Below are 115,343 nucleotides of genomic sequence, written 5' to 3' on the forward strand. Positions count from 1 at the left end.
AGGTGTCCGATATTCGCGGTAGGGATCAGGGGACACCTGAATACAGCTCCTCCAATCTTTGTGCTGCGCGCTGTAATTTCTGTTGCCACTCCAAGCGATCCCTTGCTCTTTCTTCTGGTGTCATAGACTGTTCTAGCTCTTTTATAAGCTTATGGAAATCAGCTAAACCGTTCATCACTTAATACCTTATCGATTGCTACGCAAATCAAATTCATGGTGATCGGGAAGGGTAAGCTCTCTCCCCCCCCGTGCAAATTCTGCACCCCCTACCCGCCTGGATCATTTGCACAAATAATCACCACTTAATGCAAGAGTCAACCATTCGGACCCCATTGTTCAGCCATCATTTGTGAAGCTTGGAAAGGTTTAGGGTGAAACAGCCGAGAAAATCTGTCGTCCCCCGTGCAAATTTTGCCCCCCCTCCCACAAACTTTTGTTTAAAAATGCGGCGTCAACTACAAAATCATATGAGCAGCGATATTTGTGACAATTTGAGGATTTCAAAATTACAACCGAGTTTCACCGAGTTTTTCAACCAAACGATAGTCCAAAGACGACTAATACCGCATCTCGGCTGAACTTGCACGACTCACTCTAACCATTTTTATTCTACCTCTCAGCTAAATTGGTTTTTCTTGGTCCACCCTCTCCACGATTAGTCAATCCCAGTTCGAGCGCTAGTTCTACTAGCGGTGCAAGTTGGGTGTCCGCGACAAAGCTTTCAGAGCATTGATGTAATTTTGCATGCGCTTTTATCGCCTCGATGGTTTCCGCACGTAGATAGCAGGTAAATTTAGACTTCGCCACTTTGCGTCCTTTCTCGAATGGGGTGTACCCCTTGTCTGTTGAGATACATTTTTCACAAAGACATTTTTTGGTATCACCTAGTGGGCCAACATCAAATTCAGCATGCATACAATTCATACATTGCATATATGGATGATTCACCGATGAAACAGTCTTTCTTTGCAATTTACGGTAGAGAGGGGTACTACAGTGCCTACACAAATCTTTGGTCTTTATAGATTTAATTTTGGCCTTTAACAACTTGTGTATTTTTATTTTGAAATGCTTAAGGATATCTTTCAATTTTTTACCAGATTCACACTGAAGAAAAAACTCCTCCATCTGCTCATCAGTTAAATCAGCAAGCTCTTCTATTTCATATTTATTCATAAATAACCTATAAATTGATAATTTTTGGTAACCCAACTAATCATTAATAAAATTGTCAATAGCCGTAGAAATAAGTAATTAGTTTTATAATGATAAAAACCTTTATAAACGTATACGGCTATAAATAAACGGCTAAAGATATTAATTAACACTAAAATTTTTTTAAATATATTAAAAATCGGAATAGATAGATTTTTATGCAAATGCGATTCTACTAGTTCCGTAATTTTTTCTCGTCGCGCCACCGCTATCTTTACCTCGCCCTTTTGCAAAATAAGAAACCCTCAAAACTACCAATTGCACCGCATTGAAATCATCACGTTTGATCCGATAATAACAATTACGGGGAATCCAGGCCGTACCATCCATGAACTCCCAGACCTCTTTAACCATTTCCAGCAGGTAGTGTGGATGCTGTACCTTGCTGCCATCCAAAAGAATCGCAAAATGATAGTGGGGATTATCCGACTGTTCTTGCTCCCTAACCCATAGGTAGCCAATTCGTTTTACCTTGTAACCTGTCTCGATGCGACCAAACAATTGCCGGATAAAAACCGAAATGCGTTTGTTATTCAATGGGTTTCCTTGTTGGTGTAAATCAAAGCGTAGCAAAAACACTTTATGATGATGAGAGAGCATGGCCAAGACCTGCCCAATCATTTGCTTAACCATCTTCGTATAAAAGCCACATTTTTTTGAATAGATACGCCATGTTGCCCCATGACAAGTGCAAATTTTGGAGTAACTGATATAGGACATAATAAATACATAGATTTGAGGGATATATTATTAATATACCCAGTTTAAAATTAGTATCTGTGGATAACTTAAACCCGCATTTCATAAGCTTATCGCGCAGTTTGATTTAAAGAATATGGGGTAAAAAATCGCAAATCGTGTTCAATGACATCCAAGACACTATTTAAGCCATTGATCCAACTGATAATTCAGCGCTGATTCGCGATATTTTTTCCCTACTTTTCTGCACTATCAAAAACCACCAAAATGCGCAGTAACGATACAAGTTGTCGGCTATTTGTCGTTGCGCACCAAGATGTAAAAACAATTACATAAGTGCACTTTTTCGCTGATCAATTAATCGACTTACAAGCTCACGCAACTCATCACCACTACATCCGGCAATCATCGCACCGAGAATTGCATCGGTTTCATGCGCGAGCCAACCCACAGCTCTTGCACCTAGCGCGATTGGAGGAACAAAAAGATTTTGCTTAATTCGCAAATGGAGGGTGGAGCGCGAAAAGCCAGTTTTAGCCAAGACTTCTGGTTTGCGCTCGATACGATAGAGGGGAGGATTTAATTGTTTCATAAGATTTCATTACCTTTAAATACGTGCAATAGCACAGGAGCAGAAATCTTATTGCGGAAATGATTTACTCTTGGAAAATGTCAAAAACTACTTTGACATGTCAAACTATTTTTCATCAACCCTATTGACTTAACGATCAAAATTAAAACTTCGTTGTATTTTTCCAAGTACGTGCCCCAATCGGGATAATCCAAAACCATTGTCTACACCACCCTGCATTGCGAATCGCTGTATTAGCAGAGTTTTTATAGCACTGATATTGGGAGTACCACCACGCTTTAAATTCCTTTGTTTGCTCGATAGCAAGTCCATAGTGACAAACAAATACAAAGCCAATTGATGGGTGGATGGAATTTCGTCAATAGCGCTGGAGTCACGAAACTCGATAATTGCCTTGTTCAAATCTGAACTGACTGGCCCCCAATCTACATGCTGAACCACGGTCACACTGGCTAAGCTTTGTTCAAACTCATTGCGAATACTCTCGACGCTGAATTTTCCGCCAGCAGCCGGTGAATTACTTTTCTCAAGGTATATAGCGAGCATGCACCCAAGCACTTTCTGTAAGCTCTCAGATCTCATGTTGAGCGATATTTGCAAATGCCGCTGATTACCTGGCTCGATGGTGCGCTGAAGATATTTAATGTTGTTGCGCAATAATTTTAGATTTGCTTCATCTTCGGCGGAAAGTGAACCGCTCTTCAAACCCAAATCTTTTACCGTTCTTTTTGCCGAGAACAGTTCATAGAACAGGTCGAACTCGCTCAAGCCTTCTACTTTGCCATCTACGATACGCTTTAGTTCATCCTTATTTTGGGGAAAAGGAAAATCCGCCAACATTTTTAATTGTTGGTCATACATAAAATTCAGCTCGATGTTGAGAAAAACGAAACTCGAAAATAAATACCCTACAGCCTGTATCTATTTTCGAGGGTGTACGCAGGTAGAATTTAATTACCATTTTTTAGCTGATCTAAGTAATCAGCCCAAGACTGCATCATTTGCTTACGCTCAGGCAGATACTTGGTGCGGTTGTAAGCGCGCCCATTAGCATCTTTTACAGCGTGAGCTAGCTGCTGTTCGATAAAATCCACTCGGAAACCAAGAGTTTCATCCAGCAAGGTGCGAGCCGTCGCCCTAAAGCCGTGAGGAGTGACTTGCTCGCTGCTGTAACCCATAGTGCGAATCGCTGATAACACACCATTTTCTGACAGCGGCTTTCCTCCGCGCCTCCCACTGGGAAACACATACTGCCCAGTTCCTGTGACCAGTCGCAGTTCGCGCAAAATGTCCAAAGCTTGTCTTGGAAGCGGCACTACATGTGGCTGCCGCATTTTCATCTTCTCAGCCGGTATTTCCCATACTTCTTGATCCCAGTCGATCTCGCTCCATTCCATGTGACGCATTTCGCCGGGGCGCTGAAATAACATAGGCGTTAATACCAAAGCAGCCTTCACCTCTGGGGAACCTTGATAGCTGTCAGCTCCTTTCAAAAAAGTCGCCAACTCAGATGGGTTAATAATTGCTGCTCTGTTTTTAGGCTTAGCGATAATCAGTGCGCCAGTAAGATCTTGCGAAATATCGCGCTCCGCTCGCCCTGTGGAAACGGCAAAACGCAGGACTTGGCTAGCTACTCGCTTAGCCCGATTGGCAGTTTCGTGCGCGCCAGCCTTTTCGATTAGACGCAAAGCCGAAAGCAGCTGGACAGGTTTGATTTCGGATATAGGTAGGTTACCAATGACAGGATTGAGCTTGTCTCGCAGAATCCATTCAATTTTATCAATAGTGACTTTGGCAGCCCCCTCCTGAGTTCGTTTATCAATAAACTCGTCTCCAACTCCCGAGAAGGTATTGGCCTGTGAAAACTGCTTTGCCAGCTTTATCTGCTTTTTTACCAAACCAGGGTCTTTGTCCTCTGCCAGCTGAAGCTTAGCATCGCGCATCTTTTCTCTCGCTTGCGCGATACTCACAACAGGATAGACCCCAAGCGCGAGCTTCTTTTCTTTGCCAGCAAACCGATACTTCAATCGCCAGTACTTCGCACCAGTCGCAGTTACCTCCAAGTACAAGCCTCCCCCATCAGATAGCTTGTATGTTTTATCGAGAGGCTTTGCCTTTTTTACCGCAGTGTCGGTCAGTTTATTTACTACAGCCATGATGCCCCCATACCTCTTTTTAATGCCCCCTTTTGTGCCCCCAATTGGGGGTAGCTTCTATTGGTTTTTATAGGATGATATAGGAACTCCAGAAAGCAAAAAGCCCCGATTTACGGGGCTTTAGGGATGTTTTGGGAAGTCATCAAACTTTCTTTTGGTGCCCTGGGCCGGACTCGAACCGGCACAGCATTCGCCACTACGACCTCAACATAGCGTGTCTACCAATTCCACCACCGGGGCATTAAACTCTAGATTACTCTTTCTTTTCTTCTGGTTGCGCGGCTACATCGTCAGCAGCTGGAGCAACTTGCGATTCTACAGCAGGAACATCCGATACAGTAGCGGCTGGCACTTCACTCGCAGGAACGTCAGAAGCTGAGGGAACTTCTTGTTGCTGCGCAGCTGGGATAACCAAACCTTGTGTTGCTACTTTAGAATGATTTTTTGCAATAATCGCCAAACCAAAACTAGTGCAAAAAAATACGGTGGCGATTATCCAGGTTGCACGAGTAAAAAAGTTACCGCTACCTTCACTACCGAATACAGTTTGCGAAGCGCCAGCACCGAAAGATGCACCAGCTGCTGCGCCTTTACCTTGTTGCAATAAAATCAAACCGATAATGACTAATGCAGCAAGCGAATGAACAATAAGTACTAATTTTTCCATTACGAACTTCTCTATTAAGCGCTTAGTGCTTGGCTGGTGAAATTAATCTGCAGCCTTACAGATTGCTAAAAACTCGTCAGCGTCTAAAGATGCACCGCCGAGTAAGGCACCGTCTATATCAGGCAATGCAAATAACTGCTGTGCATTGTGCGCCTTAACGCTACCACCGTATAAAATTCTCACTTCGCTAGCCAATTCTTCTAGCTGTGCACGCATGAAACGATGCACCTCTTCTGCCTGTTCTGGCGTGGCTGTCTTACCTGTACCCACTGCCCATACAGGCTCATAAGCAAGCACTGCATGTTTAAATACTGCTTTGCCTGTATATGCAAAAACGGCACTGAGCTGTCGACTAATCGTTTCTAAATGGCGCCCCTGCTCACGGTCCTGCAAGGATTCACCTACACAAAGTATCGGAATCAAACCAGCTCTCTGCACAGCGGCAAATTGGTGAGCAACTTGCTCATCCGTCTCGCTCCGCATTCGGCGGCGCTCATTGTGACCAATTATTACAAATTTGCAATCCAAATCTGCAAGCATTGATCCAGAAACTTCACCTGTGTAAGCACCGCTATCATGCTCACTAACAGTTTGTGCGCCCAATAATATTGTCGAACCAGACAACACGCTATTGGCGTGCATCAAATATGGAAAGGGCGGACAAATAACAACTTCAGCACTGTGCTCACCTTGCCAACCAGCCACTACCTTGGCCAACAACTCTGCATTTTCACGCAGATTTCCATTCATTTTCCAGTTGCCAACCACCAGTTGGCGACGCTTGGCGTTACTTGCTTTGTTCAACAGCAATACCTCCCCCAAAGCGGGCGCCAATGTTAGCTAAGATGATTTCAACATACAACCGAATCTTCGCTTACACCCTGATTTTTATCTGTTTTTTTGTGCGCTCACCGATATTTCTGCACAAGTCACGCACTACCTGAATACAAAACATGCACCTCGACCAGTTTTCAAACGCGGATCTTAATTGTATTTTTAACTGATAGACATGCCTTGTGGCATTAGGCAAGCGCGGCTTCTACAGTTGCCGCCAACTCCTGGGCGAGCTCTTTAACTTGATTCTTATCTTCCCCCTCAACCATAACCCTTACAACAGGTTCAGTGCCTGATGGCCGCAAAAGCACCCGCCCTGTTCCCGCAAGCTTGTCCTCTGTTAGTTTTACTGCCTTTTGCACAACATCGTTACTGCTTAAATCTACACGCTTGGCCATGTGCACATTGATCATGACCTGAGGCAACTTATTCATCGCTTTCTTAATGCGATGCAATGAGTCCCCCATAGTAGTAACAGCCAATAAAACTTGAAGTGCAGAGATAATGCCGTCACCTGTAGTAGTTACATTGCTGCAAACAATATGGCCTGAGTTTTCACCACCCAAACGCCAACCGTTACTGCGCATCATTTCGATCACATAGCGATCACCCACTTTGGCGCGCGCAAAAGGAACATTCAGTTTTTTAAGACCCAATTCAAAACCAAAGTTACTCATTAAGGTGCCGACAACACCATCACAACCGCCTGCATATTCCTGTTGATAAGCGGCGATAATGTAAAGCAATTCATCGCCATCAACTAATTCACCCTTGTGATCCACAAATACGACACGATCGCCGTCGCCATCAAATGCGATGCCAATATCCGCACCTAATTCCACTACTTTTTCTTGCAGCGCTTCCGGTTTGGTTGAACCGCAACTGCGATTAATATTGGTGCCATTGGGCTCAACAAACAGCGAAGTAACATGTGCGCCCAACTCGGTAAATACATCGGGGGCGATGTTATAGGTCGCACCATTAGCGCAATCCAAAACGATATGCATGCCCTTGAGGTTAAACCCCCAAGGCATTGTCCCTTTACAGAATTCGATATAACGTCCCGACGCATCGGCAATCCGGCGCGCCTTGCCCAGTTTTTCGCCGGTAAACATAGGTTTTTCCAGCTGCGCTTCGATTAGTGTTTCCAACTCATCAGGAAGTTTGCTGCCGTTACCACCGAAAAATTTAATGCCGTTGTCGACATAACTATTATGCGACGCGCTGATGACTATACCTGCCTGTGCCTTGAAGGTACGGGTGAGATAAGCGACACCAGGCGTAGGCATTGGGCCCAACAAACCAACATCAACACCCGCATTAATCAACCCGGCCTGCAAGGCAGACTCAAACATATAGCCCGAAATACGCGTATCTTTGCCGATCAGAATCATATTTTGGCCATCAAAACGATCCTTGAGCACGCAGCCTGCAGCCCAACCTAACTTGAGCATAAAATCCGGGGTGATTGGCGCTTCACCGACCAAACCACGAATACCATCAGTACCAAAATACTTGCGCGACATAATGTCTTACTCCGCTAACAATAATTACGCTGGGCTATTCAGCCACAGCGGCGAGAACTTTTAATACATCGACCGTGGCAGCAACATCATGCACACGAATAATGGCAGCACCGCGCTGCGCTGCAAGCAACGCTAGCGCCAAACTACCCGGCAAACGCTCATCGACCGCGCGATCAAGCAACTGCGCCACCATCGACTTGCGCGACAGACCGACCAATAAGGGGCACCCTAACTCACCCAACTCCGGCAAGCGCCGCAAAAGCGCGAGATTATGCGCGAGTGTCTTACCAAAGCCAAATCCGGGATCAAGAAGAATTCGCTCCAAAGGAATAGCATGCGCATGGCAATCAGCGATGCGCGCGCGCAAAAAAATACTCACTTCTGCGATGACATCATCGTAGTGAGGGTTTTGTTGCATGTTATCTGGCTGCCCCTGCATATGCATAAGGCAAACAGGCAAACCCGTGGCAGCAGCAGCGGCCAGCGCGCCCTCTCGTTGCAATGCTCGCACATCATTAATAAGACTCGCGCCCGCTTTAGCCGACTCAGTGATCACAATCGCAGTGCTTGTATCAACTGAAACCAAAGCACCAAGCCTATCAACCAGCGCGGATACCACGGGAACCACGCGATCCAACTCTTCTTGCTCGGACACAGCGACCGCACCAGGGCGGGTCGACTCGCCCCCCACATCAATGATCTTCGCTCCTTCATCCAACATCTGCTCAGCACGGCGAACAACAAGGTCTAACGAGAGCGTATTACCCGAGTAATAACTGCCGCCATCTGAAAAGGAATCGGGCGTGGCATTCAGAATTCCCATCACCACCGGGCGAGAAATATCCAGTAGATGCTGGCCGCAATTAAGTGAGGATGGAGGAAATTGCATATATACCCTGAGCGTTTCGAATGCTTTTTTAAAACCTTGCGAGGAATAAAACAACAACCCCGAGCAAGCTCGGGGTTGTTGTTGATATTTAACGCAAATACTTAATGAGTATTTGCTGGTCCGCCAATAGGACCCGCTGGGTTTTCACCCGGAACATCTTTATCGCGCAGATGACTATTGAAGTCATCATCATTCCACTCACGCGGCGGGCGCACTTTGCGGCGAGCCATTAAGTCAGCTACTTGATCAGAGTCGATAGTTTCATATTCCATCAACGCATCTTTCATAGCCTCAAGGATATCGCGGTTATCTTCCAGGATTTTTGTTGCACGCGCATAACATTCATTAATAATACGGCGAACTTCTTCGTCGATTTGCTTGGATGTCTCACCAGAATATTGCTGCGTTGCCATGCCAGGATAAGCGCCCTCTTCTTCACCATAGTGAAGTGGGCCCAACTTAGCCGACAAACCCCATTTAGTCACCATATTGCGCGCCAAGCTTGTTGCGCGCTCAATATCGTTAGAAGCGCCAGTGGTAACGCCATCCAAGCCCAGTGTCATCTCTTCCGCGATTCGACCACCAAAAAGACTGCACAAGCTGGATTCTAGGGCGCGTTTGCTGTAGCTGTACTTATCCTCTTCAGGTAAATAGTGCGTTACACCCAAAGCCCGGCCACGGGGAATAATCGAGACTTTATGCACGGGATCATGCTCTGGCACCATACAGCCTATAATGGCGTGACCAGCTTCATGGTAAGCAGTATTTTCTTTCTCTTTTTCGCTCATCACCATAGATTTGCGCTCGGCGCCCATCATGATTTTATCGCGCGCTTTTTCAAAATCTTCCATGGTGACTAAACGCTTATTGCCGCGCGCAGCCATCAACGCCGCTTCGTTGACGAGGTTTGCCAATTCAGCACCAGAAAAACCTGGTGTTCCCCGAGCAATAACCGACGCACTAACACGCTCATCGATAGGCACTTTGCGCATGTGAACTTTAAGGATTTGCTCGCGACCACGAATGTCGGGCAAACCAACATAAACCTGACGGTCAAAACGACCCGGGCGCAGCAAGGCCTTGTCCAATACATCAGCGCGGTTAGTTGCTGCGATAATAATGACGCCATCATTGCCCTCAAAACCATCCATCTCAACCAGTAATTGGTTCAGGGTTTGCTCGCGCTCGTCGTGACCACCACCATGACCGCCCCCGCGATGACGACCGACAGCATCGATCTCATCGATAAAAATAATGCACGGTGCCTGCTTTTTAGCCTGTTCAAACATGTCGCGCACACGGCTTGCGCCAACACCGACAAACATTTCAACAAAATCAGAACCGGAAATAGAAAAGAAAGGCACCTTAGCTTCACCCGCAATTGCTTTTGCCAGCAAGGTTTTACCGGTACCCGGAGGGCCAACCATTAATACGCCACGAGGGATTTGTCCACCCAAACGCTGAAACTTAGTCGGGTCGCGCAGGTACTGCACCAACTCTTGCACTTCTTCTTTGGCTTCATCGACACCAGCCACATCGGCAAAGGTGGTTTTGATTTGGTCTTCACCAAGCAGGCGCGCTTTGCTTTTACCAAAGCTCATGGGACCACCCTTACCACCTGCACCGCCCTGCATCTGACGCATAAAGAACCAGAATACGGCAATAATGATCAAGATCGGGAAGCTGGCCACCAGTAGCTGATTAAGTAAGCTTGGCTGTTCAATTTCGCGCCCTTTAATCACCACATTGTGGTTATAAAGATCGTCAATTAACTTTGGGTCTTGAACCTGTGGGCGAATAGTCTTGAAGGTAGAGTTGTCTCTGTTAACACCCTCAATAACCAAACCATCGATAGTCACTTCCTGCACTCGATCATCGCGCACACTGGAAATAAAATCGGAATAATTGAGCGTGTTGCTAGCCGACTGCTTGTTAAAGCCCTCAAAAACACTGAAGAGGACAACGGCAATGACCAGCCAGAGCACGAGATTCTTGGTTATATCGTTCAAGGAAAATTCCTCACAGTTACATCAAATTGTTAATGGCCAGCAACTAAAATGCCCGATCTATACACAGGGAAAGGCAGATACTTACACATTCGTCAGCTTATATCGTCGATTTTTTCACAGCTTAACGCCCCATAACACCCAATCGAACCTTATAGGCGACCATTTATCATCTCGGTATACGAACGCTCAGGATACCTTAGACTAGCGGCCAGACAAAACTATCTATGCCGTTCATTTGGGGGCTCAGTGCACATATTGCAAGTGCAGACAGGTAAAACCGCCCCGAATAGACAATAAAATCAAGCGATACGGGGCCCAGTTTGTGGCAAATCCAAACCTCGACACACAGAATGGAGTAGAATGCCGGCCATTATTTCTTCCATTCGTTAAGGTAAGTTTATGCCGATTAACCCAGAGCGTAAAAAACAATTTCGTACCATAGGCCACAAGCTTAATCCCATCGTCACTATTGCAGGCAATGGTTTGAGCGATGGCGTTCTTGCTGAACTCAATCGCGCACTGGACGACCATGAGCTGATCAAGGTGAAACTGGCTATTGCCGAGCGCGAAGAGCGCAAAGAAGTTGTCGCAGAGCTTGTTGCACTGCCCAATGTTGAACTGATTCAGGAAATTGGCAAAATAGTTTTACTCTATCGTCACAATAAAAGAGCCAACCCAAAACTGTCTAATATCCAGCGTTAATCGATACATCTCATTTAAGCGCCCATAAAAAAACCGCCGTGTTCAATGGCGGTTTTTTATGGGAGATGCTCACTACATCGACTAGATATGTTCAACCTTGTCGATTTCGTAATCCACATCGCCGCCAGGTGCTCTAACCACAACCACATCCCCCTCTTCTTTACCCACCAACGCACGCGCGATAGGTGAGTTCACCGAGATCTTATTGGCTTTCACATCAGCCTCATCGTCACCCACAATTTGATAGGTAACAGATTGATCGGTATCCAAGTTGATGATGGTAACAGTAGTGCCGAAAATCACTTTGCCAGTATGAGGAATCTTGGTCACATCAATGATTTGCGCATTGCTGAGTTTGCCCTCGATTTCCTGAATGCGACCTTCACAGAAACTCTGCTGCTCGCGCGCAGCAGAGTATTCGGCGTTTTCTTTCAAATCGCCATGGGCACGCGCCTCGGCAATCGCGTTGACGATGCGCGGGCGCTGTACTTTTTTCAGGTCTTCCAATTCCAGCGCTAATTTTTCAGCGCCTTGATTTGTCATGGGGAACTTAGTACTCATGGACAATCCTTATTTATTCAGTCGCAGATGTAAATCCTGCAAGCGGCGAACTTCAATATGTTGACCCTGTTTCAGCGCCATACAAACTGCCTGACTGGCAGCCAGTGTGGTGTTGTAATAAACACGGTGATTTTCGGCACTGCGGCGAATCGATGATGAATCACGCGTAGCCTGACGCCCCTCTACAGTATTAAGGATCAAATCGATCTCATCGTTCTTGATCATATCCACAATATGCGGGCGACCTTCTTGAACCTTGTTGACAACTTGCACACTCAAGCCAGCAGATTCCAATACTGCAGCAGTGCCGCGTGTTGCTACCAATTTAAAGCCGAGTTCGGCAAGATCTTTACCAACACCCACAATGCCATCTTTATCCATATCGCGCACACTCAGGAACGCGGTACCGGTTTCAGGAATGCGGTTGCTAGCACCCAGCTGTGATTTGCCATAGGCCTCACCAAAGGTATCGCCCACACCCATCACTTCACCGGTCGATTTCATTTCTGGCCCGAGGATAGGATCAACTGCCGGGAATTTATTGAACGGGAATACCGCCTCTTTCACACTGAAATAGGTTGGGATAATTTCTTTGGTGAAGCCCTGCTGCGCCAATGACATGCCCGCCTGACAGCGCGCAGCCACTTTTGCCAAAGAAACACCAATACACTTGGAAACAAACGGAACAGTGCGCGATGCACGCGGGTTCACTTCAATAACGTAAATCTTGCCATCTTGATAGGCGAGCTGGGTATTCATCAAACCGATCACACCCAATTCGATTGCCATTTGTTTAACTTGCTCGCGCATGGCATCTTGCACATCTGCTGGCAGCGAGTAAGGCGGCAGTGAACAAGCTGAGTCACCTGAGTGCACACCACACTGTTCAATATGCTGCATGATGCCACCGATCACTACTTGCTGACCGTCAGACACAGAATCAATATCAACTTCAATCGCGTTATTGAGGAAGTGATCGAGCAATACCGGCGCATCTTCCGATACTTGTACTGCGGTGCGCATGTAGGTGCGCAACTCTTCTTCTTTATAAACGATTTCCATCGCACGGCCACCCAATACATAGGACGGGCGAACCACTAATGGATAGCCAACTTTGTCAGCGGCGAGCAATGCCTCTTCAAGTGAGCGCACAATCGCGTTAGGCGGCTGCAACAGACCCAATTTGTGGATCATTTGTTGGAAACGCTCACGGTCTTCGGCTTTGTCGATTGCATCCGGGCTGGTACCAATAATTGGTACACCTTCGGCTTCCAGCGCGCGCGCCAACTTCAGCGGCGTCTGGCCACCGAACTGCACAATCACACCAACCGGTTTTTCTTTGTGGACAATTTCCAATACATCTTCAAGTGTTACTGGCTCAAAGAACAAACGATCAGAAGTGTCGTAGTCGGTTGAAACGGTTTCAGGGTTACAGTTAACCATAATGGTTTCGTAACCGTCTTCACGCATCGCCAGTGCCGCGTGTACACAGCAGTAATCGAATTCGATACCCTGACCGATACGGTTTGGACCACCACCAATAACCAAAATCTTTTTCTTATCGCTTGGATTCGCTTCGCACTCTTCTTCGTAAGTCGAATACATGTACGCAGTCGAGGTAGCAAATTCCGCGGCACAAGTATCCACACGCTTATAGACCGGACGAATACTTAAACCTTGACGATAGTGACGCACTTCTTTTTCGGTTGCACCGAGCAAGAGCGCTAAACGCTTATCGGAAAAACCTTTGCGCTTGAGCTGGAATAATTTGTCTGCATCCAAATCAGTTAATGATTTACCGCGCAGCGACAATTCCAAATCAATCAGTTCTTTAACTTGCACCAAGAACCAAGGATCAATTTTTGAGAGATTAAAGGCGTCGTTAACGCTCATGCCCATACGGAACGCATCGCCGACATACCAGATACGCTCAGCGCCAGCGGTAGTCAATTCGCGGCGAACTTTTGCAGCGCCCTCTTCGGTGGTGTAGTCCACTTTGGATTCAAAACCGGCAGAGCCAACTTCCAAACCGCGCAGCGCTTTTTGCAAGGATTCCTGGAAGGTGCGACCGATTGCCATCACCTCGCCTACAGACTTCATTTGTGTGGTTAAACGCGCATCGGCATCGCCGAATTTTTCAAAGGTGAAGCGCGGTACTTTTGTTACCACGTAATCGATTGATGGTTCAAACGAAGCAGGCGTTGCACCGCCGGTAATTTCGTTTTGCAATTCGTCGAGGGTATAACCCACTGCCAATTTCGCGGCGATTTTTGCAATCGGGAAACCGGTAGCTTTTGAAGCCAGTGCAGATGAACGCGATACACGCGGGTTCATCTCAATCACCACCATACGGCCATCAACCGGGTTCACCGCAAATTGCACGTTAGAACCGCCAGTTTCCACGCCGATTTCACGCAATACCGCAATCGATGCATTACGCATGATTTGGTATTCCTTGTCGGTCAGGGTTTGCGCTGGCGCAACAGTAATCGAGTCGCCGGTGTGAACGCCCATAGGATCAAAGTTTTCAATCGAACAAACGATGATGCAGTTGTCGTTTTTGTCGCGCACCACTTCCATCTCGTACTCTTTCCAGCCGAGCAGAGATTCATCGATCAATAATTCATTGGTGGGCGAAAGATCCAAACCGCGGGTACAGATTTCTTCAAACTCGTCCCAGTTGTAAGCGATACCACCACCAGAACCACCCATGGTAAACGACGGGCGGATAATACAAGGGAAGCCAAACTCTTTTGGTGCTTCTTTGGCTTCTTCCAAGCTATGAACGATTTTTGCGCGGGCGCAGGAGAGGCCGATACGCTTCATCGCCTGATCAAACAGGTTGCGATCTTCCGCCATGTTGATGGCTTCTTCTTTCGCGCCGATCAACTCCACATTGTATTTTTCCAGCACGCCGTTTTTGGCCAGTGCCAAGGCGCAGTTCAATGCGGTTTGCCCACCCATGGTTGGCAGGATTACATCGGGGCGCTCTTTTTCGATGATCTTGGCAACGGTTTGCCATTCAATCGGTTCGATATAGGTTGCATCCGCCATGGCCGGGTCGGTCATGATGGTAGCTGGGTTAGAGTTAACCAGAATGACGCGGTAACCCTCTTCACGCAGGGCCTTACAGGCTTGGGCGCCAGAGTAGTCAAACTCACAGGCCTGACCGATTACAATCGGGCCAGCGCCGAGAATCAAAATACTGTTTATGTCTGTACGTTTTGGCATGTCGGCTCCGATTAAGACTTGCGGGCTTGCATCAATTCAATAAAGTGGTCAAACAGGATGTCGGCCTCATGTGGACCAGGGCTCGCTTCGGGGTGCCCCTGGAAGCTGAACGCAGGTTTATCTGTGCGGTGAATACCCTGCAGAGAACCATCAAACAGCGACTTGTGGGTCGCTTTAAGATTGGAGGGCAAACTGCTTTCCTCAACCGCAAACCCGTGGTTCTGCGCGGTGATCATTACCCGCTTGGTGGCCAGATCCTGTACCGGATGGTTGCCGCCGTGATGGCCAAATTTCATCTTGATAGTCTTGGCACCCGAGGCGAGCGCCAAGAGTTGGTGACCAAGGCAAATACCAAATACCGGAATCTCGGTTTCCAAAATGGTTTTAATCGCTTCGATGGCATAGGTACAAGGCTCAGGATCGCCAGGGCCATTGGAGAGGAAAACACCGTCTGGATTCATTGCCAATACATCGGCTGCGGGCGTTTTTGCGGGCACGACGATTAGCTCGCAATCGCGATCAGCCAGCATGCGCAAAATATTGCGTTTAACACCGTAGTCGTAGGCCACGACTTTGAATTTTTTCGCACCGGTTAAGGTCTTGTGACCTTCACCTAGCGCCCAAGTACTTTCATTCCACTGATAGGATTCACTCACAGTGACTTCTTTGGCGAGGTCCAGACCTTTCAATCCGCCAAAGGCTTTAGCAGCAGCAAGCGCCTTGGCTTCATCTATGTTATCGCCGGCCATCAGGCAGCCATTTTGAGCGCCTTTATCGCGCAGGATTCGAGTCAAGCGGCGGGTATCTATATCGGCAATGCCAATCACATTGCGCGCTTTAAGGTAATCCGAAAGGCTTTCTTGATTGCGGAAACTGCTCGCCAACAGCGGAAGATCGCGAATCACCAACCCGGTTGCCCAGATTCGCTCGCATTCTTCGTCTTCGCTATTAGTACCGGTATTACCGATGTGAGGATAAGTGAGGGTAACAATTTGCTGAGCGTAGGATGGATCGGTAAGGATTTCCTGATAACCGGTGATTGCGGTATTAAATACCACCTCACCTACCGATAAACCTTCAGCACCAATTGCGGTACCACGGAAAACACTACCGTCGGCAAGAACCAAAATGGCCTTCTTCGGGGCAGGAAGGGATTCCTGAGTAGTCAAAACAACCTCCTGAGCTGGTTGGGTTTTGGCTTGGAGAACACCGGCAGTCACAAACCCTGCGGGATACCCTTAAAGCAAGCTAATAAATCGTTGTAGGTTCGTCATCCAAATCGCACAGACGTTCAGTTTTTTCAGGCTCAAAAAAACGGTCGCATTGACACTTAAAAAGTGGACAGCGCGATAAGTTATTGAGTACAAAGGCAAAATTGATCTGACTGTAAAACGTTTGGTTGTAAAAAAGCGAGATGAAACGCTGATCTCATCTCGCCTTTTTATGTTCTTGTGCGAACCGTTTTGTATTCTTGTGCAGAGCCGTTTCAGGCGGCCGCAATCTGACCGCGAATTCTACGGGACTGTCGCGTCCCTGTCTATTGGAATATACCTTAAAAACCGGCCGGATAGCTTGCTGTAGTGGTTACAACTACCGGGCTGCCAACACCGCTACCGTAAGTACTCAGGGATTTCATCGGGAAAATAAATTTACTGGCCACAGGCAAACTGTAAGCATTCACTTGCGCACTCGCAGCTGCGGAATAAGTAACACCCCACAAATCAAACACTGGACGCATATCACGACCGATAATATTGGATGCGGCAATCACCATAAAATCATTGCCATTCATGCTAGAAGGGTAGCTGGCATAGGTGCCAAAACCCAGAGCGCTGGCATTAGCTGCCCAACTACCGCTGCTGTTGCCGAAGTTGCGTTGCAGTAAATACATGAGCGTGTACAGCTCCCAGCCATCGTCAAACGCAGTGTTGTAATAATTAGCAAACTCAACTAGCTGACGATAAAACAATACCCGCTCGCTGTTGTTAACTGCATAGGCCGAATTCGACCAAATAGCGTTGTACACAGTCTGGGTTGGGTTGGCATCCCCTTGTGCGCTTTTCATAATACTGAACACACAAGCCGCTACCGATTGGTTTTTGTCGGTGCAATAAACCGGCTGATTAGTGCTTATAGTACTTCTATCTTCATACACCATAGCGTTTTTAGCCTGGTTGTATTTGATGTGTTTGTGTATTGGGAAAATGTTATTGGACACCTCGCCAGAAATGCCGTCGTAAATTTTCAATCGACTCACTTGCAAGTTGTGCCCTACCTCATGGGTTTCACCCCAACCCAATGGTCCAAAGGCCCAATTTTGATCGTAGGGGTTGCCTGCACAGCCTGCGCCACACAAAGCCCATTCGTCCGCCACTACATGCTGCATTTGATCGCGGCGATGCTGAGCGCCCGTGCAATCCCAGCCCTTATTCGCACAAAAACCGGCCACCTCAGCACTGAGTGAAAACGCCCCTGAGGATGAATTAAAGCCTGCCAACTCATAGGTATCCTTAATAAAATAAGTCCAAGTATCGGCCACCAAATTAGTCAGGCTATTCGAATAGGTGCTGAGCGAGGCATTAAATTTCGGCAGATTGGAGTGTAATGTCACCATCTCAGTTGCCATTACTACCCAATTGGTTGGAGTAGTGCTCAGCGCCTGCTGAAAGGCAGCCACTTCGGCGACGTCGTTCGGGTTGCGCAACACAGGATGGCTGATTACATTGCTCACCTGCACACTCACATCCGGTTGGCCGCTGGCAGCGCCCACAAATAAATAAAGCGGGCCGCCGTAGGGGTTGGTAATCGTAAGGCTGCTGTTAGCAGCCAGCGCAGGGCGCGGTGAGCCCAGCTGGGTCGGGCGATCCATCACATTAAACGGGCGCGAGGTGTCGCGCAGGATGTTAACGCCAAAAGTAACGCTGCCGGTGCCACTATCGGTGCGCGTCAAGGTCACCGTTTTTCCGGGCAATATATAAAGCCCTGTCGCATATTCCGTTGAACCGGTTTGTGGTGGTGCAACAGTGATGGTTTGGCTAAAAGTCGCAATATTGCTAGCAAAGAGACCGGAAAAGTTCCCCAGGTTTTGCGCCACCGTATTACTACTACGGGTCATATAGGAAGTGACATCAGAAAACAGCGAGCGTAGAAACTCGGTGGGATAAGTCTCCTTTTTGAAGGTAGACGAATAAGTCACCGCCTGGCGATACTTGTCCCCCAACAAGATCAATAGCTTTTCCAGTTCATAACCACTGGCAGAAAAAATTGCGATTCCTTTGCTATCCAAGGCTCTGATCCGCGCACGCAATTCAGCAGCCGTAGTGCCGAACTCACTCATATAGAGCGCGTCGTCCGTGCAACTCACTGTCCCCACGTTACTGGCACAACCACTCCAAGTAGTGGTGAACGTGCCCTGCTCTAAACGATTCAGCAGTGGCTGTATGTTCTCCAAACCGGCAGGGTAATCACTCAAACTTGCCGGAGAGAGCGATTTCAAACCATAGCGAGTGTAAAAGTTACCCGCCGAGTTAGGGCTAGAAATCCCCAACAAATCAAACACGCGTGTACTGATATCGCTCAAGCTCCAGGCCGAGTGGGTATAGAGTACGGGCACACCTTGGGTTAAGGCCGTATTCAACGCCTGGCTTAACGTGGCGCCACTGTAACCTGAGCCCGTATCTTGACCGATAATCAATAAATCTGCCCCCTGCAAACAATTACTCAAGTTTGCGTTATCGCACAGATTATTGGCTTGACTAGCAGGGTTGGCACTAATTCCGTTAATGGTCACACCAGCGTAATTTGTCGCTAACCAAGTGCGCGTAGCAGATTCAAACGAGTTGGGCTGCTGCGCCACCACCACTTTAAGCCCGCTAAAGTCCGAACGTTTAGTCAACCACTGAACGGTGTTCAGCATAAATTGATTCATACCGCTATTGCCGGGCACGCCAAAAGGGTGACCACCAAATACCGCATAGCGAGTCGCATTACTGGCACTCGCCGGATAGGCGCCCACCAAGGCTAAAGCCTGAGCGGCGGTGGAGGCCGTATCGCTGCCATACGCCCAATTGTTGGGTAGTGCCGACTGGTTTTGCAGTAAATCCAAACCCTGCAAATAAATTGAACTTGTACCCGGATTCCAGTCAATCCCTGCAGTATTTGCACTATTGGGGGAACCATCGCTATTCAAACCAAAGAGCGCCTGCTTGGTACTGGCATAAGCTGTTTGTGTTTCATTCAGTTTTTGCTGAATAGCTGTGAGCAACTCAGGCTTGGTAACACTGCTGGCATTACCCGTCTGCAAGGCCGCACTCAAATTACTATTGCCAACTGCACTGGAAGAAACACTACTAAGCGAGCTTGCACTACTAAACGAGCTATTACTTTTACTGGAAGCCAAGCTACTAAACGAGCTACTACTCTTACTGGAAGCCAAGCTACTGAGCGATGACTTACTCGATAGGCTAGAGCCAAGACTTGCCGACGAAACCGCAGGCTGACTGCTTGCCGCAACACTTGAACCATAATCACTCACGCCACCGCTGGTTGCCGTGCTGCTTACCAATGAGCTGGACGCCAAACTCTTACGCACATAACTGGAAGACTGCACGCCCTCATGGCTGGATGATGAACTCAGCAACGACGCGCTAGCCTCTGTGCTAGATAGCGAAGCGCTCGACAATGAACTGACAATCTGACTGGAAACTTGACTACTTGAGGTTGTACTGGATACAAGGCTGCCCCCCGCCTGATCAGTTCCATTTGATGCCCCACCGCCACAACCAACAAGAACCAAACAAGCGCACAAACCCCAAGCATTAATTTTCATTAACTACCTCTACTGTAAAAAAGTTTCACACCTGAAAAAACACACTCAGAGAATGAACGAAGAAACACTGTTTTCACTTAAAACTAACCGCATTCACCATGTGCTAAAGCACTTCGCATTTTAAAATCCTGCGTCTGGGATGCTGCGCACTGCAATGGAAACTCCACCCAATCGTGACGGTGGCGATTCCAGGCAGAGGCTATGGGTTGAGGGAAATTGGGGTCGGCGAAACATCCCACTGCAAAGCAGGTCATGCCAGGTTGAAACTCCGCTATCGCGCATACGGTTGTGCCACACTCTGGGCAGAAGTGCTTACACACCTGTCGCCCAGCATCGCTCACATAACTGTGAATTTTGAATCGACCTGACTTTGCCTGTAACTGTTCATTGCGAAAATACGCATTCACCGCAAATACCGATCCAGTGCGCCTTTGGCACCCCAGACAACTACAGGCAATGACAAATTTAGGCTCCCCCGAAACCCGAACGCTAAACTGTCCGCAGGCACACTGAGCGGTTCTACCCATAAATATGTCCCCGCGTACTTAAATCATTCATAGTGGCGCCCACTGAAACTGATCAAACTTTAAACACTATTATTGACGAATCCTGCTCTATACTCCAATGCATCTTAATTATGCTTTTAATGCATGCGAGGTATTGAGCTGTGGTAGACCCGCGCAAAATAAAACACTTTGTCACCCTGGCCCGGATCGGCAACTTCAATGAAGCAGCCGAAGTACTGCATATATCCCAGCCAGCACTTACGCGTAGTATTCAGAATCTGGAAGAAAGCCTTGATGTGATATTGATTGACCGCAGCCAACGCGCCATAAAGCTCACCGCCGCAGGCAACCACCTGTTGAGTTACAGTCAAAAAGCATTAATGGAATTAAGGAATATTCGAGCCGAAGCGGCACGCATTAAAGGGTTGGACGCTGGCTCACTGAAAATAGGCACAGGTCCCCTACCTGCCGATCACATAGGTGCAAATACTTGCGCACAATTTCTAAGCCTACACCCCAATATCAAAGTAACTCTGGTTGTTGATGAGCCAATGAAACTGATGGAACAACTTGTTCAGGGCAATCTTGATGTGATTATTGTGGATATGCGAGCGGTCACACATAGCCCAGATATATTATTTGAGCCATTACCCAAACTCCCTGGGGCGACGATTGCACGCACAGGCCACCCACTCGCAGGCAAACCAGCACTGGACACAGCACATATTCTGCAATTCCCACTCGCCACCATAAGCCCTATAGCAACTCAGGTGATTGGTACGGCGATGGGGCTTAATGCTCAGCAAGCCCAGGACGCCTTTAGCTTTAATTGCAACAATACCCAGCTAATGGCCACCTGTCTAAAACAAAGCAATGCGATAGGTTTTTTATTAAAAGCAAACATAGCCGCCGATGTAAAACGCGGGGAGCTGACAGTGCTCGATTATGAATTAGTGAATGGCAGGTTTTATAACGAGTACGGCATTTGCACTTATAAACCCAGGCTCAACTCTCTGGCGACAGATGCCTTTATTGACATTACCAAAGAGCTCGCCAAGCAAATAGTTGCGGAACAATATGATTGATTTACCCAAATACACTCTAAAAATATTGATAAGTGTATTATTTTTTAACAAAAACCTTAGCAAACAAACTGACAAGCAGTAATACCAAGGCTCCAATCACCACTCCAGCAACACCGTTCAACAACGATGATGTCAACCACCCCATCACTTCAGTCGCTGCGACCACAGACTCAATCGCGTGATGAATAACAGGAATGTTGTGCGTCACAATACCGCCACCCACCATAAACATAGCGGCAGTACCGACAACAGAGAGCAGTTTCATTAAACGTGGCGCCGCCGCCAATAATATGTTGCCGAAAAATTGGGCGACAGCGCCTGATTTTTCGCACAGATGCAGGCCTATATCATCCAACTTTACGATTAAGGCAACAAAACCATAGACACCTACCGTCATCAGCGCGGCAATAGTGACCACCACTGTGGCTTGCTGCGCAAAAGTCGCCGCCGCTACCGAGCCAAGTGCAATCACAATAATTTCAGCTGAGAGAATAAAATCTGTACGTATGGCGCCTTTGATTTTTTCTTTTTCAAACGCAACCATATCGACTTCAGGATTGGCTACCGCTGCAATTAATTCGCGGTGATGAGCGGTATCTTCAGCGTTGGAGTGAAGATATTTGTGTGCAAGTTTTTCAAACCCCTCAAAGCATAAATAGGCGCCACCGACCATCAACAGGGGAACAATTAACCAGGGAATAAATGCGCTAATCAGTAATGCGGCTGGAACCAGAATGACTTTATTCAGCATCGAACCTTTGGCAACTGCCCACACCACTGGCAATTCACGCTCGGCGCGCACACCGGCGACTTGCTGCGCGTTGAGAGCTAAATCATCGCCCAATACACCCGCCGTTTTTTTTGCGGCCACTTTCGTCATGACCGCCACGTCATCAAGCACAGTAGCGATATCATCAATCAACATTAATAAACTGGAGCCAGCCATTATCAAATCCCTGCATGTTTTTGAAAATAATTAACGCAAGCCCAAAACGTCCTGCATATCAAACAATCCAGTCTTTTGCTGCTGCAACCAGACTGCCGCACGCACGGCGCCATTGGCGAATGCCAAACGGCTGGAAGCTTTGTGGGTAATTTCCACGCGCTCACCATCGGCCATAAACATCACCGTGTGGTCACCCACTACATCGCCGCCCCGCACAGTGGCGAACCCAATGGTATCGCGCGGGCGCGCACCGATTTGCCCTTCGCGGCCATACACGGCTACTTTCTCTAAATCACGCTCCAGCGCATTCGCGAGTACTTCGCCCATACGCACTGCGGTGCCTGAAGGCGAATCAACTTTATGACGGTGATGGGCCTCATAGACTTCTACATCGTATTCATCGCCTAACACGCGCGCGGCGAGATCCAATAATTTAAAACACAAATTCACGCCGGTAGAAAAGTTCGCTGAGAGCAATAAAGGAATTTGTGTTTGATAGGCGAGCAGCTCGGCTTTTTCGCTTGCGCTAAAACCGGTAGTGCCAATCACTATAGGTTTATTGTGCGCGGCGCAAATTTTTAAGTGATCAAGTGTCGCCTGCGGTGAACTGAAATCAATTAACACATCGAACTGATCAATCACTGCGGCGATGTTATCGACCAGTGTGATACCAAGTTTGCCCACATTGCCCAACTCACCGGCATCGACACCAATCAATGAACTGCCTGCACGCACAGTTGCTGCGCCCAAGGTTGTGTGTGGATTTTTTTGCGTAGCTTCAATCAGCGCTTTGCCCATACGGCCAGCAGCACCGGCGATTGCTATTCTTGTCATGGTCTTCATCTCAAAAAAATACTGGAAGTTATTCGTCGTCTTCACTGTTAAATAAGTGGCCGAGTTTACCTTTTTTGGTTTCAAGGTATTTGGCATTGTGGGGATTGCGACCGGTTTGATGCGGGATGCGTTCCACCACATTAATACCCATATCCTGCAACGCTTTTACTTTGCGTGGATTATTAGTGAGCAGCTTTAGTGCTTTGATATTTAAATGCTCGAGCATGGGCCGAAGAATAGAATAATCGCGCATATCTGCACCAAAACCCAATTGTTCGTTAGCCTCAACTGTATCGGCACCCTGATCTTGCAGGTTGTAAGCCTTAATCTTATTCAGCAGCCCAATGCCACGCCCTTCCTGGCGCAAGTAAAATATAACGCCGCGCCCTACCACCGAAATTTTATGCATGGCCGCTTGCAATTGCGGGCCGCAGTCGCAGCGCATGCTGAATAGTGCATCACCGGTCAAACACTCGGAATGTACGCGAGCAAGCAAGGGCTCCTCATCACTCAAGTCCCCCATAGTAAGCACCACATGCTCTTTATCGGTTTCATCATCACTGAAACCGTGCATGGTGAACATGCCAAATGGCGTAGGTAATTTGGTAGATTCCACAAAACGAATAGTCACGACTACCTCACAAAAAACGCAATCAACTGCAGCACTAGCAGCGCATAAATCCCAGCGAGGACATCATCGATCATAATGCCGAAACCGCCGTGAACTTTTTTATCCAGCCAATTAATTGGCCAGGGTTTTACAATATCGAACAAGCGAAATAGTACGAAGCCAATCAGGATCCAGATCCAACCGGCGGGCGCCATAAACATGGTAATCCAGAAGCCGACAAATTCATCCCATACAATGCCGCCATGATCATGCACCCCCAAGGCTTTAGATGAGCGATCACACCAGAGCACACCCAATGCAAATGTGACCAATAGCCAACTTAAATACACCGGCCAGGATAAATGTTGCAGCAGTAAAAAAAAGGGAATAGCGGCGAGTGTGCCGAAGGTGCCCGGCGCTTTGGGGGCAAGGCCGCTGCCAAACCCAAATGCAAATAAATGATTGGGATTGGCCAACAATTGTTTAAAGCTGGGTGTGTTCATTATTAAAAATGTTGATATCCAGTTTGAGGAAGCGCAAAAGGTTGGCCTTCATACTCACAGATGACTTTATTGCCGGCAATCATCTCGCCGACCACTGTAGCCTGTAATTTTCCCTGTGCGATCAGCATGGCGATATCGGCCATTTTTTCTGGCGACACAGTGAAGCACAGTTCGTAATCATCACCACCGCTGAGCGCCCACTGATAAGTTTGTGCATCGTTATTTAACGATGTTAACGCAGGCGATAGGGGCAGATTTTCCACATCAATCACTGCCGCTAAATCACTCGCATCACAAATATGTTGCAGGTCAGCGACTAAACCATCGGAAATATCCAACGCACTGCTGGCGAACTCACGTATCAATGCCGATTCACGCAAACGCGGTATTGGGCGATAAAAACGTTCGTGTAAATACGCCTTGTGCTCATCGGTAAACGCTTGTGTGTTTTGGATTGCCGCTAATGCCGCTGCACCATCACCCAGATAATGAGTGACTAATACAAAATCGCCAATATTCGCACCATCGCGACGCAATGTTTGTTGCGGCAGGGTTGCACCCATCACCTGAATGGTGATCGATAAAGGCCCGGATGTAGTATCGCCACCCACCAATGCTATGCCGTATTCGCGTGCACACTTAAATAAACCGCGACTAAAACTCCGCAACCAATCTTCACTGGCTTCGGGCAAAGTTAACGCAAGTGTAAACCAGAGCGGCTCAGCACCCATAGCGGCGAGGTCACTCAAATTCGTTCTGAGCGCGCGCTCGGCAATTAATTCTGGTTCTGCATCGGCTGGGAAATGAACATCGGCAACCAGCGTATCGACCGAGACCGCTAATTGTTTGCCGGCAGGGATTTGCAACAGTGCGCAGTCATCGCCAATGCCTAGCAACACACCTTCCGCAGGCTGCTCAGCTTGCTCGCGCTGGAAAAATTGCTGGATGAGTTGGAATTCGCTGGGCACTGTGACGCCGTTTTAGAAGAGTGAAATAATGTGTGAAGTAAGGGCGATCAACAACCGCCCTGAGAATTAACGTGTTTTGCGCTCAGCACTGACTTCCAACGAACGCAATATCGCTGCGGATTTATCCAGCACACCGTTGATAAATTTGTGACTGTCTTCTGCACCAAATTTTTTCGCGAGTGATACCGCTTCGTTAATCACTACTTTGTAGGGCACATCGATACGGAATTTAAATTCGTAGTTGGCAAGGCGCAACAGCGCGCGTGTAATTGCATCCAACTCCACCAGTGAACGATCGACCAAAAACGGTTCGTATAGCGCATCAAGTTCACTTAAATGCTCAGGCACACCGTGGAGAATATCGTGGAAATATTCCACATCCACTTTGCTCATATCGTTATCGGTATGAAATTCCGCTTCGATTGAGTTGAGTGAGTTGCCGGTCATATGCCATTGATACAGCGCTTGCATTGCGTAGTGGCGAGCCATACGGCGAGTTGCAGCGGTGTGGCCTTTTTGCGCGGATGCTCCGGCGTGACCTGAAGGAGTAGTCATGAACAATTACCTGATAAAGAACTTGAATGCCTGCGTGCGCAGGCATGAAATAAAATACTAACCAAAAAATTCGCGCGTAAACGTTTAGCGAATTTAGATTTTGCCAAACAGGGAAACCATTTCCAGCGCAGTCGATGCAGCTTCTACACCTTTGTTGCCTGCTTTGGTGCCCGAACGCTCAATGGCTTGTTCGATTGAATCTACCGTCAATACACCAAAAGTGATAGGCACGCCGTATTGCAGTGACACTTGCGCCAAACCTTTGGTGCATTCACCGGCGACATAATCAAAGTGTGGTGTACCGCCGCGAATTACTGCACCTAATGCGATGATTGCATCGAACTCTTTTTTCGCCGCAATTTTTTGCGCAGTCAGTGGAAATTCAAACGCACCGGGCGCGTAATAGATTGTGACATTTTCATCTTTAATGCCGTGGCGACGCAAAGTATCCAATGCGCCGTCTTTCAAACTTTCCACTACAAAACTATTCCAGCGGCTAACGATCAAGGCGTATTTGCCTGCTGACGCGGAAAAATCACCTTCAATGACGTTGATATTGCTCATGCTATTTTCTCTATTCAATTAATTTTTCAATGTGCGATGGGCATCGCTGTGGCTCCACCCATCCTACAAAAACCATTTTTTTGGGAGGGGGGAGTTAATCGCCCTCAGGGCAGACCTTTTAGTCACCCTCCGGGCAAACATAGTCCACCACTTCCAAATCAAAACCCGAGAGCGCGGAATAGCGCATAGGGGCAGACATCACCCGCATTTTACGCACACCCAAATCGCGCAGGATTTGCGAACCGGTGCCTACTTGTTTGTAGAGCACCTCTGAACTGCGGCGCATTTGTTTGCCGGAGATCAGCCAATCAATACTGTCTTCTACTTCTTTGGTCGATTCATCGTGGCAGATCAGCAGTACGACACCCTTACCCTCTTCGCTCACTTTGCGCAGCGCATCCTGGTAGGTCCAGCCTTTGCCACCGGCAACGGAGGTGCGCTTAAGGCTCAGCACATCGCGGGCAATATCCATCACATGCACACGCACCAACGTTGGCTCTGCGTCGATTTCGCCTTTCACCATTACAAAGTGCAAATCGCCACGCGCCAAGTCGCGATAGGTGCGCAACTCAAATTCACCGTAGAGGGTCTCTACTTTGCGGGTATTGATGCAGGCAACGGTTTGTTCTTTGGTGGCGCGATAGTGAATCAGGTCGGCAATGGTACCGATTTTCAGCCCGTGTTGCTCACCAAATCGCTCAAGATCCGCACGGCGCGCCATAGTGCCATCCGGGTTCATCACCTCTACTATCACTGCCGCCGGCTCGAATCCGGCCAAGCGCGCAAGATCGCAACCCGCTTCGGTATGGCCAGCTCGGCTCATCACACCGCCCGGTTGCGCCATGAGGGGGAAGATATGACCGGGCTGAACTATATCGCTCGGTTTTGCATTCGCTTTTACCGCGGTGCGTACAGTGAGCGCACGGTCAGCCGCCGAAATACCGGTACTGATACCTTCAGCGGCTTCAATTGATAAGGTGAAATTAGTCGAATGCTGGGATTTGTTATCGCTCACCATCAGCGGCAATTCCAGCTGCTTGCAGCGCTCCGGCGAGAGCGTCAGGCAAATTAACCCGCGTGCATGGGTCGCCATAAAGTTGATATCTTCCGGGCGCACCTGTTCGGCGACCATAATGATATCGCCTTCGTTCTCACGGTCTTCGTCATCCATCAGGATGACCATTTTGCCGTGGCGCAGATCTTCGATCAGTTCTTCAATGGTGTTGAGTTGCATAGTCAATTCTCAAAAACAAATCATTCTGCATCAGTAAATAACTGGTGCCGCTGCAGATCCATACTATCGTGAAGCAATCTCAGCACTCTGATCACTGCCTCGTCTTCTAATGCTGACAGGCTAAAAATAATCATGTGCCGACCTTTATACCCGTTGCGAGCCACATGCAGGCTGGCGACGCGAACACCCAATTCGGGTCGCCATCTAAGGCACACCGCATCAGGCCCCTGATGTAATTCCTGAAAAGCGGACTCGATTGCTCGGGCGTAGACTCTGGCCTGCTGTGCACCAAACCTATCCAGTGTCCAAGCCAAAATATCCTGATAGTCCTTTAATGCTGAGAACGAAAACTCCAGCGTCCATTTGGTTGGTGTCATTAGCTTCCGATTACCTCATCCGCCAGCCCTTTCAAATGCCGGCTTAACGCTTCGCTTGAATCAAAAGACTGATAACGACCAGCTTCGAAATCATCAATTCCGACCTGTACCGCCTCGCGTAATCTCGCAAGACGCAACTCATATTCCTGCTCGCGACGCTCTACCATACGCAAACCTTCACGTAAGACTTCACTGGCATTCTGGTAGCGGCCTGAGTCTACAAGTTGTTCTATAAAATGGGTTTGATGGTCGGTGAGCACAACATTTCTAGTTGGCATGATCTGAACTCCTGAAGATGCGTGATTGGCATACTATGCCATTAATATCTCACAACATCTGCCAGCAATCACGCAAAACCATTCTTCGCCAAAAACTCCAGGGTGATGCCCTGCCCTTCGCCTTCGGCAGCTTTCTCACCGAGCATCAAGCGCTCAAGGTAACGGGCGAGCACATCCACTTCCAGATTAAGTTGGGTGCCGGTTTTGTAGCTATCCATAATCGTCCACTGCAGTGTGTGCGGGACAATATTGAGTTCAAATTCAGCGCCATCCACTTTGTTAACGGTAAGACTAGTACCATCTACCGTGATTGACCCTTTATGGGCGATATATTTTGCCAATGCTTTGGGCGCGCGAATGCGGAAACGCTCGGAGCGGGCATCGGGATGACGGCTGACCACTTCGCCCACACCATCCACATGGCCGCTGACAATATGGCCACCCAAGCGAGTTTGCGGGGTGAGAGCTTTTTCCAAGTTGACACGCTGGCCGACTTTCCAGCCGGGCAAGGTGGTGTTATCCAATGTTTCGCGCGACACATCCGCCCAGTAGCCATCGCCGGGCAAATCTACCACGGTCAGACAAACGCCGTTAGTGGCGATGGAATCGCCCAAATGCACATCACCCAAATTCAGATTGTGGGTTTTGATACGCAGGCGCAAATCGCCATTTTTAGGCTGTAATGCCACCACTTCGCCGATGGCTTCGATAATGCCGGTGAACATAGTTTTACCTCGGAGTCGGCGCGGCCAATAAATTTATACGATGATGCTAGTGGGCTTGCCCTGACTAGCAGGAATACGCAAATCAATCACTTTGGTTTTGGCGAGATGATCGTGGATACAGCGGCGGTCAGCGCGATAAATAAACAGTATGTCGGCGAGCCGCAAAAATATACCCACTACCGGCACCATGCCCATAATCCACTGCGACAAATAGCGCTGGACGATCAACAGTAAAAACGTGGGCTTTTGATTATCCAGCGTGACAATCGCGATGCCCATCATGCGCTTGCCAATAGTTTGGCCATATTGCTGCAACAGAAATCCGTGCAAGACAAAAAAGATGATAAAGGGCGAAATCGCCAGCAGCGATTTTTGCGAATCAGACAAAGCGTTCACCCGCTCCTGCAATTCTTTTTGGGCGAGCTGCATATCATTAGAGCTGGCCGGATCCAGCAGCCCCATGGATTGCATCAAGATAATCAGCGCGATCATCATAAACACCGCATCGAGCATAAACGCCCAAAAACGCTTGCTTAGCGCAGCGGTATTGTCGGCCTGTGGCACAGTTGGATTCGGCGAAGAATCGGGAGCTTGGTCGTTCAAAAGATTACCTATTTAGTATTCAGTGTCGGGCGCGGCAGTGATGCGCCAATCCCGTCCAACGGCGCGAATATCTTTAATTTTTAGCGAGAGCGCGGCCGACATAGTATCGAGCGGCAAATTAAACAGCGGCAGCGCATTGCTACCGAGCAGTTTTGGCGCCATGTACATGATGATTTCATCGAGCAGGCCACGGCGTAAAAAACTGCCGGAAAGTGTTGCGCCCGCTTCAACTAACACTTCATTGCAGTGCCGCTTGGCGAGTTCGCGCAAGAGCGCAGTTAAATCAATGCGGCCATCTTTGCCCGGCAGGGCAATCAGCTCGACAAAATCCGGCCAGCCCTGTAATTGCGCCGCATCAACCTTGCCATTATGCACCAGCAATATCGGGGTGGACTGTTTAAACATCAAGGCGGTACGCGGTGTGCGCAGTTGCGAATCCAGAATCACTCGCAAGGGCTGTTTCGCCGCGGCTTCGTCGGCATTGGGCAAACCCAGTTCATCCACGCGCACAGTGAGCGAGGCGTTGTCCTGCAAAATAGAATCGACACCGGAAATGATCGCGCAGGAACGGGCGCGCAAACGCTGCACATCGGCGCGCGCTTTGGGGCCAGTGATCCACTTGCTTTCACCGGATGCCATGGCCGTGCGGCCATCGATACTCATCGCCATTTTGCAGCGCACATAAGGCAGTTTGCGCTCCATGCGCCGAACAAAGCCGGGGTTGAGTGCACGCGCATCATCTTCCAACACCGGGCCATCCACCTGAATGCCAGCGGCGCGTACCATGGCGATACCATTGCCCGAGACCAGAGGATTTGGATCTTCCATGGCATAGACCAACCGCGCGATACCGGCATCGATTAGCGCTTGCGAACAAGGGCCGGTTTTACCGGTGTGACTGCAGGGTTCGAGGCTGACGTACGCAGTTGCGCCGCGCGCCTTGTCGCCCGCCGCGAGTAACGCATTGACCTCAGCATGGGCTTCACCGGCGCGAATATGCCAGCCTTCCGCAATTACCTGCCCGTCTTTTACCAACACACAACCGACCCGCGGATTGGGCATAGTGGTGTAGAGGCCGCGCTCCGCCAAACGGAACGCGTGCGCCATAAATTCAAAATCAATTGCGGATAGGGTCATCAAAAAATTAGTCGCTTTCGGGTTGCTGTTCGAGGCGATCGATTTCCTGACGGAATTCGTTCAAATCCTTAAAGCGGCGATACACAGAGGCGAAGCGCACATAGGCGACTTCATCGAGCTTTTGCAATTGCTCCATCACTTTTTCGCCGACCAACAAGGCTTTCACTTCGCGCTCGCCGGTCGCCTGTAAATAGTGTTTGATATGGTTAATGGCCGATTCAATCGCCTCGATGCTTACCGGGCGCTTTTCCAGCGCACGCAATAAACCGGCGCGCAGTTTGTTTTCATCGAAGGGCTCGCGGGTGCCGTTTTGCTTGATGATGCGCGGCATCACCAATTCAGCCACTTCAAAGGTGGTGAAACGCTCATGGCAGGATAAACACTCGCGGCGGCGGCGAACCTGATCGCCCTCTGCCACCAGGCGCGAATCGATAACTTTGGTATCTTCCGCACTACAAAACGGACAATGCATGATCATCGGCCCCAGCGATGGATAAAGTGGGCGCATACTAGCACAAAATCAGCCAATTCTGACTCGCACGCACCCGCTAGATTAATGGCAGACTTACCCCCACCTTTTAAGCTGGCGCACGCCACCCCTTAGTTACCGGCGCATGAGCCGTTTGCCATTCCACCCCCGCCTCACCCCAACAACCTGTAATACAAAAAAACCACTTTGGAATGACCAAGAGAGCTACCAATGATGCATATCTTTTAACATTTCACCTATCTTCTAGTTACCAAATAATCTAGAAAGAAGATAATTTTCGGTTGTACCTTGCGTAAAAAGCCCTTAGGATCCTAAATTATTACCAACAAAGACAATTTATATTGATATTTGGTAATACCAATATAAGCGATGTTATCAATCAAAACATCAATACCTATTCCAATAATCCTTAAAGGTAGCAACATGAAAAAGACTCAAGCCCTTATTGTACTCGGCCTAAGCAGCGTACTTTGTGCGTGCGGTGGCGGTTTAAATCAACCTGCACCGGTTAATCCAGGCACACCAAGCTCTGCGGCACCTAGCTCAGTGGCAGTCAGTTCTGCAGCACCCAGCTCCGTAGCGGTTAGCTCTGCAGCACCCAGCTCCGTAGCGGTTAGCTCTGCAGCACCCAGCTCCGTAGCAGTTAGCTCTGCAGCACCTAGCTCGGTGGCAGTTAGCTCTAGCTCCGCCGCCGCCCTGTCAAAAGTAGCCAAGATTTACGACGCTAACTCCGGTGACACAGGTGAATTGCGATTTGTAATCCCGGGCGATGACCAGCTCCAAGGCAAATTAACCCTGTCTTTCTTGAAAGATGCCGATCTCGTAGATTCAAATGGAGTTGAAAAAAACGCTTACATTACGTTGTTTAACTCCGCCAACTCCACTAGCAGTGGCCGGGCAATTCTTGACCTCCTCATTGGAAGCTCAGCTTTCAGTATTCGCGACCAAGCGGGCATTACCGTTAATACGCCGTTTAAACCCGGTGCCTGGCAAACTATTGCGATCACCTGGGATTATGCTGGCACCGCACAAGCGACGGTGACTATTGTTATCGATGGCGATACCGCCAATGCTCTTTCATATCCAGCGTCCAGCACTGCGGTTGGCGGGGTTTCAGCGGTTGCATTCAGACTTGCAGACAACTCGGCTGTCATTACCTCAAGCAAAGCTTTTTATGTAGACGATGTGAAGCTCTACTCTGATAAAGCCGGTACAACCATAGTGTATGAAGATAACTTCGAATCTTACGCTGTAGGCGCTGATCTCAGTGGTGCGACAATAGGCGCCACTGCTCTGACTTACGACAGCAGCACTTCAGACGTAAGAATCGCGGAACTTGCCAAATAATAGCTTTTTGATCCAAGTCGTTTAAAAAAGCTCCAGATATGTCACGTAAAATCTGGAGCTTTTAATCCACCCTTTTACCGTAGTTTTCATCATTAAATAATGGAAAATACGCGTAAACCGACTAGTGTACATAAGAGCCTGTATTGGGTTTGGTTGTGCTCTCTGCAAGAGAAACCAGGCTAAAACTAGCAACCATATTTAACTGCGTGCAGCACTCTTAGGGCATGTTGAAATTATCTTTTGCTTGGCAGATTGAGCAAAAAAACTAAAGGTTATCTATGAAAATAAAATGGCTGAATTCCACCTTGGCATCAACTCTAGGGGCGCTTGCGCTGCTCCCTGTAGTAGCAACTGCTGCCGACTCAAATATACCTGCCACCAAATTTGACCTAAGCCAATGGAAACTCACCTTGCCCATGGATGCCAATAATGATGGTAAGGTCGATGAAATCGATGTGAAAGAAATAAAAAAATACAGCCACAACGATTTTTTCTATTTGAATGAAAAGGGACATATGGTTTTTGTCGCACCCAATGTTGCCACCACAACTTCCGGTTCAACCAATACCCGCAGTGAATTGCGCCAAATGTTGCGCGGCACCAAAACAAAAATTGGTACGCACGACCCACGCAATAATTTTGCGATAAAGACTCACCCGCTATCGCGTAAATTCGCTATGGTCGGCGGCAAGCTAGAAGCCACGCTGTATGTTGATCATGTGGCGACAAGAGCGAAATATGGCAACAAACCCCCAGCCTATTCAGTGGTTGTCGGGCAAATTCATGCTGACAAAGGCTCTGATGAACTGAAGAAGAAAACCGGTTTTGGCTGGGGCAATGAACCCATCAAAATTTATTACAAAAAGTGGCCAAATCACACCAAGGGTTCGGTGTTTTGGAACTACGAGCGCAATCTTGCCAAAGACAACCCCAACCGCATTGATATCGCCTACCCCATCTGGGGCAACACTTGGGAAAACCCCGAGGATCCGGGTGATAAAGGCATAGCCTTAGGTGAAGAATTTAGCTATGTAATCAATGTGCACGAAGACATTATGTACCTCACCTTCAGCTCGCCCAATCACGAAACAGTCAAATATGAAATCAATCTTGCCAACAATGTTGATGCCTATGGCAAGGTAGACCCGAAAGACCACCCCTATGGCTACCTGGGCGATGCAATGTACTTTAAAGCCGGTGCATACAACCAATGTAGCTCAGCCGATCAAGCTGGCTCTTGGTATGCAGCATGCCCTGGTACCGGCGACTGGGAAAAAGACAAAGCGGCTGGTGACTATACCAGCGTGACTTTCACTCGCTTAACGGTAGGTAAATCAGCGAAACCCTAAGTGGACATTTGTTTTCCAGCCAAAAGCCCCCCTTGTTACCGGGGCTTTTGGCTGCTCCCTATAAAACTCTGTGCCAGCATGAGGTCAATCTATGTCGGGTCGATTGCTATCCCTTATCACTGCCATAGTGCTGTTCGCTCCCCTCGCTACCGCGGAAACATTAAAAATAAATAAGGTTGAAGGGGAAAAAGAAGAACTTATTTTTTCGCTACTTAAACTCGCCTTGGAAAAAGTAGATCCTAAGGTTCAGATTGAACAGCTAGACGAAGTCATACCGGAAGGCCGCTGGGCCTCGGGAGTGGAAGACGGCTCTTTGGATTTGCTATGGGCGGGCTCATCAAAAGATTTAGATGAGCGAATGCTGCCCGTCCGTATCCCCCTGTTAAAAGGCTTGCTAGGTCATAGAGTCTTTCTCATTCGGCGTGAAGACCAACCTAAATACGATGCCGTATCTAACCTCGACGATTTAAAATCCTTGCACGCCGGCATGGGCTCACTCTGGGGTTCCACCCGCGTTCTGGAAGCAGCCGGTTTGCCGGTGGTCAAAGCGGTAAAGTACCCCAGCTTGTTTTATATGTTAGACGGCGGCAGGTTTGATTATTTTCCACGTGCAGTTCATGAACCCTGGGCAGAGATCGCCAGCCACCCTACATTGAATTTAAAAGTCGAAGAAAAACTGTTGTTGATCTACCCCTATGCGATGTACCTCTATGTTCGTAAAGACAATCGCGCCTTGCATCACAAGCTCAACCAAGGTTTGGAATTGGCCATTGCGGATGGCAGTTTCGATCTATTATTTTTCAACAACACGCTGATTAAGGACGCCCTAAACCGCACCAATCTTGCCAATCGCCTTATTCTGCGCATTCCGAATCCGGAAATGCATCCAGATACACCCGTGCACAGACCAGAACTCTGGCTTAATGTGAACAAACTATAGCCCTCAAAAAAAAGCCCGGCACTAGGCCGGGCAACAACTGAGTCAATCAGACAGCTAAAAAATCATTCACCTTTGCGCGACAAGCCCATCAAGGCTACACCGTACATTTGCACAACCTGAGTGCCGCCTTGTATTCAACATCCAGCGCTTTAAACAAGGCTAAAGCATCGGCGACCGCCGTTGTTAAATCAGCGGTTCTGGCTTTTTCTGCCGCAGTGGCCGCAACTGCCGCATCATAAATATTGGTGGCAGTCGCAACTGCTGAGGTAGCGGGCGCAATTTGTTGTTGTGCCGTATTTACTGCCGATGCAGCCGCACTAATCTGCTCCAGCAAAGTGTTATACCTTGTCACCAGATTGTTGTAAGCCGTTAACCGGGACGCCTTGGCCGCATCTGTTGCGGCAGAATTATAAGCAGCAATTGCGGTATTCAACTGGGTTTGCAATGGCTCCACTTTGACAACCAAAGCGTTGTATTTCACAACTGCGGTTTCGTAACCTCGCGTTGCAGTAGTTAAGGTTCTGGTAACGGTCGTTAATTCAGTTTTTGCCGCGCGTTCTGCAGCCGTTTTTTCCGTTACGGCAACTTTATTAGCAGCTAACACTGCGGCAGCAGCTGAATGCACGGCGCGGGCAGACTCCACTTTACTTTTTAATACCAGCGCATCACCGGTATTAACACTGCTGGCGGAGCTTGACGATTTGCTGGAAGAAAGCGCTACGCTGGATTTGGATGAAGACACAGAAGCAGTTGAAGAAGCGGGCGCGCCGGCATAAAAATTCGCAATTTGCGGCGCAGTAATATTCAGCGCATAGCGGGCATCTGCACCGGTACTGGTGTTGTTGCGATCAACACCGCAGGGCAAATTATTTTTACAAATAATATCGGGGTTGGAAAATTTATATACCTTGCCGTTCCAGTAATCCACATTGAATTCATTCTGGTAAGCCATCACCGTGGTAAATGAATTCACCACACCATGACCCAAGGCGTAATGCATAGCACCGCCGGTGCCATCCTGTTTGCGCGAATGCTTTAAACCCATGTTGTGACCCAACTCGTGCGCTGTTACAAAATCGCCGCAGGAATTGATTGCCACGTGCGCAAACATATACGCCTTATGCCCCGCACTCATAGTGCCATTACTGCCGCCCACCCAGGCCACGCCACAGCTGCCATGAGAAGTCATATAAGGGCGATAAAACAGCACCATGTCAGCTTTAGCTTGATCGCGTGCGGCTGCAACACCGCTAAAGGCAGCGTGCTGATTGAAGGTGATATTGTTTAGTGCAGTTTCTGCGTTGTTGTCATCGGTGTAATCCACCTGCAGGGTTCTCGCAACACGGATTTCTAAATCCACGCCGCTATCGGCATAAATTTGATTGGTGACTTGAAATAATTGATTGATGCGCGTGGTAGGGTCACCGCCGTATAAGTTGGCAGCACCTTTGGTGTACACCACTAACACATCGATTGCAGTGGAAGCGGCCAGCGCAGGTAATGCGGTTGTTGCCAGTAATGCAGTGGTAATAATACGAATAAGTTTTTGAGCATAGGGTTTCATAAAATGTTCTCTGTAGACTTTACTGAAAACCCTCCGTGATTAACAAAAGATGGAAACCATTTTCCAAATTTTGATGCGCATCCATTAAAGCCACGCCGCATTGCTGTTATGTTTTCTTACACATTACCGCCTGCCTCCGCTAAAAAATTATTTTGTCTTTGATTCAAATATCTCACTGGTGCTCATGCCCGTGTGGAATTTCTAAATAATCATTGCTGCCCGGTTGCGACAACTCAAACTCCGACGGGTTTTTATAAATCCAGCCACTGCCATTGACCGATTCCAGTGTGTAGCTGCCGTTGGGGGTAGTCACTGTGGCAAATACCGAGTTGCCGCCGTAAGTCATCACTACGGGGAATTCATCGCCATGACCGTCCAAATGACCGCGCCAACTGTAATCGCCATTGGGATTGGTTTTGCTCGCTTCCACATTCACCTGTAGCCGCTCGCCGCCGGGCAGCATCACACTGGTTTGCTGCCCCGCTTCGGGATAAGCGGGATTTTGCATATCCACCGACACTGGCTCGTAGACCGACACACTTTGCGGCAGCGGTATGCTGGGGGTTGAATCTGCCATGCGCCAAGCATCGGGCACTGTCACTGCAGGTTTTGCGGCAACGGGAGTATTGCCATCCGCAACTGGCGGGCGGGCGGGTGATGCCAGAGCCTGCTGCGCACGCGCTAACTCGCGGTTGGCATTGGCCAGCACCGGGCTAGTGGCGGGATCGGTGCTCAGCGGCGGTTGCTCGTTCAATATTTGTTCTAACTGCTGGTTAGGCTGTAACAGGGCGTCTTCGCGGGTGATTTGATAGACCAAGGCGATAATCAATATGGCACTTAACGCCAGATAGATTCGCTTGAAATTGCCAGATGAGGGAAGCGCCATGAATGACACCAGAGTGTTGCTTAGGTTGATTAAAAATAAGCCAGAACGATCAAAATATCGAGTTTTTATTACTCCTCGTGAAAATAAAATCTAATTTGAAGCTATTTATAATTAAATAGTAATTAAAATCAAAAAAGCGATTATGAGAAAACACGTTTTTAGATGTAGCAATAAGCGCCAATAAGGGCGCAATAAAAAAGGCAGCCCTGCGGCTGCCTTTTGGTTATAAGTGAAACATGATCGGCGCCAGATGAATCAACCCCGCCATTGCCACCTATGGTATTGCGTGTGCTTTATTCAGCGTAAACAGGGAACTTCTTGCACAGATCAGCCACTTGCGCTTTTACGCTGGCGATCACGTCATCGGCATTGCCCGCTTCCAGCGCTGCAAAGATATCGCAGATCCAGTTGGTCAATTGCACACACTCAGCTTCTTTGAAACCGCGAGTAGTAACCGCTGGAGTACCTACGCGGATACCAGAAGTCACAAACGGCGAGCGTGGGTCGTTTGGTACAGCGTTTTTGTTTACAGTGATGTGCGCTTTGCCCAGCGCTTCGTCAGCATCTTTACCTGAGTAAGATTTGCCGATCAGGTCAACCAGCATCAGGTGGTTTTCAGTACCGCCAGAAACGATATTGATACCGCGCTCAATAAAGGTTTTCGCCATCGCCTTGGCATTTTTTACCACTTGTTGTTGGTAAGCCTTGTACTCAGGGCTCATGGCTTCTTTAAAGCTGATCGCTTTTGCGGCGATTACGTGCATCAAAGGACCGCCTTGACCGCCGGGGAATACGGCTGAGTTCAGCTTCTTTTCGATCTCTTCGTTGGCTTTGGCCAGAATCAGACCACCGCGTGGGCCGCGCAGGGTTTTGTGGGTGGTAGTGGTAGTTACGTCGGCAATTTGCACTGGGTTAGGGTAAAGGCCAGCAGCAACCAGACCAGCAACGTGTGCCATATCGACAAACAGGTAAGCGCCTACTTTATCGGCGATGTCGCGGAAACGCTGCCAATCCACTACTTGTGAATAAGCCGAGAAGCCAGCAACGATCACTTTTGGCTTGTGCTCTAGCGCCAAACGCTCAACTTCGTCGTAGTCGATCAAACCAGTCGCCGGGTTCAGACCGTATTGGATGGCGTTGTAATACTTGCCCGATGAACTCACTTTAGCGCCGTGAGTCAGGTGGCCGCCGTGTGCCAAGCTCATGCCCAAAATGGTATCGCCCGGTGCACAAAGTGCAGCGTAAACCGCTTGGTTAGCCTGTGAACCTGCGTGTGGCTGTACGTTGGCGTAATCCGCGCCGAACAGCTCTTTAGCGCGTTCAATTGCCAGCGCTTCAGTCACGTCTACATACTCACAACCACCGTAGTAGCGCTTGCCCGGATAACCTTCAGCGTACTTGTTGGTCAACTTGGTGCCTTGCGCTGCAATCACCATTGGGCTGGTGTAGTTTTCCGAGGCGATCAGCTCGATATGCTCTTCCTGACGCTTGCCTTCGTTCTGGATTGATGCCCAGATTTCAGGATCAAAAGAAGCAATAGTTTGGTTTTTATCAAACATAGATAAGTCCTAGGGTTGACCTGCAAGCCGCGCGAGGTGGCTGAGGGAGTGTGGATGGGTAGTAGGAAAAATTAGGCGGGCATTGTACACCAGCCGCCCAAATAGCTTCCACGCAAAAAACTCATGCAACACAGCAATCAGATTCATATACGCACCAAAACAAAGCAGGAACACACACATCGGCTAAAAAATTTGGCTGTTCACTCAAGCCCCAGGAGGATTGGGCTGACAGGTTGAGCGTCAAACTCTGCGCTGCACCACAGTTTTTCCGTTTTTTATGGTGCTTTGAACAAATAGGCCTCGCTTTTGCAGTAGCCCCAGTGATGCTTTCCCACACCCCGATTGAGATGTGCAATCTGATCGGCCATGGAATTTAAGGACAACGCATGAACTTGGCGTTTTATAAGTGGGCGGCCGCGTTTGGCATAGCCATAGTCGGCACGCTGGCACAGGCGCAAACAGCTACTCCACCCGCTGCGGCCTACCGCATAGGCGCAGGCGATGAGGTGCACATTAAGGTGTATGGCCAACCGGAATTAGCCGCCGAAGCTCAGGTTAATAGCGATGGCATGGTGCTGGTGCCACTGCTGGGCAATATCGCGATTGCTGGGCAAACCACCGCCATGGCCGCCACTCTGATTGCGCAGCGCTACCAACAGGACAATGTCCTGAAAAATGCGCAGGTGAATGTGCTGGTCAGCCAGTATCGCAGCCAGACGGTTGCCATTCTCGGCAAGGTCAACAGCCCCGGCAGGCTGGTTCTGGAAGGGCCGACCAGCCTGACTCAAGCACTGGCGTGGGCGGGCGGAATTGCGGCGGCGGGCAGTGAACGCATCCTCTTAATGCGCCTTGCCCAAGACGGCAGCCAAGAGCGCATCGAATACGACCTGCAGCAGTTACTCAGCCCGCAAAACCAATCCCTACCCACTATCTGGCTCAAAAACGGCGACACCCTCTATGTGCCTAATGCCGGGCGTTTTTACCTCAATGGTGAAGTGCATTCGCCGGGCATGTACCCACTGGATCGCCCGCTCAATGTACGCCAAGCGCTGAGTGCCGGGGGCGGCCCCACCGCTAGCGCAAGTAACTCCGGGGTGAAACTCTTCCGCCAAGGCGCGGATGGATCGGTACAGGAACTGCGCGCCAAACCCGACGATCAAGTTATGGATGGCGATGTTCTGGTGGTTAAGGAAAGCATCTTCTAAGAGGAGCTGTAAGATGAATTTGCACAGATTTATCGGGATTTTAGTCGCACGTAAACACGCGATTACAGCCAGTATTTTGCTCGCCTTGGCAGCCGGACTACTGGTGATTTTGCTGACCCCCAAATCCTATACCGCCTCTACCGATTTATTGGTTGATGGCCGCGGGCTTGATCCCATCAGTGGGCAATCGCAGCCGGCGCGTTTGACCAGCGGCTACATTGCCACCCAAGCCGACATTATTCGCAGCCGCACAGTCGCCGCCAAGGTGATTGAGCAACTGGCACTGCACCAGTCGCCCACAGTAATCAACGCAGCCAAATTGACTGGCGATACAGTACCCGACCAGAGCCGCATACTCACCTTTCTCGCCAAAGGGTTGAACGTGATTCCCAAGCGCGATAGCAGCGTCTTGAGCATTACTTTTACCGCGCAAGACCCGCAGCTCGCCGCACAAGTGGCAGACGCCTTTGCGCAGGCTTATGTGGTCACCAATCTGGAGCTGCGTGTAGAGCCAGCCAAACAGACCACCCTCTGGTACAACGAGCAACTGACCGGCTTGCGCGCCGAGCTCATCGCCAAACAAAACGCCCTGTCCAGCTATCAGGAACAGCACAACATACTCGCCTCATCCGACCGGCTGGATTTGGAATCGGCCAAATTGGCGGAGCTATCCTCCATGCTGATTGCGGTACAAAACGAGCGGCTCAACTCCCAAAGCCGCAGCGACCAGATTGCCAATACCAAACAGGGGCGGCTGGAAACTCGCGCGCTAGATAACCCCCAAATCCAGAAGCTCGCGACTGACTTGGCGCAAGCCCAGGCGCGGCTCGATGAACTGAGCACCCAAGTGGGCGAAAACCACCCCCAATATCTGCAAGCGCGCAGCGAAGCCGATACGCTCAAAAAGCAGATGAACCGCATGCTGGAACTTATTAGCGGCAGCTTGCAATCGTCCGTAGAGTTATCCCAATTAAGAGAAGAGCAGCTCACCGCCGAGCTGGCCATGCAAAAAGAACTGGTGCTGCAACTGAGCCGCAATCGCAATGAGCTCAGCCTGCTTAAACGCGAGGCCGATAACGCCCAAACGGCCTATGAAGCTGCCCTCGCACGCACGGCGCAAACACGGCTGGAAAGCCAAATCGCCGCTACCGATATAGCGGTGCTCAACAGCGCGCAAGTGCCCAATCGCCCAACCAGCCCTAAACCCCCACTCACACTTTTTCTCGCGCTCATAATGGGTTTGATGGCCGGTGTTGCTATCGCCCTTGGCAGCGAATGGCTCGACCCGCGCATCCGCTCGGTTAGCGACCTGGAACAGGGGTTGGGGCTGCGTGTACTAGCGGTGATTCCCGGCAACCGACGCCTTTCTCCCCTCACGGAGGCACAAGCATGAATGATTTTGCCCAAGCCATACCCGCGCCAAGCGTCTCAGCCAGCCTGCAAAAAATGGGGCCGATGCTGGTGGCCAGCGGGAAGTTGGCCACCAAGGACCTCGCTGAGATTCTGGCGGCGCAAAAAACCTATGGGCTGCGGTTTGGCGATGCGGCGCTAAAGCTGGGCCTGGTCAGCGCCGAGGATGTGCAAGCGATTTTGGCCGAACAATTTGCCTATACCACACCTCCGGGCAAACACAGCCTGCTGGACAAGCGTTTGGTCGCCCTCTTCCAGCCAGATGGCGCCCAAGCAGAGGCATTGCGCAGCCTGCGCAGTGAACTATTGCTGCGCTACTTCAACAACCAACAGCAGACCACCTTGGCACTAGTGGGTTGCGATGAAGCGGAAACCATTGCGCTGACCAGCGCCAACCTCGCCATCAGTTTCGCCCAGATGGGTATCAATACCCTGCTGGTGGACTGCAATCTGCGCCAGCCCCAGTTGCAGGCGCTGTTTCACCTGGACCCTATGGCGCCCGGGTTAAGCGATAGCCTCGCGGGGCGCTCAGCGCTGGTACCAAGCGCAATTGAAGGTATTCGCGCATTGCAGGTAATTGGTGCCGGTACACCGGTGCCCAACCCCCAGGAGCTACTGGCCAGCAAGCCCCACTTTCAAACCCAACTGAGCAGTTTGAGCCAAGGCTTTGACGTAGTGATCCTCAACACTTCGCCGCTGACCAACAACCGCGATGCCCAACTGGTCGCCGCGCAAGCGGGTGCTGCATTGCTGCTGGCGCAAGCTAATCAGACCAAAACGCGCACGCTGAGCGATATCAGTATTCGGCTGCAGGAATTGGGTGTACGCCTGCTTGGGGTGAGCCTGACGAGCTAGGTTTTTGATGGTTTAGCACTGTGAGGAATGGATGAACAGCTCATCAAGCAACCGCTATCTGGATCGACCCATCGCATCGGCTCCTTGGCAACCGGCCATCGCCCGCCCGTGGTTGAGCGATCAGCAATGGGTGAGCCTGATTATTGTGGCCAGCGTGAGTTATCAAGCCCTGCTCTGTTTTATCAACAGTGTGTTGATGCCGGTGTCGCGCCCCCTGCTGGGCATGGCGGAGGCGGTGATCATGCTGATGTGCCTGCCGCTTTTGGCGCGCCGCTTGTTGCCCGGTGTTTTGTGGCTGGGGGCGATGGCAGCGGCGATGCTCTGCCTGGTCTGGCTGATCAACCAACAGGTGACGATTAAATCCTTCCGCGACCTCGCCATCCCCCTGTGTTTTTTCTGGCTGGGCTGCAACATCGGCCAGTTAGCGCTGGCCGATCGCGCCCTCAAACTCGCCATTTGGGTCATTTTGGCGATGGGTTTGTTCGAATTATGGTTCCTCGATTACTACACCCAATGGTTCGATATTTTCAATTATTACGTCAACGTGGGGGCACTGAACCCCAGCGCTGATTTTTTTATGCGCGACGATCGCCTGCTGGGCAATGGCATGCGCCCCGAGGGCATTGGCCGCACCTTGCTGCCACAGCTGCTTGGCCCGCACCGGGTATCGTCGGTATTTTTGGAGCCCATTGCACTGGGCAATTTCGCCACCCTCTGCGCGGCTTGGGGGCTGTGCCGCCCGCAACAAGAGTGGCGCAGTGGGGTGTTTTTCGTGCTGGCCGCCATTGTCATGATGGTGCTGTGCGACTCCCGCTTTGCCCTGATGACCGTCAGCGCATTAATCCTGCTGCGCCTTTTAGTGCGCGGCGCCCTGCTCAACCTTTGTGTATTGGCGCCGTTTGCCGCCATCGCCGCCCTACTTTGTATCGGCCTGCTCATTCCCAGTGAAATGGGCGAAATGATGGTGAGCGATGACCTGCGCGGGCGCCTGTCTTACTCGGGGTGGTCGCTGCTGGAGTTCGATCTGCCCCAGCTGTTTGGCATAGGCCATAGCGATAGTTACTTTGACGAGGGCTACGCCCACTCCATCGCCTCATTTGGGCTGCCGCTGATTCTGCTGCTCTGGTGCAGTTTTTGGCTGCTGCCCTTTACCACGGAGCGCGGTCAACGCTTTCGCGCCATGGTGTCGATTTATATCGCACTGATCCTCTGCATTAGCGGAACCTCTTTTTTTGCGCTTAAAACAGCGGGGCTACTCTGGTTTTTGGTGGGCTGCAGTTTGCAAAACCCCGCTGCCATAAACCGCGCTGGAACCCGGCTGCCACTGAACAGGAGCAATCGTTATGGCGAGTAAACTAGCACCGCTTAAAGTGATTCATATTGTGCGCCAGTACCTGCCCTCGATTGGGGGAATGGAAGAGGTAGTGCGCAATATTGCGCGGCACCAATTAACCCATCCGCATCAGCACACCAAAATCATCACCCTCAACCGCCTGTTCAGAAACTCCAGCGAAACCCTCACCGCCAAAGAGCAAATCGATGGCATTGAGGTCATCCGCCTCGGTTACTTTGGCTCCAGCCGCTACCCCATTTGCCCCGGGGTGCTCAAATACGTGAAAGAGGCCGATGTGATCCATGTTCACGGGGTGGATTTCTTTTACGATTTTCTCGCCGCCACCAAATGGCTCCACCGGCGGCCATTGGTGCTCTCTACCCACGGCGGTTTTTTTCACACGGCCTTTGCCTCGCGCGCTAAACAGGCTTACTTCCAAAGTGTGACGCGGCTATCGGCCAACGCGTATAACCATGTTGTCGCCACCAGTTCCAACGACGGCGCCCTGTTCAGCAAAATCATGCCGGAAGATAAATTACAGGTGATTGAAAACGGGGTGGATGTAGAGAAATACGCCGATGCCGGTTCACCCCAATTACAGCCGTGCCTGATCTACTTTGGGCGCTGGTCGAGCAACAAAGGGCTGCTGCAGGCGCTGGCGTTTTTTGCCCAATTGCGCACCTTGCAACCCCAGTGGCGCTTGGTGATTGCCGGGCGCGAATACGATCACAGCGCTGCCGATCTGCAACAGCAAGTGGACAAGTTGCAGCTGTCATCGTCCGTCACCTTGGCGCCCAACCCGAGCGATGCGGAGTTGAAACAATTAATTGCACAGGCGAGTTATTTTATCTGCCTGTCGCGCCACGAGGGTTTTGGCATAGCGCCGATTGAGGGGATGAGCGCGGGGCTCACCCCCATCCTCAGCAATATTCCCCCTTTTCAGCGGCTCATCGATAGCTCTGGCTTAGGCATCAGTATGACGCTCGATGCCGCACCGCACAGCGCCATCACCCAGCTATTGCACCTGCACGAACAGGGTGAGCGGGCTTATCAAGCGCGCCGCAAAGACAGCCAAGCCTTTGCGCGGCGCTACGCCTGGCCAGCGGTTGCCGACCGCTATGTCGCGCTCTATGACACATTGCGGCGCGCATCATGAAACACCACCCGCTGCTCGCCGCGCTATTGAGCCTGCCGCTTAGCTTGGCCGCAGCCGGCAGTGTTGCCGGCTGCTTGGATTCAGCGCGGCTGACGGGGGTGAACCTGGCCGGTGCGGAATTTGGCAGCAGTCAGATCCCGGGGAAAGTGTTTCACGATTATGTCTACCCCAGCGAAGCAGAGCTGGAATACATAGCCGATCAAGGTGCCAATATGATCCGGCTGCCGTTTCTGTGGGAACGAACCCAACCCGAGGCCAATGGCGCACTCGATAGTGCGCAATTGGCGCACCTGCGTTTAACCATCAACCGCGCCGAAACTCACGGGCTCTGTGTGCTGCTGGATCTGCATAATTACGCTAAATATTTTGGCGATCCACTCACCGCAACAATCCCCGAAAATATTGTGCTGCAAGAGGCATTTATCCACTTTTGGCTCGCCTTGGCCAAGGAATTCCCCAATGCCGGCAGTGTTGCGTTTGGGTTGATGAATGAACCGGCTTTTATTCCCAAGGCAACCTGGGCAAGCATTGCCCAGCAGACAGTGCTCGCCCTGCGCAAGGCCAATGTCAGCAACGGAATTTGGGTAGCTGGGGGCGGCTGGAGCGGCCTGCACGATTGGTTCAGTGGCGGCGAGATGAGCAACGCGCACTACTTCAAACAATTACACGACCCGCTCAAACGCACAGTGATTGAAGTACATCAATACACCGACAGCAACTACTCGGGCACCCACAGCAATAGTGCCGGTTGCCGCAGTGCCGATGAATTCAACAGCCAATTTGAACGCATTCACACCTGGGCGGAGCAACACCAGCAGCAGCTTTTTTTAGGTGAATTCGGCGTGCCCGCAACACCGGAGTGCCTGCAAACACTGACGCGGTTTTTAGAATTAATGCGCGCAGAAAAATGGCGCGGTTGGAGTTATTGGGCGGCGGGAAGTTGGTGGGGTAATTACCCACTGGCGTTAAGCGGTGCACAACAAACGGAATCATTGCAATGGCCGATTTTAAAACGGTTTTTTTATCGCCCCGAAAATCAGGCCGGTAGCAAAGAAAAAAGCAGTAGTGCGTCCCCGCCGCTTCCACCTGAAGCGATTATGTAACAAGCCATCTACACCCACGCTACCGGGGAAATATCATGAATAGAGTCAATACCCATACGCGCGCCTGCCCATCCCTCACTATGGGTGGTTTTACTATTTTGCGCACCACTGCCGCAGACCTGATACCACTGCTGCAAGAAAAAATGCAGCATCAGCAAATCGCTTTTTTTTATGCCAATACAAATTTTGTGGTGCAGTGCCAAACCCTACAAGCGCAGATGTCCGCCGCCGACACGATGATTGTTAACGACGGCATAGGCATGGATATCGCCAGCCTATTAGTGCATCGCCAAGGTTTTATTGAAAACCTAAACGGCACCGACTTCACGCCCCGTTTCTTGCAAAGCCTCGGCGCGAATGGCCGGGTATTTTTACTGGGCGCCAAACCCGGCATAGCCCAGCGCGCCGCCACTGCATTGCGCCAGCACTACGCGATTAATGTAGTGGGTGTACGCAATGGTTACGATGAAGCCAACAATACTGCCGAAGTGATTGAGGAGATTAACCGCAGCCAAGCCAACGTCGTTTTGGTGGCCATGGGCAACCCCCACCAAGAGCGCTGGATACTAGAACAGCGCGGCCAATTAAACGCCCATCTGTTAATGGGTGTGGGGGCGTTGTTTGATTTTCTCGCTGGCGATAAATCCCGCGCACCGGCTCTGGTGCAGCGTTTGCGGATGGAGTGGTTTTATCGTTTATGCCTTGAACCTTCGCGGTTGTTGCGCCGCTACACCATCGACATTGTTCAATTTTTAATTCTCTGTTTGCGCACCGGCAAACGCACTGGTTCGCTATGAGTTTACAAAAAAGTTTGGGGTCAAGCGCGGCCTGGATGAGTTTGGCGGCCAGCAGCATGAGCATCGTCAGTTTTGTGGTTTTTATTATTATTTCGCGGATTTTATCGCCCGATGAAATCGGCTTGGTGGTGTTTGCGATTCTAGTTGTAGAAGCCGGGCGAATTATTATTAATGGCGGCTTGTCCATTAGCATTGTGCAGCGCCCCGAATGGGAAGAGGATTATGCTGCAACCAGTTTTTATATCTCCTGTTGCTATGGCGTCATAGTCACTTTAATCGTGTTATTTATTGGTGTGCCACTGACCGCCAAACTCTACGCACCAGCAGCCGCCTCAATTTTAGCAGTGCTCTCCATCATCTTTATGCTCGAAGCAATCAAAGTCGTGCACGACGGCAAACTGCGCCGCGATTTGCGCTTTAAGGCTATTGCTATTCGATCGATTTTATCGAGTGTTATATCCAGCATTATTGGAATTTATTTAGCACTGCACGGATACGGTGTGTGGGCACTAGTAGCGCAACAACTCAGCGGGCAACTGATAGTAACCGCCTTGACTATTATTGGCGCCAACTGGTGGCCGCGCTGGCAATTCTCATTGCAGCGAGCAGGTGAAGCCATACACATGGCAAGCCCGATGATGCTGGCGCAATTTATTAATACGCTGTGCAGCACACTGGTAGAGTTTATGGTCGGCATAATACTCGGGCCGATTGCCTTGGGTATTTATCGCATAGCGGGAAGAGCGCTATTTATTTTGCAAGAAATTATTATTCGCCCACTGGAACAAACCACCATTCCCGTATTGGCACGCATGGAAAATGCCCAGGCGCGAGCCAAGGCCACCCTGCGGATACTGCGCATTAATAGCTTTGTCATATTGCCTATTTTTTTTGGCACCGCCGCAATTGCAGAAGAATTTATCGCGCTGGTATTTGGCGAAAAATGGCACAGCAGTGGTGCACTCATGGCCTTACTTGCACTCGGTTCAACCCCCTTCGCATTGCGCATTCAAATTAATGCCACACTCACTGCAGAAGGAAAATCCAGATGGGTATTGCTCAACATGATAGCCACCTTATTAACAACATTGATTATTGGCTACCTACTAATACCTTATGGCACTCATTATGCAGCTATAGCTTATGTCGTTATCAATTACATTAGCGGTGCCATTAGCATGGTTATTTTCCAACATATTTTCCGCTGCGGTTTTATTCCTATGTTAAATGTACTTTGGCCCAGCCACCTCGCTGCAAGCATCATGCTCTGTATTTGCCTTGCCGTTAAACAATGGCTGCCGCAAACACTACCAGCTGCCACACAATTATTATTGCTCGGCGCGACCGGTGGTATAAGTTATTTTTTCCTGTGTGTGGTTATTTTTCGCAATGAAACACGCAACTTTCTGGGAGAGTGCCTGAAAATTATGCCACTTAAATTTTCGCCCCTGCTGCTGCGCATTCAATCCTGGGCGCGCCTCAATTAAGGTGCCACTTGTGCGGCGACACCCTTGAACCATCAACAACCGAGACCTGGATGAAAAATTTATCGCGTCACATCTACCGGAAAATACGCGCACAAATATTGCAACGTATTATTCCGCAAAGCGGCATGGCACTGCCAGAGCAAGACTCTCGCTCTACGGCAGGGTTGCGCATTGAGGTAATTGGATTTTTTCACAGCATCTCTGGCATTGGCGAGTCCGCACGCCTTTGCGCGCAGCAATTAGCAGAGGATGGCTACTCAGTAAACTGCACCAGCGTGGAAGCTTTTTTTCACAAACCCGCCGAACTGGATTGGCAGTGGCACAATTCAATTGCACAAAATGAAATTAACTGTCGCATTTACCATTTAAACCCACCCATGTTGCCGCCGGTCATTTTGCAAATGGGCATTAACCAGTTTAAACGTACATTTAATATAGGTTACTGGGCATGGGAGTTGGAAGCCATACCAGACGAGTGGATTAAAGCTACGCACTATATGAATGCGATTATGACCCCGTCACAATTTACCACCAACACCATTCAGCGTTACACCCAACTTCCGGTGCTCACGGTCACGCATCCAGTCGCACCGGAACAACCCGCAAGCGATATTCGCAAACGCTTGCACATTCCCGACAATGCCTTTGTGGTTGCTAATATTTTTAGCTTTGGCAGTGCTATGGAGCGCAAAAATCCGCTGGGGCTAATTGCTGCTTTTACTCAAGCATTTGCAGATAATCCCAATACGTATCTCATCCTCAAAGCAAATGCCGGAGAAAACAGCCAGGAGAAAAAAACCTTGCTCGCGGCAATTGCCGGGCACAGCAACATTTTATTGTTAGATCAACATTGGAGTAAAAGCGATATCCTCGGCTTGATTGCAACCGCAGATCTTTATGCATCGCTGCATCGTTCAGAGGGCTTTGGATTAACAATCGCAGAAGCCATGTTATTAAATACTCCCACCCTGGTGACGGGCTGGTCCGGTAATATGGATTTTTGCACTCAGGAAAATAGTTTTTTGGTGGGTTACGCGCCGATCAAAGTCAATTCCTCGCACCCGGAATTCAGTGAGTTCGACAATGCCACTTGGGCCGATGCCAACATTCAAGAAGCGGCCAATCTATTGCGCACAATTTATGAAAACCCAAGCGAACTAACCCACAAAAAACAGTGCTGCGGCTTGCACATGAAGCACACCATCAACAACCATAAGTACGAACATGCATTAAAACAATTGGCGCTTCGCAAACCATAAGATCACACATCACTCAATAGAATTTTTGGCACGCTAGCGCAGCCGATGCGTGCACTCCCGTTAACGAACCAGCTGCAAATAGGGCTCCTTGGTAAACGCAATATCCAGGGGCTGTAGATGCGCTAATTGTTTGGCCACCACATCAGCATTGAAATTGACGCACACGCGATCGGCCGCGCCAATACTCTCAAAATAAGATGACAACTTTTTATCCCACGCCAAACCTATCACCGGCACCCCCAGGGATGTCGCCACTATACAGGCGTGTAAACGATAGGCGACAATTTTCTCGCAGCGCAAAATAGTTTTAACCAAATCCTCTGGCACCATTGGCCGCTCTGCAAACATCACCTTAATTAATGAAACATTTATATGTTGTTTGATACTGGCTAACACTGCTTCATCTTCCGGGGAGCCATTGGTAAAATACAGCGGGGTAAAACCTAAAGCGGCTAATTTTTTTCCCAGTTCAATATAATCCGCAACTGACAACACCACTTTAGTGTGTTTACCGGGCGTATCATTTACCACCAGACCAGAAGCCATTACACCAATTCCCACCACGCCCTCAGCATCTGCTTCGCGCGCAAAACCTCCGTAGGTTTCACGGGTAAAATTCCCCGGATCGGGCACGACAGTTACATCACCTCCGAAGATACTGCACCAATGTTTACGCGATAATTCGTCTCTCACCGAGACATACTGTAGATAAGGATTGTTGTTAAAAATAGCGCTGAATAATTTACGCCCCTGCGGTGAAAAATAGGCGGGATTCGACACACCAACCGCATGAAGATACACGGGCTTTTGTAATTCCATCGCCAAACTGACAATGGCATGCAAGCGGATGGGGAAATACAATTCGGCGTCGGATATCAAATGCCCACCGCCAATCACCACTCTATCCGCCTTTTTAATCGCCGCTTTCCAGCGCGGTAGTGCATCGCGCTGTAACAAAGAATAAGTCAGCCGATGGCGCAAACTATTCGCCATTGCTTCGGGCAAATTGCGCAACACTTTGCTGGCAATATTTTTTAACGCAGACGGCGCCTTAATACCTGCGTCGCCGTAATTAATACGACCACCCAAATCCACAGTAGAAATGCTATTGCCATGGGTTAACGAATCAAGCAAATATTCCGTTGTTTCTGCAACAATACCATCGCCCACATTGTTGCTATACTTCACGTTAAAAATTGTAATATTCACTTAATACCTCAATAAAAATTCAGCTTTAAATTGATTGCCGTTAGAAATGTAACGAAAGCATCAAATTAATTTTTTCTCCTTCGTAGTCTCTGAATGCTAGAGTAGATTGCCGATCATATAATTCCGCCTCCAGCCTAACGCTGAAATTTTTAACTCCGGAATAGACCAGCACTAAAGGGCGCCAACGCTGCCATTTTTCATCGCGCTCAGCTTGAGTAATTTGGGAAATGTACTGTTGTTCGGAATATGCAAAGTGGCTCTCTATCCGCCAGCGCGGAGATACTTGCCAACGCAGCGCCACGCTGGTGTCGTTCAACTCAGTGGGAAATTCAATTTCCTCACCCGCAGCTGGCTCATTAACTTCATAACCCAACTGCAGGGAAACTTTAGCGGTTAACTGCCGCAACCATTGGGCATGCCATAAAACACCTGTATCGCTATTAATCTCTCCCTCGCGCTCAAAGCGAGCGATGCCCAATGAGAATTGATTGTCGGTATTTTTTATCCATTTAAGATCATATGAATATTGGCGATAATCAAAATCGATAAAATCCCCAGCGGAACTCACGCCGGTTTTATATCGCCGCTCGCCATTTGACACACGCAGCTGATGCTGAAAACTTGCCCCCTTCTGCGCAATAAACTCCGCAAAGACCTCCTGCTGATCGAAGTCGAGAATCTCCCGTTCTATCGCACTATGGGTCTGATTGATTTCAGTGCCACCAATCCACAGCGATAGTTTTTCCCGCGTGCCATAACCTGCACGGGCAATAAATTCATTTTTTCCGACAATATCTTTTCCCTTATATTCCAAGGGATCAACCGCATAGGCATCGCGTTTTATTGCAGCATCCAACAATATTTTACTGCCGATTTGCCCGTGCCAATTTGCATCACCCAGCACATAAGAGGCATCCAGCGCTTGATTGGCATCATAATAAAGTTGCTTAAATTTCAGGGCGACCTTCAGTTGCTGTTTACTAAGGTCAGCCGCCCCCATCACCCCTAACCCAAGCAAATGAATAGTCTCTTCATGCCCCTGTTCAGTACGTGAAAAATTACTGTCATTCAGCGCGGAATAATCAACATCAACAGCGGCACTGCCCGCCACAACTGACATTGAACAAAGCCAGCAATTGCCCACTAGCGCTGCACCGAACACCAGCCGGTGCAGCCTGAGCGAGTAAAAACCGACCGGGGTAGATTTTTTATTCATCCGCGCCAATCTAATAGGCATTAGAATTAACAAATCCTTTAAAAATCGTTTTCCATAAAATTTTAATATCCAATATCACCGACCAATTGCGGATGTACTCAAGATCATAGGCAATACGGCCCGACATTTTATCCAGCGTTTCTGTCTCGCCGCGAAAACCATTGACTTGAGCCAAACCCGTAATGCCCGGTTTCACTTTATGGCGCAACATATAACCTTTGATTTGCCCGCGATAAAATTCATTGTGTGCGACCGCATGGGGGCGCGGGCCAACCAGTGACATGCTGCCGGAAATCACATTAAATAATTGCGGCAATTCATCTAGCGAAGTGCGGCGCAAAAAATTTCCGTAAGGCGTAATGCGCGGATCAGATCGTGTAGCCTGCGCCACATTTGCACCGTCTTCGCATACAGTCATCGAGCGAAACTTCCACACTTTGATTTTTTCACCACCCATGCCGTAACGGGTTTGTTTGAAAAAAACCGGTCCGGGCGAAGTAAGTTTTACGCCCAGCGCAACAATCAACATGGGAAGCGCCAAGAGCATTAATATGCCCATGCCGAAGACTAAATCTTCCAGCCTTTTGGCCCAGCCGTTATCAACCAGTGGCGAATCATAAATACTGAGCGCCGGAATTCCCTGCAAGCAGGTGAGGCGCGAATGCAGCAAATCAAAGCTAAACACATCGGGAATTAAATAGGGGGATACAGTGGTATCAGCAAGGCGATCAATAACAGAATGCGTGCGCAATTCAGCGCGCATGGGCAAGGTGACAAACACTATATCAAGTTTGCCGTCATGAGCATCTTGATAGAGCATTTCCAAGCCGCCCTTCACTTCAATGTTATTGCCAATTAACCGCCTGCCCACATCATTTCCCGGCGCGCGGTCATCATAAAAGCCAATCACTTTGTAACCTAGCCACGGCATTTTTGCCATTGAGTTAATTAAGCGCAAACCCAATTCTGTCGCGCCTACAATTGCCACACGGCGCGGTTCGGTGGGATTCGCGCGCAGTTTTGCAAGAATAATGCGCCGGCCAATATGCATAGCAATCATCACTGCCGGCGTTGCTACCAACCAACTGCTCATCGCCAATAGCCCAATATTCACAAAGGGATAAATGCCCGCGATAGCGACAACAATGCACAGCAATGTGGCGACCCATGCGAGCAATAGCCGAATAGACAAATCTTTCATTGAGAGGCCGCGCCAGAGATAATAAACCTCATTACTTTCTGCAAAAAATCCAAAAATAATTACGGCACCCATGGCAAATGCGGCATAAGTATTACCCCACTCCACACCGAATAATTTCAAACAAGCCCACAACATAAAAACAATAAGTGCACTGTCGATAGCGCGGAACAGCGCAAGAATTTTGGAGTGATGAAAACGAACGACGGGCGGTTCATGGGAAGCGGCAACAGGGCTAGCCAACGCACCTTCAACAGACAGGTTACTCATTTCTACCTCCATGCAAGTTACAACTTAATACCAGCACTTTACTGCTGAATTGAAAACCTATGAACGACACAAATCAGCACACAGCGAGCGTTGATCAGTCGTTCATAGATGCAATTGCATTTTCCAGGCCAAAATTTAGTCGCCCCACGAGCAATGCTAATTTTTAAGAGGTAAATTCAATAAAAAATAATAGCGATCACCTTCAGTCGCTCACACTGACGCATCAAGCAGCGCCGCGTACCAGATCAACATTTTATCGCCACTTAATTCGCCCCAAGATAACGCAAGCCTTCACCAAAAGAGCTCATTGGTAAAAATGGGAGCAACAAAGATTTAAACGGTTATAGGCATTGGCGAGGTATAATTGCCTTTTAACTCAACACGCCGTTTTTTATGAGCCGATTAAAATACCTCGCTGGATATTCCGACGAGACACTGAATCAAGTCCAGAACATTATTAATGAAGGGCGACTAAAAGAAGTGCTGCTCAAGCGCTACCCCGATACCCATACAGTGCGCACCGATACTGCGCTCTACCAATACACCCAACACATTAAAAATGAATACATGGGAAAGACCCAACCACTAAGCCGGGTGAGTTACGACAGCAAAATAAAAGTCATCCAACATGCACTAGGGCAGCATCACTACATTAGCCGCGTGCAGGGCGCAAAATTAAAAACGGTTAATGAAATAAAAATCGCCAGTGTGTTTCGCACTGCACCTGAAGCCTTCTTAAAAATGATTGTGGTACACGAACTGGCCCACTTTAAAGAGAAAGAGCACAACAAAGCCTTTTATCAACTCTGTCGACACATGGAACCCAACTATCATCAATACGAGTTTGACTTGCGCTTGTATTTAACCCAGGTGGATTTATTTGGGGATATCTATTCATAGCAAACGGCCTGTGTTGGCAAGCACACTGGCACAAATTACCGGCACTGAGCCCGCATGGATTTTGGCTTTTTCTCTGCTAGCCTTAAGGGCATAAAGAAAGTTGCCAAAGGATGCAGCGCACCATGCTTGTTTACTCCGAACTCCCCCCCGCCGTCATTCTGATTGTCGACGACATGCCCGACACTATTCGGGTATTGCGTGAGGCGGTAAAAGACTTAGGGGATGTTTTTTACGCCACCAGTGGCGAGGCGGCACTGGATATGGTGCGCGCGCAGCGCCCGGATGTAATACTGCTAGACATAGAAATGCCGGGTATGAATGGCTATGAGGTCTGCCAGGCAATTAAGGCTGACCCACTGCTGTGTGATATAGCCATTATTTTTGTAACCGCGCACGATCAGGAAATTCACGAGTTGCAAGCACTGCAATATGGCGGTGTCGATTTCATTCACAAACCCCTCAATATGCCTGTGGCAAGAGCCAGGGTACAGGTGCAACTAGCACTACAGCGTAAAACTCGGCAGCTATCCCTAGCGCGACGCGACCTAGCCAATTTGATGCACACGCTGCCCGCGTTTGTCGCTTACTGGAACAACGAACTCACCAATGTGTATTGCAATGATGTTAACGGCGATTGGTTTGATATAACCGCTGCCGAGATGGCTGGCAAATCACTGCAAGATGTTCTAGGCCTGAACAGCGCTGCCGTACTAACCCCCTATCTCACACAGGTATTAAGCGGCGCAGATTCTTCGTTTGAAATGGCGTTCGAAGCCCCACAAAAAACCATCTTTGGCCAAGTATCTTTGGTGCGGCGTATTGAGGTAGATGACGAGGGTTGCGAGCACACCGGCTTTTTAATGCTGATCACTGATATAGGCGATCGCAAGCGCGCCGAGCTAAAACTGCAAGACGAAAAAGAGCGCATGCGCGTTGCCTTGAATACGATTGGCGACGCCGTCATTGCCACCGATCCGGAAGGTAAGGTGACCTTTGTCAACCCGATTGCCGAAGCCTTAACTGGCTACCAGGCCCAAGAAGCCTTGGGTAAACCCATAGAGTCGATTATGCCGCTGCGCGATGGCAGCACTGGTTATGAGCTGCAAAATCCTATCAGGCTCGCACTGCGCGAGCAGCGCACTGTTGGTGTGACCTTCGATTGCGCATTGCTAAACCGCAACAACCAATCCCTGGCTATAGAAGACTCGGCCGCGCCTATTCGCAACCACAAGGGAAAAATCACCGGCGCCATTATTGTATTTCACGATGTCAGTGAAGCCCGCGCCATGCTGGTCAAAATGACCCACCTGGCACAACATGACCCACTCACCAACCTGCCAAACCGTATTTTATTGCGCGACAGAACTGAACAGGCCATCAAAAAAGCCCAGCGTCATCACACCCAAGTCGCCATGTTATTGCTGGATATAGACCACTTCAAAACGATTAATGATTCTTACGGCCATTTGATAGGCGACCACCTACTGCAACAAATTGCCGACCGTTTAGCGGGCGTATTACGCAGTGGCGACACACTCTGCCGCCAGGGTGGCGATGAATTTATTATTTTATTAACCGATTTTGACGATAGCGCTCATATCGCCGATTTTGCCTCCCGCTTACAAACAATTTTTTCCCAGCATTGGCAGGTTGCAGATCAATCGTTTGAATTGTCGGTAAGTATGGGGATCAGTATTTATCCCGACGACAGTCAAGATATGGATTCACTCTATCGCCATGCTGACGCCGCTATGTATACCGCCAAACAGCAAGGCAGAAACCGCTACCAATTTTTCTCCAGCGAAATCGAAGAGCGCTTGCGCACCCAGTTGGCCCTTGAAGCCCATTTGCGCAGCGCCCTTGAGAACAACGTATTCGAAGTATTTTATCAACCAAAAGTCGATGCGCGAACCAACCAAATAATGGGCGCAGAAGCGCTGGTGAGATGGCGCAATAACAATGAACTTATTTTCCCCGACGCATTTATTCCCCTTGCCGAAGAAACCGGTTTAATTATTCCGCTGGGAAAACTCGTTTTGCAAAAAGCCTGTGCTCAAGCAAAACACTGGACCGATCAAGGATTGCAGTTACAAGTTGCCATTAACGTTTCCGCCGTACAATTTAATGCCGATTTTGTTTCCACCGTTGCAGAAGCTTTAATGTTAACGGGTGTTAATGCCCAGCAAATCGAATTGGAAATTACTGAAAGCCTGCTGGTTAACGATGGTAATGCCAGCAACATTATTCGAGAGTTAAAAGAACTCGGGGTGCGCATCGCGCTCGATGATTTTGGTACTGGTTATTCCAGCCTTTCTTATCTCAAACGTTTTCCGCTGGATGTACTCAAAATCGACCAAAGTTTTGTGCGCAACATGCTCGATGACGAGGTGGATATTTCAATCGTTAAAGCAATCGTGCAAATGGCAACTGGGCTCAAACTACGGTTGGTCGCCGAGGGCGTAGAAACCAAAGAGCACGTGCAGGTTTTGTTGAGTTTGGGATGCCACATAATGCAAGGCTATTACTACAGCCGCCCGGTGCCAGTGACAGAGATGACTGCGCTGTTACACGCAGGTCTGCATATCATCGAACACTAATCAAACACTTGAAATAACACACCAGGCAAGTTCATCCGGTTGCCTGAAGCAAAATTTGATAGAGATACAAATATGGATAAACCCCCTGTCTATTCTTTTAATCCTTATCTTTGGGGAGGCATTACTTTTACCTTAGGGCTTCTTTTTAGTCTTTTGATAGTTCAAAACATTCGCACCGAAAATAATGCCGCTATAGCGACACTCGCCACAAAAGAAGCTAACACACTAGCAAATGATATTGCGCAGCGTTTGGAACTGTATCAATACGGTTTGCGCAGCGCTCGCGCCCAGATACTCACCAAGGGTGAGGGCATGGTCACCAGCGACGATTTTCGTAACTATATGGAAAGTAGAGAGATCGATATTGAGTTCCCGGGCGCGCGCGGCATGGGGTTTATTCGCAGAGTACCCCTTGCGCAAGAGGCAGAATTTGTCGCCCATGCCAGGGCAACCGGCCAATCAGATTTTTCTATACGGCAACTAACCCCCCACAACAAGGAGCGTTATGTTATTGAGTACATAGAACCTGTAGCGCGGAACAAACAAGCGGTTGGGTTAGATATAGGCTCTGAAACGGCCCGCCGCGCTGCCGCCGATGCCGCCATGCGCGAGGGCGATGTCCGACTCACTGCGCCCATCACGCTTGTGCAAGCAACCGGTAAAAGCCAGCAATCATTTTTAATCTTAATGCCCATCTATCGCACCTGGGTTACACCCGCCACCGAAAAAGAGCGCATCAAAGCAGCATTTGGCTGGAGTTATGCCCCACTGATTATGGAGGAAATGCTGGCAAAACTGGCCATCAGCCGAGACCACTTTCACATCACACTAACCGATGTCACAGATGCAAATCATGTCATCCCGTTTTATGCGAGCGATGAAAATACAGCTGCCAATTCCAGCAAATTATTTCCACAACAAGTTGTTCTTACTATTTTTGGTCGCCAATGGCAGCTGGATCTACAGGTAACACCGCAATTTATTAAAGAACAGCATTTACCCAAACCCAATACGGTTTTGTTCTGGGGGCTAATTTTTAGCGCACTGATCGGCATGCTGATCGCTGCGCTGTGTATCTATATCATCAACCGCCAACACATGATCAACCAACAAGCCCGCTTGGCAGCCATTGTGCACAACTCATCCGATGCAATTATCGCCACCGATACCGATGACATCGTTTTGAGTTGGAATAAAGGCGCCGAAACTATTTTTGGCTATAGCGAAGAAGCCACACTTGGCGAGAAGCTGCTCGACCTACTCACCCCCACTTACCTACTCGATGAAGGCCGGCAATTGATTCAACGCCTGTTGGATGGCGAAAATATTGTTAACTTTGAAACACAGCGCAAACGGCGCGACGGCGCAATTATTGATGTGTCATTAAATTACAGCCCACTGCGCAATGAGAAAGGGCAAATTATTAGCTTTTCTAAAATAGTTCGCGACATTAGCGAACAAAAAGCCGCGCGCTCCAAAATTCTGGAACTGAATTACAACCTTGAACGACAAGTTAACCAGCGCACGCAAGAGCTTAATGAACTCAATCAAATGCTGAATAATGTGCTGGCTGCAGCCACTGAAGTGGCCATTATCGTGACGGATCTGGAAGGCACCATTACAGTATTTAACTCGGGCGCCGAGCGCATGCTGGGTTATAAGGCCGATGAAATGGTAGGGGAAAATACACCAGCTATTTTGCATAAATTAGATGAAGTTATCGCACGCAGTGAAGAGCTGAGCAAAGAGTATGGAGTGCCAATTCAGGGCTTTCGCGTATTTGTACACAAACCTGAACTGGAAGGTGCAGAAACGCGGCAGTGGACTTATATCCACAAAGACGGCCATGAACTGCAGGTCTCGCTAGCCGTAAGCGCCATGTATACCCCCGATGGTGAGCTGCAGGGCTATTTAGGTGTAGCACTGGATATCACTCAAACTGAAATCAACAAACGGGAATTAATTGGCGCAAAAGATCAACTCAGTATTGCCGCTGACATTGCAGAATTGGGCGTGTGGAGTTTTGACACAATAAATGACACGCTCGACTGGAATGACCGTATGTTTGCCATTTACGACCAGCCCCTATCACTGCGCAAAACCGGCTTGTTTTACCAGCACTGGGTTGAGCGCTTACATCCGGAAGATGCACAAGAAGCTGAGCAAATGTTGCAAGAAACCCTGGCGGGCACACGCTCCTTTAAAGGTGTATTCCGGCTCTTACTGCCATCAAAAGAAGTGCGTTTTATTCAAGCGGCCGCCGAGTGTGAAAAAGACAGCAACGGCAATGTCACCCGCATAATTGGCATTAATCGTGACATCACCATTCAACAAAGAATAGAAAACCATTTACGCGAAGCCAAACATAAAGCCGATGAAGCCAGCGCAGCAAAGTCCAGCTTTCTCGCCAATATGAGCCATGAAATACGCACACCCATGAATGCAGTATTGGGCATGCTGCAATTAGTGCAAAAAACCCAACTCAATTCGCGCCAGCAAGATTACATAGTCAAAGCTGAATCCTCTGCAAAATCACTGCTCGGTTTGCTCAACGATATTCTCGATTTTTCCAAGATGGAATCGGGCAAACTATCCTTTGACCCACACCCGTTTGAATTCGAAGAACTCATGTCCGACCTGAGTGTGTTACTGGCAGCGAACCATGGCGATAAAGATGTTGAAGTACTTTTTCAATTAGATCCCAACGTGCCGCGCCAATTGATCACCGACCGCCTCCGCCTGCAGCAAATTCTCACCAACCTCGCCAGTAACGCGCTGAAATTTACTACCCAGGGCCATGTGATAGTGTCAGTCGTCTGCCTGGGGCAAACACAGGAGCAGGCGCACTTGCGCTTTGCCGTCACCGATACCGGTATAGGTATTAGTGAAGAACAACAGTCGCGTATTTTTAATGGTTTTGAACAGGCAGAATCCTCCACTACACGGCGCTTTGGCGGCACCGGGCTCGGGCTGGTGATCAGTAAACGATTAGTGAATTTAATGGGCGGCGAATTACAGCTCAGCAGCGAGTTAGGCGCTGGCAGCCGCTTTTGGTTTGATATTGATCTAGCAATTGCCGACCCAACACCCTACGCACAATTAACACAAAAATCCTTAACGAATATTCGAGTATTAGTAGTAGATGACAACCCATTGGTTGCCGATATATTACAACAGACATTATCTGCACTCGGCTTCAACACCAGCCACACCAACAGCGGCTTGGCCGCTATAGAAGCGGTTAAAAATGCTCAGGCCGCAGGTGCCCCTTTTGATGTGGTATTGATGGACTGGCGCATGCCGGATATTGATGGCCTCAGTGCCGCACAATCCATTAGTAACAATCATCAATTAGAAAAGCCACCGGTGATTATTATGGTCACCGCTTACGAACGCGAAGTATTAGCCAATCAAAATGCCGCTTCGACGCCTTACAGTGAACTGCTCACTAAACCAGTGACGCCGCACCAACTGGCAAAATCGATTTGGCAAAATGTCACCGGAAAAATGCTCGCCTTACCCAGCAGCGACATCAGTGAAGAGCAAACAACGCCGCTGCAAGGGCTGCACCTTCTGGTAGTAGAAGACAACGCGTTAAATCGCCAAATCGCACAAGAGCTATTAGAAGCGGCAGGAGCCACTGTGGAGTTGGCCGATGGCGGCCTCGCAGGCGTAAGCAAAGTCCTTAGCGGTGAGCCGGGTTACGACTTAGTGATTATGGATATTCAAATGCCCGATATAGATGGCTTTGAAGCAACGCGCCGGATTCGCGCCCATGAACACTTTACTGACTTACCTATTTTAGCCATGACAGCTAACGCCTCTGCCGCCGACAAAAATGCCTGCCTTGCAGCGGGCATGAATGGCCATTTGGGTAAACCTATCGATATGGATGAACTGGTCAGTCAAATACTGCTTTTGTTAAAACGCGAGGTCGCAAAACCCCATATACCCTCTGCCAATAGTGACCCGCAAACGCCTATTGATAATGCACACATGATTCTCAAACGGTTTGGCAATAAGCGGGACTTATTTGCCCGCATGCTAAATAATTTTCGCCCGGAAATAATACGCTTGCTCGACAGCCTGACCCTGCACTGTGACAACCACGACCTAACCGGCGCCACCGCTGCACTGCACTCCCTCAAAGGAGTCGCCTCAACCATGGGCGCAAAATTATTAGCACAAACCGCCGCTACTCTAGAGGCACAATGCAAACAAGCTCAGGAACCACAATTAGCTGACATTGTTACCCAAACAACGCGTGAAAAACTGCTGCAAATATTTGAATTTAGCGAACCCCTATTGCAGCGTATCGCACAGGACAGCACTGAGGTGGAATCCACTCAAATAGCATCCAGCACATTAACTGACGCACAAATAAAGCAGCAGCTACTCGATATACTGCCGCTGCTAGAGGCAGACAATATGGGCGCTATAGATTGCATCGAAACGCTCTGCGAACAAGCGCCAAAGCAACCACAACTAGTAGAAATTTCAGAACTGATCAATGCCCTGGACTACGCACAAGCCATTCGCCTAATCCAACAATTTTTACAAGAGAGCCACGAGTGAACACCACCGACAAACCTCGTTCATTACCCAAGCTGCTGATTGTGGATGACCAACCAATTAACATTCGAGTCGCCCATGAATTGTTTCGCCACGACTGCGAGGTATACATGGCCACCAATGGCGAACAGGCTCTGGCAAAAGCCCGCGCACTATTGCCCGATTTGATTTTGCTCGATGTTGTCATGCCCGGCATGAGTGGCCATGAAGTCTGCCAACGGATTAAAGCCGACCCGTTACTCGCAGATATTGCGATCATTTTTGTGACTGCACATTACGATGAGGCCGATGAGGTACGCGGATTTGAATTGGGTGCAGTGGATTTTATTCACAAACCCATCAACCCCACCATTACCCGTGTGCGAGTGCACAACCAATTATTACTCAAACAACAACGGGATCAGCTGCGCTCCATCGCGTTAATGGATGGCCTGACCGGCATTGCCAATCGCCGTAAATTTGAAACGGCATTAAACCGCAACTGGTTGCAGTGCGCACGCGATCGCAAACCGCTATCCATGTTCATGATTGATGTGGATTATTTTAAAAAATACAACGACCACTATGGCCATCAGGAAGGCGATAATTGTTTAAAACAAATTGCCCAAACCATTGATACAACGCTGGTACGCCCCAGCGATTTAGGTGCGCGTTTTGGCGGCGAAGAATTCGCCTGCCTGTTACCCGGCACCGATCGCCAGGGCGCGCTTTATGTAGCTGCAAAAATTGAACAGGCCATCCGCGCATTAGCCATACCACACCAAGCATCTGATGTTGCCAATCAGGTGACAGTAAGTATAGGCTGCAGCACCCTCTCCCCCACTCCCCAGAGCGACGCTCAGCAACTTATCGCCCAAGCAGATGAACACCTCTACAACGCCAAAAATAATGGCCGCAATCAAATTAGTGCGGATTAAGTGTTGCTAGTTATCCGTACCAATTACCAGCTGCTTCATAAGCAACTCCAGATGATCCAAACAACCTCCCCAACCCCACTCGTGTTTACTGCGCACTTCTGCATCAGTGAAGTGTGAATGCGTCAAGGTAAGTTCCGTGCGGTTAGGTGATAACTCGCGAAATTTCAACTCCACCAAACTATCGCGAATCAGAGGCGAGTTCCAGGTAAAGGCGATGTGATGGTAGCGGTCAATTGCACGATAGTCGCCGTAGTGGCGAAAGCTGCCCGACTCCATATGCATAATCACTTCAAAACTACCACCAACCGTAAAACTATTACTCACACTACAAGGTGTTTCTGTTTGCTGTAGTGTGAAAAACCATTTCATCATCAATGATGGTTTTGACCATGCATCAAATAATTGCCGTTTAGTGCAGGGAAGTACACGTTTGATAATAATCGGATCCATTTTGCAGCGCCTTTTATTAAACCTTCAGAAAGCCAATATTATTTATATTTAAGAATTCATTTTAAGATGTGCTTCAAGCTCATCCAACCTGCCCTCCCAAAATTTGTCATGCATTGCAATATAATTGGCGACCTCGTGCCAAGCATCAATATTCAAATGACAGTAAACCTCACGTCCATTGCGCGTTTTATACAACAAATTCGCGACTTCCAATGCGGCTATATGTTTTGATGTGGCACTCAATTTCATCCCGCCAAGTTCAACCAGCTGACTCACCGATTTAGGGCCAACCGCAAGCTCCGCCAGCAATAAACGACGGCGCCGATCCGCAAGTGCGAAAAAAATGGCATCAAGTCGATCTTCAATTTCCATAGTTGGCAATTTCCATAATTGGAAAGTATCGCTAAAAAAACATCTGAAATTAATTAAAAAATATTTATAAATTAACAGGTTAGCTAATTTAAATAATTTTTCGCCCGGTATTTTACTTGCGTATTAACTGCTTAGAATACGATAACAGATGTCCATACCGGCACATCATATTAAGAGGGAAATAATTATGCCTAACATCTGTTTAACTTTCGGCACCAAAACACCAGCACCTAAAATTCTGGATGCACTGACCAGTTTAAAGGGACTCGCCGCTTGGTGGACCCATGAAACCGCAGGCGATCCAAGTTTGGGTGGAACGGTGGAATTTACCTTTGGTGGCAATGGTGGTTTTGATATGCGCGTGATTAAAAGCAATGCACAACAAGTCCACTGGGAGTGCACCAAAGGGCCAGACGATTGGTTAGGTACACATATCGAATTCGATATACACAATAAAGAAACGCACAACCAAGTTATGTTTCGCCATGCAGGATGGAGCAGTGAAAATCCATTTTTTCACCACTGCTCTACCAAATGGGTAACATTTTTATTAAGCCTGCGCGATTATATCGAGACAGGAACAGGCCAACCCTATCCTAACGATATCAAAATTGAAGCGGAGGGAATGTAACCAATGCCAGCGTGAACTCTGTGCGAGAAAAACTTCACAGGGTTCACGCGTATTCAACGCAGCTATACACAACGTTTATCTTGCTGCAGTTAAATGAACTGCGCATTAAACACCAGTAGCGCATCCGGTTTATCGGTAAACACCGCATCGACGCCGAGCGCCATCAGCGCGCGCCAATCATCTTCGTGATTGACTGTGTAGACCCAATTTTTTAAGCCGCGCTGTTGTGCATCCTGAATTAATTCCGGGGTAAGAAAACTTAAATGTGTGTTAAAGGAATAGGCCTTAAGTGGCTCGCAGCAGGCGGCGTAATCGAGTGGAATACCTTCAATTAATACCGCGCGTTTTACCTGCGGCAATAATTGCAGCGCCTGAAATAATTGCTGGTGATCAAAACTGGAAATAATGTATTGCTCGTAATTGCCTTGGTGCGAACTGACATACTCATCCAATACTCGCTGCAACACAGGCACTGAATTGGCGCCTTTGATTTCGATATTCAACATCGCTTTATCGCCCACCAATTCCAACACTTGTTGCAGAGTCGGGATAGGTTCACCATTTGCCAAGCGCTGTTCACGCAAAAAGGCCAGTGGCTGCTCGGTGATAATACCCTCGCCGGATACCACACGCCCCAAGCGGCGGTCGTGCGTGACCAGCAGCTCACCTTCAACTTGAAATATATCGATCTCAACCGCATAAACCCCCAGCTCCAACGCGCGGGCGATGGCTGCCAAACTGTTCTCCGGCAGAGACGATTGGTTAAATTGCGGGCCGCCGCGATGGGCAATACAGAGTAAAGGTTTCATAAAGCACTCGTTCAGACTTTCTATCGTTATAATGCGGCGCTATTATCGGCGCGACATACACCAGCGCTATATTTTGCGCTGTCGCAGTATGGCAGTCACCCCTTGAATCATCAACGCAGGTACCCGTGTGGATAGTTTTCCCCGTCTTGAAGAAATCATTTCCCATTCCGTTTTTTCAAAGTTTTTAATTGTGTTCAGTTGTGTGGTGGTGTTTTATTTTGCCGCCAAACTGCTCAATAAAATCATTCACGATGTAAGTGTACGCCGCGCTCTGGGCGATTTGCGTGTGCTCTACATAACCCGCCTGATGAATATCGGCATGGTGTTTTGCTGCATAGTAGTGATGTGCCTGATTTTGGGGCTGGGTTACAGTGAAATATCGGTATTCCTATCATCAATTTTTGCGGTTGTCGGCATCGCCTTGTTTGCCCAATGGTCGATTTTAAGTAACGTCACCGCCAGCATGATTATCTTTTTCGGCTTTCCCTATCAGGTTAACGACCGCATTAAAATCCTCGATAAAGATGACGACATGAGTGGCACCATTGTTGAAATCACTATGTTTCATGTGATTCTACGGCGTGAAGATGGCAACCTCATCACCTACCCCAACACACTGATTCTGCAAAAAGCTGTGCTGAAAATTGATCACCCCTTGGCTGAACCTATCGCCGAAAATGCCCAATCGCCTGAGCAATTGGCCATCAATCAGATGTGTATGAGCGACGCACCAGAAAAACGCTACCAACAACAATAGCCCACCCTATACCGCATAACAGTCAAATGATTGAATCATTGTTTGACTGTTATGCATCAGTGAACAGCGGATAATCATCCTAAAAAATATGCACCCCTGACACTTTTGATGCATTGTTTGTTAGCGCAATCAAATACCATTTACGACATCACCAACAAAGACTATATTCGCGCCACAAGCCTTATCTATAAAGACAATAATGATTCATAAAAGTGAGGTTGCGCTTTCACACGGCATCTCAAACTTGGCATCAAAAACCCAAACGAGCCCAAAATAACAACAACGGAGAATTTAAATAATCATGCAATTCCTGACCAAAACCTGTGCACTCCCCCTGCTTGCCCTTAGTTTGGCCGCCTGTGGCGGCGGTGGAGGCGGCGGCAGCAAATCCTCCCCATCCCCAGTGCCCAGTTCCACCGCAGCTAGTTCAGTAGCGCCAAGCTCTACTCCGGCTAGCTCTGTAGCCCCTAGCTCAAGCAGCATTGCAAGCAGTACACCTGCAAGCAGCAGCTCATCCAGCGCTATGGAAGGTAGTGAAACCACCCAAACTGCGACCAGTGTCAATGGCTACTCCATCGCAAAAATTGACAATTGCGGCGTGGGCATTAGCGCTGCCGCAAAAACCTTTGCTGTCTTTGCCGATTACGATGGCGGCGTGCAAAACCAAAACCTGTCTAGCCTGAGCTTCAGTGGTTGGAACCATGCCACTAATGGCAGTAGCACTGAGTGGACCATGCTAAAAAACTCTGGCACCACCTACAATTTCAACACTAATGCCAAAGTAAATGACTCTTGTAACGGTGTAGATAGCATCAATATGGTTTTGCTGAAAAAAATCGCCGACTGGGATCATCAGCACTCGAACGGTTTTGAGCGCAATATTCTTGCCCACGGTTACAAGTTCGGTGACATTGAAAACCTGGTGTTTGATATAAAAATCAACAGTGCAAAAACCAGTATTCCCAGTCTGGATACGTTAAAAACCACTTATGCAAGCTATGTAAGTGCTGCAACTGTTGATGCTCTGGAGGATGGCAAAGTCAACATCGGCATTACGCTGGCCGATGGCACCAACCTTAACGGAGCGATTATTTTCCAATTAGACCAAACAGCCCTCAGTGACCAATGGGTACGTGTAACCATTCCGATGAGCAAACTATCTTACTATCAGGAAGTGAATTACGTCCGCACCAATAAAACTCAGGCAGATTTAAGTAGCGTGGTAATCCGACGCATGCTAGTTGTAGCTGAGACAAAATCTGGCGCAGTATTACGCGGTAACATCACACCATGGAACACCAGCGTGCCAGAAACATTTAAGGAAGCTGACTTAAGCTTTAAGAAAATTGAATTGCAATTGAAGTGATTTTTTCACAATAAAAAAGGGGGCGATGATCGTACAGTTCATCGCCCCTTTTTTGTTTTACACCGTGACTATTTCAAATCAAACCGATCTGCATTCATCACTTTTACCCAGGCTTTTACAAAGTCTTTTACAAACTTCTCGCGGTTGTCGTCTTGTGCGTAGACTTCGGCGTAGGAGCGCAAAATCGAGTTGGAACCAAATACCAAATCCACTCGCGTTGCCGTCCATTTCACATTGCCGGTATTGCGCTCAACAATGTTGTAGCTGTTTTTACCGGTTGGCTTCCACTGGTAGCTCATGTCGGTCAGGTTGACGAAAAAGTCATTGCTGAGCACACCGACTTTATCGGTAAACACACCGTGTTTGCTGCCGCCGTGGTTGGTGCCCAATACACGCAGCCCACCAATTAACACCGTCATTTCCGGTGCGGTTAAACCCATCAGTTGCGCGCGGTCGAGCAACATTTCTTCCGGTTGTACGGTGTAATCTTTTTTCACCCAGTTGCGGAAGCCGTCGTGAATTGGCTCCAGCGGTGCAAACGATTCTGCATCGGTTTGTGCCTCAGTTGCATCGCCGCGACCCGGTGCAAACGGTACGGTGATATCAACACCCGCATCTTTTGCGGCTTTTTCTACCGCAGCGGTTCCGCCCAATACAATCAAATCCGCCATGCTGACTTTTTTGTCCAGACTGGATTGAATTGTCGCCAGCGCATTCAACACGTTTTGCAACCGCGCAGGCTCATTGCCTTCCCACTCTTTTTGCGGTGCTAAACGGATACGCGCACCGTTGGCACCGCCGCGGAAATCGGAACCGCGAAACGTTCTCGCGCTGTCCCATGCGGTAGCCACCAAATCCGCCACACTGACGCCGCTGGCGAGAATTTTTGTTTTCAACTCGGCAATTTCGGTATCGCTCAGCGTGTAATCCACTGCGGGCACAGGGTCTTGCCAAATCAAATCTTCTGCCGGTACATCGCTGCCCAGGTAACGCGCTTTTGGCCCTAAATCGCGGTGCGTTAATTTGAACCAGGCGCGCGCAAACACTTCCGAAAAGTAGGCTTGATCTTTAGCAAAACGCTCGGAAATTTTGCGATATTCCGGATCAACTTTCATCGCCATATCGGCATCGGTCATCAGTGGCATGCAGCGGATGGATGGGTCTTCTACATCGACAGGTTTGTCTTCCTCTTTAATATCCACCGGTTGCCACTGCCATGCGCCCGCCGGGCTTTTGGTCAGCTCCCACTCGTGGTTTAACAACATTTGAAAGTAACCGTTATCCCACTGGGTTGGATTGGTTGTCCAGGCGCCTTCAATTCCGCTGGTGACTGTATCGCGACCAATGCCACGGGTTTTGTGGTTATTCCAACCCAAGCCCTGCTCATCCACATCGGCTGCTTCCGGCTCTGGCCCCAGGTTCGCGGCGTTGCCATTCCCGTGCGCTTTACCCACTGTGTGACCACCGGCAGTGAGGGCGACTGTTTCTTCATCGTTCATCGCCATACGCGCAAAGGTGATGCGAATATCGTCGGCGGTTTTTTGTGGATCGGGGTTGCCGTCTACCCCCTCAGGGTTTACATAAATCAAACCCATCATCACGGCTGCTAACGGATTTTCTAAATCGCGCTCACCCGAATAGCGGCTACCTTCACCACCACTCTTCGCTAACCACTCTTTCTCTGAACCCCAGTAGGTATCTTTTTCAGGATGCCAAATATCCTCGCGGCCACCGGCAAAACCAAAGGTTTTTAACCCCATGGATTCATAAGCCATATTGCCCGCAAGGATCATTAAATCCGCCCAGGAAAGTTTGTTGCCGTATTTCTTTTTGATCGGCCACAACAAACGGCGGGCTTTATCCAAGTTGCCGTTGTCCGGCCAGCTATTCAGCGGCGCAAAACGTTGATTGCCCGTGCCTGCGCCGCCGCGACCGTCAGCAATACGGTAGCTACCGGCAGAGTGCCACGCCATTCGGATAAACAGGCCGCCATAGTGACCCCAGTCGGCTGGCCACCAGCTCTGGCTGTTGGTCATCAGCGCCTTGAGATCGTCTTTAACGGCTTGCAGATCGAGGGATTTAAACGCCTCGGCGTAGTTAAAATCATCGCCCAGCGGATTGGTCTTGCGGTCGTGCTGATGAAGAATGTCGAGATTCAATGCATTCGGCCACCAAGCCGTGTTGGACTTGCTCGATGCAGTATTACCGCCATGCATAACCGGGCATTTACCGGCAGATGAGTTGTGTTCCATGGTTGTCTCCTGTTGTGCTGATATAAGTTGAATGCTTATCGTGCGAACAAAACAACCTTAGCTCAAAAGTATGACATTAACTAAATTTACAATAAGTAACTACTCAATAGTAATTATCTATAAACAAAAAGGCCTAGAAGCAATCCTCTAGGCCTTTTACATTTTTCCGAGATTCTGTTGTTGGTTTACAACACCGACACTATCGCCTTTGCCACATAATCCATTTTTTCCATACTCAAACCCGCAACGCTGATGCGGCTGGTATCGGTCATGTAAATGCTGTATTCGCTTTTGAGTTTATGCACTTGCTCAACACTCAAACCCAAAAATGAAAACATGCCGCGCTCATTGGCGATAAAGTGAAAGTCGTGGGTCTTTTGCAAGCTATTCAGGCTTTGTACTAACTCCATACGCAAATCGGCGATGCGTTCGCGCATCAGCGTTAACTCGTCGCTCCAGACTTTGGTTAATTCATCGCTGTGCAAAATAATATCGATCAGCGCTGAACCGTGGGCGGGCGGCATGGAATAGAGACCACGGGTGACGCTGAGCAATTGGCTATTGCCTGCATTCGCTTGTTGTTCGTCGGCAAACACCATACTCAAGCTACCGGCGCGCTCGCGATACAAACCAAAATTTTTGGAGAAGGAGGTAGCAACAATCACTTCCGGCAACCGCGCCGCCATCAAACGCAGGCCGTAAGTATCCTCTTCCAGCCCTTCACCAAAACCTTGGTAAGCCATATCGATAAACGGGATGATGCCGCGCGCTTGCAACACATCAGCGACTTGATCCCATTGGACACGCGATAAATCCGCGCCGCTCGGGTTGTGACAGCAGGCGTGTAACAACACCAAATCGCCGCGCGGGATTTCATTCAGGGTCGCCAGCATGGCCGCAAAATTAATGCTGTGGGTCGCGTAATCGTAATAAGGGTATTCGCGCAATTTCAGGCCAGCACTGCCCAACAGGGGAACATGGTTTGCCCAAGTGGGCACGCTCACCCACAAGCTCGCACCTGGTTTGGCGCGCTGAATCAACTCTGCCGCCACTCGCAAAGCACCGCAGCCGCCGGGAGTCTGAATAGTGCGCACACGGTTGGCCGCCACTGCAGGGTGATCCGCACCGTAGACCAATTTCGTAACCGCTTCATTGGCACCGGGGTAACCTGCGGGCGGCGTGTAGGCCTTGCTAGTCTCGCGGCTGATACGCAACTTTTCCGCCTCAGCCACCGCCTTCATAATTGGCGTTACACCTGCATCATTTTTGTACACTCCCACCCCCAGATCCACCTTGTTTGGGTTGATGTCATTGGCGTAGGCGATGCTTAAACCCAAAATTGGATCGGCAGGTAACAGAGACAGGGATTCAAACATGACAGACTCCAGACAGATACAAAAACAGATTGATAGGCAAGAACAGATAGGTTGGCAAAAAACAGGGCGCGATTATACGCCAAATGACCCGATAACGGCGGCTAGACAACACCAGATATGGTAAGTTGCGCGGCCTCAGCAAAGGAAACTGAACAATGATATTTGACTGGCAAATAGCCCCGCTAAAACGTGATTTAATCCCTGGAATTCAGGAACGTATCGACCAAAAAACCAAACCCCTTGGCGCACTCGGCCAATTGGAACAACTCGCCCTGCAGATCGCTCTGGTGCAACAACGCAAGCGGCTCAGTATTGAACGGCCTTTGATGCTGGTATTTGCCGCCGATCACGGCATTGCCGATGAAGGTGTGAGCATCGCGCCCAGCAGCGTGACGCAACAAATGGTGCGCAACTTTTTAGCGGGCGGCGCGGCGATCAATTGTTTTTGCCGCACCAATCACATCCCACTCAAAGTGATTGATGCCGGCATTAAAGATGAAATTAAACCCGCGCCGTCTGCATTATTTATTCAGCGCATTGCGGCGGGCACACGCAACTTTGCCCACGAGCCGGCGATGACCTTAGAGCAAACCGAACGCGCACTTATTTTGGGTAAGGAATTTGCCGAAAGCGAAATCGCCGCCGGTTCAAATTTATTAGCCTTTGGTGAAATGGGCATAGGCAATAGCAGCTCTGCGGCAGCAATCCTCGCCGCGCTTAGCGATGCCCCCGTAGAAACCTGCGTCGGTTTAGGCACAGGTATTGATGAGGCGCAACTCGCCAAAAAAATCGCACTGGTTAGTCAGGCCGTCGCGCGAATTAAAGACAAATCGCCGCTCAATATTTTGTGTGAAGTCGGCGGTTTTGAAATCGCCCAAATCTGCGGCGCCATGCTCGCCACTGCACAGGCAGGCCGCTTGATTGTGGTGGATGGTTTTATTGTTACCGCGGCGGCTTTACTCGCAGTAAATATAAATCCGAACACACGCGACTATATGATTTTCGCCCACGAATCCGAAGAAGCCGGTCATCAATTAATGTTGCGTATGTTAGATGCAACACCTTTACTCAACCTCGGCATGCGTTTAGGCGAAGGCACGGGCGCCGCGCTTGCAATGCCACTGATCCAAGCTGCAGTGAGTTTTTACAATCAGATGGCCACCTTTGAAAGCGCCGGTGTGAAAGTGTGAAACAACAGCTCAATTTATTTTTTCTCGCACTCGGTTTTTTCAGCCGCATTCCCATGCCCGCGTGGATTGAATACTCGCCGGAAAATCTCAACCGCGCCAGCCGCTACTTCACACTTGTTGGTTGGTTATTGGGTGGTTTAGTCGCATTGGTTTTTATCGCGGCGGATTATCTTTTTTCCAATTCAATCAGCCTTTGGTTGGCGATGGCTTTTAGTTTATTACTCACCGGCGCCTTTCACGAAGACGGCCTTGCCGATACCGCCGACGGTTTTGGCGGTGCCTTTATGCGCGAGAAAAAACTCAGCATTATGAAAGACAGCCGCATAGGCACTTACGGTGCAACCGCATTGGTAATGGCGCTGTTAGGAAAATATGTGTTGCTCATTGAGAACACACAAATCGCACTGAGTATATTGATTGCCTATGCACTATCGCGCGCAGTTGCCGCAAGCTTGGCGTTTGATATGCGTTATGTGGCCGAGCAGGATGGCAGTAAAAGTAAACCACTGGCCAACAACCAATCGAAAACGGATTTGATTATTTTGTTAACCACTTGCCTACCGGTATTTTTTCTACTCCACTGGCAACAAGCGTTATTAATCATCGCCACATTGATTGTGATTCGCTACGCCGCAAAATATTATTTCCAAAAACAAATTGGCGGTTATACCGGCGATTGTTTAGGTGCGGCACAGCAGACTAGTGAACTGGTTATTTATGCTTTGTTAGTGGTGGCAATTCTATGATCACCTTAGTATTAGGCGGCGCCCGCTCAGGAAAATCGCGCATTGCACAAGCGCTGGCGAGCGCAAATCAATTACCCGTCGTTTATATCGCCACTGCTACTGCATTAGATGAAGAAATGGCTGCGCGGATTGAACATCATCAACACAATCGCCCCAGTGAATGGCGTGTGCGTGAATGCCCGTTAGATTTAGCCGCTGCGTTGCAAGAAGAAACGCAACACCCACAAACTATTTTGGTAGATTGTTTAACCCTGTGGCTAAACAACCAAATGTTTGAATATCCTGAACAAGATTTTTCTACACTGTTTAATGAACTGGTGAATAGCCTCAGTGCAAACAAGACTCAAGTGATTTTTGTCGCCAATGAAGTGGGGCTGGGAATAATTCCACTGGGCGAAATCAGCCGGAAATTTGTCGATGAAGCAGGCCGATTAAATCAACAGCTCGCACAGATCGCCGATAAGGTTTTATTTGTCGCCGCAGGTTTACCACTGACTTTAAAAGACACCACAAAATGACCGCCACTCTGATTACCTTGGTAAGGCACGGTAAAGTCGCAGGCCCAGCCGCTCTTTACGGCAAAACCGATATCCCACTCAGCACCGCAGGCCATAGCGATTTAACCCGCGTGCTGAATAATCTACACACGCAAAATCCCATCACCCAACTTATTAGCTCACCCAAAATTCGCTGTCTGCAAGTCGCACAAGAATTTTCCACGCAGCAGCACATCCCGCTGCAAACGGAAGACAACTTACAAGAAATGAATTTTGGTGTTTGGGATGGCATCCCGTTTGATGAGCTGGGCGATGAATGGAAAAATATCGAAGCCTTCTGGCATTCACCCGATTCCATGCAACCACCGCAAGGCGAATCACTCACCGAATTTGCCGCGCGAGTTATCGCAAGCTGGAACTTACTGATCAGGGATAATACACCGGGCCACAAGGTAATTATTTGCCACGGCGGCGTTATCCGTATTCTTATCGCCCACATACTGCATTTGGATTGGCGCAACGCAGCGTTATTCAAACAATTGCAGATTGATTACGCGAGTTGTACGCGGATTGAGATTGGAAATTATGAAAATGCATTGCCGGTGGTTAGGTGGATTGGAGCCTAACTGAAAGGATTTATGACTTTTACGCCCGTGGTTTTAAAATCTTCAATATTTCTCGTTACTACACACAAATCGTAAACAAGAGCAGTCGCAGCGATTTGCTTGTCTAATGCATTTTCATGATGAGGAACACGCAGGGCGCCCCACACCTGAGCCGCCTCCTGAGAAAATTCGAGAATGCATTCATCATATTCATCGAGAATAAGATTGAGCCATTGCTCCAACATTTGGCTTTGCACCGAATCACCCCGATGCCGAATTAATTCAATACCGCGACGCAGCTCACCGAGCGTGACAACACTAATGTACAAAGGTGTCCTGTTAAATACTGCCTGGTCAAAAAAATCCTTTACACCTTTATTGATATTCCCTTTCTTCCGCAGCTCACTGATGACATTGGTATCAATTAAATACATCGGGCGCGCCCTTATCCTGTACACGCTCAAAATCTGAATCTTGTCCAACTTCAGGAATAGAACGAAGCACATCCGCAAAACTTTTTTTGGCGGGACGCAACAATGCGCGCTCTAAAATTTTTCTGTGTTCAGCTTCTGCGCTAACACCTTCGAGACCGGCACGCGCCTTTAACGCTTGCACGATTGCATCATCAACATTGCGGACTATGAGATTTGCCATAACAACCCCCTGAGGTCATTTGATAACGAACAAATGATAGCATTGATATCAATCAGTCTCAAACTGCTTGTTTACCGGGAGTTAGGTAGTGGGCTACCTACAACAACGCAACAATAGATTGCATCGGTACAAACAGTCTTTTCGGGTTTCCGCTGAACTCGATAAAGAAATCAAATGACTTATAAAAATCCAAGGCCTCATCATCGATTGCATCCAACACAACACCAAAGGATGGAATCGCGTTTGGATTCGTTGAAATGCTGTAAGCATGTTGCAGTGCGGAGACCAAAGTTATTGCGCCGAGCCCTTGGCCCTGGTGCTGCTTGTTAACACCTAACTGCGCCAATAGGACGACAGGTGTCTCGAATCGGGGGAGCGATTTATTGGTTGGAATATTTTCAGGAGAGAGGGATTGATTGGCGAGAGTATAATATGCCGCAACACCTAATTTATCTGTTGTGCTCTGCCCCTCCCGCTGAAAGGGCAGGATGAAGGTTGCGCTTAGGCTTGATGCCATGTGCTTGGCGGCGAACCGGTGCAAAAACCGGTTGATTGGCTCTTTGCCACAATCAAACGTTTTTACATCTACCCGAGTGGTATTAAGGGGGACAAATTCAGATCTTTGTTTCAATCCAGATACCATCCTTTGCCATAGATTTTGCTACATCCTGTAATTTTGAACCCACCTTAGGGGGATTTTGGCAGGCTGCCATAAAGCGCTCAAAGTTCTCACTAGTAACCTTGAGTTCTGCATACTGAGAGAGGACTCGCGGGGCATCTTCGCGGATCAAATGGGTTAGATACGCCTTTATATTGGCGTAACCCGCCGCAGATGCCGCGCGTTCGGCGAGAATGCGCGTCTCTTCATCCCATTGAATTTCATAACGCTGTGCTTTGCTCATTAGCCACCTACTTATGCCGCCTTGATTGGCAGCCATTGAACAAGTATACGGATAAAACCCGTAAAAAGTAAAACACTAGCTATTTTTAACCCCATTCCATAGGCAGCCCTCTTTTTCCGCTAAAATCCCCGGCTTAGCCTTTCAGATACAACGCCCAACCGCCCCATACAACGGATACCCTGTGGAACTTTCAAACACTGACCAACCCCTTCCCGATCACAACCTAAGCCTTGTGCAGCGCACACTCATTGAGTGGAAACACCTCGCATTGCTGGGTATGCCGATTTTAATTGCGCAGCTGGCACAGATGGCTAATGGGGTAATTGATACGGTGATGGCCGGGCATGCCAGCGCGGAGGATTTGGCGGGTGTAGGCATAGGAACCAGTTTATGGGTGCCGGTGCTGCTCTTTTTTGTAGGGGTGCTGGGTGCGTTGCAACCGATTATTTCTGGCCACCTGGGTGCAGGCGATGTGCGCAAAATTATGCCCACAACTTGGCAGGGAATTTATATTGCGTTGGCCGCGATGGTGCTGATGATTTTATTGTTAGTGAACATACAGCCACTGCTCGCTCTTTTGAAATTAGATGCCACCACAATGGCCATAGCCGATGGTTATCTCAAAGCATTTTCCTGGGGTGTGCCTGCACTTTTGTTGTTAATCGCATTGCGGGGATTAACCGACGGCCTTGGTCATACACGGGTCATTATGGCGTTTTCACTACTCAGCACCTTGTTGAATCTACCGCTCAATTATATTTTTATTTACGGGTTTGATTTTCTTGTTTTCCAGCTCCCCGCAATGGGTGGTATCGGCTGCGGTTGGGCTACCAGCATTTCTAATTGGATTGCCACAATAGCGCTAATCATTTACCTGAACCGCAGTAATACCTATAAGAACTTTCATTTAGTGGGTGATTGGGTCGCAATCAATAAAAGCGAGATTAAAGATCTATTAACGCTCGGCTTGCCTATAGGCTTCACTCTTTTTGTTGAAGTCAGCATGTTTTGTATGATCGCTTTGTTTTTAGCACCGCTTGGCGCAACTACCGTTGCCAGCCACCAAATCGTATTAAATGCGACCTCCGTGTTTTTTATGCTGCCATTAAGTTTGGGTATGGCGCTCACCTTGCGTGTGAGTTTTTTAGTCGGCGCAAAAGATTATGACGAAGCGCGCCTGTTAGCACGCAGCTCACTGCTATTGGCCATTGGTATTAGCTGCGTTAACGCCCCGATTTTATTTTTTGGGCGCGATTATTTAGCGAGCCTTTATACCTCAGACCTAGCAGTACTCAGCATCGCTACAAAATTATTTATGCTTGCCGCCGTTTTCCAAATAGTCGATGTAATTCAAGTGACGATGATTAGCGTACAGCGCGGTTATAAAGACACTCAAATTCCCATGCTGATTATGTTGCTGTCGTTCTGGGGAATTTGTTTGCCGCTGGGCTATGTACTGACATTTGAGGATTGGCTCGGCGCTTCTATGGGTGCATCCGGTTTCTGGACGGCATTAATTGCCGGATTAAGTTGTGCAGCACTACTACTAACCCTGCGCATGTTTCGTTTTAAACCCAGCTGAACGAATTTATTAACTTATAGGGATGACACTGTGCCGCAAATTGCCTCTCTGCTAAACACGCTAAAAAAAGCACTCAAGGCTCACGGGCTAACCTATGCCGACATAGCACCAAAACTGGATTTGACCGAGGCCAGCGTCAAGCGCCTGTTCTCTGAGCAGGCCATTTCCCTCGCGCGGCTTGAACAGATTTGTCAGATCATGGGCATGGAAATTTCTGATCTGGTGCAAATGATGAATGAGCAGCAGCCGCGTTTGCAGCAACTCACGGCTGATCAAGAAGAGGAAATAGCACGGGATCTGGTTTTATTATTAATCACCGTGTGTGCGCTAAATCGCTGGAGCCTTGAGGATATAATCTCTTTTTACAACCTGAGCGAACCAATATGCATACAAAAACTGGCGCGGCTCGACAAGCTGAAAATAATTGAGTTACTGCCGAAAAATAAAATCAAATTACTGGTAGCCACCAATTTTAGCTGGCGCGAAAATGGCCCCATCCAACACTTTTTTCAGGAAAAAATTGCACAGGAATTTTTTAAACCAGCCCTTAACGACGATGACGAATGCCTGCTGGTCCTGAATGGTATGCTATCCCCTCAAAGCAACGGTGAATTCCAGCGCAAACTTAAAAAAATTGCCCGCGAATTTGATGACCTCAACAATCAAGACGCTGCCCTGCCCCTTGATAAACGTAACGGGGTGACGGTGGTAATGGCCATGCGCGATTGGAAATATGGTTTATTCAAACCTTTAATTCGCAGTTAGTGCCAAGCAGGCGAGGACTCTCTAAATGATCAGCTGCAACCAACACGATCATATTGAAATTGTGTGCATGTATCACTACCCGATTAAACTCACATTAAAGTCGGGTGACATCATTCAAGGCATTGCGCAAGACACACAGCGCAATGACCACCGCGATGAATGCATAAAGATTGATATGAATGGAGTTGAGCGGCTGGTTGTTTTGGAAGAGATAAAAACACTGGAAGTTACGGTGGATAATCCGCACTTGCAGAAAATTGGATTTTAATAACCACTGAATTATATTTGCTCTATAAAAAAGCGGCTGGAGTTTATCCAGCCGCTTTTTTATTTATTTTTTGTATGCTGTTTTACCAGCCGCAGGCCTGCCCTTGGTTTTCTTTTTCCAGCCATTGCATTAGCGGGGCGAAATAATCGATGATAGCGGAGCCGTCCATTTGGCGGGTGCCTATGGCCTCTTCCAAGACGTCTTGCCAGGGTTTGCTAGCACCGGCGGCGAGCATAGTTTGTAATTTTTTGCCCGCTTCTTTGCTGTTGTAAATTGAACATTCATGCAAAGGGCCTTTAAAACCAGCCGCATCGCATAGAGCCTTGTGAAATTGGAATTGCAAAATATGCGCAATGAAATAGCGGGTGTAAGGTACATTGGCGGCTATATGGTATTTTGCACCTGCGTCAAAATCTTGTTCTGTGCGTTCAACCGGTGGCGTAATGCCCTGATATTGCGTGCGTAATTCCCACCAAGCTTTGTTGTAATCTTCCGGTTTAATTTCACCAGAGAATACTTTCCAACGCCATTGATCCATTAGTTTTCCAAAAGGTAGAAAGGCAATTTTCCCGAGCGCCAATTTCATTTGTTGATTAATAACCGATTGCTCGTTAGCTTCAACGTTTTCAATTAAGCCGATTGCATTTAAGTAACCAGGCGTAATCGACAATACAATTGTATCGCCTATCGCTTCATGAAAGCCGTCGTTCGCGCCGTTTTGAAATAACATGGGTTTATCGTTATAAGCCAGATCATAATAAATATGGCCTAACTCGTGATGTATTGTTTCAAACTCTGTTTCGGTAGGCTCAACACATTGTTTGATGCGCACATCTTCTTTTGCATCCATCGTCCAGGCGCTTGCATGACAAACCACTTCGCGATCGCGCGGCTTGGTTAGCATGGATTTTTTCCAAAAACTGTCTGGCAGTGCGCGCAAGCCAAGTGAAGTAAAAAAGTTTTCCGCTATTTTGGTGATAGCAATCGCATCTTTGTTTTGTTTTACCAAGGCAGCGGTGATATCAAGATCGCCCACGCCGGGATAAGGCTCTACCAAATCGTAAATACCATCCCACTGCTGGCTCCACATATTGCCGAGCAGATGAGCGGGAATAGGTTTGTTTAGCGGTACTTTATCCTCGCCGTATTGTTTGGCAAGATCAGCGCGCACCTTGCAATGCAACGCCTTATATAAGGGTTCTACTTGTTGCCACAAGCGCTCCACTTCGTTTTCAAATTCGTTGGTGGGCATGTCGTAGCCAGACTTCCATGACGCACCTAAATCACCAAAACCATAAGCACGCGCGCCGCTATTGGCAATCTCAACGTAACGCTGATAGTCGTTGCGATAAGCGCGTGCAATACTGTGCCAACCCGTCCAGGCATCTACCAGCTCGTTGTAATCGCGGCTTTTGGCGAGCACATCGGAAAGCTGATTTAAATCGCGGCAGTTTTTTTCATCGCTGGTGTTAGCGCCTTCTGGTTTGCAATATTTTCCGGCACCGTAAACTCCTTCCATATGAGTCCCAATACGCGCAAGTTCTGCGCGCGCTTCAGGTGTATCGGGTGGCAATAATGTTTTGCCTTGGGTCATATTGATATAAGCTTTTTTTGTAGCCGCTGACATAGGCGCATCTTTGTAGTGGCGCGCCTCTGCCAGCAACTCTTTTTCCATCGCCATCCATTTTTCATTGGACTTGGTGGCCAGTAGCGCTGAATCATCATTCAGGTAAGTAACATAAACCCACTGGGCTGCGTTGTACTCGTAATAATTATCGAGATAGGTTTTATTAACACTGGCGATAAATTCATCTGCCGATTTTACAGCAGGGGCCGCAGCAACCTCACTGGTTGACGGTGCTTTACTGCAGCCACTCAGACAAAAGAGCGCAATCGCTGAATATAAAAAACCGCGTAAGCCCATATAATTTTTCATAATTTATCCCGTCAATAATTACTTGATTCCGCCCATGCCTTTTTTCAGCAACGGAGAAATAACCAACATAAAAATTCCGAAACCTATACCGAGCCACATTAAGAATTCGAATAATTCAGTGTAAGTGGCCAACATACCAGCGATATCCGTTTTATCCGAAGCATTGATTGATGCCCATTTAGAAATACGGGTTACCAAGGTTTCCGATAATGCAGTTGCAACAAACCAGGTTCCCATACTGACACTGACTACGCGCGGAAGAGATAATTTTGTCACTGCGGAAAGACCAATCGGCGAAATACACAACTCTCCTGCACTGTGACTAAAATATGCCAGCACCATCCAGATTGCCGCTACTTTGCCTGCCTCGTTCGGAAATTGCGCGCCCAATACAAGGGCCGCAAAACCGGTGCCCGCCAATATGATTCCCAACGAAAATTTAACGGGAGTGGAAGGATTTAAACCACGCGCATCCAGCCAGGGCCAAAGTAACGCAAAAGGAATCGCCAATAGCATGATAAACATGGCATTAAGTGCGGCGAATTGACTTGCAACTATAGTGACCCCAAACACTTCACGGTCCAAAACCCGGTCGGTAAATAATGTCATGGAGGCGGCCGATTGCTCGAACAAAGACCAGAAAACAATGGCGGAAAGAATCATCACCATTAACACTAAGGTGCGGGTAAATTCGACACTGCGATAGCGAACAAAACCGTAGGCGATAAATCCAAGCAGACAGATAATACTGAAATACAACCAGTACTCTGTTGCATTTTCAGATAACTGAATAACATTATTTTGAGTTAATACACTGCCGACGCCGATTAAAATTACCACTGCCGCCAAGAGAAAAACCGATTTTTGTGATTGCCATGGATTAGCGTGAATCATTGAATAAGCAAGAATGCCAACAATACCCAAGAGTAAAAAAATATTTTGCGTGATATGTACCACCGGCTCACTTTGCACTAACCACCAAACAACCGGTAGTGCGGCCAAACTCCCCAGATAAATCCACCACTCTTGCTTAATGCCTGCACGCTTTGCCTTTAACCATTCGGGATTGGGTGACTCGGTATACTCCTTGATATAACGCTGACCATACACAAACACCAACATCCCGATGATCATACCTACCCCGGCAAGACCAAAACCGTATTTCCAACCGTAGGTTTCGCCCAGCCAACCACAGAGTAAAATCGCAATTAATGAACCAACATTAATGCCCATATAAAACAATGTGAAGGCGGAATCCCGACGCGGATCATTAGGAGCATAAAGCTGTCCCACAATTACCGAAATATTTGGCTTTAAAAAACCGACACCGACTACGATAAATGCAATCGCTAAATAAAAAATATTTAATGCTGCAGTGTCTTGAATAGTAATTTCAGATGAAAGCAATGTACCAGACGGCAAAACCTCGCCTGTGGCGAGCGTTAAAGATTCAGCGAGCAAAGTGCCCGCAGGGTAATACACCGCTTGCTGCCCTTCAAACGCCATTAAAAAATGGCCTATACACAAAATAATTGCACCAAATAATACCGCCCGGCGTGTACCTAAATAACGGTCGGCAATCAAACCACCTATCATCGGCATTGCATAAACCAAGCCCGCATAGGCACCGAGAATATCCAAGCCTGCACCATCGGAAAATAAATGATACTTAGTGAGATACAACAGCAGAATGTACTTCATCCCGTAAAAAGAAAAGCGCTCCCACATTTCGGTCGCAAAACATACATACAGGCCTTTGGGGTGGCCGAGAAACTCGCCGCTAGTTCTATTCATATGGACAACTTTTTTATTGATTTTACGAAAGAGGATGTACCAACCGTAATACAACTTCTCACAAGCCATATAAGGTTGTAGCGATCATACGCTGTTTGCCTGCCATATAAAACGCACGTGTTTGACTTACACGTGCGTTTCTATGTTGCAGCTCAAGCGAAAAATATTAACCGCTCTTGATTAAATAGACTAAATTTTTAAACTGTACTCAACGTAGACAACACGCCCGGTATTATCGTAAAGATCATAGTGCGGCTCTTCGTATAATCCGTTGCGATCAAACACTGGATCTTCATCCGTTAAGTTGGTTGCGCCGACTTTTACCTTACCCCAACCCTCTGCATCAAAGGTATAGGCTGCATTTAGGGTCGTCCAGCTTTTTAGGTCTTTATTGCTGGTCGCTAAATAAGCATCGCCGGAATCAGTGAACGCAATAAAATCTTGCTGGGAAGATGCGCCGATATAATCGACAATAATATCGATTGAATGCTGCTCCAAACTCCAACCAAGCGCTAATTGGGAGCGCATATCCGGCTGTAAATTAAAACCCGCAGTATCTTGCAAAGGACCACTAAAATAGCCGGGTTCTTTGTAGTCCAAGGTATGCGCAACAAACAGTTCAGAAGTGAAACGCCCTACGCCTGTATCAATACCCGCTTTTATTTGTAAATCCAATCCTGATGTTGAGAGTTCACCGTTATTGACGTAGGCGCTATGAACAATAGGTTTGCCACCGCTGCGATCAACATACGTATTGCTTGCAGGATCAAATGGGTAACCCGCCACTTCGGCATAAAATACATCTTGCGTGACCGGCTGGATAATAACGTTGCTAATATCGACCGCCCAATAGCTTAAATCGACTGAGAAGTCATCACTGACTTGCCAATTGCCACCCAAGCTAAATGAATCAGATTTTTCTGCATCCAAATTTTCATTGCTGTAAAAATAGGTATCAATTTGAGTACTGGAACAATCCTCTGGCGCAATATTATTTTTAGCGCAGGTAAATTGATCGGATGCAGTTTCGGCAGAAAATGCGGTAGCGCCGTAGATCTCATCCAAACCTGGAGCGCGAAATCCGCGCCCAATACGCGAGCGCAACACCAGCGAGTCAGTCACCTGCCAAGTGGCCGCAATAGTAGGTGAAGTGGCTGAACCAAAATCGCTGTATGAGTCGTAGCGAACGGCGGCATTCAATTCAATTGCGTCGCTAACCGGGATTACCGTCTCGGCAAATAATGCCGAAATATCGCGATCACCACGCGCTGAATTGCCGGAACTTCCGCCAACAAATCCGCCCTCTGATGCACGATCATAATTATTTTCATAGTCCAGCGAAATTTCTTCCGCACCGACCAGCGCCAGTACGTCGCCAGCGCCAAACCAATCGCCAATACCAAATTGTAATTGGCCATAAAACTTCATCATTTCACTCAGGTTATCTTGCGTGGTTAAGGCGCTCATCGCCTGTGCGCCCTCTTCCGAAAAAGGATCGATGCCCTGATTCATCACATAATCAAGACCGGTATAAGACAAATAATATTTTCCATATTCTTTTGCGTCGTAGCGGCTATTTTGCACATAGATTTCATAGCTCACTTCATCCGTCAAATCGCCACGCAAACCAAACGTGGTATCAAACTGTGTATCGGTGGTGAAATTATCGCGTAGCCCAACATTGGTCCAGCGGTAGTAACCCGTCAGCTCATAATTATCGCCAATCAACCCCTGCTGCTTTAACGCATCTATATCGTAGGGAACATCTTTATAATCGGCTGGCATTTCATCCCACGTAGCCGCAGGCGGTGCAAAACGCCCAAATGATTCAACGCGCGAAATAATTGAACGGGCATAAAATTCGGTGGAATCATTTACATCGTAAGTGTAATTGACATACACATTGGTTTTGTCCAATTCAGCTTTGTTGGCGGAAACATCGGCAAAGCCATACATACAATAGGTGTTTTCATTCAGATTAGAATCTGCACCCCAGTCAATATCGGCATCCACTACACCGAGAAAACCATCACCTGCGGCACAACCATTTGCCGCTTTAATCCGGTCATAACCTGTGTCTGGATCATAAATGGCAATTGATTTGCCGTAGATTGAATAGCCAATAGTATCCACATAGGCATCGATCACGCCGTCGCCGTCAACATCACGGGTTTTCGGCGCGGTGTAGCTGCGGTCGCGATCAAAAATAGGATCACGCATACTCTTTTCAATGGCAAAGGTGAGATTGCTGTTATCGCTATCGACACCGGCCAATAAGCTTGCCGTAAATTCACTGCCGTCATCGCGCGAGCGATCGCCGCCGCGTATTTTAAATTCCACTCCGTCAAAATTTTCACGCAGATGCATATTCACAACGCCCGCAACTGCATCAGAACCGTAAACTGCAGAAGCGCCGTCGGCCAAGACCTCAACCCGTTCCACTGCAGCCATAGGCACCATATTAATATTGGTTGTTGCGGCACCTAAATTCGGCGAGCCCACCATGCGCCGACCATCAAGCATGACTAATGTGCGGAAGTCTTCCAAGCCACGCAGATTTATCGTTGCGTTGGACTGCGCAGAACTGCCCGACCGCTCGCTGAATGACCCAAAGGAATTGAGCGGAGAATTGCGCAACACATCGGCTATGGTTAGTGAACCTAACGCGTCGATTTGCTGGCGTTCAATTTGAACTACCTGTCCACCATTTTGGTAATTGCTGCGTTTAATACGCGAACCGGTAACCAAGGTTTCTTCGATATTGTCGTCAGCCGCTGGTTGTGCAGAAACCGGCACAGTCACACTCATCAACAAGCTCGCGACGCCTAATGTAATAAATTGAACACTTAAGGATAACGGATGCTTTTTATTCATTTACTCACTCCCAGTAGTAACTAATTAAATATCTTATACACACACTTAAACCTGCCCCCTAACACACTGCTGAATATGTTGGTCTGGATCAAACAAAAACGGTATTTTGGCAAATGCGGCTTTCATGCCAAGTAGCGGCTATACAATAAACACAGTTAATTACCCATGAATTTTGTGCTCGAGTCTAGCTATTACTGGGGGTAAGGATTGAATTAGTGATCCAGATCTCTTTATGTTTTTGTCGTAATCTTGAAAAACAAGTTTAGTGGAAGTTTTTGATTGCACCAGAATGCATCAAAGTAATGCCCGGCAAAAATTATGCGCGAGCCAAAATCGTGCGCTCAGGCTATGACACTCAATAGGTTAGCAATTGATGGAACAAGATAATCTGGCGCGACTGCAGACTGCTCAAAGTAAGCTCGACGAAATTTTCCAGTTTCAACCAGACAACCTTTTATTCCAATTAGTTGGGCACCACCAACATCGCTGTCAATATCATCGCCAACCATTAGTGCATCCTCTGCACTTACCATCGCAGAATCCAGCACTCGCTGATAAAAATCACGGTTAGGCTTACCCATCACCCGGGCATTTTTGCTGCTGACATATTCAAGGCCCGCAACAAAAAAACCTATATCAGCTTTAAGGCCATCTTCGGTTTGCCAGAAACGATTTTTATGCAGCGCAATTAACTCCGCACCGCCATGTATCACGTTAAACAGACGATTGATCAGGCTTAAATCCCATGCATCGCCAATATCACCTAGAACGACATAATCCGGTTTTTTTTCATCCCAGCTAAATTCGGAAAAATCCAATTTGATACTATCGGCCACCACCGGCCATATACGCACCGGGCGACGCAATTGTTGCTGCAAACTCAACAACTCCAATTTTGCACCAACAGGCGCACTGATCAGCTCGTCCTCCTCCAACGTAAACCCCATCACACGCAACTGAGCGACTAACTCATCCTGAGGCTTGGTTGTGGTATTGGTGAGAAAGCGCAAGCTTATGCCGCGTTCACGCAACTGCTTGATGCACTCTATCGCGCCGGGAATTGGCTGCTTGCCTACATACAGAGTACCGTCCAGATCCAGCATAATTAATTTCGGCGTTCGACTCATAGTAGCGTCCTTTGTTTACTCGAATTGCAGTGTGTCTGTTAAGTGTAGCTCCCAGCTAACCCACCCTGTTCTGAACCAGCAATAAATATTCCATCAACACCGGAAAACCAGTAGAAGGATAGGAACAGCGCGTGGCACAGCGTATACTGCCCACCCGTTTTAATGCGTGCCGAGAGGAGCAAACATGTCGAAGTTTTGGAGTCAGGTGGTGCGTGAACTGGAGCCCTATGTGCCCGGTGAACAGCCACAAATTGATGGTTTGATCAAGTTGAACACCAACGAGAGCCCCTACCCGCCCTCGCCCAAAGTGATCGACGTAATCAACCATGACGCCATCGACCGTTTGCGTCTTTACCCGGATCCCAACTCGAAAAGACTGAAAAACACCATCGCCAACTACTACAATGTCACGGCAGAGCAAGTGTTTGTCGGCAATGGTTCAGATGAGGTGCTGGGGCTATTATTTATGGCCTTTTTCCAGCAGGACAAACCGCTGTTGTTCCCCGATATCAGCTACAGCTTTTATCCGGTCTATTGCAAATTATTTGGCATCACCGCACACACTATTCCGACGCGCGATGATTACACGATTAACTTTTCTGATTACGCAATTGCCAACGGCGGCATTATTTTCCCCAACCCCAATGCACCCACAGCGATTGGCAAACCGCTCGCAGACATTGAAGCCTTGCTGCAAAACAACACTGAGTCGGTGGTGGTAGTCGATGAAGCCTACGTGGATTTTGGTGCGGAAACGGCGATTGCGCTAGTCGATAAATACCCCAATCTGCTAGTGGTGCAAACCTTGTCAAAATCCCGCTCACTTGCGGGTATGCGCGTAGGTTTTGCAGTTGGCAATAAAGATTTAATCGACGCATTAGATCGGGTTAAGAATTCATTCAATTCTTATCCACTGGATCGCTTGGCAGAAGCAGCGACTATAGTTGCGTTTGAAGATGATGCCTACTTCAAAAGCTGTCGCGATAAAATTATCGCCACGCGCGATTGGACAGTAAGCGAACTGGATAAACTCGGTTTCAAAAGCCTGCCATCACAAGCCAATTTTGTTTTCACCGAACCGGTAGGAAAAAATGCGGCTGAAGTTGCACAGTATTTGCGCGACCACAAAATTCTAGTGCGCTATTTTAACAAACCACGTATCAATCAATTTTTGCGCATTACCATCGGCACCGATACCGAAATGCAGGCGCTGATTGGGGTTTTAAAAACACTGTAGCGCTCATTGAAAACAGACAAAAAAGCCCGAGCAATTCGGGCTTTTTTTGCAGATGGGCAGGATTTATTTAGGCGGTAAAATGTGTGCGCTTTCAATTGCAAAATATTTATCCATTCCCGTCCACTGCAGCAGCTGAGTCACCTCTTTATTGCAATTACACAATTTAATGGCATCGCGTACCGAGCCTTTGCGCTCTTTGAATAACAGTAGCATCCCCAAGCCCGTTAAACTTAATGCCGGAGTTTCGCTCAGGTTAAACTCGAACTCCTTGATATCGGCAGATTCAGGGTCATTTAGCAACCGGCTCCACTCCTTGCGCAAATCGTTATCGATATTGCCGTAGATACTCACACGCAGACCGCGCCCATTGTTAATCCGCACCCAATCCATACTGGCTGCATCTGAAAAGGTCACGGCTGAAGATGACGACGGCTTGGCGGGCGCTGTTTTTTTTGTGGGGGCGGCCGACTTTACACCAGGTTTAATCGGCACATGGGCACGCGGCATTGCTATAGAAGCATGGGCGGCAGCAGTAGGCGGTGTTAAAGGCTTGGGTTTGGATTTATCGGCCCAACCATCAGGCACCACATCATCCCAACTGCTTTCTACCTTGCCATTGCCGATTACATCATCGATCACCCGCCCTTCCGTGCGCTTGACGCGAGCCTGCTCATCATCGGCGCGAACAACTTTTTGTTCACCCACAAAAGGAACAAGATGGCGCATGTGATTCCCCTGAAGTGCCATTAATTATCAATGTAATTTTAGTGCAGAGTTACGCAAACGCGAGCCCAACTGCGCTTGTCACTCTATGATCGCTCAGTGTCTGTGCCTATTTTTTACTCATTCTTATGAAAACATATTATTGGCACACTTTTCATCATTATCGCAAAATGCCTCCATCCATTGGGAATTTTGGAAACATTGGTGTATTGATTCCATCCAATGTGGATAAAGTTTCCGTAACTGTAGCAGCACCCCTATTTATTTATCATAAAAAAAATCTCCCATAAGCTTTTTTGTTGTAAAGTGCTGATTCGATGTAGAAATTTGGGAAATGCAGGCCCCGGAAGAGCGGCCAAAAGTTAGGTTTTTAGTGATAGTGATCCGCCGCCCTCAAGGGGACTGCCTCATGGCGAGATGCACTAAATGGCGCGACGATCACCCAAATTGAGCGATTATGCAAAACAATGAAGCAGCGCAGTCAAAGAACACTGCTATAGAATTAATCAAAAAGTTTCAGCAACTTTTTACCGATTTAAATCACAAACAAATCGCCGAGCGCTTGGTGAAGCTGGTTATTACCAAAGAAGCCATAAGCCGTGCTGTATTAATTGTTGAGCGTGATAGCCATCTGTATGTTGAAGCAATTGCATCATCTTGCCCCCGCGCGCCCTTTGTTAGCGGCGTAGCGACTTCACTCAGCCGCCTGAATTACTTACCACATCAATATATTCATCAGGTTTTTGATTCCGGCACCCCTTGCGCACTAGACCAACAGACAATTAGTCAACTCGGTGCCCTCTTTATCCAAAAAGGCACCAACTCCTGCTTTTTGCACCCGATTCAGGAAAAGAACAAAACCATCGCCGTATTTTATATGGAGTCCACCCAGCAACTACCGCAACTACAAAAGGTAGTGAACGAGCTGGATACGGTATGGACATTTAGCTCACTGCTCGTGCGCCAAGTCATCGACATGTGGCACCACGAAGAGCAAGCCGAGCGGTTTCGCCTTGCCGAACAAGCACTCTGGGCGAGCGAAACCTATTTGAATGCGATACTGCGCTTTTCCCCCGCGCTAATTTCAGTGAAGGATTTGGATGGTAATGTAGTGCTGGCAAGTGAGCACTTCAAACAAATGGCCAATATCGATGAATCCGGATTTGTCGGCAAAAACGTGTTTGATGTTTACCCCAAAGACGTTGCCCAATCCATGTGGGAAATCGACATAGCCGCCAAAACCAAACAGCAGACCTACGAGGTCGAGCTGAATTTAATGCATAAAGATGGCAGCCAACACACCTATCTGATGGTGAAGTTTCCGCTGCGCAACAAAGAAAATAATGTATTTGGTGTCTGCACCATTGGTACCGACATTTCGGAGCGCAAGCTGGCGGAAAACGCGCTGCGCGAACAGCAATCGCGCCTCAACTACATGGCCTTCCACGATTCGCTAACCTCCCTGCCCAACCGCTCATTGTTTTATGACCGCATTTATCACGGCTTGGCGCGCGCGCGTCGCAGCGACTCTAAAGTCGCTTTGATGCTGCTCGATATCGACCGCTTCAAAAACATCAATGACAGCCTTGGTCACGACGCGGGCGATATTTTGCTGAAAGCCATCGCTATGCGCCTGAATGAAGGGGTGCGCGATATGGATACAGTAGCGCGCTTGGGTGGCGACGAGTTTGTGGTAGTACTCGAAGGTATTCACGACTTGGAAGACGTAGTGTTTGTCGCGAACAAGTTGCTGACAACATTGGCGCGGCCACTGGAAATAAGCGGCCACAGTATTTCCACCACAGTCAGTATTGGTGTCAGCGTATTTCCTGACGATGGCATGGATACAGATGAACTGTTAAAAAATGCCGATGTTGCTATGTACAAGGCAAAAGAGGCGGGCAAAAACAATTGCCAGTTTTATACCAAAGGTATGAATGCCACTGCAGTGAATTATTTATTGCTGGAAAACGATTTGCGCCGCGCGGTAGAGCAACAACAACTGGTGCTCTACTACCAGCCGCAAGTCGATTTAAAAACCGGCGAAATGATGGGTGTTGAAGCGCTGGTGCGCTGGCAGCATCCGGACCGGGGGCTTATATCGCCCGCGCATTTTATTCCCCTCGCGGAAGAGACAGGTTTAATTGTGCCAATTGGCGAATGGGTGCTGCGCGAGGCCTGCCGACAGCAAAAAATCTGGTTAGATGCGGGCAAGTATGTTGGCAAGATTGCGGTAAATTTATCGCCACGCCAATTCCGTCAAAAGAACTTCCCGGGCAAAGTCGAAGCCATTCTCACCGACATAGGCTTAGAAGCAAAATATCTGGAGCTGGAGATCACCGAAAGCTGCGCCATGGAACATGCCGGCGAGACGATCAATCAGCTCAATCAACTCAACCAGATGGGTATGTTTCTCGCCATCGACGATTTTGGCACTGGCTATTCATCGCTCGCCTATTTGCAGCGTTTTCCGATTCAGAAACTCAAAATCGACCGCAGTTTTATCAATGATATTCACGACGACGATAACGATGCCGCAATTGCTAAATCGATCATCGGCCTGGCGCACAACATGCAGATGCGAGTTGTTGCCGAAGGTGTTGAAAACGAGCGACAAGCCGAATGGTTGCGCGACAAAGGCTGCGATCAGGCACAAGGCTTCCTCTATGCCAAACCCATGACATCCAAACAATTAGAAAACCATTTCCGCAATGGAAAGTTTTATTTTGATGGCACCGTCATTCAGCTAGAAGCGCATATGAAATTGGGGGCTTAAAAGCCCCCAAATTTACCTCTAACCCTTACCGCGAACCTTGTTCGCATTGGGCCGCGCGTTTTCTTCCACAAACCGCACAATCGCATCCGCAACATCTTTTTGTGTTGCGCCTTCAATACCCTCAAGGCCGGGCGATGAATTTACTTCCATCACCAATGGCCCACGGCTGGAACGCAGCAAATCCACCCCTGCAATATGCAACCCCATGGTCTGCGCTGCTTTGATGGCGGTGCGGCGCTCGGTCGGGGTGAGTTTGGTAACTTTTGCAGTACCGCCACGATGCAGGTTGGAGCGGAATTCGCCCTCTTGCGCGGTGCGCTCCATTGCCGCGACCACTTTATCGCCAATCACAAAACAGCGTACATCACTGCCATTTGCCTCTTTAATAAACTCCTGCACCAAAAACTCAGCGCGCAGTTCACGGAACGCTTCAATCACACTCTCTGCTGCTTTTTGAGTTTCAGCGAGCACTATGCCGCGCCCCTGAGTGCCCTCGCATAGCTTGAGCACCAGCGGAGTACCACCCACTAACTTGATCAACTCCTTGGCGTCGTGCACGTTGTAGGCGAAGCTGGTTTTAGGCAGGCCTATGCCCTTGCGCGACAATAACTGCAGTGCCCGCAACTTATCCCGCGAGCGCCCCAAAGCGATGGATTCTGTGAGGCAGTAAACGCCCATCATCTCAAACTGGCGAATGACCGCTAAACCATAATGCGTAACAGAGGCGCCGATACGCGGGATCACCGCATCAAAATCTTCCAGCTGTTCACCCATATACCAGATAGCAGGGCTGTCAGAGGCGATATCGATGTAGCACTTGAGGATGTCAATAACACGCACCTCGTGGCCGCGTTTAGTGCAGGCCTCCACCAGTCGGCAGGTGGAATAGAGGCGACGATTGCGCGACAAAATAGCGATTTTCATAGGAAACCTGAGTAAGAAAAAAGAAAGGTGGTTGATCGCTAAAGCGATGCCATCGCCGGGTGGTTTTTATTGCCACCCAGTAAAAAAGATTTGCTGCTATCTACCCAAAAACCTTGTTTCAAGGCGCTGCGCCCGAGCAGCATGCGGAAGCGCATATTCTCCCGATCCGTAAGCGTTACCTCAATAGACATACTGATTCCATTGATAAGCAAGCAAGTTTCAATCACCACCCGCTCCTCGCTGTGCCCGCCGGAATCGGTCACCTTACGAATATCCTTTACTGGCGCCTCGCACTCAATGCAGGTGAGGCTATCTTGCTGCGACGGGTGCAGGCCAAACCTCACCCAGGGCTTGCCATCCTTATCAAACGGCGTAACGTAATACGCATGTAACGCACTGGTGCGTGCGCCTGTATCGACCTTAACTTTAATGGCCGGGATACCTAATTCCGGTAGCCCTACCCATTCGCGCCAGCCGATTACCTCAGGTTGTTTTTTTGTCACTGCCATAAGCCCTCTGTTGTCGGACTATTGAAATTACACGATTGATTGAATAAACACGCAAACCTAAAACAACAGGCGCGCTTTGTACCCCAGTTAAGGCTCAAGGTACAAAGGAAAAATTTAATATCGCCAAGCGATTTTTCTTTCGTTTTTTTATGGGCTATGGTAAATAGCGCGGGTCAAATTTCCCCACTAGGGGAGCCGACGCCACCCCTTCTCTCTGTCAATGTTGGAGTAGTCTTATGTCAGTTGATGTAGAGTCACCAGATACTGATCTGATGAGTGATGGTAGCACCGAAACCGATGATGATGAGGCAACGCCAAAACTCACCGGCAAAGAAGCTAGCCAGCACACTCTGGAAATGCGCCGCAAAATCGAAGATCGTTTGGAGCGTCGCCGCATTAAGGATCAACTGGGTTACGACGATCTTTCCGATCTGGAGTTTTAATCCCAAAATCGTACCCGGCGTATCTCTGGTATTCGGTTAACACCCATAATGGTACCCCCAGCCGCCAGTTTACTGGCGGCTGGTTTTTGTGGGTTCCGCTCCCATTTCACACATTTACCCTTGTCTGCTTCTGCCGCTATTGCCGTCTAAATCATTAACTTCTATGATCGGCTTATAGTCACTTGTATACTACCAAGTGAAGACAACCTTTCAGCAATCTCTCCAGGGCGGGTTTGATTGGCATTAAACGCAAGAATCGCATTTCCTATCACAGCGAAAATAAGAATAGTTGATGGATGCACACCTGCATCTGCCGCTGGAGCCCAGACCCTATGTCTCTCTCGCCCCCACACCGTTTATATTTTGAAATTATTCTTGGCCTACTCGTCATCTTCACTATTTTTGCGATTGCTGGCGAACGGCAAATTCTTGAGCGGCGCCTGGTGATTGATAGCAACAGTGGTATGGCGCTTAACCTGTACGACGATAGAGAAAACGGCGGCCAATCCAGCATCTACCTTGATGATGAAAAAAATATGCAATGGCACTGCATCTTGCGCGATGGTTTCGCCTACCCACTGTGTGGTTTTGAGGTGCTGTTCGATAAGGAGCGCACTCGCGGCGTAGACCTGCGTCACTATGAAAAAATTCGTCTGCGTCTGGACTATCAAGGACCCAGCCAAACCGTGCGCATCTCACTGCGCAATTTTGACCCGCGTTACAGCAAAAAAGAAATTTTGCAGAGCACCAAATACAATCAAATCGAATTCAATGTAGGGCTGCTTAATGGCGTTGCAGAGTTTTCGCTAAAAGATTTTTTTGTCGCCAACTGGTGGGTATTGGAAAACAAAATTCCACCGCAATTAAGCCATCCACAATTCGACAACATCACTATTTTTGAAGTGCAAAGCGGCTCAGGCAAACCCTTGGGCAAACACCAATTCCAGTTACACAAAGTGGAATTTATCGGCCAAGCACTGAGCACTGCCGATTGGTATCTCGCCATTATGGTGGTTTGGCTCGGCATTATTTTATCTTTTTTAGGTTATCGCATTATTAAATTGAAAGATGAGGTAGTCATCCAACGCAAGCGTGAATCCGAACTGCTCGATATCAATGCGCTGCTCGATACACGCAGTAAAGCATTGGAAATACAAGCAAAAACCGACCCACTCACCGGCGCCTTTAATCGCCTCGGACTCGAAGAAGCCATCAGCCTAGGCCTGCAAGAATGGCACAAATATCGTAAACCGCTATCGCTGGTAATGATCGATATAGATCACTTCAAACAAGTCAATGATCAGCACGGCCACGATATCGGCGATTTGGTATTAAGCCATCTATCCACGATTGTGCAACAACATACACGCTCGCAAGATTTGTTTGCCCGCTGGGGCGGAGAAGAATTTGTATTGGTCTGCCGCGATACCGACATTGAGCGCGCCTACGCCATTGCTGAAAAATTACGTGAACTGATTGCCAGCCAAACACTGGCTAAAAACATTCACATTACCGCCAGCTTCGGCATAGCCACTTTAAAACCCCATGGCAATATAGAGCAGTTGTTTAAAGCTGCAGACACGGCGCTGTATGATGCTAAATCATCAGGGCGCAACCGTGTCGTCATCGCCGCTTAATCCGATCCCCCGGCAGCCGGCTTTGTCGTTTATCCTGAATGTCAGCCCACCAACAAACAATGCTCCGTCAAACACAAATTTGGCCGCGAATCACATCAGCTCGCGCATTGTGTTTTTGACTTTCGCTATCGGCAACCTGCAGTTGTACCGCAATATTTTTACCGTCTTGCAGCAGCGCACCAGTGGTTTTAGCGCTGGATTCAATCGACTCAATCGAGCTTACTATATTCATCGAGTGCGATTCCGCATCCAACATTTTTTCAGACAAGCGATTAATAACCTTGGACACATTTTCGATCTGAACAAATAAACTATTGACCTTACCCTTAGATTCGCCCAACGAGCTTTGGGTACTGCGCGCCAAATTACGCACCTCATCCGCCACCACCGCAAAACCTCGCCCATACTCACCCGCGCGCGCTGCTTCAATACTCGCGTTTAATGCCAATAAATTAGTTTGATCGGCGATCGATTCAATAATACCAAATACGGATTCAATACCATTAATATCTTTATTAACTGAACCGATATTGTCATTAAGGCTAGAAATTTCTCGCGTTAGATCGCTAATGGATTGCTGAAAGGCTTCAAATTGCTCAAACAAACTTTGCGATTGACTGCCGATATTGCTAATAAAACTGGCCGCATTTTCCGACAAGCTAGACGATTGATTAGCCACACCTAAAATATTGCTGTAGCCGTCTATGACTCGCTCTTGAATATTAATCATCAATTGATTTGCGGTATTGGCGAGGTGATTAAAATACATCGCATAGCTAGTGTACTCCGCCAAAAACAGCGATTTTTCCGAACTTTTTTCTGCCGCGCGAGGATATATAAATAAGCCACTGAGCGTTTCGTTCACATTAACGCCATAGAGCTCCCCAAAGGTAGAAAAACCAGCCACCGGAAAATCACTAAAACAGTTAAGCTTATTTAAGCTGGCGCTGTTGTTCAGCCGACGCAGTATGCAGTCAAAAAAAACAGCCGCAATTGGCGGATGCTGGCGATCATTAAACTTTTGCCAATCACTTTGGGTTTTCTCCACAAAGTCAGTAGACCTCATGAGGTGCAGCTCAGTGCCCAGTGGCGTATCGCAATAAAAGTGCATGGTTTTTTGTGCTACATTAATAGCAGCCACCGAACGAACGTAATAGCGCTCATCCACCTTAATGGCAAAGCTATAGCCGGTAAGCACACTGCCGAGCTGACTCGCCTCACAGTTAAAATGCTTGCAGAGCGCATCGATACAATTAGTGACCTGCAAAGATTCCTTATTAATAAAACTAGTAACACGACGGCTCGCACTATCGGCATCGCCAATAGTCCACTTGTCCCCTGTAGGCGCAAAATTCTGGCTTTTAAATAAGCGAAAACAATAATCACTTTTAACTTTCAAAAAACACAAGGTGGCATGCTGATTACACAGCTGGCTGCCATCGTGATAGGAGGCCTGTTTAAAATCGAGTTTGCCTGCCGTAGTACCGCCAATAAAAGGCACCGGGAAACGGCCACTTTGATACACGGCTTCCATTAACCAACCCTCGCAATTGGTTAGACCATTCACCAGCGTCATCGCCACCGTGTCTTTCACATCCAAATCAAAACCGGGCCTAATATTTTTTAACTCGGCCAATATCGCCTGGGTGCGCGCCTTGGGCCTTAAACTAATTTGTTGTTTGATGATGTCATCACAAGGTAGCTTAATGGTGTGGATAGATACCTTATCAATAACTTCGCGCGAAAATAATTGCAACACCAAGGTTTGACGACCGGCGCGATCATCTTGATAAAGACCGTCATGCAAATTGCATAATTCACCTGCAGTGGAACTGCAAATAAAGGGAGCGCTAGTGAGCTGCTTTAGCCTACTACTGCACTGCGACAAATCTATATCGGGTGAGGCAAAACCGATAATTAATACCGCAGGCGCACCATCAACATAGAGCTGTTCCGCAGTTAGCTGGTGCAACTGATCGCGCTCCAACTTAAGCAATTTACAGCCTTGAATTTTATTAACCGCTACCAGCTTATTTTTCTTTGAAAAGGGTCCGAACACCATAAATGACTCCCTATAATTCGGCTGAAGGTAAAACGAGCATGCACTGCACACAAGACATTGACCCGTGCTAATGCCAAACTTATCGGCCAAGCTTTGGGTCAATAAACGAATTTTGAGTGTAGATTACAAAAATCACCCCTGTCGAAATTTATTATTATGCTCGTAGGGCGACCAGGGGCGAGCTGAGAGCCGGAGGCTTGCGCTTAAAAACACTTACTGCAATTTGACATTATCGATATAAAAAACGCGCGCGCGCGGCAACCCCAAACCTGCGGCAAAAATAGTAATGCCGCTGATTTGATCCATTTGCATTACACGCTGACGCGGTGCGGAGCGCACCTCCTGCAGCTCAATCTGCACCTGATTCCAACCCTGCAACAACATAATGCGGCGGTTAAAACGATCATTAAAATTATTGTCTCCGCGATCGTGGGCATAATCAGAAATTTTTATAACAAGCTCCAATGACTCAACTTCAGGATTGTAAAAGTCCATGGCTAAAATCCGGTAAGGGCTCCAATCCCCATAATTACCTGTCAACGCCACTCCTGCATAAGGGAGTGTACCTAAGGTGATTTGTACAGCTTGCACTCCTTGAGTATGCAAGGTATGAGTCGGCTGGGTGATTACCTGTGCCGTATTGGCTTGTAATTGTTGCAACTCCTGCCGCGATTCAAAGCCATTAAGCAATGGAAACTGATAGCGCAGCGTAGCGTGCGCAACAGCGGAATCGATCACCAACCAAGCAGCAGGCGCGATCAACAAACAACTAACAACACGCAAACACCAAATAAAGCGTGATGCTTTTTGCCCCCAGAATAGCCCCAACCACACACCAAATACATTGTGTAAAACATCATCCACACTGGCGTTACGCCCAACAAAAGACTGCACAAATTCAATCCCAGCACCGATAGCAATCGCGATAATCGTCACTACCAACCATTGTTTCCAACTCACCAATGGTTTAAACGATTGAACCAATAAGAGCAGCAGTGAAAAGAAAATAATATGTCCAAAATTCCACGCATTTTTTAACAACACCGACGAAGATGCATCTGGGCCGCCCACAAAAAAGAACGGCACAAGAACCAAAACACATAACCCGGATAACCAAGCAGGCAAACTCACTTTCAAGACAGACTCCATTAGCAGTCAACAATCACAAACGAACAATTAATTACAAAAGGCTGGCGCCTGGTTTGGCAATCTGCAATGACTAAACATCAGTAAGGTTTAGTATAAAGCCTGCACTCGCTGCTAAAGCGGTGCGTAAAGGCTGTATTTTTCCATTAGATTTTCCAATCACAGTTCAATCTAATAACAGGACTTACATTATGAGCACTATAATTTCGTTTCTGAGTCACGCAATAACTCGCAGCGCAGGGTTCATAGCACTCTGCGCCAGTTTTAGTTTGGCAACCCAGGCGCAAACAATTATCAGCCCGGAACAAATCGGTACAACCTATAGTGTTAAAGCCGACTACCGAAAATGTGCATTTCCTATGTGCGGTGGCTGGTTTCTAACACCGGTAAATCAGTATTCAATACAACTGCAAACAGAAGATGAGGCTTATCAAAGCGCTGCGTTATTGCCTAACACTATTTACGTTGCTTACATCAATTACAAACGCTTGGGTTTAACTGAAAAACAAATTACTGAATTAAATAGCGCCATTCATAGCGAACAAGTGCTTTTGCGCGGCAAAGTTATTAACTCACCTGTATCCAGCAGAGTGATTGCGCGCAGCAAAACCCTCGCAGCCAATGGAGCTTGGGTTGGCGCCAATAAAAACACAGCGACCGGCCCATACCTAAAAGTATCGAGCACTGGAATAATGTGTATTACCACTCCCTGCCCATACTTTAACGCAGCATTAATTAATAGTGATTACAGCAGCGAATTCCATGATTTATCCCTGGAAAAAGCCACACTCGATCGCGAACAAGAGGCGCAAGCATGGCAGGCGATATCAACCGAAGGCTTGGTGATAACCGGCACCACTTATGAAACCACTGACTTTGATGAAACCGGCGCTGAGCCAGGCAAGGGTATAGGCATAGCGGCCACTAAAGTATTTTTTGCATTCCCCGCCAAAAAATAATGGCTAAAAATAAAAATTCCCGGCCAGCAACCGGGAATTTTTTAGACAAAACAGAAATAGAATGTAAAACAAAAATCAGTACTGCGAATACCCCATGCCATTAAATTGTTTAGCAAGATTGGTGGCGTAATTGTCGGTCATGCCACTGATGTAATCGATCACTGCCATCAAGGCGAGGTATTTGTAATTTTCACCGCGCTTACTCACATCCGGGTGAAAATTGTTTTCGCCAATTAATGCCATCACGCGATTATCTTTGTAGGTCATTTGCGACGGGTCGCCGAGGGAGGCATAGACCGCAGAGCAAATGGTGTTGAGCAAGGTTCCAATCACAGTGTAAGCGCCAATCTCTAATTCGACGCGACGCGAGTGATTAAAGATTTTTCGCTTGGCCAAATCCTTGGCTGCCTGCACTGCATTTTTAACTACCGGGTCACACAGAGAGATCAAATCGCCCTGCACTTCACCGCGCAAAAATGCATCCTGATGCTGAATAAATGCCGCAGTGCCCGCATTAATAAATGCATCGATCACTTTGCCGCGCACCAACGCCGGTTTGCGGCCATCATTTACTTTTTTCAGCAAACGCTCCAGCTCGGGCAGCTGCGCGGAATCGGCAATGACTGGATGCAACAATTCATAAATCTCATTCCAATTGAGAATGCCCATTTCCAAACCGTCTTCGAGATCGATAATGCCGTAACAAAAATCGTCCGCTGCCTCCATTAAATACACCAGCGGATGGCGGCAATACCAGTCGGGACCCAATTCAATCAACCCTGTTTTTTGCGCAATCTCATGCACATGCGCCAACTCGGTTTGAAAAATGCCGTACTTTGCATCCTTGGGGCGCTGGCCTAATACAGTGGGCGATGAAGTCCAGGGGTATTTCATCGACGACGCCAAGGTCGCGTAGGTTAAGCGCATACCATCATGAAACTGGTGATACTCAGAGGTGGTGAGCACGCGCAAGCCTTGGGCATTACCTTCAAACACACGAATATCATCCTGCTCCGAAGGCGATAAATCTTTTAAAAATTCTGCTCCTTCTTTTTGAAACCAGTTGCGGATGGCATCTTCACCTGTGTGGCCAAAGGGCGGGTTGCCAATATCGTGCGCCAAACAGGTCGCCTGCACTATATCGCCAATATCCGTTGGCCAAATATGGGCAGGTAAATCGCCTTTATCTTTTAACGCCTGCCCTACCCGAATACCCAGCGTGCGCCCCACACAGGCCACTTCCAAACTGTGGGTCATACGATTGTGGATATGATCATTAGTCGCAAGCGGATGCACCTGCGTTTTGCGCGCAAGGCGACGAAAAGCGCCAGAGAAAATAATTTTGTCGTGATCCGAGTGAAACGGCGAACGCCCCTCCTCGTGTTTTGCAATGCGATTGCCCAAACGGTCAGCGCAGAGCAATTGGTTCCAGTTCATGGCCATAGATAAATCCCTAACAGTGTTTGGGATGAACTATGGAGTATCCCCCCTCATATCTCAATATTTATAAAAATTGAGATGAACTGAGACGAGACAATCGCACCAATTTGGCTCTGCATAAAAAATCCAGCGCACAGTTTCAGCGCACACAACTCAGTCTCGGCAGCGCTACTGGCAGTCCCTCCAGCAGTTTTTCTACGTTATTTAACTCATTGATTAACAATAGTTTTTTACATGTCGACCGAGGGGAATTCGAGCATTTTTTCAGGTTGGCATGGTTTCTGCGAATACAAGCTTGTATCCAAGATTGTATTTACGCATTCAACGCAGGAACAATAATGACGCAGGATCAACACCACACCACTGCAGGTTGGACCATTGACCAATGGCTTGCTGCTTATCGCGACCAGGGTTTGGCGCCGCGCGCTGCGCTGCAATCATTGCGCGCGCAACTCAATAGCGATGACGCCGCCTGGATTTATATTGTCTCAGCGGCAGAACTGGATAAACAAATTGATGCATTGGCGCACTTGGGCGACTCAGCCAGTCTGCCACTGTTCGGTGTGCCCTTTGCAGTAAAAGATAATATCGATGTCGCAGGCATTCCCACTACTGCCGCCTGCCCTGCCTTTACCTACATTCCCGACATCGATGCCACATCGGTAGCACGCCTCAAACAAGCCGGTGCTATTGTGCTCGGCAAAACCAATCTCGACCAATTTGCTACCGGCCTTGTCGGCACTCGCTCACCTTACGGCGCAGTGCCCAATGCATTTAATGCAGATTATGTTTCCGGCGGCTCCAGCTCTGGCTCAGCCACCACGGTTGCACGCGGTTTAGTGCCCTTTAGTTTGGGTACGGATACCGCGGGCTCCGGCCGCGTACCCGCAGGCTTCAACAATATAGTGGGATTGAAACCAACAAAAGGCCGCTTCAGTACCAGTGGTGTAGTGCCTGCATGCCGCAGCTTGGATTGTGTTTCTGTGTTTGCACTGACAGTCGATGATGCCGAAACCGTTGCAAGTGTGATGGTAGGATTTGATCCTACCGATGGCTACTCGCGCCTTGCGCCAGCTGCAGCAACTTACTTTTCAGCCACACCTCGATTTGCAATTCCGGCCTCACCCAATTGGTTTGGCGATACCCAAGCCGAAGCCGCATGGCTGGAAACACTCAAACTGATGTCAGACGCCGGGGTTGAGTTAGTCACTGTAGATTTCGCCCCTATGTTCGCGCTCGCACAGTTATTGTATGGCGGCCCTTGGGTCGCAGAGCGGCACGCGGCGATTGCAGATTTTATGCAAGCACACGCAGCCGATATGAATAATGTTGTGCGCGGCATTATTGAAAACGCGGTGAATTTTTCGGCGACCGATACCTATCGCGCTGAATATCGCCGCGCCGATCTTGCCCGTGAAATACAACTACTAATGGGCGATGTGGATGCGCTTCTGGTTCCCACATCACCCCGCCACCCCACAATTGCGGAAGTTGCTGCCGACCCAATCGGCGTTAACAGTCAACTGGGCACCTACACCAATTTTGTCAACCTCGCCGATTGTTCTGCCCTCGCCTTACCCGCTGTAATGCGTGCCGATGGTTTGCCATTTGGTATCACACTCATAGCACCCGCGTGGCAAGACGCTGCACTCGCCGCCTTCGGAAAAAAATGGCACAGCAGCGTTAATTTATCGCTGGGAGCTACCGCTAAAACAACACCAACATTTGCGCAAAAAAATACTGCGCCGCAAGGCTATGTTCGCCTCGCCGTTGTCGGCGCACATTTGACCGGCATGCCACTCAATGTGCAATTACAAGAACGCAATGCGCTTTTTGTTGAAAGCAGTTTTACCGCCAGCAATTACCGTTTGTATGCACTGCCGAATACCACTCCGCCTAAACCCGGATTAATTCGCAGCGATGCAGAAGGTGCGCAAATTATTGTGGAATTGTGGGATGTACCGGTACAGCACTTCGGCAGTTTTGTTGCATTAATTCCTGCACCACTCGGGATAGGCACATTGAGTTTGCACGATGGTCGCGAAGTAAAAGGTTTTATTTGCGAAGGCGCTGCTGTCAATGGCGCAACTGATATTACCCATATGGGTGGATGGCGCGCGTACATTAAATCACTACAAAAGTAATTAAAAATTACAGCCGGAGAAGAATCATGTTGAAGACCGTACTTATCGCCAACCGTGGAGAAATCGCGGTGCGCATTGCGAAAACGCTGAAAAAAATGGGCATCGAGTCTGTTGCAGTTTATTCCGATGCCGACCGTAATTCAGCGCACGTCACTGCCTGTGACAAAGCAATTTGCCTCGGCGGTAATACGGCAGCGGAAAGTTATCTAAAATCCGATTTGATACTCGCCGCTGCCAAAGCAACCGGCGCGCAAGCAATTATTCCCGGCTATGGTTTTCTCTCGGAAAATGCGAAATTTTGTGAGCAGTGCGAAGCGGAAGGCATTGCCTTTTGCGGTCCAACTCCGGCGCAAATTCGCGAATTTGGTTTAAAGCATACCTCCCGTGAAATCGCCGAAAAAGCCGGTGTTCCCCTTACCCCTGGAACAGGTTTGTTGGACTCTCTGGAAGAAGCCGTAAGCTCTGCCGCACAACTGGGTTACCCGGTGATGTTAAAAAGTACCGCCGGCGGTGGTGGCATAGGTTTAACCCGCTGTAATAACGAAGCCGAATTAGTTGCCGCTTACGAAAGCGTAAAACGTTTAGGGCAAAACTTTTTTAGCGATAGCGGCGTATTTCTCGAGCGTTTTGTCGATAACGCCCGCCACGTAGAAGTACAAATTTTTGGCGATGGACAAGGCAATGTACTCGCACTCGGCGAACGCGATTGCTCGCTGCAACGCCGTAACCAAAAAGTGGTTGAAGAAACTCCCGCACCGAATTTACCCGCCGCTACCCGCGACAAATTACTCGCCGCGTCAAAAAGTTTAGGTGAAGCTGTCAATTATCGTTCAGCGGGTACTATTGAATATATTTACGATGCCGCGCGCGATGCGTTTTATTTTTTAGAGGTGAACACTCGCCTGCAAGTAGAACATCCGATCACCGAAGCCTGTACCGGAGTAGATTTGGTTGAGTGGATGATTCTCACCGCTGCTGGTACGCCACCGAAATTAGATATTGAAATCAACCCCAAAGGCGCAGCCATTGAAGTGCGCTTGTACGCCGAAGATCCGGTGCGCGATTTCCAACCATCACCCGGTGTGTTAACCGATGTAGTGTTTTCTAAATCGGCGCGCATCGACACCTGGGTCTCCACCGGCACCGAAGTATCGCCCTACTACGATCCGATGATCGCGAAAATTATTGTGTACGGCACCGATCGCGCCGACGCGATTAACAAAATGAAAACGGCACTGAACGAAACCCGCGCCGCCGGTATAGCCACCAATTTAGACTACCTGCGCCAAATTATTGGTTCGGACTTTTTTGGCAGCGGCGATGTCGCCACCAACAAACTCGCAAGCTTTGAATACAGCGCGCCCGTAGTTGAAGTATTGCAACCAGGTACTTACACCAGCGTGCAGGATTACCCCGGCCGTGTTGGTCTGTGGAGCATTGGTGTTCCACCATCAGGCCCAATGGATGACTACGCATTTCGTTTAGCTAACCGCATTGTCGGCAACCATGAAAGTGCCGCAGCGCTCGAATACACCATTATCGGACCGAAATTAAAATTCCATCGCGATGCAACTATCGCACTGACCGGTGCAACATCACCGGCAAAAATTGATGGTGAATTAATTCCTTTCTGGCAACCAGTGGCAATTAAAGCCGGACAAGTTTTAGAAGTCGGCAAAGCCGAACAGGGTTGCCGTGGTTACCTCGCGGTGCGCAATGGTTTTGATGTTCCCGTTTATTTAGGCAGCCGCTCTACGTTTGCACTCGGTCAATTTGGCGGCCATGCAGGTCGCACGCTACGCGCAACCGACATGCTACCGATTAGCAATCCGGCGATTGCTGCTTGCACAACTCCTGCTCCGGTTTATGCAGCTGCTGCTGCACCAGTTGAATTGATCCCCGCCTGTTTTTCAAAAACAGAGAGCCCCAACGAATGGGAAATTGGTGTGCTTTACGGCCCACACGGCGCGCCAGATTTTTTCACCGAAGATGCGATTGAAATGTTTTTTTCAACTGCATGGGAAGTGCATTACAACTCCAACCGTTTAGGCATTCGCTTGAATGGCCCCAAACCAACCTGGACGCGCAGCGACGGCGGTGAAGCCGGTTTGCACCCATCTAATATTCACGATACCGAATACGCGGTGGGTTCGATTAATTTCACTGGCGATATGCCGGTGATTCTCACCAAAGACGGCCCCAGCCTCGGCGGATTTGTTTGCCCCGTCACCATCGTAAAAGCGGAACTGTGGAAAGTTGGTCAGGTAAAACCGGGCGATAAAATTCGCTTTAAACGGTTAAGTTTTGATGCTGCGCTCGCACTGGAGCTATCAATAGATCGCGCAATTGAAAACTTGAGCGTGCAACCACCAGTGCTACTTGCCCCTATTGTTAAACCGGAAAATACCATTTCCGATTGCATAGTCGCCGCACTACCACCCGAAGGCAGTCGCCCGCTGGTGAGTTATCGCCAAGCCGGTGACAAATATATTCTACTTGAATACGGCGACAACATTCTTGAACTGAGTTTACGCCTGCGGGTTTACGCCTTAATGGAAGCCCTAAAAGCGGCGCCAATTAACGGTGTAATTGAATTGTCGCCCGGTGTGCGTTCATTGCAAATTAATTACGACAGTCGCGTTATTCATCAGCGCGATTTAATTAATCAGCTGTTAGTCATTGAAGAAACTCTTGGCAATGCCCGCGATATTAAAGTGCCGAGCCGTATCGTTTATATGCCTATGGCCTTTGAAGATTCCGCGACGTTAGATGCGGTATCCCGCTATCGCCAATCAGTGCGCGACACTGCACCTTGGTTGCCAAGCAACACCGAATTTATGCGTCGCATTAATGGTCTGGATTCCATCGAACAAGTTAAACAAACCCTGTTTGATGCGAGCTACATGGTGCTCGGTTTAGGCGATGTTTATCTCGGTGCGCCCTGCGCGGTACCGGTTGACCCGCGTCATCGCTTGCTCACTTCTAAATACAATCCAGCGCGCACTTATACAGCTGAAGGCACGGTTGGCATCGGCGGTGTGTACATGTGCATTTACGGCATGGATTCACCCGGCGGTTACCAACTGGTAGGGCGCACTCTGCCGATCTGGAATAAGTTTTTGAAAAATCCCATTTTCAAAGATGGCGAACCCTGGCTACTGAAATTTTTTGATCGCGTGCGCTACTACGAAGTGACGGAGGAAGAATTAACGGCGCAGCGCGAAGCCTTTCGCGAAGGTCGTTTAAGCCTGCGCATTGAAGAGGATTACTTCTGTCTCGCCGAACACGAACAATTTCTGCAAGACAACGCCGCGAGCATCGCCGAATTTAAAGCCAAACAGCAAACTGCATTCACTAAAGAAGTAGCGCTCTGGCAAGCCGATGAAGAAAAACAAGTTGATGCCGCACTGCAAGTCAAAACTTCCACTGGCCCAATTGAAGTCGATGGCCACGCAGTGACTGCCGACATCAGCGGCAATATTTGGAAATTGTTGGTTGAACCGGGCCAATTAGTTGAAATTGACCAGCCATTGTTAATTGTTGAAGCAATGAAAATGGAATTTTCTGTTTATGCCGATCGCGCTGCAAAAGTCAGCGCAATTCACTGCTCGCCAGGCAAGCAAGTGAATGCGGGTGATTTGTTGCTGGTGCTTGAGGAAGATTGATTGAATTAAGAATGTAGGTTGGCGGTGAAGAACGAACCCCAACACAAGCAACGCGGAAAATTTGAACATTATCATGTTGGGGTTCGCAAGCTCACCCTGCGCTGGCCGCCACAACCTACGGTAAAAACATGAAACTAATCAAACACGACAAGACCAAAAAAAAAGTTGAAGAACCTCGGGTGAATTTAACCGAGCGAATTTATCAAACCATTAAGGACGATATTTTTTCATTTCGCTTATTGCCTGGCGACCGATTTAGCGAAAACGAAATCGCCGAGCGTGTTGCCGCCAGCAGAACACCGGTGCGTGAGGCACTGGCAAGATTGCAGCGCGAAGGGTTTGTCGATGTCTCTTTTCGCAGCGGCTGGCAAGTAAAACCGTTTGATTTTATGAAATTTGAACAGCTCTACGATGTACGCATCATTTTGGAATTGGCTGCAGTTAAAAAACTGTGCGAAATGGAGCCGGCACCGAATTTGGAAGATTTAAAACGCATCTGGTTAGTAAAACCAGAAGAGCGTTTGGAAGATGGGCCGAGTGTGTGTGCATTGGATGAACGCTTCCACGAACAACTGGTGGAGGCGACTGGTAATGTAGAAATGGCGCGCATTCACCATGAAATTACCGAACGGCTGCGCATAGTGCGGCGCATTGACTTTACCCAGAGCAATCGTATTGAAGCCACTTACGATGAACACGCCAAAATCCTGCGCACCATTATGGAAAGACGTGCGGAAGAGGTAAAAAGCTATTTAAAAACTCATATAGAAGCGAGTAAATCTGAAGTGCGAAAAATTACGTTGCACATGCTCTACGAAGCGCAGCAGCAACACCCTTAGTTTTCAACTTAGAGTGACAACACAGCGATGCGTGAAGCACATCGCTGTGATTAGGGAAGAAAATGTGTCGCCCACGATTAGCGTTAAAAGTGTTACCGGAAAAATGGTGTTAATACAAATCTATAAGCACCACTGATTTAAACCACTGAGTCATTTAAAACCATCTAGGAGAAAGACCCATGAAGCTGAAGAAAATAGCAAAACATGTCGGGGCACTCGGTATCGCCTGTGGCTTAAGCATCGCATCATTTAGCGCGGCAGCTGCAGATACGATCAAAGTAGGTGTACTGCACTCACTGTCCGGCACTATGGCCATTTCAGAAACCACCCTGAAAGACACCATGCTGATGTTAATCGAAGAGCAAAACAAAAAAGGCGGTTTGCTTGGTAAAAAACTGGAAGCAGTAGTTGTTGACCCTGCGTCCAACTGGCCACTGTTCGCGGAAAAAACCCGTGAGCTGTTAACCAAAGATAAAGTCGCAGCAATCTTCGGTTGCTGGACCTCTGTTTCGCGCAAATCTGTGCTGCCTGTTATCGAAGAATTAAACGGCGTACTGTTTTACCCAGTGCAATACGAAGGTGAAGAGTCTTCACGCAACGTGTTTTACACCGGCGCAGCGCCCAACCAACAAGCAATTCCAGCCGTTGATTACTTGATGAAAGATATGAAAGTAAAACGCTGGGTATTGGCCGGTACTGACTATGTTTATCCACGTACCACCAACAAAATTCTTGAAGCTTACTTGATGGCCAAAGGCGTAGCAAAAGAAGACATCATGATTAACTACACTCCTTTCGGTCATTCCGATTGGCAAAACATTGTGTCTGATATCAAACGTTTTGGTTCAGCCGGTAAAAAGACAGCGGTAGTGTCTACCATCAACGGCGATGCCAACGTGCCTTTCTACCGTGAACTGGGCAACCAAAAAGTAACAGCCGAAGATATCCCTGTTGTTGCCTTCTCTGTTGGTGAAGAAGAACTTTCTGGTATTGATACCAAACCATTGGTTGGCCACTTAGCGGCATGGAACTATTTCATGAGCGAAGATAATCCAGCGAACGCAGCATTTATCAAACAATGGAAAGCGTTTATCAAAAATGACAAGCGTGTAACCAATGACCCAATGGAAGCGCATTACATTGGTTTCAACATGTGGGTAAAAGCAGTTGAGAAAGCAGGCACTACCGATACCGATAAGGTGGTTGATGCAATCATCGGCATTGAAGCACCTAACCTGACTGGCGGCATGAGCAAAATGTTGCCGAACCACCACATCACCAAGCCAGTATTGATTGGTGAAATTCAAGAAGACGGCCAATTCCTCACTGTTTCTCAAACCGATGGTTTGGTTCCAGGCGATGCATGGTCTGACTTCCTTGAAGGCTCAAAAGATTTGGAATCTGACTGGATCAAATTGAAGTGCGGTAACTACAACACCAAAACCAAAAAATGTTTAGGTGCTGCAGCTGCGCAATAATTATTGATTTAATCCGTAGGGTGGGTGGAGCCTAAGGCGACAAAAATTAGGAAATTTTTGCACAACTTTAGGCTGCCCGAAGGGCGAGTGTCAGGGATGATACGAGTGCTACCCACCATTACAGAACACAGAAAATTATCGGGTATCGCTTTCGCTCCACCCAACTTACAAAACTATAAATTTCATCTCCTATTTTTAATTTGTTTTAACCGAGACACGATTATGCGAAACCAAACGCCGCTATTTGGAAGATGGCAAGTGCAATTGATACTACTGCTATCACTGTGCTGTTCAGCTTCGGTTTTTGCACAAGATGCTGAGATCAGCACAACAGCTGCAGCCATAGATACTGCCCCCACAGAAGCCCTCGCTACCACGGCGCCAGAATTTGATACTCTAGTCAAAGCTCTCACCCAAGGCAGTTTACCCAAACGTGCACAAACCGCTAAAAAATTAGGCCAGCTCGACGACCCGCGCGTAATCCCTATTATCACCGCCTTACAACAAGGCAGCCTCTATGCCGAAAAATCCGTTGACCCGCTCGTTGCCATTAGCGATAACGCAGGCAATTATGTCAATGCACTCAATGGCGAAAAAATTCCGGCAACTCAAGCAGAACCCTTAAAGCGTGTACCAATCAACAACACCATGCGCTCCCAATTACGCACTCTGCTCGCCAGTTTAAATTTGAATGATAAAAAACCCGCGGTGCGTTTAAACGCGGTTAACCGCATGATTGCCGACGGTGTCGATGAAGACACTATTGCACTATTACAAGAACGGCAAAAAACCGAACCCAATGAAGATGTACGCGATGCAATTACCACCGCATTTGCGCTAATGAATTTGCAAAGTGAAAAGGCATCGGTGCGTATTGATGCCATCGCCGTTTTACGTGGCAGCCTGCAACAAGAAGTGCGCTCTGCCCTGTTGGATATCGCCAATAACGACAGCGACATCAAAGTAAAACAACAAGCACAATTTGCGCTTGATTCAATTGAAGATCGCATTTCTGCATTTCGTTTAACCGAAAATATTTTCTTTGGTTTGAGTTTAGGTTCAGTACTATTGCTCTCGGCCATCGGCCTCTCTATTACCTTTGGGGTAATGGGTGTGATTAATATGGCACACGGCGAATTGATGATGATCGGCGCCTATGTGACTTGGGTAGTGCAACAATTATTTCCCAATCAAATCGCCTACAGTTTAATGATCGCCATTCCCTCCGCGTTTATTGTCGCGGGGCTAGTGGGTATCGCTATCGAGCGCGGCGTAATTCGCTTTTTATACGGCCGACCACTGGAAACTCTGCTCGCCACCTTTGGTATTAGTTTGATTTTACAGCAAGCCGCACGCAGTATTTTTTCACCGCTTAATCGCGCGGTGGAATTGCCTGAGTGGATGAGCGGCTCACTGGTCATTAACCCGGTGCTCTCCATCACCTACAACCGTTTGTATATTTTTATCTTCGGTTTGATCGTATTTTTTGCATTGCTCGCGATTCTTAAAAAAACCTCGCTCGGTTTAAAAGTGCGCGCCGTATCGCAAAACCGCGCTATGGCACGTGCAGTAGGTGTACGCGCAAGCTGGGTAGATGCAATGACCTTTGGTTTGGGTTCGGGCATTGCCGGTATCGCCGGAGTTGCGCTGTCACAGTTAACTAACGTCGGCCCCAACCTCGGTCAGGCTTACATTATCGATTCGTTTATGGTGGTGGTATTTGGCGGTGTGGGTAACTTGTGGGGCACACTCGTAGGCGCTATGGGGCTGGGCATTATCAATAAATTTTTAGAGCCCTATGCCGGTGCAGTACTCGCCAAAGTATTGGTATTGGTGCTGTTAATTCTCTTTATTCAAAAACGCCCCAAAGGAATTTTCCCGCAAAAAGGTCGCGCGGCGGCGGATTAACTTGCGGCGCGTTGTAGGTTGGTGGTGAGCTTGCGAACCCCAACATTCACATTTGCAAAACGCACACTGCCAGAATCGAGAAAAACACAACGCCTATTATTGATTTTGGTTTATACGGATAGATGGTCATGTTGGGGTTCGTTCCTCACCCCAACCTACGCAACCAATAATTGAGAGACTTATTTAATGTTAACTCAACGTTTATTACTCAGTGATCGCGGCGGCATGATTGTACTGGGGCTGGTATTAATCGCCATGGTGCTGGTGCCAGTATGTAATCTCTTAATTCCAGAGACCTCATCACTGCACATATCCACCTTCATGGTGACCCTGCTCGGTAAATTTTTATGTTACGCGCTGCTCGCGCTGGCAGTGGATTTAATCTGGGGTTACTGCGGAATTCTATCACTCGGTCACGGCGCCTTTTTTGCGCTGGGCGGTTATGCGATGGGTATGTATTTAATGCGTCAAATCGGCCCGCGCGGTCAATATGGCGACCCATTGCTGCCTGATTTTATGGTGTTTTTAAACTGGAGTGAATTACCTTGGTATTGGCAGGGTTTTGATATGTTCTGGTTTGCCATGCTGATGGTAATTGTAATACCCGGTTTGCTTGCATTTGTGTTTGGCTGGCTCGCATTCCGCTCGCGCGTAACTGGCGTGTACTTTTCAATTATCACCCAGGCGCTGACTTACGCCCTGCTGTTGGCATTTTTTCGCAATGAAATGGGTTTTGGTGGCAACAATGGTTTGACCGATTTTAAAGATATTTTGGGTTTCCCCATCGCCGCCGATGGCACACGCATATCCTTATTTTTAGCCTCAGGATTTATGCTAATTATCGCCTACATCGCCTGCCGTTACATTGTGACCTCGCGTATGGGGAAAATTATTGTATCGATCCGCGATGCCGAAACACGCACCCGCTTCTGCGGTTACAAAGTGGAATCCTACAAACTTTGGTTATTTGTTTTTTCGGCGGTGCTTGCCGGTATCGCTGGCGCACTCTATGTGCCGCAAGTGGGTATTATTAACCCCGGTGAATTTTCACCACTCAACTCGATTGAATTAGTGGTGTGGGTCGCAACCGGCGGACGCGGCACATTGTTTGGGGCAATTGTCGGTGCTTTTACTGTTAACTACGGCAAAACCATTTTCACCTCATACTCACCCGAGACTTGGTTATTTGCCTTGGGCGCACTGTTTGTGATTGTCACCCTAATATTGCCCAATGGTTTAGTCGGCCTGTTTAAACGCAATAAAAAAACACCTACTGAAAATACCGTTACCGCGGTTGAAAGCAAAACCGAAACCGCTGCAACCAAGGAGACGGTGTAATGAATATTTTTTCGCAAGCACGCCGCACACTCGGGCAACCCGATCCTAATTTTGGCGCGCCGCTGGATACCACCAAAGGCACCATTTTGTACGTGGAAGGCATCAGTGTGAGTTTTGATGGTTTCCGCGCGCTCAATAATTTAAACCTCTACATCAATGAAGGTGAATTGCGCTGCATTATCGGCCCCAACGGCGCAGGCAAAACCACCATGATGGATGTGATCACCGGCAAAACCAAACCGGATGAAGGCAGTGTTTATTTTGGCCAACAAATTAATTTGCTGGAATTATCTGAACATCAAATCGCTCGCGGTGGTATCGGCAGAAAATTTCAAAAGCCCACCATCTTTGAAGCATTGAGTGTGTACGAAAATCTGGAGTTGGCCACCGCCGCCGATAAACGTGTGTGGTGGACACTCACACAACAACTTAACAGCGCACAGAAATACCGTATCGATGAAGTGCTGCTGCAAATAGGCTTGGCCGAACTGCGCCATAAAGATGCTGGTGCGCTGTCTCACGGCCAAAAACAATGGCTGGAAATTGGCATGTTGCTGATGCAAAACCCGCGTGTATTGTTAGTCGATGAGCCGGTTGCTGGGATGACCGGTGAAGAAACCGAAAAAACCGCTGAGCTGTTAGTGTCACTCGCTGGCGATCACTCGGTGATTGTGGTGGAACACGATATGAAATTCGTGCGCTCTATCGCACGCAAGGTCACGGTATTGCATCAAGGCTCGGTATTAACCGAAGGCACTATGGATCAGGTACAAAATGATCCAAAAGTGATTGAAGTCTACCTTGGTGAATAACAGCCAGCGAATAACATCGGGATAAATACATCATGCTCGACATCAAAAATATCAATCAGTATTACGGCCAAAGCCACATCTTGTGGGATTTGTCGCTCAACTTAAAACAAGGCACCTGCGGGTGTTTGATTGGCCGCAACGGCGTAGGCAAAACCACCCTGCTCAAATGCATCACCGGTTTGCTGCCAGTGCGCGACGGCGTTATCAGCCTCAATGGTTATGACATCAACAAACTCTCTACCGAAAACCGTGCGCGCGGCGGAATCGGTTTTGTACCGCAAGGTCGGGAAATTTTTCCGCTGCTCACGGTGGAAGAAAATTTAAAAATTTCACTCGGCGCACGCAAAGATAAATCGCGTTTTATCCCCGGTTTGATTTACGAATTGTTTCCGGTGTTAAAAGAAATGAAACATCGCCGCGGCGGCGATTTATCCGGCGGCCAGCAACAACAGTTAGCGATTGGCCGCGCATTGGTGCTCGACCCCAAATTATTAATCCTCGACGAACCCACCGAAGGTATCCAACCCAACGTAGTGCGCGACATTGGCGAAGTCATCCGCAAACTCAATCGCGAATTAGGTTTAACCGTGTTGCTCGTCGAACAAAAACTCCCCTTCGCCCGCCGCGTCGCCGATGATTTTTTTATTATGGAAAAAGGCAGCGTAGTCGCAACTGGACCAATTACTAACTTAAATGATGACTTGGTGCAGCGCTATTTAAGTGTTTAATTTTTCCGGCTGTTATTGGATTACATTTTCTCGCAAGGTAGTTAACACAGCGGCAATCAGGGGTTCCTCTTGTCGCTGTGCCAATACGGCAAAATATAGCGGCACTTGTTGCTGAACATCGCCTAGCAACACCACCTCGCCTTTCTCTTGCGCTTCAAGAGCGGTATCAGCGTGCAGAAACCCCAACCCTACGCCACCCGCAATTAAACTGCGCGTCACTTTTTCATGATCTACATTAATTTGTTTTTGCGGGCGAAATTTGTGCCGCTGAAATAATTGTTCAGCCACATTACCGCAACAACTATTCGGTGCTGGACAAATCCAGGGCATGGCTGCCAACACTGACCAATCAAACGATTTTGGATTGGCAACCCATGCCGGCGGTGCAGCCAAATAAACACCAAAGCTGTCTACCGGCAATTTAAATAATTCAGGCGATGTGCTGCCAGAATCCGCAAAAAATCCCGCATCTAATTCCGCGCGACTAATCGCCTGCTCTATTTCGATGGAGCTGCCGTAATGCAAATGCACTTCTACATCGGGATGCTGCTCAGCAAACCGCGACAACAATCGCCCCAGTATTAATGCACTAGGCGCGCGATTAGAACCTAAACGAAGTTGCCCACCCGCCCCTTCACGCAATTGGCGCGCCTGCGCCAATAATTCGCGGTGCAGGTGCAGCAATCGCTCAGCGGTTAACAAGAGTGTTGCGCCCTGCTGGGTAAGGCTCATCCCCCGTGCATTGCGTTCAAACAATAAAAAACCGGCCTCATCTTCCAGCGCTTTTATATGCGCACTGACTGCGGGCTGGCTCAAACACAAGATATCTGCCGCGCGAGTAATGCTGCCCTCGCGCGCAATAGTGACAAACGTTTTGAGCTGATAAATTTCCATCGCCAATCCAATGAACAAACAAAAGTAATTAAACCTATCACTAATAATTTGATATCAGTTGATATACCAACGTCGCCGCATAAAGCCCTATACCAAACACGGTATGTGTCAGTAGGGTTTTTACGCGCGCCGAGCCCGGCTTTGGGGCTTTGCCAGCAGCCACACCCAAACCCAGTGCTGGCTGCATTATGAAAAAAGGAAACACAACAGTAGCCAAACCAACAACAACCGCTGGTATCACGCTGGGAGATTGCAGCCATTTTGCATGAGCAGGCAATACCAAAATTGCAGCATAGACAATCCCGATTACATAATGCGCGCTCCACCCCACTAAACACTCGGCAGATTTACTGGAGGCCGCAGCAATTTTGGAGTGATAAAAAATGCCATCCTTCATATGGCAAAACCAGCGTCCCACCAAACAATAGCTCAACGACGGAATGTTAAACCCATAACGCAATACAATCGCCCACAGGTCCATCACCACTGTTGCACCCATACCTATAGCGACAACTGCAATCCATAATTCAATTGAGTTCGACATACATTATCCTCACATCGATTAATGATTAGCCGACACTTTTGCCACCAGCATTCGCACCAGCGGCGTGATCGCAATAATCGTGGGCAAGGCAACCACAAAGGCAAACAGCCACGCCTTTAACCAGAGCAATAAAATACCGCTGATAAATCCCATATTGAACAGGCTAATAACCAGCGACATGATCCCGGACATCAAAAGCGCCATAAAAAAAGAAAAGACCAGGGGAGTGTATTTTTTAGCAATCATCGTAAACCTCTATTACCTTCAATTGTTCATCTTGTGCCAAGCACCGATTTGGCATCGGTACCGACCGTTGAGAAAACTATGAACCTGAGCGAGGAGTGAATCCAATGGTAATTTTTGGGGTTTTACCTCAGGTTTTTTGAGGTCGCCGAAGATATATACATCTTGACTATAAGCATCCTTTAAGCGATGCTAGACACGAGAAGTATACAAGCGCTCACAGACGCGATTTTTATAACGCTTTGTTTGGTTTATCGAGAAAATTGTCTCACTTTACTCAGCCTCTAGCGTTTCATCCGCTAAAGTAAAAGCTCCACAACATAAGAAGATATAAACAAATGACTCAAAATCCTGTGCAAAAACTATCCGTTGTTGAAAAAGTCGGTTACAGCCTAGGCGACTTGGCTGCCAACCTTATATTCCAAACCCTGCTGACCTTCCTCGCGTTTTTCTATACCGATGTGTATGGGATATCGCCAGGTAAAGCCGCTACGATCATGGCGATTGGCGGTTTTTTTGGTGCCTTTTTCACCCCGGTGATGGGCATTATTGCAGACCGCACCAACACCCGCTGGGGCAAATTCCGCCCGTGGCTGCTGTGGACATCCGTCCCCTTTGGCGCCGTTGCGCTACTGGCGTTTAGCACCCCTGATTTTGATCAAAATGGCAAGGTCATTTATGCCTTTGTCACCTATATTCTGCTGCTGATTATCTACGCCGCAAACAACCTGCCCTATTCCGCCTTGAGCGGTGTGCTTACTGGCAATATGGCGGATCGCAACAGTTTGTCGTCCTACCGTTTTGTGGCGGTAATGGTCGCACAATTTATTATTCAAGTATTGTTATTACCGCTGGTATTAATTCTGGGCGATGGCGATAAAGCCGTTGGCTTTCACAACACCATGCTGCTCTTTTCGATTGTGGGTACCGTATTTTTCCTGATTGCATTTATCACCACCAAAGAGCGGATTCTACCTGTAGTAGCCGGGCGCAACTCAGTCGCACAAGATGTTTCTGACCTGCTAAAGAATGCGCCCTGGATCATCATGCTGATAGTGACTGTGTTGGTCTTTATTACCCTTGCGCTCAAAGGCGGCATGTACATTTATTATTTCGAAAATTATTTGAACGAAGCAAAACTCGCCAGCTTTTTACGGGATATTGGCTTCAACGGTTTTATCGCTGGTTTGAACCACGGCTTAACCAGTATCGGCTTGTCAGAATTCCAATGGCCAAAAGATGCGCCTACCTCGGCATTTAGCTTATTTAACGCCTGCGGCATTCTGATGATGATTATCGGGATTGGCTTCTCCAAACACCTCGCCGATAAATTTGGCAAGCGCAATGTTTTTGGAAGCGCCTTATTCCTCTCCACACTCTTTGTATTTGCCTTTAAGTTTTTCTCTGCCGACAGTATCGGCTTAGTATTCAGCTCGCAAATTTTGCATGGATTTTTTTATGGTGTAACCATTCCACTGTTGTGGGCGA

At 48.3% G+C, this 115,343-nt stretch carries 100 protein-coding genes and 1 tRNA gene (1 of these 101 running past the window's edge); 42 read left to right on the forward strand and 59 right to left on the reverse strand.

The genetic code is table 11. The annotated features are described in order from the left end of the window. Nucleotides 1–25 precede the first annotated feature (25 nt). From AWU77_RS20485 to ftsH, 12 genes are all read right to left on the reverse strand, one after another. A complete protein-coding gene (locus AWU77_RS20485; protein WP_193747525.1) occupies nucleotides 26–175 on the reverse strand; it encodes a hypothetical protein in 150 nt (49 codons plus the stop codon). Between the two features lie 434 nt (nucleotides 176–609). After that, nucleotides 610–1,176 carry a hypothetical protein gene (locus AWU77_RS10765; RefSeq protein ID WP_062063199.1) on the reverse strand — a complete coding sequence of 189 codons (567 nt, stop codon included), beginning with the start codon at nucleotides 1,174–1,176 and terminating at the stop codon, nucleotides 610–612. Between the two features lie 195 nt (nucleotides 1,177–1,371). Further along, a complete protein-coding gene (locus AWU77_RS10775) occupies nucleotides 1,372–1,848 on the reverse strand; it encodes an inovirus-type Gp2 protein (protein ID WP_193747526.1) in 477 nt (158 codons plus the stop codon). A 394-nt stretch (nucleotides 1,849–2,242) separates the two neighbouring features. Beyond that, nucleotides 2,243–2,506, reverse strand: coding sequence for an AlpA family transcriptional regulator (locus AWU77_RS10780; RefSeq protein ID WP_062063205.1), 264 nt, complete (start codon nucleotides 2,504–2,506; stop codon nucleotides 2,243–2,245). A gap of 129 nt (nucleotides 2,507–2,635) precedes the next feature. After that, nucleotides 2,636–3,367 carry a hypothetical protein gene (locus tag AWU77_RS10785; RefSeq protein ID WP_062063207.1) on the reverse strand — a complete coding sequence of 244 codons (732 nt, stop codon included), beginning with the start codon at nucleotides 3,365–3,367 and terminating at the stop codon, nucleotides 2,636–2,638. Nucleotides 3,368–3,456: 89 nt separating this feature from the next. Continuing rightward, nucleotides 3,457–4,662, reverse strand: a complete 1,206-nt coding sequence (locus AWU77_RS10790; RefSeq protein WP_062063209.1) for a site-specific integrase — start codon at nucleotides 4,660–4,662, stop codon at nucleotides 3,457–3,459. Nucleotides 4,663–4,817: 155 nt separating this feature from the next. Beyond that, nucleotides 4,818–4,902, reverse strand: a tRNA-Leu gene (locus tag AWU77_RS10795). Between the two features lie 13 nt (nucleotides 4,903–4,915). Continuing rightward, entirely contained in the window at nucleotides 4,916–5,329 is a 414-nt protein-coding gene (gene secG, locus AWU77_RS10800) for a preprotein translocase subunit SecG (RefSeq protein WP_062063211.1), read from the reverse strand. 42 nt (nucleotides 5,330–5,371) lie between these two features. Beyond that, nucleotides 5,372–6,097, reverse strand: coding sequence for a triose-phosphate isomerase (tpiA, locus tag AWU77_RS10805; protein ID WP_375600840.1), 726 nt, complete (start codon nucleotides 6,095–6,097; stop codon nucleotides 5,372–5,374). 254 nt (nucleotides 6,098–6,351) lie between these two features. After that, nucleotides 6,352–7,689: a phosphoglucosamine mutase gene (gene glmM / locus AWU77_RS10810; RefSeq protein WP_062063213.1), complete on the reverse strand. Its 1,338-nt coding sequence runs from the start codon at nucleotides 7,687–7,689 to the stop codon at nucleotides 6,352–6,354. Nucleotides 7,690–7,723: 34 nt separating this feature from the next. Beyond that, nucleotides 7,724–8,578, reverse strand: a complete 855-nt coding sequence (folP, locus tag AWU77_RS10815) for a dihydropteroate synthase (RefSeq protein WP_062063215.1) — start codon at nucleotides 8,576–8,578, stop codon at nucleotides 7,724–7,726. A 101-nt stretch (nucleotides 8,579–8,679) separates the two neighbouring features. After that, the gene (gene ftsH, locus AWU77_RS10820; RefSeq protein ID WP_062063216.1) at nucleotides 8,680–10,587 is read right to left on the reverse strand and encodes an ATP-dependent zinc metalloprotease FtsH; all 1,908 of its coding nucleotides are present in this window, start codon (nucleotides 10,585–10,587) and stop codon (nucleotides 8,680–8,682) included. A 399-nt stretch (nucleotides 10,588–10,986) separates the two neighbouring features. Here ftsH and AWU77_RS10825 point away from each other — a divergent pair, with 399 nt between their 5' ends. Further along, a complete protein-coding gene (locus AWU77_RS10825) occupies nucleotides 10,987–11,289 on the forward strand; it encodes a YhbY family RNA-binding protein (protein WP_062063218.1) in 303 nt (100 codons plus the stop codon). Nucleotides 11,290–11,370: 81 nt separating this feature from the next. On the opposite strand, the gene greA is transcribed toward AWU77_RS10825, so the two are convergent. From greA to AWU77_RS21025, 5 genes are all read right to left on the reverse strand, one after another. Next, the gene (gene greA / locus AWU77_RS10830; protein ID WP_062063220.1) at nucleotides 11,371–11,850 is read right to left on the reverse strand and encodes a transcription elongation factor GreA; all 480 of its coding nucleotides are present in this window, start codon (nucleotides 11,848–11,850) and stop codon (nucleotides 11,371–11,373) included. Nucleotides 11,851–11,859: 9 nt separating this feature from the next. Continuing rightward, nucleotides 11,860–15,081: a carbamoyl-phosphate synthase large subunit gene (gene carB, locus AWU77_RS10835; protein ID WP_062063222.1), complete on the reverse strand. Its 3,222-nt coding sequence runs from the start codon at nucleotides 15,079–15,081 to the stop codon at nucleotides 11,860–11,862. Nucleotides 15,082–15,092: 11 nt separating this feature from the next. Next, nucleotides 15,093–16,250: a glutamine-hydrolyzing carbamoyl-phosphate synthase small subunit gene (gene carA / locus AWU77_RS10840; RefSeq protein ID WP_062063572.1), complete on the reverse strand. Its 1,158-nt coding sequence runs from the start codon at nucleotides 16,248–16,250 to the stop codon at nucleotides 15,093–15,095. 383 nt (nucleotides 16,251–16,633) lie between these two features. Continuing rightward, nucleotides 16,634–19,909: an ImpA family metalloprotease gene (locus AWU77_RS10845; protein ID WP_062063224.1), complete on the reverse strand. Its 3,276-nt coding sequence runs from the start codon at nucleotides 19,907–19,909 to the stop codon at nucleotides 16,634–16,636. 83 nt (nucleotides 19,910–19,992) lie between these two features. Further along, complete coding sequence (locus tag AWU77_RS21025) at nucleotides 19,993–20,436, reverse strand: GFA family protein (RefSeq protein ID WP_084618287.1); 444 nt, start codon at nucleotides 20,434–20,436, stop codon at nucleotides 19,993–19,995. Between the two features lie 140 nt (nucleotides 20,437–20,576). Here AWU77_RS21025 and AWU77_RS10850 point away from each other — a divergent pair, with 140 nt between their 5' ends. After that, nucleotides 20,577–21,500 carry a LysR family transcriptional regulator gene (locus AWU77_RS10850; RefSeq protein ID WP_062063226.1) on the forward strand — a complete coding sequence of 308 codons (924 nt, stop codon included), beginning with the start codon at nucleotides 20,577–20,579 and terminating at the stop codon, nucleotides 21,498–21,500. A gap of 37 nt (nucleotides 21,501–21,537) precedes the next feature. On the opposite strand, the gene AWU77_RS10855 is transcribed toward AWU77_RS10850, so the two are convergent. From AWU77_RS10855 to nrdR, 14 genes are all read right to left on the reverse strand, one after another. Next, on the reverse strand, nucleotides 21,538–22,446 hold the full coding sequence (locus tag AWU77_RS10855) for a DUF808 domain-containing protein (protein WP_062063228.1): 909 nt from the start codon (nucleotides 22,444–22,446) through the stop codon (nucleotides 21,538–21,540). Between the two features lie 30 nt (nucleotides 22,447–22,476). Beyond that, nucleotides 22,477–23,280: a 4-hydroxy-tetrahydrodipicolinate reductase gene (gene dapB / locus AWU77_RS10860; protein WP_062063230.1), complete on the reverse strand. Its 804-nt coding sequence runs from the start codon at nucleotides 23,278–23,280 to the stop codon at nucleotides 22,477–22,479. Between the two features lie 28 nt (nucleotides 23,281–23,308). Next, on the reverse strand, nucleotides 23,309–23,911 hold the full coding sequence (gene ribA, locus AWU77_RS10865) for a GTP cyclohydrolase II (RefSeq protein ID WP_062063232.1): 603 nt from the start codon (nucleotides 23,909–23,911) through the stop codon (nucleotides 23,309–23,311). A 2-nt stretch (nucleotides 23,912–23,913) separates the two neighbouring features. Next, complete coding sequence (locus AWU77_RS10870) at nucleotides 23,914–24,393, reverse strand: phosphatidylglycerophosphatase A (protein WP_062063235.1); 480 nt, start codon at nucleotides 24,391–24,393, stop codon at nucleotides 23,914–23,916. A 2-nt stretch (nucleotides 24,394–24,395) separates the two neighbouring features. Continuing rightward, nucleotides 24,396–25,361, reverse strand: a complete 966-nt coding sequence (thiL, locus tag AWU77_RS10875) for a thiamine-phosphate kinase (RefSeq protein ID WP_062063236.1) — start codon at nucleotides 25,359–25,361, stop codon at nucleotides 24,396–24,398. Nucleotides 25,362–25,427: 66 nt separating this feature from the next. Further along, nucleotides 25,428–25,916 (reverse strand): transcription antitermination factor NusB, encoded by a 489-nt coding sequence (nusB, locus tag AWU77_RS10880; protein WP_062063239.1) that lies wholly within the window; start codon nucleotides 25,914–25,916, stop codon nucleotides 25,428–25,430. Nucleotides 25,917–26,009: 93 nt separating this feature from the next. Next, nucleotides 26,010–26,480: a 6,7-dimethyl-8-ribityllumazine synthase gene (gene ribE, locus AWU77_RS10885; RefSeq protein ID WP_062063241.1), complete on the reverse strand. Its 471-nt coding sequence runs from the start codon at nucleotides 26,478–26,480 to the stop codon at nucleotides 26,010–26,012. Nucleotides 26,481–26,598: 118 nt separating this feature from the next. Beyond that, nucleotides 26,599–27,714 carry a bifunctional 3,4-dihydroxy-2-butanone-4-phosphate synthase/GTP cyclohydrolase II gene (ribBA, locus tag AWU77_RS10890; protein ID WP_062063243.1) on the reverse strand — a complete coding sequence of 372 codons (1,116 nt, stop codon included), beginning with the start codon at nucleotides 27,712–27,714 and terminating at the stop codon, nucleotides 26,599–26,601. 20 nt (nucleotides 27,715–27,734) lie between these two features. Next, nucleotides 27,735–28,091 carry a type II toxin-antitoxin system RelE/ParE family toxin gene (locus tag AWU77_RS10895; protein WP_062063245.1) on the reverse strand — a complete coding sequence of 119 codons (357 nt, stop codon included), beginning with the start codon at nucleotides 28,089–28,091 and terminating at the stop codon, nucleotides 27,735–27,737. After that, complete coding sequence (locus AWU77_RS10900; RefSeq protein WP_062063247.1) at nucleotides 28,091–28,369, reverse strand: type II toxin-antitoxin system ParD family antitoxin; 279 nt, start codon at nucleotides 28,367–28,369, stop codon at nucleotides 28,091–28,093. Before AWU77_RS10900 ends, AWU77_RS10895 begins: the two co-directional genes overlap by 1 nt. A 68-nt stretch (nucleotides 28,370–28,437) precedes the next feature. Beyond that, complete coding sequence (locus AWU77_RS10905; protein ID WP_062063249.1) at nucleotides 28,438–29,094, reverse strand: riboflavin synthase; 657 nt, start codon at nucleotides 29,092–29,094, stop codon at nucleotides 28,438–28,440. A gap of 33 nt (nucleotides 29,095–29,127) precedes the next feature. Further along, the gene (locus AWU77_RS10910; protein WP_062063251.1) at nucleotides 29,128–29,697 is read right to left on the reverse strand and encodes an RDD family protein; all 570 of its coding nucleotides are present in this window, start codon (nucleotides 29,695–29,697) and stop codon (nucleotides 29,128–29,130) included. Nucleotides 29,698–29,709: 12 nt separating this feature from the next. Next, a complete protein-coding gene (gene ribD / locus AWU77_RS10915; protein ID WP_062063253.1) occupies nucleotides 29,710–30,834 on the reverse strand; it encodes a bifunctional diaminohydroxyphosphoribosylaminopyrimidine deaminase/5-amino-6-(5-phosphoribosylamino)uracil reductase RibD in 1,125 nt (374 codons plus the stop codon). Between the two features lie 7 nt (nucleotides 30,835–30,841). Next, on the reverse strand, nucleotides 30,842–31,306 hold the full coding sequence (nrdR, locus tag AWU77_RS10920) for a transcriptional regulator NrdR (protein ID WP_062063575.1): 465 nt from the start codon (nucleotides 31,304–31,306) through the stop codon (nucleotides 30,842–30,844). A 441-nt stretch (nucleotides 31,307–31,747) separates the two neighbouring features. Here nrdR and AWU77_RS10925 point away from each other — a divergent pair, with 441 nt between their 5' ends. The 3 genes from AWU77_RS10925 (at nucleotide 31,748) to AWU77_RS10935 (ending at nucleotide 34,960) form a co-directional block, all read left to right on the forward strand. Continuing rightward, complete coding sequence (locus tag AWU77_RS10925) at nucleotides 31,748–32,671, forward strand: hypothetical protein (protein WP_062063255.1); 924 nt, start codon at nucleotides 31,748–31,750, stop codon at nucleotides 32,669–32,671. 278 nt (nucleotides 32,672–32,949) lie between these two features. After that, nucleotides 32,950–34,020 (forward strand): polysaccharide lyase family 7 protein, encoded by a 1,071-nt coding sequence (locus AWU77_RS10930; protein ID WP_062063257.1) that lies wholly within the window; start codon nucleotides 32,950–32,952, stop codon nucleotides 34,018–34,020. A gap of 91 nt (nucleotides 34,021–34,111) precedes the next feature. After that, complete coding sequence (locus AWU77_RS10935; protein WP_062063259.1) at nucleotides 34,112–34,960, forward strand: ABC transporter substrate-binding protein; 849 nt, start codon at nucleotides 34,112–34,114, stop codon at nucleotides 34,958–34,960. 94 nt (nucleotides 34,961–35,054) lie between these two features. Here AWU77_RS10935 and AWU77_RS10940 read toward each other — a convergent pair whose 3' ends face one another. The 3 genes from AWU77_RS10940 to glyA form a co-directional block, all read right to left on the reverse strand. Further along, the gene (locus AWU77_RS10940) at nucleotides 35,055–36,524 is read right to left on the reverse strand and encodes a zinc-dependent metalloprotease (RefSeq protein WP_062063261.1); all 1,470 of its coding nucleotides are present in this window, start codon (nucleotides 36,522–36,524) and stop codon (nucleotides 35,055–35,057) included. Between the two features lie 172 nt (nucleotides 36,525–36,696). Further along, the gene (locus AWU77_RS10945; protein ID WP_062063263.1) at nucleotides 36,697–37,410 is read right to left on the reverse strand and encodes a hypothetical protein; all 714 of its coding nucleotides are present in this window, start codon (nucleotides 37,408–37,410) and stop codon (nucleotides 36,697–36,699) included. Between the two features lie 293 nt (nucleotides 37,411–37,703). Further along, a complete protein-coding gene (glyA, locus tag AWU77_RS10950; protein WP_062063265.1) occupies nucleotides 37,704–38,969 on the reverse strand; it encodes a serine hydroxymethyltransferase in 1,266 nt (421 codons plus the stop codon). A 386-nt stretch (nucleotides 38,970–39,355) separates the two neighbouring features. Here glyA and AWU77_RS10955 point away from each other — a divergent pair, with 386 nt between their 5' ends. From AWU77_RS10955 to AWU77_RS10995, 9 genes are read left to right on the forward strand one after another with little or no spacing between them, the layout of a single operon-like run. Then, nucleotides 39,356–40,174 carry a polysaccharide biosynthesis/export family protein gene (locus AWU77_RS10955; RefSeq protein ID WP_062063267.1) on the forward strand — a complete coding sequence of 273 codons (819 nt, stop codon included), beginning with the start codon at nucleotides 39,356–39,358 and terminating at the stop codon, nucleotides 40,172–40,174. A 13-nt stretch (nucleotides 40,175–40,187) separates the two neighbouring features. Further along, on the forward strand, nucleotides 40,188–41,567 hold the full coding sequence (locus tag AWU77_RS10960) for a GNVR domain-containing protein (protein ID WP_062063269.1): 1,380 nt from the start codon (nucleotides 40,188–40,190) through the stop codon (nucleotides 41,565–41,567). After that, nucleotides 41,564–42,439 carry a polysaccharide biosynthesis tyrosine autokinase gene (locus tag AWU77_RS10965; RefSeq protein ID WP_062063271.1) on the forward strand — a complete coding sequence of 292 codons (876 nt, stop codon included), beginning with the start codon at nucleotides 41,564–41,566 and terminating at the stop codon, nucleotides 42,437–42,439. The genes AWU77_RS10960 and AWU77_RS10965 overlap by 4 nt, the downstream gene beginning before the upstream one ends. A gap of 31 nt (nucleotides 42,440–42,470) precedes the next feature. Then, nucleotides 42,471–43,793, forward strand: coding sequence for a polysaccharide biosynthesis protein GumE (locus AWU77_RS10970; RefSeq protein WP_152625335.1), 1,323 nt, complete (start codon nucleotides 42,471–42,473; stop codon nucleotides 43,791–43,793). Then, the gene (locus tag AWU77_RS10975; protein WP_062063273.1) at nucleotides 43,783–44,928 is read left to right on the forward strand and encodes a glycosyltransferase family 4 protein; all 1,146 of its coding nucleotides are present in this window, start codon (nucleotides 43,783–43,785) and stop codon (nucleotides 44,926–44,928) included. The genes AWU77_RS10970 and AWU77_RS10975 overlap by 11 nt, the downstream gene beginning before the upstream one ends. Next, nucleotides 44,925–46,031: a glycoside hydrolase family 5 protein gene (locus AWU77_RS10980; RefSeq protein WP_062063275.1), complete on the forward strand. Its 1,107-nt coding sequence runs from the start codon at nucleotides 44,925–44,927 to the stop codon at nucleotides 46,029–46,031. The genes AWU77_RS10975 and AWU77_RS10980 overlap by 4 nt, the downstream gene beginning before the upstream one ends. A gap of 35 nt (nucleotides 46,032–46,066) precedes the next feature. After that, nucleotides 46,067–46,828, forward strand: a complete 762-nt coding sequence (locus AWU77_RS10985; protein WP_062063276.1) for a WecB/TagA/CpsF family glycosyltransferase — start codon at nucleotides 46,067–46,069, stop codon at nucleotides 46,826–46,828. After that, nucleotides 46,825–48,315, forward strand: coding sequence for an oligosaccharide flippase family protein (locus AWU77_RS10990; protein WP_062063278.1), 1,491 nt, complete (start codon nucleotides 46,825–46,827; stop codon nucleotides 48,313–48,315). Before AWU77_RS10985 ends, AWU77_RS10990 begins: the two co-directional genes overlap by 4 nt. A 50-nt stretch (nucleotides 48,316–48,365) precedes the next feature. Further along, complete coding sequence (locus tag AWU77_RS10995) at nucleotides 48,366–49,574, forward strand: glycosyltransferase family 4 protein (RefSeq protein WP_062063280.1); 1,209 nt, start codon at nucleotides 48,366–48,368, stop codon at nucleotides 49,572–49,574. Nucleotides 49,575–49,634: 60 nt separating this feature from the next. Here the strand turns inward: AWU77_RS10995 and AWU77_RS11000 are convergent, their stop codons facing one another. The 3 genes from AWU77_RS11000 to AWU77_RS11010 are packed head-to-tail and all read right to left on the reverse strand — an operon-like array spanning nucleotide 49,635 to nucleotide 53,467. Then, nucleotides 49,635–50,783, reverse strand: coding sequence for a polysaccharide pyruvyl transferase family protein (locus tag AWU77_RS11000; RefSeq protein WP_062063282.1), 1,149 nt, complete (start codon nucleotides 50,781–50,783; stop codon nucleotides 49,635–49,637). A gap of 40 nt (nucleotides 50,784–50,823) precedes the next feature. Next, a complete protein-coding gene (locus AWU77_RS11005) occupies nucleotides 50,824–52,020 on the reverse strand; it encodes a hypothetical protein (protein WP_152625336.1) in 1,197 nt (398 codons plus the stop codon). After that, a complete protein-coding gene (locus tag AWU77_RS11010) occupies nucleotides 52,010–53,467 on the reverse strand; it encodes an undecaprenyl-phosphate glucose phosphotransferase (RefSeq protein WP_084618289.1) in 1,458 nt (485 codons plus the stop codon). The genes AWU77_RS11005 and AWU77_RS11010 overlap by 11 nt, the downstream gene beginning before the upstream one ends. Nucleotides 53,468–53,860: 393 nt before the next feature. Between AWU77_RS11010 and AWU77_RS11015 the strand changes: the two genes are divergently transcribed. From AWU77_RS11015 to AWU77_RS11030, 4 genes are all read left to right on the forward strand, one after another. Beyond that, nucleotides 53,861–54,367, forward strand: coding sequence for a M48 family metallopeptidase (locus tag AWU77_RS11015; RefSeq protein WP_062063286.1), 507 nt, complete (start codon nucleotides 53,861–53,863; stop codon nucleotides 54,365–54,367). A gap of 122 nt (nucleotides 54,368–54,489) precedes the next feature. Continuing rightward, entirely contained in the window at nucleotides 54,490–56,964 is a 2,475-nt protein-coding gene (locus AWU77_RS11020; RefSeq protein WP_062063581.1) for an EAL domain-containing protein, read from the forward strand. Nucleotides 56,965–57,036: 72 nt separating this feature from the next. Continuing rightward, nucleotides 57,037–61,539, forward strand: a complete 4,503-nt coding sequence (locus AWU77_RS11025) for a CHASE domain-containing protein (protein ID WP_062063288.1) — start codon at nucleotides 57,037–57,039, stop codon at nucleotides 61,537–61,539. Beyond that, on the forward strand, nucleotides 61,536–62,453 hold the full coding sequence (locus AWU77_RS11030; RefSeq protein ID WP_062063291.1) for a diguanylate cyclase: 918 nt from the start codon (nucleotides 61,536–61,538) through the stop codon (nucleotides 62,451–62,453). The genes AWU77_RS11025 and AWU77_RS11030 overlap by 4 nt, the downstream gene beginning before the upstream one ends. A gap of 6 nt (nucleotides 62,454–62,459) precedes the next feature. On the opposite strand, the gene AWU77_RS11035 is transcribed toward AWU77_RS11030, so the two are convergent. Next, entirely contained in the window at nucleotides 62,460–62,903 is a 444-nt protein-coding gene (locus tag AWU77_RS11035; protein ID WP_062063293.1) for an SRPBCC domain-containing protein, read from the reverse strand. A gap of 48 nt (nucleotides 62,904–62,951) precedes the next feature. Further along, nucleotides 62,952–63,275 carry a helix-turn-helix transcriptional regulator gene (locus AWU77_RS11040; protein WP_062063295.1) on the reverse strand — a complete coding sequence of 108 codons (324 nt, stop codon included), beginning with the start codon at nucleotides 63,273–63,275 and terminating at the stop codon, nucleotides 62,952–62,954. Between the two features lie 187 nt (nucleotides 63,276–63,462). Here AWU77_RS11040 and AWU77_RS11045 point away from each other — a divergent pair, with 187 nt between their 5' ends. Beyond that, nucleotides 63,463–63,906 (forward strand): polyketide cyclase, encoded by a 444-nt coding sequence (locus AWU77_RS11045; protein ID WP_062063297.1) that lies wholly within the window; start codon nucleotides 63,463–63,465, stop codon nucleotides 63,904–63,906. Nucleotides 63,907–63,995: 89 nt separating this feature from the next. On the opposite strand, the gene AWU77_RS11050 is transcribed toward AWU77_RS11045, so the two are convergent. Further along, nucleotides 63,996–64,715 (reverse strand): glycerophosphodiester phosphodiesterase, encoded by a 720-nt coding sequence (locus AWU77_RS11050; RefSeq protein ID WP_062063299.1) that lies wholly within the window; start codon nucleotides 64,713–64,715, stop codon nucleotides 63,996–63,998. 127 nt (nucleotides 64,716–64,842) lie between these two features. Here AWU77_RS11050 and AWU77_RS11055 point away from each other — a divergent pair, with 127 nt between their 5' ends. Both AWU77_RS11055 and AWU77_RS11060 read left to right on the forward strand, forming a co-directional pair. Next, on the forward strand, nucleotides 64,843–65,472 hold the full coding sequence (locus AWU77_RS11055; protein WP_062063301.1) for a mechanosensitive ion channel domain-containing protein: 630 nt from the start codon (nucleotides 64,843–64,845) through the stop codon (nucleotides 65,470–65,472). A 301-nt stretch (nucleotides 65,473–65,773) separates the two neighbouring features. Continuing rightward, on the forward strand, nucleotides 65,774–66,838 hold the full coding sequence (locus AWU77_RS11060) for a hypothetical protein (protein ID WP_062063303.1): 1,065 nt from the start codon (nucleotides 65,774–65,776) through the stop codon (nucleotides 66,836–66,838). Nucleotides 66,839–66,906: 68 nt separating this feature from the next. On the opposite strand, the gene katG is transcribed toward AWU77_RS11060, so the two are convergent. After that, nucleotides 66,907–69,090 (reverse strand): catalase/peroxidase HPI, encoded by a 2,184-nt coding sequence (katG, locus tag AWU77_RS11065; RefSeq protein ID WP_062063306.1) that lies wholly within the window; start codon nucleotides 69,088–69,090, stop codon nucleotides 66,907–66,909. A 185-nt stretch (nucleotides 69,091–69,275) separates the two neighbouring features. After that, nucleotides 69,276–70,466, reverse strand: a complete 1,191-nt coding sequence (locus AWU77_RS11070) for an amino acid aminotransferase (RefSeq protein WP_062063308.1) — start codon at nucleotides 70,464–70,466, stop codon at nucleotides 69,276–69,278. 155 nt (nucleotides 70,467–70,621) lie between these two features. Here AWU77_RS11070 and cobT point away from each other — a divergent pair, with 155 nt between their 5' ends. From cobT to AWU77_RS11090, 4 genes are read left to right on the forward strand one after another with little or no spacing between them, the layout of a single operon-like run. Beyond that, nucleotides 70,622–71,656, forward strand: a complete 1,035-nt coding sequence (gene cobT / locus AWU77_RS11075) for a nicotinate-nucleotide--dimethylbenzimidazole phosphoribosyltransferase (protein ID WP_062063310.1) — start codon at nucleotides 70,622–70,624, stop codon at nucleotides 71,654–71,656. Continuing rightward, nucleotides 71,653–72,402: an adenosylcobinamide-GDP ribazoletransferase gene (locus AWU77_RS11080; RefSeq protein WP_062063312.1), complete on the forward strand. Its 750-nt coding sequence runs from the start codon at nucleotides 71,653–71,655 to the stop codon at nucleotides 72,400–72,402. The genes cobT and AWU77_RS11080 overlap by 4 nt, the downstream gene beginning before the upstream one ends. Continuing rightward, nucleotides 72,399–72,920 carry a bifunctional adenosylcobinamide kinase/adenosylcobinamide-phosphate guanylyltransferase gene (cobU, locus tag AWU77_RS11085; protein ID WP_062063314.1) on the forward strand — a complete coding sequence of 174 codons (522 nt, stop codon included), beginning with the start codon at nucleotides 72,399–72,401 and terminating at the stop codon, nucleotides 72,918–72,920. Before AWU77_RS11080 ends, cobU begins: the two co-directional genes overlap by 4 nt. After that, nucleotides 72,917–73,525 carry a histidine phosphatase family protein gene (locus tag AWU77_RS11090; protein ID WP_062063316.1) on the forward strand — a complete coding sequence of 203 codons (609 nt, stop codon included), beginning with the start codon at nucleotides 72,917–72,919 and terminating at the stop codon, nucleotides 73,523–73,525. The genes cobU and AWU77_RS11090 overlap by 4 nt, the downstream gene beginning before the upstream one ends. Here AWU77_RS11090 and AWU77_RS11095 read toward each other — a convergent pair. The 4 genes from AWU77_RS11095 to AWU77_RS11110 all read right to left on the reverse strand — a co-directional run bounded on the left by AWU77_RS11095 (nucleotide 73,522) and on the right by AWU77_RS11110 (nucleotide 75,060). After that, nucleotides 73,522–73,938 carry a type II toxin-antitoxin system VapC family toxin gene (locus tag AWU77_RS11095; protein WP_062063318.1) on the reverse strand — a complete coding sequence of 139 codons (417 nt, stop codon included), beginning with the start codon at nucleotides 73,936–73,938 and terminating at the stop codon, nucleotides 73,522–73,524. The two genes, AWU77_RS11090 and AWU77_RS11095, sit on opposite strands and share 4 nt — an antisense overlap. After that, on the reverse strand, nucleotides 73,925–74,158 hold the full coding sequence (locus AWU77_RS11100; protein WP_062063321.1) for a hypothetical protein: 234 nt from the start codon (nucleotides 74,156–74,158) through the stop codon (nucleotides 73,925–73,927). The genes AWU77_RS11095 and AWU77_RS11100 overlap by 14 nt, the downstream gene beginning before the upstream one ends. A gap of 97 nt (nucleotides 74,159–74,255) precedes the next feature. After that, nucleotides 74,256–74,801: a hypothetical protein gene (locus AWU77_RS11105; RefSeq protein ID WP_062063323.1), complete on the reverse strand. Its 546-nt coding sequence runs from the start codon at nucleotides 74,799–74,801 to the stop codon at nucleotides 74,256–74,258. Then, nucleotides 74,773–75,060, reverse strand: a complete 288-nt coding sequence (locus tag AWU77_RS11110) for a DUF1778 domain-containing protein (protein WP_062063325.1) — start codon at nucleotides 75,058–75,060, stop codon at nucleotides 74,773–74,775. The genes AWU77_RS11105 and AWU77_RS11110 overlap by 29 nt, the downstream gene beginning before the upstream one ends. 181 nt (nucleotides 75,061–75,241) lie before the next feature. Between AWU77_RS11110 and AWU77_RS11115 the strand changes: the two genes are divergently transcribed. From AWU77_RS11115 to AWU77_RS11125, 3 genes are read left to right on the forward strand one after another with little or no spacing between them, the layout of a single operon-like run. Then, nucleotides 75,242–76,642 carry an MATE family efflux transporter gene (locus AWU77_RS11115; RefSeq protein WP_062063327.1) on the forward strand — a complete coding sequence of 467 codons (1,401 nt, stop codon included), beginning with the start codon at nucleotides 75,242–75,244 and terminating at the stop codon, nucleotides 76,640–76,642. A 30-nt stretch (nucleotides 76,643–76,672) separates the two neighbouring features. Next, on the forward strand, nucleotides 76,673–77,407 hold the full coding sequence (locus AWU77_RS11120; RefSeq protein ID WP_062063329.1) for a helix-turn-helix transcriptional regulator: 735 nt from the start codon (nucleotides 76,673–76,675) through the stop codon (nucleotides 77,405–77,407). Between the two features lie 25 nt (nucleotides 77,408–77,432). Further along, a complete protein-coding gene (locus tag AWU77_RS11125; protein WP_062063331.1) occupies nucleotides 77,433–77,675 on the forward strand; it encodes a Rho-binding antiterminator in 243 nt (80 codons plus the stop codon). Nucleotides 77,676–77,757: 82 nt separating this feature from the next. Here the strand turns inward: AWU77_RS11125 and AWU77_RS11130 are convergent, their stop codons facing one another. The 4 genes from AWU77_RS11130 to AWU77_RS11145 form a co-directional block, all read right to left on the reverse strand. Continuing rightward, nucleotides 77,758–79,611, reverse strand: a complete 1,854-nt coding sequence (locus tag AWU77_RS11130; RefSeq protein WP_152625339.1) for a M2 family metallopeptidase — start codon at nucleotides 79,609–79,611, stop codon at nucleotides 77,758–77,760. Nucleotides 79,612–79,629: 18 nt separating this feature from the next. After that, a complete protein-coding gene (locus tag AWU77_RS11135) occupies nucleotides 79,630–81,405 on the reverse strand; it encodes a peptide MFS transporter (protein WP_062063333.1) in 1,776 nt (591 codons plus the stop codon). A 189-nt stretch (nucleotides 81,406–81,594) separates the two neighbouring features. Then, the gene (locus AWU77_RS11140) at nucleotides 81,595–84,279 is read right to left on the reverse strand and encodes a TonB-dependent siderophore receptor (protein ID WP_062063335.1); all 2,685 of its coding nucleotides are present in this window, start codon (nucleotides 84,277–84,279) and stop codon (nucleotides 81,595–81,597) included. Nucleotides 84,280–84,620: 341 nt separating this feature from the next. Further along, nucleotides 84,621–85,406: a TIGR01458 family HAD-type hydrolase gene (locus AWU77_RS11145; RefSeq protein WP_062063337.1), complete on the reverse strand. Its 786-nt coding sequence runs from the start codon at nucleotides 85,404–85,406 to the stop codon at nucleotides 84,621–84,623. Between the two features lie 184 nt (nucleotides 85,407–85,590). On the opposite strand from AWU77_RS11145, the gene hisC reads away from it, so the two are divergent. Beyond that, nucleotides 85,591–86,643, forward strand: coding sequence for a histidinol-phosphate transaminase (gene hisC, locus AWU77_RS11150; RefSeq protein ID WP_062063340.1), 1,053 nt, complete (start codon nucleotides 85,591–85,593; stop codon nucleotides 86,641–86,643). Nucleotides 86,644–86,706: 63 nt separating this feature from the next. Here hisC and AWU77_RS11155 read toward each other — a convergent pair whose 3' ends face one another. Continuing rightward, on the reverse strand, nucleotides 86,707–87,369 hold the full coding sequence (locus AWU77_RS11155) for an STAS domain-containing protein (RefSeq protein WP_062063342.1): 663 nt from the start codon (nucleotides 87,367–87,369) through the stop codon (nucleotides 86,707–86,709). Between the two features lie 454 nt (nucleotides 87,370–87,823). On the opposite strand from AWU77_RS11155, the gene AWU77_RS11160 reads away from it, so the two are divergent. Beyond that, complete coding sequence (locus AWU77_RS11160) at nucleotides 87,824–90,142, forward strand: bifunctional diguanylate cyclase/phosphodiesterase (protein WP_062063344.1); 2,319 nt, start codon at nucleotides 87,824–87,826, stop codon at nucleotides 90,140–90,142. 18 nt (nucleotides 90,143–90,160) lie between these two features. Here the strand turns inward: AWU77_RS11160 and rimK are convergent, their stop codons facing one another. Together rimK and AWU77_RS11170 are read right to left on the reverse strand one after the other, a co-directional pair. Next, a complete protein-coding gene (gene rimK, locus AWU77_RS11165; protein ID WP_062063346.1) occupies nucleotides 90,161–91,066 on the reverse strand; it encodes a 30S ribosomal protein S6--L-glutamate ligase in 906 nt (301 codons plus the stop codon). Between the two features lie 38 nt (nucleotides 91,067–91,104). Next, nucleotides 91,105–91,575: an ATP-dependent zinc protease gene (locus AWU77_RS11170; RefSeq protein ID WP_062063348.1), complete on the reverse strand. Its 471-nt coding sequence runs from the start codon at nucleotides 91,573–91,575 to the stop codon at nucleotides 91,105–91,107. Nucleotides 91,576–91,811: 236 nt separating this feature from the next. Between AWU77_RS11170 and AWU77_RS11175 the strand changes: the two genes are divergently transcribed. Together AWU77_RS11175 and AWU77_RS11180 are read left to right on the forward strand one after the other, a co-directional pair. After that, entirely contained in the window at nucleotides 91,812–92,018 is a 207-nt protein-coding gene (locus tag AWU77_RS11175) for a PA3496 family putative envelope integrity protein (protein WP_062063350.1), read from the forward strand. A 332-nt stretch (nucleotides 92,019–92,350) separates the two neighbouring features. Beyond that, a complete protein-coding gene (locus tag AWU77_RS11180; RefSeq protein WP_062063352.1) occupies nucleotides 92,351–93,655 on the forward strand; it encodes a GGDEF domain-containing protein in 1,305 nt (434 codons plus the stop codon). 67 nt (nucleotides 93,656–93,722) lie between these two features. Here AWU77_RS11180 and AWU77_RS20915 read toward each other — a convergent pair whose 3' ends face one another. Next, complete coding sequence (locus AWU77_RS20915; RefSeq protein WP_062063354.1) at nucleotides 93,723–95,717, reverse strand: methyl-accepting chemotaxis protein; 1,995 nt, start codon at nucleotides 95,715–95,717, stop codon at nucleotides 93,723–93,725. A 213-nt stretch (nucleotides 95,718–95,930) separates the two neighbouring features. Beyond that, nucleotides 95,931–96,848, reverse strand: coding sequence for a VanZ family protein (locus AWU77_RS11190; protein WP_238582397.1), 918 nt, complete (start codon nucleotides 96,846–96,848; stop codon nucleotides 95,931–95,933). Nucleotides 96,849–97,054: 206 nt separating this feature from the next. On the opposite strand from AWU77_RS11190, the gene AWU77_RS11195 reads away from it, so the two are divergent. After that, nucleotides 97,055–97,822: a DUF6748 domain-containing protein gene (locus AWU77_RS11195; protein ID WP_062063359.1), complete on the forward strand. Its 768-nt coding sequence runs from the start codon at nucleotides 97,055–97,057 to the stop codon at nucleotides 97,820–97,822. Nucleotides 97,823–97,897: 75 nt separating this feature from the next. On the opposite strand, the gene AWU77_RS11200 is transcribed toward AWU77_RS11195, so the two are convergent. Further along, entirely contained in the window at nucleotides 97,898–99,265 is a 1,368-nt protein-coding gene (locus AWU77_RS11200) for a deoxyguanosinetriphosphate triphosphohydrolase (protein WP_193747527.1), read from the reverse strand. Between the two features lie 335 nt (nucleotides 99,266–99,600). Here AWU77_RS11200 and atzF point away from each other — a divergent pair, with 335 nt between their 5' ends. The 8 genes from atzF (at nucleotide 99,601) to urtE (ending at nucleotide 112,174) form a co-directional block, all read left to right on the forward strand. After that, the gene (gene atzF / locus AWU77_RS11205) at nucleotides 99,601–101,406 is read left to right on the forward strand and encodes an allophanate hydrolase (RefSeq protein WP_062063361.1); all 1,806 of its coding nucleotides are present in this window, start codon (nucleotides 99,601–99,603) and stop codon (nucleotides 101,404–101,406) included. Nucleotides 101,407–101,432: 26 nt separating this feature from the next. Further along, nucleotides 101,433–105,071 (forward strand): urea carboxylase, encoded by a 3,639-nt coding sequence (gene uca, locus AWU77_RS11210; protein WP_062063362.1) that lies wholly within the window; start codon nucleotides 101,433–101,435, stop codon nucleotides 105,069–105,071. A gap of 128 nt (nucleotides 105,072–105,199) precedes the next feature. Next, on the forward strand, nucleotides 105,200–105,910 hold the full coding sequence (locus AWU77_RS11215; protein ID WP_062063364.1) for a GntR family transcriptional regulator: 711 nt from the start codon (nucleotides 105,200–105,202) through the stop codon (nucleotides 105,908–105,910). Between the two features lie 179 nt (nucleotides 105,911–106,089). After that, nucleotides 106,090–107,388: an urea ABC transporter substrate-binding protein gene (gene urtA, locus AWU77_RS11220; RefSeq protein ID WP_062063366.1), complete on the forward strand. Its 1,299-nt coding sequence runs from the start codon at nucleotides 106,090–106,092 to the stop codon at nucleotides 107,386–107,388. A gap of 258 nt (nucleotides 107,389–107,646) precedes the next feature. Further along, nucleotides 107,647–109,296 carry an urea ABC transporter permease subunit UrtB gene (gene urtB, locus AWU77_RS11225; protein ID WP_375600839.1) on the forward strand — a complete coding sequence of 550 codons (1,650 nt, stop codon included), beginning with the start codon at nucleotides 107,647–107,649 and terminating at the stop codon, nucleotides 109,294–109,296. 186 nt (nucleotides 109,297–109,482) lie between these two features. After that, the gene (urtC, locus tag AWU77_RS11230) at nucleotides 109,483–110,634 is read left to right on the forward strand and encodes an urea ABC transporter permease subunit UrtC (RefSeq protein ID WP_062063368.1); all 1,152 of its coding nucleotides are present in this window, start codon (nucleotides 109,483–109,485) and stop codon (nucleotides 110,632–110,634) included. Continuing rightward, the gene (urtD, locus tag AWU77_RS11235) at nucleotides 110,634–111,446 is read left to right on the forward strand and encodes an urea ABC transporter ATP-binding protein UrtD (RefSeq protein WP_062063370.1); all 813 of its coding nucleotides are present in this window, start codon (nucleotides 110,634–110,636) and stop codon (nucleotides 111,444–111,446) included. Before urtC ends, urtD begins: the two co-directional genes overlap by 1 nt. Before the next feature lie 32 nt (nucleotides 111,447–111,478). Next, the gene (urtE, locus tag AWU77_RS11240) at nucleotides 111,479–112,174 is read left to right on the forward strand and encodes an urea ABC transporter ATP-binding subunit UrtE (protein ID WP_062063372.1); all 696 of its coding nucleotides are present in this window, start codon (nucleotides 111,479–111,481) and stop codon (nucleotides 112,172–112,174) included. 12 nt (nucleotides 112,175–112,186) lie between these two features. Here the strand turns inward: urtE and AWU77_RS11245 are convergent, their stop codons facing one another. The 3 genes from AWU77_RS11245 to AWU77_RS11255 are packed head-to-tail and all read right to left on the reverse strand — an operon-like array spanning nucleotide 112,187 to nucleotide 113,858. Further along, complete coding sequence (locus AWU77_RS11245) at nucleotides 112,187–113,068, reverse strand: LysR family transcriptional regulator (protein WP_062063374.1); 882 nt, start codon at nucleotides 113,066–113,068, stop codon at nucleotides 112,187–112,189. 40 nt (nucleotides 113,069–113,108) lie between these two features. Further along, complete coding sequence (locus tag AWU77_RS11250) at nucleotides 113,109–113,612, reverse strand: DUF2938 domain-containing protein (protein WP_062063376.1); 504 nt, start codon at nucleotides 113,610–113,612, stop codon at nucleotides 113,109–113,111. 18 nt (nucleotides 113,613–113,630) lie between these two features. Beyond that, complete coding sequence (locus AWU77_RS11255) at nucleotides 113,631–113,858, reverse strand: DUF2798 domain-containing protein (protein ID WP_062063379.1); 228 nt, start codon at nucleotides 113,856–113,858, stop codon at nucleotides 113,631–113,633. Between the two features lie 335 nt (nucleotides 113,859–114,193). On the opposite strand from AWU77_RS11255, the gene AWU77_RS11260 reads away from it, so the two are divergent. After that, nucleotides 114,194–115,343, forward strand: the 5' portion of a protein-coding gene (locus AWU77_RS11260; protein WP_062063382.1) for an MFS transporter. It continues 329 nt past the right edge of the window; only the first 1,150 of its 1,479 coding nucleotides appear in the window; it begins with the start codon at nucleotides 114,194–114,196; its stop codon lies beyond the right edge, outside the window.

Origin of the sequence: Cellvibrio sp. OA-2007 (genome assembly GCF_000953825.1) — a bacterium.
Classification (GTDB): domain Bacteria; phylum Pseudomonadota; class Gammaproteobacteria; order Pseudomonadales; family Cellvibrionaceae; genus Cellvibrio.

Coding starts and splice junctions, on each gene's coding strand:
- AWU77_RS20485 (WP_193747525.1), bottom strand. CDS start 175: ATGAACGGTTTAGCTGATTTCCATAAGCTTATAAAAGAGCTAGAACAG.
- AWU77_RS10765 (WP_062063199.1), bottom strand. CDS start 1,176: ATGAATAAATATGAAATAGAAGAGCTTGCTGATTTAACTGATGAGCAG.
- AWU77_RS10775 (WP_193747526.1), bottom strand. CDS start 1,848: ATGGTTAAGCAAATGATTGGGCAGGTCTTGGCCATGCTCTCTCATCAT.
- AWU77_RS10780 (WP_062063205.1), bottom strand. CDS start 2,506: ATGAAACAATTAAATCCTCCCCTCTATCGTATCGAGCGCAAACCAGAA.
- AWU77_RS10785 (WP_062063207.1), bottom strand. CDS start 3,367: ATGTATGACCAACAATTAAAAATGTTGGCGGATTTTCCTTTTCCCCAA.
- AWU77_RS10790 (WP_062063209.1), bottom strand. CDS start 4,662: ATGGCTGTAGTAAATAAACTGACCGACACTGCGGTAAAAAAGGCAAAG.
- secG (WP_062063211.1), bottom strand. CDS start 5,329: ATGGAAAAATTAGTACTTATTGTTCATTCGCTTGCTGCATTAGTCATT.
- glmM (WP_062063213.1), bottom strand. CDS start 7,689: ATGTCGCGCAAGTATTTTGGTACTGATGGTATTCGTGGTTTGGTCGGT.
- folP (WP_062063215.1), bottom strand. CDS start 8,578: ATGCAATTTCCTCCATCCTCACTTAATTGCGGCCAGCATCTACTGGAT.
- AWU77_RS10825 (WP_062063218.1), top strand. CDS start 10,987: ATGCCGATTAACCCAGAGCGTAAAAAACAATTTCGTACCATAGGCCAC.
- greA (WP_062063220.1), bottom strand. CDS start 11,850: ATGAGTACTAAGTTCCCCATGACAAATCAAGGCGCTGAAAAATTAGCG.
- carB (WP_062063222.1), bottom strand. CDS start 15,081: ATGCCAAAACGTACAGACATAAACAGTATTTTGATTCTCGGCGCTGGC.
- AWU77_RS10845 (WP_062063224.1), bottom strand. CDS start 19,909: ATGAAAATTAATGCTTGGGGTTTGTGCGCTTGTTTGGTTCTTGTTGGT.
- AWU77_RS21025 (WP_084618287.1), bottom strand. CDS start 20,436: ATGGGTAGAACCGCTCAGTGTGCCTGCGGACAGTTTAGCGTTCGGGTT.
- AWU77_RS10855 (WP_062063228.1), bottom strand. CDS start 22,446: ATGGCTGGCTCCAGTTTATTAATGTTGATTGATGATATCGCTACTGTG.
- dapB (WP_062063230.1), bottom strand. CDS start 23,280: ATGACAAGAATAGCAATCGCCGGTGCTGCTGGCCGTATGGGCAAAGCG.
- AWU77_RS10870 (WP_062063235.1), bottom strand. CDS start 24,393: ATGAACACACCCAGCTTTAAACAATTGTTGGCCAATCCCAATCATTTA.
- nusB (WP_062063239.1), bottom strand. CDS start 25,916: ATGACTACTCCTTCAGGTCACGCCGGAGCATCCGCGCAAAAAGGCCAC.
- ribE (WP_062063241.1), bottom strand. CDS start 26,480: ATGAGCAATATCAACGTCATTGAAGGTGATTTTTCCGCGTCAGCAGGC.
- ribBA (WP_062063243.1), bottom strand. CDS start 27,714: ATGCAACTCAACACCATTGAAGAACTGATCGAAGATCTGCGCCACGGC.
- AWU77_RS10895 (WP_062063245.1), bottom strand. CDS start 28,091: ATGACACCAACCAAATGGACGCTGGAGTTTTCGTTCTCAGCATTAAAG.
- AWU77_RS10900 (WP_062063247.1), bottom strand. CDS start 28,369: ATGCCAACTAGAAATGTTGTGCTCACCGACCATCAAACCCATTTTATA.
- AWU77_RS10905 (WP_062063249.1), bottom strand. CDS start 29,094: ATGTTCACCGGCATTATCGAAGCCATCGGCGAAGTGGTGGCATTACAG.
- ribD (WP_062063253.1), bottom strand. CDS start 30,834: ATGACCCTATCCGCAATTGATTTTGAATTTATGGCGCACGCGTTCCGT.
- nrdR (WP_062063575.1), bottom strand. CDS start 31,306: ATGCATTGTCCGTTTTGTAGTGCGGAAGATACCAAAGTTATCGATTCG.
- AWU77_RS10925 (WP_062063255.1), top strand. CDS start 31,748: ATGAAAAAGACTCAAGCCCTTATTGTACTCGGCCTAAGCAGCGTACTT.
- AWU77_RS10930 (WP_062063257.1), top strand. CDS start 32,950: ATGAAAATAAAATGGCTGAATTCCACCTTGGCATCAACTCTAGGGGCG.
- AWU77_RS10935 (WP_062063259.1), top strand. CDS start 34,112: ATGTCGGGTCGATTGCTATCCCTTATCACTGCCATAGTGCTGTTCGCT.
- AWU77_RS10940 (WP_062063261.1), bottom strand. CDS start 36,524: ATGAAACCCTATGCTCAAAAACTTATTCGTATTATTACCACTGCATTA.
- AWU77_RS10945 (WP_062063263.1), bottom strand. CDS start 37,410: ATGGCGCTTCCCTCATCTGGCAATTTCAAGCGAATCTATCTGGCGTTA.
- glyA (WP_062063265.1), bottom strand. CDS start 38,969: ATGTTTGATAAAAACCAAACTATTGCTTCTTTTGATCCTGAAATCTGG.
- AWU77_RS10955 (WP_062063267.1), top strand. CDS start 39,356: ATGAACTTGGCGTTTTATAAGTGGGCGGCCGCGTTTGGCATAGCCATA.
- AWU77_RS10960 (WP_062063269.1), top strand. CDS start 40,188: ATGAATTTGCACAGATTTATCGGGATTTTAGTCGCACGTAAACACGCG.
- AWU77_RS10965 (WP_062063271.1), top strand. CDS start 41,564: ATGAATGATTTTGCCCAAGCCATACCCGCGCCAAGCGTCTCAGCCAGC.
- AWU77_RS10970 (WP_152625335.1), top strand. CDS start 42,471: ATGAACAGCTCATCAAGCAACCGCTATCTGGATCGACCCATCGCATCG.
- AWU77_RS10975 (WP_062063273.1), top strand. CDS start 43,783: ATGGCGAGTAAACTAGCACCGCTTAAAGTGATTCATATTGTGCGCCAG.
- AWU77_RS10980 (WP_062063275.1), top strand. CDS start 44,925: ATGAAACACCACCCGCTGCTCGCCGCGCTATTGAGCCTGCCGCTTAGC.
- AWU77_RS10985 (WP_062063276.1), top strand. CDS start 46,067: ATGAATAGAGTCAATACCCATACGCGCGCCTGCCCATCCCTCACTATG.
- AWU77_RS10990 (WP_062063278.1), top strand. CDS start 46,825: ATGAGTTTACAAAAAAGTTTGGGGTCAAGCGCGGCCTGGATGAGTTTG.
- AWU77_RS10995 (WP_062063280.1), top strand. CDS start 48,366: ATGAAAAATTTATCGCGTCACATCTACCGGAAAATACGCGCACAAATA.
- AWU77_RS11005 (WP_152625336.1), bottom strand. CDS start 52,020: ATGCCTATTAGATTGGCGCGGATGAATAAAAAATCTACCCCGGTCGGT.
- AWU77_RS11010 (WP_084618289.1), bottom strand. CDS start 53,467: ATGAGTAACCTGTCTGTTGAAGGTGCGTTGGCTAGCCCTGTTGCCGCT.
- AWU77_RS11015 (WP_062063286.1), top strand. CDS start 53,861: ATGAGCCGATTAAAATACCTCGCTGGATATTCCGACGAGACACTGAAT.
- AWU77_RS11020 (WP_062063581.1), top strand. CDS start 54,490: ATGCTTGTTTACTCCGAACTCCCCCCCGCCGTCATTCTGATTGTCGAC.
- AWU77_RS11025 (WP_062063288.1), top strand. CDS start 57,037: ATGGATAAACCCCCTGTCTATTCTTTTAATCCTTATCTTTGGGGAGGC.
- AWU77_RS11035 (WP_062063293.1), bottom strand. CDS start 62,903: ATGGATCCGATTATTATCAAACGTGTACTTCCCTGCACTAAACGGCAA.
- AWU77_RS11040 (WP_062063295.1), bottom strand. CDS start 63,275: ATGGAAATTGAAGATCGACTTGATGCCATTTTTTTCGCACTTGCGGAT.
- AWU77_RS11045 (WP_062063297.1), top strand. CDS start 63,463: ATGCCTAACATCTGTTTAACTTTCGGCACCAAAACACCAGCACCTAAA.
- AWU77_RS11050 (WP_062063299.1), bottom strand. CDS start 64,715: ATGAAACCTTTACTCTGTATTGCCCATCGCGGCGGCCCGCAATTTAAC.
- AWU77_RS11060 (WP_062063303.1), top strand. CDS start 65,774: ATGCAATTCCTGACCAAAACCTGTGCACTCCCCCTGCTTGCCCTTAGT.
- katG (WP_062063306.1), bottom strand. CDS start 69,090: ATGGAACACAACTCATCTGCCGGTAAATGCCCGGTTATGCATGGCGGT.
- AWU77_RS11070 (WP_062063308.1), bottom strand. CDS start 70,466: ATGTTTGAATCCCTGTCTCTGTTACCTGCCGATCCAATTTTGGGTTTA.
- cobT (WP_062063310.1), top strand. CDS start 70,622: ATGATATTTGACTGGCAAATAGCCCCGCTAAAACGTGATTTAATCCCT.
- cobU (WP_062063314.1), top strand. CDS start 72,399: ATGATCACCTTAGTATTAGGCGGCGCCCGCTCAGGAAAATCGCGCATT.
- AWU77_RS11090 (WP_062063316.1), top strand. CDS start 72,917: ATGACCGCCACTCTGATTACCTTGGTAAGGCACGGTAAAGTCGCAGGC.
- AWU77_RS11095 (WP_062063318.1), bottom strand. CDS start 73,938: ATGTATTTAATTGATACCAATGTCATCAGTGAGCTGCGGAAGAAAGGG.
- AWU77_RS11100 (WP_062063321.1), bottom strand. CDS start 74,158: ATGGCAAATCTCATAGTCCGCAATGTTGATGATGCAATCGTGCAAGCG.
- AWU77_RS11105 (WP_062063323.1), bottom strand. CDS start 74,801: ATGGTATCTGGATTGAAACAAAGATCTGAATTTGTCCCCCTTAATACC.
- AWU77_RS11110 (WP_062063325.1), bottom strand. CDS start 75,060: ATGAGCAAAGCACAGCGTTATGAAATTCAATGGGATGAAGAGACGCGC.
- AWU77_RS11125 (WP_062063331.1), top strand. CDS start 77,433: ATGATCAGCTGCAACCAACACGATCATATTGAAATTGTGTGCATGTAT.
- AWU77_RS11130 (WP_152625339.1), bottom strand. CDS start 79,611: ATGAAAAATTATATGGGCTTACGCGGTTTTTTATATTCAGCGATTGCG.
- AWU77_RS11135 (WP_062063333.1), bottom strand. CDS start 81,405: ATGAATAGAACTAGCGGCGAGTTTCTCGGCCACCCCAAAGGCCTGTAT.
- AWU77_RS11140 (WP_062063335.1), bottom strand. CDS start 84,279: ATGAATAAAAAGCATCCGTTATCCTTAAGTGTTCAATTTATTACATTA.
- AWU77_RS11145 (WP_062063337.1), bottom strand. CDS start 85,406: ATGAGTCGAACGCCGAAATTAATTATGCTGGATCTGGACGGTACTCTG.
- hisC (WP_062063340.1), top strand. CDS start 85,591: ATGTCGAAGTTTTGGAGTCAGGTGGTGCGTGAACTGGAGCCCTATGTG.
- AWU77_RS11155 (WP_062063342.1), bottom strand. CDS start 87,369: ATGCGCCATCTTGTTCCTTTTGTGGGTGAACAAAAAGTTGTTCGCGCC.
- AWU77_RS11160 (WP_062063344.1), top strand. CDS start 87,824: ATGCAAAACAATGAAGCAGCGCAGTCAAAGAACACTGCTATAGAATTA.
- rimK (WP_062063346.1), bottom strand. CDS start 91,066: ATGAAAATCGCTATTTTGTCGCGCAATCGTCGCCTCTATTCCACCTGC.
- AWU77_RS11170 (WP_062063348.1), bottom strand. CDS start 91,575: ATGGCAGTGACAAAAAAACAACCTGAGGTAATCGGCTGGCGCGAATGG.
- AWU77_RS11175 (WP_062063350.1), top strand. CDS start 91,812: ATGTCAGTTGATGTAGAGTCACCAGATACTGATCTGATGAGTGATGGT.
- AWU77_RS11180 (WP_062063352.1), top strand. CDS start 92,351: ATGTCTCTCTCGCCCCCACACCGTTTATATTTTGAAATTATTCTTGGC.
- AWU77_RS20915 (WP_062063354.1), bottom strand. CDS start 95,717: ATGGTGTTCGGACCCTTTTCAAAGAAAAATAAGCTGGTAGCGGTTAAT.
- AWU77_RS11195 (WP_062063359.1), top strand. CDS start 97,055: ATGAGCACTATAATTTCGTTTCTGAGTCACGCAATAACTCGCAGCGCA.
- AWU77_RS11200 (WP_193747527.1), bottom strand. CDS start 99,265: ATGGCCATGAACTGGAACCAATTGCTCTGCGCTGACCGTTTGGGCAAT.
- atzF (WP_062063361.1), top strand. CDS start 99,601: ATGACGCAGGATCAACACCACACCACTGCAGGTTGGACCATTGACCAA.
- uca (WP_062063362.1), top strand. CDS start 101,433: ATGTTGAAGACCGTACTTATCGCCAACCGTGGAGAAATCGCGGTGCGC.
- AWU77_RS11215 (WP_062063364.1), top strand. CDS start 105,200: ATGAAACTAATCAAACACGACAAGACCAAAAAAAAAGTTGAAGAACCT.
- urtA (WP_062063366.1), top strand. CDS start 106,090: ATGAAGCTGAAGAAAATAGCAAAACATGTCGGGGCACTCGGTATCGCC.
- urtC (WP_062063368.1), top strand. CDS start 109,483: ATGTTAACTCAACGTTTATTACTCAGTGATCGCGGCGGCATGATTGTA.
- urtD (WP_062063370.1), top strand. CDS start 110,634: ATGAATATTTTTTCGCAAGCACGCCGCACACTCGGGCAACCCGATCCT.
- urtE (WP_062063372.1), top strand. CDS start 111,479: ATGCTCGACATCAAAAATATCAATCAGTATTACGGCCAAAGCCACATC.
- AWU77_RS11245 (WP_062063374.1), bottom strand. CDS start 113,068: ATGGAAATTTATCAGCTCAAAACGTTTGTCACTATTGCGCGCGAGGGC.
- AWU77_RS11250 (WP_062063376.1), bottom strand. CDS start 113,612: ATGTCGAACTCAATTGAATTATGGATTGCAGTTGTCGCTATAGGTATG.
- AWU77_RS11255 (WP_062063379.1), bottom strand. CDS start 113,858: ATGATTGCTAAAAAATACACTCCCCTGGTCTTTTCTTTTTTTATGGCG.